Source organism: Marivirga arenosa (assembly GCF_030503895.2).
Classification (GTDB): Bacteria; Bacteroidota; Bacteroidia; order Cytophagales; family Cyclobacteriaceae; genus Marivirga; species Marivirga arenosa.
In genome coordinates this window covers 2,001,789-2,117,131 of sequence record NZ_CP129970.2, presented here as the reverse complement: position 1 = coordinate 2,117,131, position 115,343 = coordinate 2,001,789, and the positions used below count along the sequence as shown (strand labels likewise).

The 115,343-nt window shown below is 33.3% G+C and carries 113 protein-coding genes (2 of these 113 cut by a window edge); 41 read left to right on the top strand and 72 right to left on the bottom strand.

The window, feature by feature from the left end; translation table 11 throughout:
* The 7 genes from QYS48_RS09385 to QYS48_RS09355 all read right to left on the bottom strand — a co-directional run.
* Nucleotides 1-178: the 5' end (the start) of a TonB-dependent receptor gene (locus QYS48_RS09385; RefSeq protein WP_308355683.1), read on the bottom strand. The gene continues 1,976 nt to the left of window position 1, outside the view; only the first 178 of its 2,154 coding nucleotides appear in the window; the start codon lies at nt 176-178; its stop codon lies off the left edge, out of view.
* A gap of 112 nt (nt 179-290) precedes the next feature.
* Nucleotides 291-953, bottom strand: a complete 663-nt coding sequence (locus QYS48_RS09380) for an ATP-binding protein (protein ID WP_308355682.1) — start codon at nt 951-953, stop codon at nt 291-293.
* A 57-nt stretch (nt 954-1,010) separates the two neighbouring features.
* Entirely contained in the window at nt 1,011-1,433 is a 423-nt protein-coding gene (locus tag QYS48_RS09375; protein ID WP_308355681.1) for a VOC family protein, read from the bottom strand.
* Between the two features lie 104 nt (nt 1,434-1,537).
* On the bottom strand, nt 1,538-2,134 hold the full coding sequence (locus QYS48_RS09370; RefSeq protein ID WP_308355680.1) for a NifU family protein: 597 nt from the start codon (nt 2,132-2,134) through the stop codon (nt 1,538-1,540).
* A gap of 25 nt (nt 2,135-2,159) precedes the next feature.
* Complete coding sequence (locus tag QYS48_RS09365; RefSeq protein ID WP_308355679.1) at nt 2,160-3,608, bottom strand: dicarboxylate/amino acid:cation symporter; 1,449 nt, start codon at nt 3,606-3,608, stop codon at nt 2,160-2,162.
* A complete protein-coding gene (gene aroC / locus QYS48_RS09360; protein ID WP_308355678.1) occupies nt 3,608-4,684 on the bottom strand; it encodes a chorismate synthase in 1,077 nt (358 codons plus the stop codon). The genes QYS48_RS09365 and aroC overlap by 1 nt, the downstream gene beginning before the upstream one ends.
* A gap of 23 nt (nt 4,685-4,707) precedes the next feature.
* Complete coding sequence (locus QYS48_RS09355; protein WP_308355677.1) at nt 4,708-6,168, bottom strand: BatD family protein; 1,461 nt, start codon at nt 6,166-6,168, stop codon at nt 4,708-4,710.
* 151 nt (nt 6,169-6,319) lie between these two features.
* Here QYS48_RS09355 and QYS48_RS09350 point away from each other — a divergent pair, with 151 nt between their 5' ends.
* The 4 genes from QYS48_RS09350 (at nt 6,320) to QYS48_RS09335 (ending at nt 9,137) form a co-directional block, all read left to right on the top strand.
* Complete coding sequence (locus tag QYS48_RS09350; RefSeq protein ID WP_302122749.1) at nt 6,320-6,505, top strand: hypothetical protein; 186 nt, start codon at nt 6,320-6,322, stop codon at nt 6,503-6,505.
* A 111-nt stretch (nt 6,506-6,616) separates the two neighbouring features.
* Nucleotides 6,617-7,657 (top strand): FAD:protein FMN transferase, encoded by a 1,041-nt coding sequence (locus QYS48_RS09345; RefSeq protein WP_308355676.1) that lies wholly within the window; start codon nt 6,617-6,619, stop codon nt 7,655-7,657.
* Complete coding sequence (locus QYS48_RS09340) at nt 7,657-8,397, top strand: class I SAM-dependent methyltransferase (RefSeq protein WP_308355675.1); 741 nt, start codon at nt 7,657-7,659, stop codon at nt 8,395-8,397. Before QYS48_RS09345 ends, QYS48_RS09340 begins: the two co-directional genes overlap by 1 nt.
* On the top strand, nt 8,394-9,137 hold the full coding sequence (locus QYS48_RS09335) for a ZIP family metal transporter (RefSeq protein WP_308355674.1): 744 nt from the start codon (nt 8,394-8,396) through the stop codon (nt 9,135-9,137). Before QYS48_RS09340 ends, QYS48_RS09335 begins: the two co-directional genes overlap by 4 nt.
* Here QYS48_RS09335 and QYS48_RS09330 read toward each other — a convergent pair.
* The 7 genes from QYS48_RS09330 to hemA form a co-directional block, all read right to left on the bottom strand.
* Nucleotides 9,085-9,780 (bottom strand): hypothetical protein, encoded by a 696-nt coding sequence (locus tag QYS48_RS09330; RefSeq protein ID WP_308355673.1) that lies wholly within the window; start codon nt 9,778-9,780, stop codon nt 9,085-9,087. The two genes, QYS48_RS09335 and QYS48_RS09330, sit on opposite strands and share 53 nt — an antisense overlap.
* A 100-nt stretch (nt 9,781-9,880) precedes the next feature.
* A complete protein-coding gene (aspS, locus tag QYS48_RS09325) occupies nt 9,881-11,626 on the bottom strand; it encodes an aspartate--tRNA ligase (RefSeq protein WP_308355672.1) in 1,746 nt (581 codons plus the stop codon).
* Nucleotides 11,627-11,791: 165 nt separating this feature from the next.
* Nucleotides 11,792-12,439 (bottom strand): DsbA family protein, encoded by a 648-nt coding sequence (locus tag QYS48_RS09320; RefSeq protein WP_308355671.1) that lies wholly within the window; start codon nt 12,437-12,439, stop codon nt 11,792-11,794.
* Between the two features lie 51 nt (nt 12,440-12,490).
* Complete coding sequence (locus QYS48_RS09315; RefSeq protein ID WP_308355670.1) at nt 12,491-13,642, bottom strand: M23 family metallopeptidase; 1,152 nt, start codon at nt 13,640-13,642, stop codon at nt 12,491-12,493.
* Between the two features lie 61 nt (nt 13,643-13,703).
* Nucleotides 13,704-14,378 (bottom strand): porin family protein, encoded by a 675-nt coding sequence (locus QYS48_RS09310; RefSeq protein ID WP_308355669.1) that lies wholly within the window; start codon nt 14,376-14,378, stop codon nt 13,704-13,706.
* A 29-nt stretch (nt 14,379-14,407) separates the two neighbouring features.
* Nucleotides 14,408-14,539 carry a hypothetical protein gene (locus QYS48_RS09305; RefSeq protein ID WP_302122729.1) on the bottom strand — a complete coding sequence of 44 codons (132 nt, stop codon included), beginning with the start codon at nt 14,537-14,539 and terminating at the stop codon, nt 14,408-14,410.
* Nucleotides 14,540-14,604: 65 nt separating this feature from the next.
* Nucleotides 14,605-15,873, bottom strand: coding sequence for a glutamyl-tRNA reductase (gene hemA, locus QYS48_RS09300; RefSeq protein ID WP_308355667.1), 1,269 nt, complete (start codon nt 15,871-15,873; stop codon nt 14,605-14,607).
* A 193-nt stretch (nt 15,874-16,066) separates the two neighbouring features.
* Between hemA and QYS48_RS09295 the strand changes: the two genes are divergently transcribed.
* Nucleotides 16,067-17,020: an NAD-dependent epimerase/dehydratase family protein gene (locus QYS48_RS09295; RefSeq protein WP_308355666.1), complete on the top strand. Its 954-nt coding sequence runs from the start codon at nt 16,067-16,069 to the stop codon at nt 17,018-17,020.
* A 61-nt stretch (nt 17,021-17,081) separates the two neighbouring features.
* Here QYS48_RS09295 and QYS48_RS09290 read toward each other — a convergent pair whose 3' ends face one another.
* A complete protein-coding gene (locus QYS48_RS09290) occupies nt 17,082-19,571 on the bottom strand; it encodes a M14 family metallopeptidase (RefSeq protein ID WP_308355665.1) in 2,490 nt (829 codons plus the stop codon).
* Nucleotides 19,572-19,782: 211 nt separating this feature from the next.
* Between QYS48_RS09290 and QYS48_RS09285 the strand changes: the two genes are divergently transcribed.
* The gene (locus QYS48_RS09285; RefSeq protein WP_308355664.1) at nt 19,783-20,847 is read left to right on the top strand and encodes a VOC family protein; all 1,065 of its coding nucleotides are present in this window, start codon (nt 19,783-19,785) and stop codon (nt 20,845-20,847) included.
* Between the two features lie 26 nt (nt 20,848-20,873).
* Here the strand turns inward: QYS48_RS09285 and QYS48_RS09280 are convergent, their stop codons facing one another.
* From QYS48_RS09280 to ettA, 4 genes are all read right to left on the bottom strand, one after another.
* Nucleotides 20,874-22,073: an aminotransferase class I/II-fold pyridoxal phosphate-dependent enzyme gene (locus QYS48_RS09280; RefSeq protein WP_308355663.1), complete on the bottom strand. Its 1,200-nt coding sequence runs from the start codon at nt 22,071-22,073 to the stop codon at nt 20,874-20,876.
* Between the two features lie 142 nt (nt 22,074-22,215).
* A complete protein-coding gene (locus QYS48_RS09275) occupies nt 22,216-22,506 on the bottom strand; it encodes a hypothetical protein (protein WP_308355662.1) in 291 nt (96 codons plus the stop codon).
* A 51-nt stretch (nt 22,507-22,557) separates the two neighbouring features.
* Nucleotides 22,558-22,836, bottom strand: a complete 279-nt coding sequence (locus QYS48_RS09270; RefSeq protein ID WP_308355660.1) for a hypothetical protein — start codon at nt 22,834-22,836, stop codon at nt 22,558-22,560.
* A 165-nt stretch (nt 22,837-23,001) separates the two neighbouring features.
* Nucleotides 23,002-24,687 carry an energy-dependent translational throttle protein EttA gene (gene ettA, locus QYS48_RS09265; RefSeq protein WP_308355659.1) on the bottom strand — a complete coding sequence of 562 codons (1,686 nt, stop codon included), beginning with the start codon at nt 24,685-24,687 and terminating at the stop codon, nt 23,002-23,004.
* Nucleotides 24,688-24,834: 147 nt separating this feature from the next.
* Between ettA and QYS48_RS09260 the strand changes: the two genes are divergently transcribed.
* Nucleotides 24,835-26,076: a DUF349 domain-containing protein gene (locus QYS48_RS09260; RefSeq protein ID WP_308355658.1), complete on the top strand. Its 1,242-nt coding sequence runs from the start codon at nt 24,835-24,837 to the stop codon at nt 26,074-26,076.
* 111 nt (nt 26,077-26,187) lie between these two features.
* Nucleotides 26,188-26,409, top strand: a complete 222-nt coding sequence (locus QYS48_RS09255) for a DUF2795 domain-containing protein (RefSeq protein ID WP_013454973.1) — start codon at nt 26,188-26,190, stop codon at nt 26,407-26,409.
* A gap of 105 nt (nt 26,410-26,514) precedes the next feature.
* On the opposite strand, the gene QYS48_RS09250 is transcribed toward QYS48_RS09255, so the two are convergent.
* A complete protein-coding gene (locus QYS48_RS09250; protein ID WP_308355657.1) occupies nt 26,515-27,183 on the bottom strand; it encodes a 2-C-methyl-D-erythritol 4-phosphate cytidylyltransferase in 669 nt (222 codons plus the stop codon).
* A gap of 73 nt (nt 27,184-27,256) precedes the next feature.
* Nucleotides 27,257-29,341: an OmpA family protein gene (locus tag QYS48_RS09245; RefSeq protein ID WP_308355656.1), complete on the bottom strand. Its 2,085-nt coding sequence runs from the start codon at nt 29,339-29,341 to the stop codon at nt 27,257-27,259.
* A gap of 322 nt (nt 29,342-29,663) precedes the next feature.
* On the opposite strand from QYS48_RS09245, the gene yihA reads away from it, so the two are divergent.
* Nucleotides 29,664-30,275 (top strand): ribosome biogenesis GTP-binding protein YihA/YsxC, encoded by a 612-nt coding sequence (gene yihA / locus QYS48_RS09240; RefSeq protein WP_302122690.1) that lies wholly within the window; start codon nt 29,664-29,666, stop codon nt 30,273-30,275.
* Here the strand turns inward: yihA and fbp are convergent, their stop codons facing one another.
* Nucleotides 30,276-31,256: a class 1 fructose-bisphosphatase gene (gene fbp, locus QYS48_RS09235; RefSeq protein WP_308355655.1), complete on the bottom strand. Its 981-nt coding sequence runs from the start codon at nt 31,254-31,256 to the stop codon at nt 30,276-30,278. It abuts the gene before it with no gap.
* Here fbp and QYS48_RS09230 point away from each other — a divergent pair.
* Nucleotides 31,255-32,607 (top strand): aspartate kinase, encoded by a 1,353-nt coding sequence (locus QYS48_RS09230; RefSeq protein ID WP_308355653.1) that lies wholly within the window; start codon nt 31,255-31,257, stop codon nt 32,605-32,607. The two genes, fbp and QYS48_RS09230, sit on opposite strands and share 2 nt — an antisense overlap.
* Nucleotides 32,608-32,841: 234 nt before the next feature.
* Here the strand turns inward: QYS48_RS09230 and QYS48_RS09225 are convergent, their stop codons facing one another.
* The 5 genes from QYS48_RS09225 to QYS48_RS09205 form a co-directional block, all read right to left on the bottom strand.
* The gene (locus QYS48_RS09225) at nt 32,842-34,035 is read right to left on the bottom strand and encodes a class I SAM-dependent rRNA methyltransferase (RefSeq protein WP_302102265.1); all 1,194 of its coding nucleotides are present in this window, start codon (nt 34,033-34,035) and stop codon (nt 32,842-32,844) included.
* A gap of 80 nt (nt 34,036-34,115) precedes the next feature.
* A complete protein-coding gene (locus QYS48_RS09220; RefSeq protein WP_302102266.1) occupies nt 34,116-34,613 on the bottom strand; it encodes a VOC family protein in 498 nt (165 codons plus the stop codon).
* Nucleotides 34,610-35,227 (bottom strand): nitroreductase family protein, encoded by a 618-nt coding sequence (locus QYS48_RS09215; protein WP_308355652.1) that lies wholly within the window; start codon nt 35,225-35,227, stop codon nt 34,610-34,612. The genes QYS48_RS09220 and QYS48_RS09215 overlap by 4 nt, the downstream gene beginning before the upstream one ends.
* A gap of 172 nt (nt 35,228-35,399) precedes the next feature.
* Complete coding sequence (locus QYS48_RS09210) at nt 35,400-37,877, bottom strand: ribonucleoside-diphosphate reductase subunit alpha (RefSeq protein WP_308355651.1); 2,478 nt, start codon at nt 37,875-37,877, stop codon at nt 35,400-35,402.
* 91 nt (nt 37,878-37,968) lie between these two features.
* A complete protein-coding gene (locus tag QYS48_RS09205; protein ID WP_308355650.1) occupies nt 37,969-38,964 on the bottom strand; it encodes a ribonucleoside-diphosphate reductase small subunit in 996 nt (331 codons plus the stop codon).
* A 19-nt stretch (nt 38,965-38,983) separates the two neighbouring features.
* On the opposite strand from QYS48_RS09205, the gene QYS48_RS09200 reads away from it, so the two are divergent.
* The gene (locus QYS48_RS09200; RefSeq protein WP_308355649.1) at nt 38,984-39,172 is read left to right on the top strand and encodes a hypothetical protein; all 189 of its coding nucleotides are present in this window, start codon (nt 38,984-38,986) and stop codon (nt 39,170-39,172) included.
* Between the two features lie 163 nt (nt 39,173-39,335).
* Here the strand turns inward: QYS48_RS09200 and QYS48_RS09195 are convergent, their stop codons facing one another.
* Nucleotides 39,336-39,842: a hypothetical protein gene (locus tag QYS48_RS09195; RefSeq protein WP_308355648.1), complete on the bottom strand. Its 507-nt coding sequence runs from the start codon at nt 39,840-39,842 to the stop codon at nt 39,336-39,338.
* Between the two features lie 290 nt (nt 39,843-40,132).
* On the opposite strand from QYS48_RS09195, the gene rplU reads away from it, so the two are divergent.
* The 3 genes from rplU to QYS48_RS09180 all read left to right on the top strand — a co-directional run bounded on the left by rplU (nt 40,133) and on the right by QYS48_RS09180 (nt 43,157).
* Nucleotides 40,133-40,444, top strand: a complete 312-nt coding sequence (gene rplU / locus QYS48_RS09190) for a 50S ribosomal protein L21 (protein WP_302102270.1) — start codon at nt 40,133-40,135, stop codon at nt 40,442-40,444.
* Between the two features lie 9 nt (nt 40,445-40,453).
* On the top strand, nt 40,454-40,711 hold the full coding sequence (gene rpmA / locus QYS48_RS09185; protein ID WP_308355647.1) for a 50S ribosomal protein L27: 258 nt from the start codon (nt 40,454-40,456) through the stop codon (nt 40,709-40,711).
* 430 nt (nt 40,712-41,141) lie between these two features.
* Nucleotides 41,142-43,157, top strand: coding sequence for a tetratricopeptide repeat-containing sensor histidine kinase (locus tag QYS48_RS09180; protein ID WP_308355646.1), 2,016 nt, complete (start codon nt 41,142-41,144; stop codon nt 43,155-43,157).
* Nucleotides 43,158-43,159: 2 nt separating this feature from the next.
* Here QYS48_RS09180 and QYS48_RS09175 read toward each other — a convergent pair whose 3' ends face one another.
* The 6 genes from QYS48_RS09175 to QYS48_RS09150 form a co-directional block, all read right to left on the bottom strand.
* Nucleotides 43,160-45,832, bottom strand: coding sequence for a DUF5686 and carboxypeptidase regulatory-like domain-containing protein (locus QYS48_RS09175; protein ID WP_308355645.1), 2,673 nt, complete (start codon nt 45,830-45,832; stop codon nt 43,160-43,162).
* A gap of 64 nt (nt 45,833-45,896) precedes the next feature.
* The gene (gene nadD, locus QYS48_RS09170; protein ID WP_308355643.1) at nt 45,897-46,475 is read right to left on the bottom strand and encodes a nicotinate (nicotinamide) nucleotide adenylyltransferase; all 579 of its coding nucleotides are present in this window, start codon (nt 46,473-46,475) and stop codon (nt 45,897-45,899) included.
* Between the two features lie 4 nt (nt 46,476-46,479).
* A complete protein-coding gene (gene gmk, locus QYS48_RS09165; RefSeq protein ID WP_308355642.1) occupies nt 46,480-47,055 on the bottom strand; it encodes a guanylate kinase in 576 nt (191 codons plus the stop codon).
* On the bottom strand, nt 47,052-47,312 hold the full coding sequence (locus tag QYS48_RS09160) for a zf-HC2 domain-containing protein (protein ID WP_308355641.1): 261 nt from the start codon (nt 47,310-47,312) through the stop codon (nt 47,052-47,054). Before QYS48_RS09160 ends, gmk begins: the two co-directional genes overlap by 4 nt.
* Before the next feature lie 70 nt (nt 47,313-47,382).
* Nucleotides 47,383-47,955, bottom strand: a complete 573-nt coding sequence (locus tag QYS48_RS09155) for a sigma-70 family RNA polymerase sigma factor (RefSeq protein WP_308355640.1) — start codon at nt 47,953-47,955, stop codon at nt 47,383-47,385.
* A gap of 186 nt (nt 47,956-48,141) precedes the next feature.
* The gene (locus QYS48_RS09150) at nt 48,142-49,083 is read right to left on the bottom strand and encodes a glycosyltransferase family 2 protein (RefSeq protein ID WP_308355639.1); all 942 of its coding nucleotides are present in this window, start codon (nt 49,081-49,083) and stop codon (nt 48,142-48,144) included.
* Between the two features lie 86 nt (nt 49,084-49,169).
* On the opposite strand from QYS48_RS09150, the gene QYS48_RS09145 reads away from it, so the two are divergent.
* The 4 genes from QYS48_RS09145 to QYS48_RS09130 are packed head-to-tail and all read left to right on the top strand — an operon-like array spanning nt 49,170 to nt 52,663.
* Nucleotides 49,170-49,985 (top strand): hypothetical protein, encoded by an 816-nt coding sequence (locus QYS48_RS09145; RefSeq protein WP_308355638.1) that lies wholly within the window; start codon nt 49,170-49,172, stop codon nt 49,983-49,985.
* A 10-nt stretch (nt 49,986-49,995) separates the two neighbouring features.
* The gene (locus QYS48_RS09140; protein ID WP_308355637.1) at nt 49,996-50,763 is read left to right on the top strand and encodes a glycosyltransferase family 2 protein; all 768 of its coding nucleotides are present in this window, start codon (nt 49,996-49,998) and stop codon (nt 50,761-50,763) included.
* Entirely contained in the window at nt 50,760-51,848 is a 1,089-nt protein-coding gene (locus tag QYS48_RS09135; RefSeq protein WP_308355636.1) for a glycosyltransferase family 4 protein, read from the top strand. The genes QYS48_RS09140 and QYS48_RS09135 overlap by 4 nt, the downstream gene beginning before the upstream one ends.
* Nucleotides 51,845-52,663, top strand: a complete 819-nt coding sequence (locus QYS48_RS09130) for a glycosyltransferase (RefSeq protein ID WP_308355635.1) — start codon at nt 51,845-51,847, stop codon at nt 52,661-52,663. Before QYS48_RS09135 ends, QYS48_RS09130 begins: the two co-directional genes overlap by 4 nt.
* Before the next feature lies 1 nt (nt 52,664).
* On the opposite strand, the gene QYS48_RS09125 is transcribed toward QYS48_RS09130, so the two are convergent.
* From QYS48_RS09125 to QYS48_RS09115, 3 genes are all read right to left on the bottom strand, one after another.
* Entirely contained in the window at nt 52,665-53,405 is a 741-nt protein-coding gene (locus QYS48_RS09125) for a glycosyltransferase domain-containing protein (RefSeq protein WP_308355634.1), read from the bottom strand.
* Between the two features lie 56 nt (nt 53,406-53,461).
* Complete coding sequence (gene ahcY / locus QYS48_RS09120; RefSeq protein WP_308355633.1) at nt 53,462-54,763, bottom strand: adenosylhomocysteinase; 1,302 nt, start codon at nt 54,761-54,763, stop codon at nt 53,462-53,464.
* 104 nt (nt 54,764-54,867) lie between these two features.
* Nucleotides 54,868-55,632 carry a biotin--[acetyl-CoA-carboxylase] ligase gene (locus QYS48_RS09115; RefSeq protein ID WP_308355632.1) on the bottom strand — a complete coding sequence of 255 codons (765 nt, stop codon included), beginning with the start codon at nt 55,630-55,632 and terminating at the stop codon, nt 54,868-54,870.
* 59 nt (nt 55,633-55,691) lie between these two features.
* Between QYS48_RS09115 and rsfS the strand changes: the two genes are divergently transcribed.
* Together rsfS and ftsH are read left to right on the top strand one after the other, a co-directional pair.
* Nucleotides 55,692-56,045, top strand: a complete 354-nt coding sequence (rsfS, locus tag QYS48_RS09110) for a ribosome silencing factor (RefSeq protein ID WP_302102285.1) — start codon at nt 55,692-55,694, stop codon at nt 56,043-56,045.
* 67 nt (nt 56,046-56,112) lie between these two features.
* On the top strand, nt 56,113-58,200 hold the full coding sequence (ftsH, locus tag QYS48_RS09105) for an ATP-dependent zinc metalloprotease FtsH (RefSeq protein WP_308355631.1): 2,088 nt from the start codon (nt 56,113-56,115) through the stop codon (nt 58,198-58,200).
* A 44-nt stretch (nt 58,201-58,244) separates the two neighbouring features.
* On the opposite strand, the gene QYS48_RS09100 is transcribed toward ftsH, so the two are convergent.
* The 5 genes from QYS48_RS09100 to QYS48_RS09080 all read right to left on the bottom strand — a co-directional run bounded on the left by QYS48_RS09100 (nt 58,245) and on the right by QYS48_RS09080 (nt 63,271).
* Nucleotides 58,245-59,534: a thioredoxin-like domain-containing protein gene (locus QYS48_RS09100; protein ID WP_308355630.1), complete on the bottom strand. Its 1,290-nt coding sequence runs from the start codon at nt 59,532-59,534 to the stop codon at nt 58,245-58,247.
* Between the two features lie 75 nt (nt 59,535-59,609).
* Nucleotides 59,610-60,053: a hypothetical protein gene (locus QYS48_RS09095; protein ID WP_302122652.1), complete on the bottom strand. Its 444-nt coding sequence runs from the start codon at nt 60,051-60,053 to the stop codon at nt 59,610-59,612.
* A 36-nt stretch (nt 60,054-60,089) separates the two neighbouring features.
* Entirely contained in the window at nt 60,090-60,593 is a 504-nt protein-coding gene (locus QYS48_RS09090; RefSeq protein WP_308355629.1) for a histidine phosphatase family protein, read from the bottom strand.
* Between the two features lie 16 nt (nt 60,594-60,609).
* The gene (locus QYS48_RS09085) at nt 60,610-62,445 is read right to left on the bottom strand and encodes an ATP-binding protein (RefSeq protein WP_308355628.1); all 1,836 of its coding nucleotides are present in this window, start codon (nt 62,443-62,445) and stop codon (nt 60,610-60,612) included.
* Nucleotides 62,446-62,635: 190 nt separating this feature from the next.
* The gene (locus tag QYS48_RS09080; RefSeq protein WP_302102289.1) at nt 62,636-63,271 is read right to left on the bottom strand and encodes a carboxypeptidase-like regulatory domain-containing protein; all 636 of its coding nucleotides are present in this window, start codon (nt 63,269-63,271) and stop codon (nt 62,636-62,638) included.
* Between the two features lie 261 nt (nt 63,272-63,532).
* Between QYS48_RS09080 and QYS48_RS09075 the strand changes: the two genes are divergently transcribed.
* From QYS48_RS09075 to QYS48_RS09065, 3 genes are all read left to right on the top strand, one after another.
* The gene (locus QYS48_RS09075) at nt 63,533-63,916 is read left to right on the top strand and encodes a metalloregulator ArsR/SmtB family transcription factor (RefSeq protein WP_302102290.1); all 384 of its coding nucleotides are present in this window, start codon (nt 63,533-63,535) and stop codon (nt 63,914-63,916) included.
* Nucleotides 63,904-64,608 (top strand): YjjG family noncanonical pyrimidine nucleotidase, encoded by a 705-nt coding sequence (locus tag QYS48_RS09070; RefSeq protein ID WP_302102291.1) that lies wholly within the window; start codon nt 63,904-63,906, stop codon nt 64,606-64,608. Before QYS48_RS09075 ends, QYS48_RS09070 begins: the two co-directional genes overlap by 13 nt.
* A 124-nt stretch (nt 64,609-64,732) precedes the next feature.
* Nucleotides 64,733-66,631, top strand: coding sequence for a DUF3857 domain-containing protein (locus tag QYS48_RS09065; RefSeq protein WP_308355627.1), 1,899 nt, complete (start codon nt 64,733-64,735; stop codon nt 66,629-66,631).
* Here QYS48_RS09065 and QYS48_RS09060 read toward each other — a convergent pair.
* From QYS48_RS09060 to QYS48_RS09030, 7 genes are all read right to left on the bottom strand, one after another.
* Nucleotides 66,602-67,657: a hypothetical protein gene (locus QYS48_RS09060; protein WP_302122635.1), complete on the bottom strand. Its 1,056-nt coding sequence runs from the start codon at nt 67,655-67,657 to the stop codon at nt 66,602-66,604. The two genes, QYS48_RS09065 and QYS48_RS09060, sit on opposite strands and share 30 nt — an antisense overlap.
* A gap of 33 nt (nt 67,658-67,690) precedes the next feature.
* Nucleotides 67,691-68,527: a UDP-2,3-diacylglucosamine diphosphatase gene (locus QYS48_RS09055; RefSeq protein WP_302104052.1), complete on the bottom strand. Its 837-nt coding sequence runs from the start codon at nt 68,525-68,527 to the stop codon at nt 67,691-67,693.
* A gap of 170 nt (nt 68,528-68,697) precedes the next feature.
* A complete protein-coding gene (locus QYS48_RS09050; protein ID WP_308355626.1) occupies nt 68,698-69,558 on the bottom strand; it encodes a DUF4249 family protein in 861 nt (286 codons plus the stop codon).
* On the bottom strand, nt 69,558-71,948 hold the full coding sequence (locus QYS48_RS09045) for a TonB-dependent receptor (RefSeq protein WP_308355625.1): 2,391 nt from the start codon (nt 71,946-71,948) through the stop codon (nt 69,558-69,560). Before QYS48_RS09045 ends, QYS48_RS09050 begins: the two co-directional genes overlap by 1 nt.
* A 177-nt stretch (nt 71,949-72,125) precedes the next feature.
* Nucleotides 72,126-72,377 carry an acyl carrier protein gene (locus QYS48_RS09040; protein WP_302104053.1) on the bottom strand — a complete coding sequence of 84 codons (252 nt, stop codon included), beginning with the start codon at nt 72,375-72,377 and terminating at the stop codon, nt 72,126-72,128.
* Nucleotides 72,378-72,421: 44 nt separating this feature from the next.
* Nucleotides 72,422-73,771, bottom strand: a complete 1,350-nt coding sequence (locus tag QYS48_RS09035) for an ATP-binding protein (protein WP_308355624.1) — start codon at nt 73,769-73,771, stop codon at nt 72,422-72,424.
* Nucleotides 73,758-75,143: a sigma-54 dependent transcriptional regulator gene (locus tag QYS48_RS09030; RefSeq protein ID WP_308355623.1), complete on the bottom strand. Its 1,386-nt coding sequence runs from the start codon at nt 75,141-75,143 to the stop codon at nt 73,758-73,760. Before QYS48_RS09030 ends, QYS48_RS09035 begins: the two co-directional genes overlap by 14 nt.
* Nucleotides 75,144-75,361: 218 nt before the next feature.
* On the opposite strand from QYS48_RS09030, the gene QYS48_RS09025 reads away from it, so the two are divergent.
* Nucleotides 75,362-75,790 carry a peptidylprolyl isomerase gene (locus tag QYS48_RS09025; RefSeq protein WP_302102301.1) on the top strand — a complete coding sequence of 143 codons (429 nt, stop codon included), beginning with the start codon at nt 75,362-75,364 and terminating at the stop codon, nt 75,788-75,790.
* A gap of 66 nt (nt 75,791-75,856) precedes the next feature.
* Here the strand turns inward: QYS48_RS09025 and QYS48_RS09020 are convergent, their stop codons facing one another.
* Both QYS48_RS09020 and QYS48_RS09015 read right to left on the bottom strand, forming a co-directional pair.
* Entirely contained in the window at nt 75,857-76,651 is a 795-nt protein-coding gene (locus QYS48_RS09020; RefSeq protein WP_308355622.1) for an SDR family oxidoreductase, read from the bottom strand.
* Nucleotides 76,652-76,688: 37 nt separating this feature from the next.
* Complete coding sequence (locus QYS48_RS09015; protein ID WP_308355621.1) at nt 76,689-77,369, bottom strand: septal ring lytic transglycosylase RlpA family protein; 681 nt, start codon at nt 77,367-77,369, stop codon at nt 76,689-76,691.
* A 74-nt stretch (nt 77,370-77,443) separates the two neighbouring features.
* Between QYS48_RS09015 and QYS48_RS09010 the strand changes: the two genes are divergently transcribed.
* From QYS48_RS09010 to QYS48_RS08980, 7 genes are all read left to right on the top strand, one after another.
* Nucleotides 77,444-79,534 carry a SpoIIE family protein phosphatase gene (locus QYS48_RS09010; RefSeq protein WP_308355620.1) on the top strand — a complete coding sequence of 697 codons (2,091 nt, stop codon included), beginning with the start codon at nt 77,444-77,446 and terminating at the stop codon, nt 79,532-79,534.
* A gap of 44 nt (nt 79,535-79,578) precedes the next feature.
* Entirely contained in the window at nt 79,579-79,932 is a 354-nt protein-coding gene (locus QYS48_RS09005) for an STAS domain-containing protein (RefSeq protein ID WP_302102305.1), read from the top strand.
* On the top strand, nt 79,916-80,341 hold the full coding sequence (locus tag QYS48_RS09000) for an ATP-binding protein (protein WP_302122608.1): 426 nt from the start codon (nt 79,916-79,918) through the stop codon (nt 80,339-80,341). Before QYS48_RS09005 ends, QYS48_RS09000 begins: the two co-directional genes overlap by 17 nt.
* Nucleotides 80,342-80,423: 82 nt before the next feature.
* Complete coding sequence (locus tag QYS48_RS08995) at nt 80,424-82,571, top strand: peptidylprolyl isomerase (RefSeq protein ID WP_308355619.1); 2,148 nt, start codon at nt 80,424-80,426, stop codon at nt 82,569-82,571.
* Nucleotides 82,561-83,457: a peptidyl-prolyl cis-trans isomerase gene (locus QYS48_RS08990; RefSeq protein ID WP_302122598.1), complete on the top strand. Its 897-nt coding sequence runs from the start codon at nt 82,561-82,563 to the stop codon at nt 83,455-83,457. Before QYS48_RS08995 ends, QYS48_RS08990 begins: the two co-directional genes overlap by 11 nt.
* Complete coding sequence (locus QYS48_RS08985; protein WP_308355618.1) at nt 83,432-84,787, top strand: peptidylprolyl isomerase; 1,356 nt, start codon at nt 83,432-83,434, stop codon at nt 84,785-84,787. The genes QYS48_RS08990 and QYS48_RS08985 overlap by 26 nt, the downstream gene beginning before the upstream one ends.
* A 5-nt stretch (nt 84,788-84,792) precedes the next feature.
* Nucleotides 84,793-85,773 (top strand): MoxR family ATPase, encoded by a 981-nt coding sequence (locus QYS48_RS08980; protein ID WP_308355617.1) that lies wholly within the window; start codon nt 84,793-84,795, stop codon nt 85,771-85,773.
* A 12-nt stretch (nt 85,774-85,785) separates the two neighbouring features.
* Here QYS48_RS08980 and QYS48_RS08975 read toward each other — a convergent pair whose 3' ends face one another.
* Nucleotides 85,786-86,286, bottom strand: coding sequence for a TrmH family RNA methyltransferase (locus QYS48_RS08975; protein WP_308355616.1), 501 nt, complete (start codon nt 86,284-86,286; stop codon nt 85,786-85,788).
* A 186-nt stretch (nt 86,287-86,472) separates the two neighbouring features.
* Here QYS48_RS08975 and dnaK point away from each other — a divergent pair, with 186 nt between their 5' ends.
* The 3 genes from dnaK (at nt 86,473) to QYS48_RS08960 (ending at nt 90,547) form a co-directional block, all read left to right on the top strand.
* Nucleotides 86,473-88,413, top strand: coding sequence for a molecular chaperone DnaK (dnaK, locus tag QYS48_RS08970; RefSeq protein WP_308355615.1), 1,941 nt, complete (start codon nt 86,473-86,475; stop codon nt 88,411-88,413).
* A gap of 290 nt (nt 88,414-88,703) precedes the next feature.
* Nucleotides 88,704-89,348 carry an outer membrane beta-barrel protein gene (locus tag QYS48_RS08965; RefSeq protein ID WP_308355614.1) on the top strand — a complete coding sequence of 215 codons (645 nt, stop codon included), beginning with the start codon at nt 88,704-88,706 and terminating at the stop codon, nt 89,346-89,348.
* Between the two features lie 332 nt (nt 89,349-89,680).
* Nucleotides 89,681-90,547 (top strand): DUF4382 domain-containing protein, encoded by an 867-nt coding sequence (locus QYS48_RS08960; RefSeq protein WP_308355613.1) that lies wholly within the window; start codon nt 89,681-89,683, stop codon nt 90,545-90,547.
* Nucleotides 90,548-90,620: 73 nt separating this feature from the next.
* Here QYS48_RS08960 and QYS48_RS08955 read toward each other — a convergent pair whose 3' ends face one another.
* Nucleotides 90,621-91,202 (bottom strand): TIGR00730 family Rossman fold protein, encoded by a 582-nt coding sequence (locus QYS48_RS08955; RefSeq protein ID WP_308355612.1) that lies wholly within the window; start codon nt 91,200-91,202, stop codon nt 90,621-90,623.
* Between the two features lie 11 nt (nt 91,203-91,213).
* Nucleotides 91,214-92,551, bottom strand: a complete 1,338-nt coding sequence (locus QYS48_RS08950) for a dihydroorotase (RefSeq protein WP_308355611.1) — start codon at nt 92,549-92,551, stop codon at nt 91,214-91,216.
* A gap of 33 nt (nt 92,552-92,584) precedes the next feature.
* Between QYS48_RS08950 and QYS48_RS08945 the strand changes: the two genes are divergently transcribed.
* The 4 genes from QYS48_RS08945 to QYS48_RS08930 all read left to right on the top strand — a co-directional run bounded on the left by QYS48_RS08945 (nt 92,585) and on the right by QYS48_RS08930 (nt 95,898).
* Nucleotides 92,585-93,907 carry a DEAD/DEAH box helicase gene (locus QYS48_RS08945; RefSeq protein WP_308355610.1) on the top strand — a complete coding sequence of 441 codons (1,323 nt, stop codon included), beginning with the start codon at nt 92,585-92,587 and terminating at the stop codon, nt 93,905-93,907.
* Nucleotides 93,908-94,032: 125 nt separating this feature from the next.
* The gene (locus QYS48_RS08940) at nt 94,033-94,797 is read left to right on the top strand and encodes an alpha/beta fold hydrolase (protein WP_308355609.1); all 765 of its coding nucleotides are present in this window, start codon (nt 94,033-94,035) and stop codon (nt 94,795-94,797) included.
* 26 nt (nt 94,798-94,823) lie between these two features.
* Nucleotides 94,824-95,276 (top strand): YciI family protein, encoded by a 453-nt coding sequence (locus tag QYS48_RS08935; protein ID WP_308355608.1) that lies wholly within the window; start codon nt 94,824-94,826, stop codon nt 95,274-95,276.
* Nucleotides 95,277-95,298: 22 nt separating this feature from the next.
* Complete coding sequence (locus QYS48_RS08930; protein WP_302122563.1) at nt 95,299-95,898, top strand: trimeric intracellular cation channel family protein; 600 nt, start codon at nt 95,299-95,301, stop codon at nt 95,896-95,898.
* Here QYS48_RS08930 and QYS48_RS08925 read toward each other — a convergent pair whose 3' ends face one another.
* The 8 genes from QYS48_RS08925 to QYS48_RS08890 all read right to left on the bottom strand — a co-directional run bounded on the left by QYS48_RS08925 (nt 95,899) and on the right by QYS48_RS08890 (nt 104,641).
* Nucleotides 95,899-96,354: a hypothetical protein gene (locus QYS48_RS08925; protein ID WP_308355607.1), complete on the bottom strand. Its 456-nt coding sequence runs from the start codon at nt 96,352-96,354 to the stop codon at nt 95,899-95,901.
* A gap of 12 nt (nt 96,355-96,366) precedes the next feature.
* Complete coding sequence (locus QYS48_RS08920) at nt 96,367-97,857, bottom strand: transporter substrate-binding domain-containing protein (RefSeq protein ID WP_308355606.1); 1,491 nt, start codon at nt 97,855-97,857, stop codon at nt 96,367-96,369.
* A gap of 214 nt (nt 97,858-98,071) precedes the next feature.
* Complete coding sequence (locus QYS48_RS08915) at nt 98,072-98,617, bottom strand: DUF4199 domain-containing protein (protein ID WP_308355605.1); 546 nt, start codon at nt 98,615-98,617, stop codon at nt 98,072-98,074.
* A 33-nt stretch (nt 98,618-98,650) separates the two neighbouring features.
* A complete protein-coding gene (locus QYS48_RS08910) occupies nt 98,651-99,121 on the bottom strand; it encodes a nuclear transport factor 2 family protein (protein ID WP_308355604.1) in 471 nt (156 codons plus the stop codon).
* A gap of 75 nt (nt 99,122-99,196) precedes the next feature.
* Nucleotides 99,197-99,895: an RNA pseudouridine synthase gene (locus tag QYS48_RS08905; RefSeq protein ID WP_308355603.1), complete on the bottom strand. Its 699-nt coding sequence runs from the start codon at nt 99,893-99,895 to the stop codon at nt 99,197-99,199.
* 21 nt (nt 99,896-99,916) lie between these two features.
* Nucleotides 99,917-101,500 (bottom strand): peptide chain release factor 3, encoded by a 1,584-nt coding sequence (locus tag QYS48_RS08900; RefSeq protein ID WP_308355602.1) that lies wholly within the window; start codon nt 101,498-101,500, stop codon nt 99,917-99,919.
* Between the two features lie 161 nt (nt 101,501-101,661).
* Nucleotides 101,662-104,022, bottom strand: a complete 2,361-nt coding sequence (locus tag QYS48_RS08895; RefSeq protein ID WP_308355601.1) for a TonB-dependent receptor — start codon at nt 104,020-104,022, stop codon at nt 101,662-101,664.
* 121 nt (nt 104,023-104,143) lie between these two features.
* Nucleotides 104,144-104,641, bottom strand: coding sequence for a hypothetical protein (locus QYS48_RS08890; RefSeq protein WP_308355600.1), 498 nt, complete (start codon nt 104,639-104,641; stop codon nt 104,144-104,146).
* A 195-nt stretch (nt 104,642-104,836) separates the two neighbouring features.
* On the opposite strand from QYS48_RS08890, the gene QYS48_RS08885 reads away from it, so the two are divergent.
* A complete protein-coding gene (locus tag QYS48_RS08885) occupies nt 104,837-105,271 on the top strand; it encodes a (4Fe-4S)-binding protein (protein ID WP_308355599.1) in 435 nt (144 codons plus the stop codon).
* Between the two features lie 41 nt (nt 105,272-105,312).
* Here the strand turns inward: QYS48_RS08885 and QYS48_RS08880 are convergent, their stop codons facing one another.
* The 3 genes from QYS48_RS08880 to QYS48_RS08870 form a co-directional block, all read right to left on the bottom strand.
* Nucleotides 105,313-105,996: an energy transducer TonB gene (locus tag QYS48_RS08880; protein ID WP_308355598.1), complete on the bottom strand. Its 684-nt coding sequence runs from the start codon at nt 105,994-105,996 to the stop codon at nt 105,313-105,315.
* 90 nt (nt 105,997-106,086) lie between these two features.
* Complete coding sequence (gene rlmN / locus QYS48_RS08875) at nt 106,087-107,169, bottom strand: 23S rRNA (adenine(2503)-C(2))-methyltransferase RlmN (protein WP_308355597.1); 1,083 nt, start codon at nt 107,167-107,169, stop codon at nt 106,087-106,089.
* Nucleotides 107,170-107,247: 78 nt separating this feature from the next.
* A complete protein-coding gene (locus QYS48_RS08870; RefSeq protein ID WP_308355596.1) occupies nt 107,248-107,961 on the bottom strand; it encodes a Crp/Fnr family transcriptional regulator in 714 nt (237 codons plus the stop codon).
* A gap of 139 nt (nt 107,962-108,100) precedes the next feature.
* Here QYS48_RS08870 and QYS48_RS08865 point away from each other — a divergent pair, with 139 nt between their 5' ends.
* Nucleotides 108,101-108,319, top strand: a complete 219-nt coding sequence (locus QYS48_RS08865; protein ID WP_302122540.1) for a DUF3185 family protein — start codon at nt 108,101-108,103, stop codon at nt 108,317-108,319.
* A 42-nt stretch (nt 108,320-108,361) separates the two neighbouring features.
* Here QYS48_RS08865 and QYS48_RS08860 read toward each other — a convergent pair whose 3' ends face one another.
* From QYS48_RS08860 to QYS48_RS08830, 7 genes are all read right to left on the bottom strand, one after another.
* Nucleotides 108,362-109,030, bottom strand: a complete 669-nt coding sequence (locus tag QYS48_RS08860; RefSeq protein WP_308355595.1) for an SDR family NAD(P)-dependent oxidoreductase — start codon at nt 109,028-109,030, stop codon at nt 108,362-108,364.
* A gap of 8 nt (nt 109,031-109,038) precedes the next feature.
* Nucleotides 109,039-109,704: an FAD-binding oxidoreductase gene (locus tag QYS48_RS08855; protein ID WP_308355594.1), complete on the bottom strand. Its 666-nt coding sequence runs from the start codon at nt 109,702-109,704 to the stop codon at nt 109,039-109,041.
* Nucleotides 109,705-109,768: 64 nt separating this feature from the next.
* Entirely contained in the window at nt 109,769-111,109 is a 1,341-nt protein-coding gene (locus tag QYS48_RS08850) for an NAD(P)/FAD-dependent oxidoreductase (RefSeq protein ID WP_308355593.1), read from the bottom strand.
* Between the two features lie 7 nt (nt 111,110-111,116).
* Nucleotides 111,117-112,427, bottom strand: coding sequence for a kynureninase (kynU, locus tag QYS48_RS08845; RefSeq protein WP_308355592.1), 1,311 nt, complete (start codon nt 112,425-112,427; stop codon nt 111,117-111,119).
* A gap of 19 nt (nt 112,428-112,446) precedes the next feature.
* On the bottom strand, nt 112,447-112,929 hold the full coding sequence (locus tag QYS48_RS08840) for a methylated-DNA--[protein]-cysteine S-methyltransferase (RefSeq protein ID WP_308355591.1): 483 nt from the start codon (nt 112,927-112,929) through the stop codon (nt 112,447-112,449).
* Complete coding sequence (locus tag QYS48_RS08835) at nt 112,916-113,965, bottom strand: amidohydrolase family protein (RefSeq protein WP_308355590.1); 1,050 nt, start codon at nt 113,963-113,965, stop codon at nt 112,916-112,918. The genes QYS48_RS08840 and QYS48_RS08835 overlap by 14 nt, the downstream gene beginning before the upstream one ends.
* Complete coding sequence (locus QYS48_RS08830; protein WP_308355589.1) at nt 113,965-114,495, bottom strand: 3-hydroxyanthranilate 3,4-dioxygenase; 531 nt, start codon at nt 114,493-114,495, stop codon at nt 113,965-113,967. The genes QYS48_RS08835 and QYS48_RS08830 overlap by 1 nt, the downstream gene beginning before the upstream one ends.
* A 135-nt stretch (nt 114,496-114,630) precedes the next feature.
* Between QYS48_RS08830 and QYS48_RS08825 the strand changes: the two genes are divergently transcribed.
* A protein-coding gene (locus QYS48_RS08825; RefSeq protein ID WP_308355588.1) for an SDR family oxidoreductase crosses the window boundary here: on the top strand, nt 114,631-115,343 show its 5' portion. The gene runs 70 nt beyond the window's last position; 713 of the gene's 783 nt are visible here — the first part of the coding sequence; its start codon is at nt 114,631-114,633; its stop codon lies beyond the right edge, outside the window.

The following is a 115,343-nucleotide window of genomic DNA, read 5'->3' as shown; positions in this document are numbered from 1 at the left end:
GAAATTGAAATTCTCCATTTACAGAAGATGAAGTTCCTTCATAAGTTCCCTCAATAAAAATATTAACCCCAGGTAGGGCTTCATTATTTTTATTGGTTACTTTTCCTTTTATAATGGTTTGTCCTAACAGACAAAAAGGAAATAATATTATGATAGTTAGTGTGGTTAAAGTTTTCATACCGTTGATGTTTTATTCAAAATTGCGGTATGAAATGCGGTAATTAAATTAATACTTACCGAAGCTACAGATTATAAGGATGAACTGTAGAATCTTAGAACTGAATTTTTTATTAATCTAGGGAAATGGGAACCATACTGAAAGTATCCTGCTTATCAGACGGGTTTATTTTTAAAATGTTAGACACAACAAGATTCACCAAAACCCTTGAAGCTTTATATCGATTGAGTTTAGAGATTTCCTGGAATTTAGAAACCGTGATAAAGTCATTCTGTCCTAAATACTCTAACAATAGCCTTTCTTTTTCTTGTATTTGGAGTACTCTTCCATTCTTTCTCTGAGAAAACTTGATGACATTTCTCACTTCCTTACTAGCTTGAATACTTTTATCAGCTAGCCTTACATAGGCCTTGCCCCAATCTGCCTTTTCATCCGGCAAAGCATAATGCGGCTTCTTTTTACTTTCTGGAACAGAATAATGCACTACTGATCTTTCCTCATTTTCATCTAATGGAATTATATAGTATTCATATTTCAAACGAGGTTTACACAATGTTGCCAATGCTTTATTGAGAACATAAATTTCTTCATCAGCATATTTTACCCCTGGAATATTTCCATTATCATCTACACCGATTAATATATCACCACCATTAGTATTGGCAAAGGCCACAAACTCACGCACAATTTTCTCAGGATGCGAAGCTTTCCTTTTAAATTCAAGGGTATCCCCCTCTCCTTTTCTAACTAAACGGTATAAATCTTTGAGTTCCATGTTTAAAGTATGGTACCTGTAAACTGTAAAAGTAGACTTAAAAGAATGCTTGATTAATTAGGATGCAAATATACTTTCATCCTTTTTGAAAGATTTAAATTCTAAAGCATTCCCACTAGGATCTAAGAAAAACATAGTCGCTTGTTCTCCTGCTTCGCCTTTAAATCTTATATAGGGTTCAATTACAAACTCGGTATTCTGAGCTTTCAATCTATCTGCTAGCTCGTGCCACTGCTCCCATTCCAAAATAACACCAAAATGTTTGATGGGTACTGACTTTCCATCAACTGGGTTTGCAGCTGGTTCTTGAATGGCTTCATCCGTAAGATGAGCGGTAATCTGGTGGCCATACAAATCAAAATCAATCCATCTTTCAGAAGTGCGACCAATTTTACAATTCAACTTTTCTTCAAAAAACTGGCGAGTGGCCTGTAAATCAGTTACAGGAAATGCAACATGGAAAGGTCTAATATTTTTCATTGGTCTAGAATATTAAGGAAGTGAATAATCAAAAATGGTAATTAAAAAAGCAGTCATAGATTAAATACTAATCAAATGACTGCTTAAATGTTATAAGAAATATCTTAAACGCCTTCTGCTTCTACTTCTTTCACATCATTTGGAAGCATTCTTTTCAATAGATTTTCTATCCCAGCTTTCAATGTAATAGTTGAAGATGGACATCCGCTACAAGATCCTTGCAATAAGACTTTCACCTTTTGATTATCCTTATCATAAGAATGGAAAGAAATAGCACCACCATCTTGTTCTACTGCTGGCTTGATATATTCTTCAAGAATATTTTTGATTTGCTCTTCAAGCTCTGCATTTTCACTATTATTAGGTTGCTCGAATAAATCTTTAGGTTGTAATTCAATTACGCGCTTTCCTGATTCTAAGAATTCTTTGATTACCTCTTTTATCTCATTTTGAATTTCCACCCATTCGTATTCCGGTTTTTTTGTAACCGTTACGAAATTACTCATGTAAAAAACTCTGTCTACATACTCTTTCTCAAACAAAATCTTTGCTAAGGGAGCTTGAGCCGTATCTTCTATAGAAGGATAATCAAATGAATCACCTTCAGGAACTAACATTTGGTTGGTAGCAAATTTTAATGAATTAGGATTCGGATTTGCTTCCATATAAATGGTAACAGGTTGTTGTGTCTGCGTACTCATCTTATTTTTTTAAGTCTTTTTTAATTTATTTATTTGCTGGAACGTCTTTTGGCACTTTTAGTTCACCTTCAGACTTCGCAATTAATGTAGAAACAGTAGCATCGCCAGTAACGTTCACTACGGTTCTAAACATATCCAAAATTCTATCTACTGGGAAGATGATCGCTACCCATGCTGGATTCAATCCAACAGAGTTTAATACGATAATCATCATTACTAAACCAGCACTAGGAACAGCAGCTGAACCAATGGATGCTAAAGTAGCCGTTAACACAATGGTTAATTGCTGTCCTAACGTTAGATCAACCATATGCAGCTGAGCTAAGAATACAACTGCAATGGCTTGATACATACTTGTACCATCCATATTCACTGTAGCTCCAATAGGAAGTACAAAACTACTTATCTTCTTTGAGGCTCCCATATTCTCCTCTACACACTCCATAGTTACAGGAAGTGTTGCAGCACTACTGGAAGTAGAAAATGCCAAGAATTGAGCTGGACTTATTCTTTTTAAGAATTCTCTATAGCTAAGTTTTTTGATAAACGCATGTACAATCAATGGATACAGCACAAATATCATAAACAGTAAACCCACTAATAAGGTAATTGAATAACTTCCTAGGCCTTTAAAGATCTGTAAAACCTGAGCTGGTGTATCCGCCATTTTGGCGATCACTCCGGCTAACAAAGCGAATACGAAAAACGGAGCCGCTTTCATGATGATATCCACCATCTTAAGGATAACCTCATTCGCACCGTTTACAAAATCGATTACCCCACTTACTTTTCTATTAGGAAGCATTGCTAAGCATATTCCAAAAAATATTGCAAAGAAAATAACCTGCAACATGTTAGCATTACTGCTGAAAGCCCCAAATACATTTTCTGGAACCATATCCACAAAGAATTTCAATGGTCCCTGATTTTTAGTTTGATCTGCAGATTTAGAAAGCTGATTTACCCTTTCATTAGAACTTTCTGTATTTTTCAATGAATCTAAAGTCCCTTCTTTCATAGCAGAATTAACCAAATCTTGATATTTTTGCTCTTTTAAGAAAGATCTTCCGTCCTTTGGCTGTGGTACATCAGGATTTTCACTAACCCAAAGTTCATATTTAATTCTGTTTTTAACTCTTTGTTCTTCATTTACAAATTTGCCAGGCTTAACTACATTCACAAGCGTTAATCCGATACCAACAGCAACAACTGTTGACATAAGGTAGAAAACAATGGTTTTGAGTCCTAACTTTCCTAATTTATTAATATCAGTTAAGCTGGATACACCACTAATAATAGAAAGCAATACCAATGGAACTGCAATAGCCTTTAACACTCTTATGAATATGGTTCCAAATGGGTCAATCCAATCAATAGTAAATTGATTCCAGCCTAAATAACTAGAAATAAATGCCCAAATAATCCCTAAAATCAGACCAATTATGATTCTGATATGTAATGGTAATTTCTTCATTAAATTTTATTCGTTTTAGCCCTTAACATGAAATCAGCAATCGTTAAAGCAGCCATGGCTTCCACTATAGGCACTGCCCTTGGCACTACACATGGATCATGTCTTCCTTTTCCTTTTACTGTCACTTTGTTTCCATCTTTATCTATACTCTCCTGATCATTCATGATAGTAGCAATGGGTTTAAAAGCTACATTAAAATAAATATCTTGACCATTCGAAATTCCTCCTTGAATACCTCCGGAATGATTAGTTGAAGTGGTTACTTTCCCATCCTCAGATTGAAATGCATCATTATGTTGAGATCCATACATTTTCACTCCTTCAAAACCACTACCGTATTCAAATCCTTTTACAGCATTAATACTTAACATTGCCTGCCCTAGCACTGCATGTAGCTTATCGAAAACTGGTTCTCCTAATCCAATTGGCACTTCGTTTATCACACAACTCACAATCCCACCTATGGTATCACGATTTTTGCGTGTTTCATCAATATGCTGTATCATTTTTTCAGCCATCTCAGGATCAGGACAACGAACTATATTCTCTTCTGCTAGTTTTAAATCCATTTCTAAATAGTGCTTCTCAAGTTTTAAACTTCCTACCTGAGACACATAAGCTGAAATATCAATGCCATATTTCTTTAAATACATTTTTGCAATAGCTCCTGCTGCAACCCTAGCGGCTGTTTCTCTGGCAGAACTTCTTCCACCCCCTCTATAATCTCGAACACCATATTTTTCCTGGTAAGTAAAATCAGCATGAGATGGTCTGTAACTATCCTTTATATGAGAGTAATCCTTACTTTTTTGATTAGTATTTCTTATGCTCAGTGCAATAGGTGTACCTGTAGTCAGTCCTTCAAAAACACCTGACAAAATCTCAACTTCATCTTCCTCTTTCCTTTGTGTTGTGATTTTTGATTGGCCAGGTTTTCTTCTCTGCATTTCGGTTTTTAATAAATTCTCATCAATCTCAACTCCTGCTGGACAGCCGTCAATAATAACGCCTATTCCAACGCCATGAGACTCACCATAGGTAGTGATATTGAAGATTTTCCCGAAACTATTGCTCATTTATTTAAAAATTGAAGCGCAATTTAGGATTTTTTCAGCAAGAAGAACAATGAAACTGAAAAAGCGACTATAAGAAATATATTAAATACCCATTTCCACACATCAGTGGCTTTTAACGACTGTAAATCGTTTGAAACCTCACCTATCCTATCATAAAACAATCCATCAGATGAAGCTTGTTCTATATTTACATTGGCCATGCTTTCTCCTTTAATGTTCAAATTATATCTAGACTTTAAAGTATCATATTTATCTGTAGCCGTATTAAAGAATATAAATTGAAAATAATCAGACAGATCGTATTCACCTGGCTCTTTAGGAATGACATAATAGTTAAATGCTTTAGAACCTGTTACTGACACTCCTCCACGGGTTATATTTTCCGTTATATTAGGTGAATAAACTTCCAGCTCTTCTTCTTTACTAATTTGAGGCTCAGCAATACCTGAAATATTACCAATTCCTCTAACTCTAAATTCATATTGAAAGCTTTCTCCCGTATTTAATTCAGTAGAACTGATTTTTTCAGATAGTTTATAATTTCCAACCGAAACTTGATCCTTCAAAGGATGATCTGGAAGAGGCTTCACTTTTACTTTTTTAGGCTTAGAATAAAAGGTCTTGAAACTTTCTTTTCTATTTTGTCCAAAAAAACTTCTATTCTTAGCTACTTTATATTTTATCATTTCCAGTCCTACACTCGGAAATTCGATATCCTGTGCACCTAATGGAAAAAAGGTAGCTTGAAATATTTTATAGACACTATATCTTTTTCCTCCTATGTTTACAGGCTCAGCCGAGATATTCTCAATATTAAAATTCTCTTCCCACACATTATTAGGTCTGATTTTATTTAAAATATCTGTTAACTGATTGGTAAGATCATGAAATTGAAGAGGTGCTCTATTTTCAGTAGAGACATAAAATGCTAAAGTTGTATTTACTCCTTCCCCTACATAAACTTCATTTTTATCAGTAGTCAACGCAAAAAATGCATCCTCTTTTAAATCCACGAATTCTTCAGGTTCATCCCTTCTCCCAAAAAAGTCTTCAAAGGGATCGCTTCCAAAGGGATCGTATCTACGATTTCTATTTTGTTGTTTTGCTGGCCCTACTTTCACACTTTTTCCTGGGGAGCTAATAACCTTCCCATTCACATTAATATTAAATGGTCTGATATTGATGATTCCTTGTTTTTCAGGAATATAAGTTTGCGTAATACTTTGGCTTCTAGTAACCTGACCATTAAAAATATTGGTCGATGAACTGCTGGAGGTTCCTCTTTTCACCAACCCCTCTATATCGGGAAACTTATCATACGATTTCAAAGTCTCTCCCTCCACTTTAATAGTAATAGTAAAAGCCTCATTTAACGCTATTTCATCAGGACCTAATTCAATAGAAATATCCTGAGATTGAGCTATTGCAGCTGATAAAAATGTGATAAAAAATAATAGTAAAATTTTAAATAACCTTGTCATCATCTTCCTCGTATTTCTTGTCAAATACTTTACACAATCGAACGTTAAAATTAGTGTTTAATTTTCGATTTTTATAAAATTTTAGTATTTTCAGATACTTTAAAAAAGTAAGTTCTTTTAATTAAGTTTTTCTACAACTCAAACCATAATAGCTATGTTAGATTACGTTAAATCAATTCTTTCAAAAGTAAGTTTCGATAGAAGATTATTTGAAAAAGAATTAACCAAAGCTATTGCTCTGTTAGTTGAACATGAGCTAAACATTTTAAAAGATTGGTGTTATCGTAATTTTAGTTCGATGTACCATGATATTTTAAACAAACATTTTCAAACTGCTTAATATATAGATGGCCTCCACTTAAGGAGGCTTTTTTATTTCCCTTCATAAAATTACTCAATCTATTCGCAATTGAGTTGCATTTAATTTAATTTTGCTTCAAATCATTCAAAGATGACAAACAGAACAAAAAACTCAATCTATTCACTGATACTAATTGCACTTGTTGCTGCTGTATGGTTTTTCAGAAATAATGATAAGGATGAGGAAAGCCAAGAGGCATATTTTTTTATAGCAGGTGATGCTCAAGGAACTACCTATAACATCAACTATTTAGATCCTAAAAAAAGAAATTTAAAAAATGATATTGATTCAATTCTTCATCAGTTTGACTTGAGCTTATCCACTTATGTGAGCAATTCCGAAATTGCTGAATTCAATGAAAATGACAGCTTAACTTATAAAAGTGAATTCTTTTATCCCGTTTTAAAGAAATCTGAAGAAATATATAAAGCCTCAGAAGGTGCTTTCGATCCTACTGTATATCCCTTAATCGAAGCCTGGGGATTCGGACCTAAAACAGTTGATTTTCCAGATAGCAGTAAAATTGAAGATATAAAACAATATGTTGGCTTCGACCTTATTGAATTTGACGAAAAACAAGTGATTAAAACAAAGGATAAAGTTTCTCTTGATTTCAACGCTATTGCACAAGGCTACTCTATAGATGTTGTATATGATTATCTCACATCAAAAGGTATTGAAAATATGATGATTGAGCTAGGAGGAGAGTTAAGAGTTGCTGGAAAAAATGAAAAAGGAGATTTATGGGCAATTGGTATTGATGATCCAAAACAAGAGCAAAATCAAAGCTCAAAAAGAGTAGCGATTATTAAACTTGAAAATGAAGCCATATCTACTTCGGGAAATTACAGAAAGTTTTTTGTTCATGAAGGTAAAAAATATGGCCATAGCATTAATCCTAAAACAGGATACCCGATTCAAAGGGATATAATAAGTGCTACTGTAGTTGCGCCAAGCTGTATGGAAGCTGATGCTTGGTCAACCGCATTTATGGTTACCGGTTTAGAAAAGGCCAAAACAATTTTAAAAAAACAAAAACACTTAAAAGCATTCTTTATCTATGAAGATGAAAATGGCGACTTAAAGCAATTCAGTACAGAAAATTTAAGCCAAAACCTGATCACTGAATAATGTCTCCCAAAAAAAACGAGTGGTTTTACAATTGGTTCAATTCGCCATTTTACCATAAACTTTATGTGGAAAGAGATGAAAATGAGGCCAAGGAATTCGTTCAAAATCTCTTTTATCATTTAAATATAAAAGAAGGAAGTAAAATATTAGATGTTGCTTGTGGAAGGGGCAGACATGCTATTTACATGAACAAGTTAGGGTGTAAAGTTGAGGGTATTGATTATTCTGATAACAATATAAATGAAGCAAAAAAGCTTGAAAATGATAAATTGCATTTCCATCTCCACGATATGAGAAAAGTCTTTAAAGAGGAATCTTTTGATTATGCCTTTAACTTTTTCACCAGCTTCGGATATTTTGAAAATGATTCAGAAAATCAGGATACCATTAATGCTATTACAAAAGCACTGAAACAAGAAGGCATTTTAGTGTTAGACTTTCTAAATCCATATAAAGTAATTAAAGAACTTGAATCTGAAGAGGTTAAAATAATTGATGGCACTGCATTCAAAATTCAAAAGCATTTAGAGGGTGAAAATTTAATTAAGAAAATCGAATTCGATTCTGAAGAAAAAAAATACTGTTTTGAAGAAAAGCTAACTGTTTTAAGAAGGATTAAATTTTTAGAATATTTCAGGAATGCGAATTTAATGCCCTTGGAAACTTTAGGTGATTATGCGCTATCACCATATGATCAAGATTCCTCAGACAGGATGATATTTATTTGTAAAAAACTATGATTGTAAATTCTATAATACTTTTTGTGCTCACTTTTGCAGCTGGCTACTTGGTGTTTTTTATACCTAAAATTAAAACTCAGTTTTTTAAACTATCCTTAGTTTTTGCAGGTGCATATTTATTCTCAGTAACTGTTATTCATATTTTACCTGAAATATTTACTGAAGGTAAAGACATTCCTTTTATTAGCTTATTTGTATTGGCTGGCTTTTTTATCCAAGTGATTTTAGAATATTTCTCTGAAGGAGTAGAGCATGGCCATTTACATAATATGGAAGAGCATCATAATCATGGTAGAAATAAATGGCTTGGCTTATTAATCGCACTTTTTATACATGCATTTCTGGAGGGAACTCTATTAGCTCATCCTGACACTATACATTCAAATGAAAGTTCGTATTCTATATTTTTAGGAATTTTAATGCATAAAATGCCAGCAGCTTTTGCCTTAATGTCAGTTCTGATATGCCACCTGAAAATAAAATGGAAAACGGTTATTATTTTAATCATCTTCAGTTTGGCTAGCCCTGCGGGATTAGGCTTAAGCCACCTACTTCACGATAGTCAGATTTTTTCTGATAAGGTGTTTATAATTTTATTCGCTTTAGTATCTGGTAATTTCCTACACATCTCAACTACTATCTTTTTTGAAAGCAGTCCAGACCATAGTTTTAACTTTAAAAAGCTATTTATTTCTCTTCTAGGGGCAATGGTTGCCGTATTAGCTGAGATTTCATTTTAAAAACAGAAACTTGCTTAACAGCCGTATAAAGAAGATAATAACAAGGTAAAAGCAAAATATGGCTTATTACATTCTGATCAATCCATTTATTGTAATTGATGCCAAAACTATGGATTAAGGCAGGGCCAGCAAATAGAATAATAGCAAGTGGTACATTTAAATACGCTCTATTCCTCTCTTGAAAATATTTATAAATATGGATGATTGAAACCACCCCTAATAACCCAATACTGGTATTCATTTTGACTACATCAAAATGTTGAATAAAAAATATTTGAGAAATGAATATTCCAAAGAAAGCAAAAATCGCAGCTCTTAAGAAAATTTTAAACTTGGAGTCTGCTAGCAATTTAAGACTAGCTAATTCAAATAATAAAATGGAAACTCCTTGAACTGTCCATGCAATTAAGTGAGGAGTTTTCCCCAAATAAAGATCAAAAAGGTGAGAACTACCTCCTAAAAAGGAAGAACAAGCCAGAAATAGGAAAAAGAAAGAGGCAAGTTTAGCATACTTCGCTTTATGCTCATGAAAAAGTTTATGACCATAGAAAGCACAAAAGCTAGCCATCAAAATATCACTGACAAATGTTAAAGGATCTGCTAATTCTAATCCTAAAAACTCAATATAGGTGTGTTCAATCAATTTAAAGAGGTATTCGGTAATAATAAATCAATAATTAGCCAGCCAACGGACTGGCTAATTATTGCAGTTAAATTTAAACTGATGAACAATATATTAATTATTATTTTATACTCAAATGCAATTCTTCTAATTGTTCCGCTGATATAGTAGCAGGGGAATCAATCATTACATCTCTACCCGCATTATTTTTAGGGAAAGCAATATAATCGCGAATTGAATCAGAACCACCAAACATAGCGCATAGTCTATCAAATCCGAATGCAATACCTCCATGGGGTGGAGCTCCATATTCAAATGCTTCCATCAAGAACCCAAATTGTTTTTGAGCTTCTTCTTCTGTAAAACCTAATGCTTTAAACATCTTCTGTTGAAGCGCTTTATCATGAATTCTAATACTTCCACCTCCTATCTCAACTCCATTGATAACCATATCATATGCATTCGCTCTTACCTTTCCTGGATCAGTCTCAATCAATTCCATATCTTCTGGTTTTGGACTGGTAAATGGATGGTGCATAGCATGGAACCTCTCTGTTTCTTCATCCCATTCCAAAAGAGGAAAATCAAGAACCCAAAGTGGCTTAAATACATTTTTATCTCTTAAGCCGAGATCGCTTCCCATTTTCAGTCTAAGCTCATTCATAGCTTTTCTTGTATGGGCAGTTTCTCCACTTAATACTAAAAGTAAATCACCTGCTTTGGCATTTGCTGCCTCAGCCCATTCTTTAAGGTCTTCTTGGCTGTAAAACTTATCCACTGAAGATTTAAAAGATCCATCTTCATTACATTTAACATATACTAAGCCTTTCGCTCCAATTTGAGGACGCTTCACATAGTCTGTTAAAGCATCTAGTTGCTTACGTGTATAATCTGCTGCACCTTCAACATTAATCGCAACTACTAATTCTGCTTGATCAAAAACATTAAAGCCTTTTCCTTGAGCGAATTCATTTAATTCTACAAATGGCATCCCAAAACGAATATCAGGCTTATCAGAACCATAAAGTTTCATTGCCTTTGCATAGTCCATCCTTTCAAAGTCTCCTATTTCAACACCCTTCACTTCTTTGAATAGATATTTTACCATCTCTTCAAAAGTGTTTAAGATGTCTTCTTGCTCCACGAAAGACATTTCACAGTCTATTTGGGTAAACTCAGGTTGACGATCAGCTCTTAAATCTTCATCACGGAAACATTTCACGATCTGGAAATATTTATCAAAACCAGAAACCATTAACAACTGCTTAAAAGTTTGAGGTGATTGTGGCAATGCGTAAAACTCTCCTTCATGCACTCTAGAAGGCACTACAAAATCTCTTGCGCCTTCTGGAGTTGATTTGATTAATACAGGTGTTTCTACTTCCAAGAAGCCCGCACCATCCATAAATCTTCTGGTAGCCTGCATTAACTGGTGTCGCAACTTCAGTTTTTCTCTGACAGTTGGTCTTCTTAAATCTAAATAACGATACTGCATTCTTAATTCCTCACCACCGTCTGTATCATCTTCAATGGTGAATGGAGGTGTTTTTGCAGCATTTAAAATCTTTAATTCCTCTACAAAAATTTCAATATCACCAGTTGGCATTTTATCATTTTTGGAGAATCTTTCTAGTACTTTTCCCTTTGCTTGTAAAACGAATTCACGTCCTACTTTACGAGCTACTTTAAGGATTTCCTCATCCGTTTTCCCTTCCTCACAAAGAAGTTGAGTAATTCCATAACGGTCACGTAAGTCAATCCATAATAATCCACCTTTATTTCTGACACGTTGAACCCAACCGCTTAATACAACTTGTTGATCTTTATTTTCAATTCTTAACTCTCCGCAATGATGTGTTCTATGCATGATAAAATGTCTGCTTAATTAAAATTCAGGGCAAAGGTAAGCAATTAGGCTAATTGTTGAAGAGGATTTTAGAAGTGAATTTACATTTAGTTTCTCCTAAAAATAAAAAAGCGGTTATTATTAATGCATAAAACCGCTTCTGTAAAATTCATATTCCATTAATAGTTATGAAGTATGCTCTTCTTTTTTCAGAATTTCCTCAATTACATTTTTCAATTCATTCTCAGGTCTAAATCCTCTGGCAATTAAATACGCTTGATTTTCTACCATTAAAACTACTGAAGGAAAACCATTAATCCCTGATTGCTGCCCTAATTGGAATTCTTGATATGTCTTTTCTTTATAAGTGGAATCTTCAAGTTTCGCTTTAAAGACTTCCCATGGTAAATCAAACTTTTCAGCCATAGATTGGTAGTTTTCTACTTCATTTAAGCTGATACCCTTATCATATAAAGTAGATTGTAAAGTTGAAGCAAACTGGATATTTGACTTATTGGTCATGGATTTAAAAACTGTCATCGCAATACATGGCAATTCTGAATCAAGTATTAAACTTCCTTCTTCTAAAACCTTCAAATACGGCTCCCCAAATTTCACACCAGTCATTTCTTCTAGTCGTGGCATAGCTTCTTTAAGATAATCTTTCATTTCACTTAAAGGCTTAACTCTATCACCTAATACCATTCCACCACTAATCGCTTCAAACTGTATTGTTTCCTTGTATTCTTCCTCCAAGTTCTTAATTACTGGACTAAAGCCATAGCACCATCCGCAGAGAGGATCATAAAAATATAATAATTTCGCTTTTTTCATGTAGCTACATACGCTTTAGATACAGAAGAGTTTTTAAAGCTTCAGAATTGTTTATCGAAATTCACCTGAAATCTGATAACCAAAAGAAGATGATGCATCATCAGGCTTAAGAGCCAATAGATACATTTTTGTTTTAGCGGGTACAGTGAATTTATATGGTAGGTCTTTAGTACTTATTAGATTATTCAAGTTTATTTTGAGCACCCCACTCATTTCATTATTCATTCCGTTATCTACATAAACCAAATAGAATTCACCATACTCTTCAGATGTAAATTCTATTTTATTCCGAAGCTGAGACATCTCCATTTTTGTCTCAAATTCTTTTTCATTAAAACTTTCTTCATCCTCTACCTCAAATTTACCTTTTGAAGGATGTAATGCGTAATAACTTTTTGATTCTCTTGGAATAAATAACTCCTGTTTATAATTCAGAAACTTTATGGGTAATGTAATGCTTTGAAAGTTCTTATTATGTGTCACCATAAAATGTAAATGGGGGCCAGAGCTCCAGCCCGTATTTCCACTAATTCCAATCAGTTGACCTTCTTCGATTCTATCTCCTTTTTTAACAAGGCTTCCATTTTTTACTAAATGTACATAGTCACCCAAAGTTCCATCCTCATGATACACCTTTATAAAATTACCAAAAGGCTCAAATTGAGGACCATTACCGCCTTTATTTGAATCTTCTTTAACATCGACCACTATTCCACTTCTTGCAGCATAAATTGAATCTCCGATTTCAAGATTGAAATCAATAGCATTGATTCCCTTATGTGTTCCAGAGCCATTATTTCCTTGCCCTACCCTAACTTTCTTACCATGCTTATAAGGTAATAAATAAGGAAAATCCTTATCCACTTTCAATGAAGGATCACCAATGGTGTAGAGGTAGCTAAAATCAAATGAAGTACCTTGATTCTCTGTAACCTTCATTAATTCTAGTATTTTAATTTCATTTGAATTGGGAGGCACAGTAAATTGTAATTCTTTGTTGGCGTTATGTAATTTTAAGTTATCAAGCTTTTGGAAATTGATTTTAACACTATAAGGTACCTGCTCATGGTTAGTAGCATAAAATTCAAAACCATCAGTTGATTTATCATAACTTATGCTTATCGGTTTTTCCTGCCCAGAAGCTGATTGAAAAACCATTAAAGTAATAATGACAAAACTTAGCGTAGATAATAAAGTCCTCATAAATTAAACTTTATTAAATATACTTTTAAAATAGAATATAGTTGTGATTTAGCTTTTCCTATTACTTAGAAATTGGAAACAATAAGCTAATTTGAGCTGAAGGAACCTGATTAGTTGAAATATTCGGGTTTTCTTTTGTGAAATGGTTTACTGGTAAGATGTTGGCAAATCCTGACTTAAAGCTACCATCTAATTGCAGTATAAATATAGAAAAGTCATAAGAGACACCAACACCTGCTGCTATGCCAAAATCCCCTCTATTATCATCCTCTAAACTGTAATCAATCTGATTTTGGATTAGGTCAATATCATTGGCTATAGTTTGATTTGCACTTAATGCCCAACCTACATAAACCCCTGCATTAACAAATACTTTGAAATTTTTAGAGCCAATAAATTGCCAATGCAAATAAATAGGTAGCTCTAAATACTGAATTCTAGTTATAAAAGTGTTTGTAAAATCTAATGTATTTTGACCCCAGCCTTTAGTAGTGTAATTAAGATCCGCTTGGACACCAATCTTATCAGATTGCATGTGGCGATAAGTTACACCATAGGTTGAAGCAAGAAAATAAGCTGCCCGGAAGTTAGTGATGACTGGACCTCTGGATCCCGTAAAAGAGCTGAAGTTCACATCAGGTATATTAACGCCACCCCTTATCCCAATGAAAGACTGACTCTGAAGGTTAAAATTCAGACATAAAAAAAGTATGAAAAATGAGAGTGCTATTTTCATACTACTTAAACTTTTCAAATTCAGAAATATTATGATTCTGAATTTTCTTTGTCTGTATTTCTTTTGTCAATGAAAGCTACAGCATTAACTAAACCTACTAAGGTCACTAAAATCCAAAAAAAAGTATTGGCTCCTTCTGTTACTGGTATATCGTAAAACATTTCTTTTTCTTTTTAATTATTGGCAAAAATATATGATAAGGATTTATCCTACAAGCAATATTGAATTACTTTTTGGCAGTATCTTTTTCAAGATTAAATAAATCATTCAATACTCCGATCAAAGTCTCTTCCTCTCCTCTTTTGCATGCAGCTTTTAATTGAAGTACAGGTAATTTTAAGATTTTCTGCATCATGCTTTTGGTTACCTTATCCACTATTTTGCAGTCTTCTTTTTCTATATCCTTAAGATAACGAGCCATCTCCTCCTGTCTGATCTGCTCTAATGCATTCTTAAGATTATTGATAGTAGGAGAAACGGCCATTTCTTTTGACCAATCATTGAATTCCTCCATTGACTCTTCAATGATTTCTTCTACCTGAGAAATAGCATTAATTCTTTTTTCTAGAGCCTCGTCCGCTTTACTTCTAACACTATCGACATTGTAAACTAATGCAGCAGGATTTTCCTCTACTTCATTGCTAACAGAACGAGGGACAGATAAATCGATAAAATATTTAAAACTTAAGATGTCTAATGCATCTACTTTTTCCTTTGTAAATATTGGTTCAGGTGCACCAACAGATGAAATGATTACATCTGCTTCATCAACACCATCCCACAATTCAGTAAATGGATGAACATCAAAATTACACTCAGCAGCAAGTTGCTGTGCTTTTTCTTCTGTTCTATTGGTTATTTTAACTGAAAATCTATTCTCACCTACTAGATTTCTACAAACATCTTCACCTATCTCCCCAACACCAACTACTAAAACTCTTGGATTTTTAATGTCTAAAGTAAGCGTTTTAACTAATTCAGTGGCTGCATAAGATACTGATGCGGCTCCATCTCTAAAAGGTGTTTCTTGTACTACTCTCTTATTCGTGAAGAAGATAGTATGCATTAATCGATGCAGGAATGGACCAGCCAATTGTAAATCAGCAGATTGCTGGTATGCTCTTTTAACCTGATTTGAAATTTGAATATCCCCAACAACCTGAGCTTCTAAACCCATGGAAACCCTGAAAATTCTTTGAACAGCTTTAATATGATCATTAATGATTTCGAAATAAGGTTTGAATGATTCGAAATCACTAATACCTTTTTCAATACCAATCAGTTTAATGATATCCTCTGACAATTCTTCTTCACTGAAATAATACACCTCTGTTCTGTTGCAGGTAGATAATACCATTACATCAGAAACTGCTGTATATTCCTTAAAATAATTCAATAATCTACCTATAGCTTCATCGCTTAATGAAACCTGCTCTCTTATTTCAATAGGAGCATTTTTGAAAGATAGACTTATTGCTTTAAAATTTTCTTTCATAGTGTTGAATGAATACGCAAAAATAGCCTTTAAGTAACAGTAATTAAAATAGATGTAAGTTGTTCTGCTTATTTATTTTTTTTCTAAATAAGACAAGCTAATTTTTACGACCATTCAACACAAAATTTCGCCAATTGATTCCAATTATTTTTTTAGCAAAATAAAATAACGAAATTCGTGCAAAATTTTACAAATGGAAACGAATACGATATTAGTAATAGGAGCAAACGGACAGTTAGGAACTGAGCTAACTTCAGAATTAAGAGCTATTTATGGGAGTACAAATGTTATTGCATCAGACATAAGAGCACCTAAAAAAGCTCCCCTTCCTAATGAACCATTTGAGCAGCTTGATGTAATGGATGCTGATAGCTTAGCTAAAATTGTCGATCAATATCATGTAACTGAAATTTATATGCTTGCAGCTATCCTATCGGCTAAAGGTGAGCAAAACCCAATCTTTGCCTGGGACCTAAATATGCAAAGTTTGCTTAATGTATTGGAGGTTGCCAGAGAAAAGAAATTATCTAAAATTTATTGGCCAAGTTCCATTGCTGTTTTTGGCCCAAACTCTCCTGTAGATAATACACCTCAGGATTGTGTAATGGATCCTAATACGGTATATGGAATTAGCAAATTAGCCGGAGAAAGATGGTGCGCGTATTATCATGAAAAATACGGACTTGATGTAAGAAGCTTAAGATACCCTGGATTAATTGGATATAAATCTTTACCAGGTGGTGGCACTACCGATTATGCTGTTGATATCTTCCATAAAGCGTTAAATGGCGAGGATTTTGAATGTTATTTAAGAGAAGATTCTTATCTACCTATGATGTACATGCCAGATGCCATTAAAGCTACCATTGATTTAATGCAAGCACCTGCTGATAGCATCACTGTAAGATCAAGCTACAACTTAGGAGCTTTAAGTTTTACCCCAAAAGATATTTACGAAGTGATAAAAAAACATCATCCTGATTTTAAAATATCTTATAAAGTAGATTACAGACAAAAAATTGCGGATACCTGGCCTAATAGTATTGATGATTCTCAGGCTCAAAAAGATTGGAATTGGAAACCAAAATTCACTTTGGAAGATATGGTTGAAGACATTTTGGAAAAACTTCCAGCATATGAATTTTAATCCTATTTTGACATAGAAGTTAAAAAGCCTCGCTAATTTTAGATTAGCGGGGCTTTTTTATTTAGTCATTCCCTACCATAAAAAGGGCGTTCGACATTAACATCTTGCCTTTATACCAGAAAGCTCTGAAAAGAGGATCATCCATCATATAAACAATTTCGCCTCTTCCAGTTGACTCAACTCCAAATACCATACTTTCTGATTGTAATTTATTCGCCTTGAAACCAGCAAATCCTGCAATATGGCTGTTACTATTTTTAATCACGCCAACATTCCAGCCATTCTTTAAATATTCGTATGCACTTCCTGAAGTTTTTAAACTGAAATATTGAGAATCTAAGCCGAAAGCTAATGGATGAGAAACATCCAGCGTCACATCATAAATTGCTCCGAAGATACTACTCGACAATTGTTCTCTTTCTGCATTTTCGTAAACAGCCAAGATCTCTTCTTTTTCCTCCTCTTCCTTAGACTGTAAATCTCCTTTTTCTTCATCGGCAAATAAAGAAACTGCGGAACCCATTACAATTAATTTCCCTCCAGCTTTTGCAAAATCCTTCAATCTATTCACATCATCTTCAGAAAAATCTCTGTATCTGCCAGAAGGCAAAATAATTTGATCATAATCAGAAAGGTTTACTCTATTAAAACTGCCAGTTCTTATGCTATTGATTGGATAATCTAATGACTGCTCGAAAAAATGCCAAATTTCACCATAAGCTAATGAGGAAACACCCTCATCCATTAAAACTGCAATTTTTGGTGCTTTTACAAATTGAATTTCAGTGGATCCTATGTCGTAAATCTTATCAGCAAAACCAGTTGAAATAGGATATACTTCTACATCAAACTGCTCAGACATTTCACTTAGGTGTTCGCTCAAGTCATAAATGGTTTCATTATTAGTTCTCGTAATAATCAAACTCCCCTTATTAAATTCAACCTGATCAAATTTCAAGTTTTTATAAGCTACTCTAACTTTTATATTTCTTTTCATTGCCTCAGCTAAAAACTGAGCTGAATTGAAAGAATTCCACTTTACTCCGTAAGCATAAGCATTAAGCAACTGTTTTGAATCAAACTCTTCTACCTCAAGTGATTTTGGCATCAGCTTAGTTTTCACACCTATAGTCTCAAGTCCATACGCATAAGGAATTGACCATGCAGTAATATCATAGGTTAAGGAATCACTGTAATCCGGTTTCGGGTCAAAAAGTGCTTGAATCAAAGTAGATTTAGGCTGATATGAACTAATCAATAAATCCATTTCATTGCTTTCATAACTCACATTCGATCTATTGAAATAGCTATACCCACTGATTCTTTGATTTTTACCTAATTGTCCAACTTCAATTTTTTGACTTTCTAAGAAGGAAAGTAATGCTTTCAAATCATCCTTTTTTCGATCGTCCCATTTAATCACATAGGATTTAAACTCATCCTGAGGATTATTTATATTACGGTTAAAATATTTTCTAAATTCATTATTCAGCTTTGAGGCATTTTTAGATGCAATTTCTATGGTACTCATCCCCGTGGTATAATGGTGCTCAAGTCTATCTTTTAAGGTTAGGGTATCTCCTAAGTTAGTTAAGGCTCCCAATCCAGCTCTCCCATTACCTGCTTGCTCATAGGTCATTCCTATTGCACCATTAAAGGTTGGGTAAGTATCACCATAGCTAGGGTAGAAGAGATCAAAACGTTCTCTTGTGAAATACAACCAATTGTTCTGATCAAAATACTTTGCATGGTTTTGACCAATTTGAGTCTGAAAATCCTTTTGCCAATCGGTAATTACTTCATGCAATGGTTCTGCTGCTGGTGCAAAATAATATGGGCTGTTGATAGATTGCTCGTGAAAATCAACATGGATATGCGGCATCCATTCATGATAAGCCTTCATTCTAGCTTTTGATTCTGCTTGTGTTTGCCAAGCCCAATCCCTATTTAAATCAAACAAATAATGGTTTGGTCTCCCTCCTGGCCATGGCTCATCATGTTCTACAGCATCTAAATTCGGATTAAAATCCTTTGCTCCATATCTTCTGTAGAAATTCGCATATCGATCTCTACCATCGGGATTTACGCAAGGATCCATAATAACAACCGTATTTTCTAGCCAACTCTCACTGTCCATTCCTCCTGTAAGTAATTCATAAGCAGTCTTCATTGAAGCCTCAGTTGAAGAAGCCTCATTTCCATGAATATTATAGCTTAACCAAACCATAGCGGTATTGGCAGCGCTTGATTGAGAACCAGTCAATCCTGTTTGAGCTACATTTGCTTCTCTTATTTCATCCAACTTTTGCAAGTTTTCAACCGATGAAATAACGGCATAGTATAAAGGCCTGCCTTCATAGGTTTCTCCATATTGAACTAATTTCATCTGATCTGAAGACTCAGATAAATACTTGAAGTAATCCACCACTTGGTGGTGAAAAGTAAATTTATCACCTAATTTGTAGCCTAACATCTCAGCTGGACTTTTAATATCCTGGGCAATCAGTATTTGTGAAGAAATAAAAAGTAGAAGAATAAAAATCTTTCTCATATTTAGAAAAGTTAGTTACAGATTAATTTTCAATCCAATTTACATTGATTTTTACTAAATCAATTAACAAATGATTCAGAAATCACATTTGTTTAGTTTAAGTGGTAGATATTCCCACTCATTGGAAAACTCATCTAATAAATTTAAACACAAGCACACTCTGTTTCATTGATTTCCATTATTTTAGCCAAAATTTGAAAATTGATTAATCATGAGTAGTAAAATAATAAGTGGGATTCAACAAATCGGTATAGGTGTATCTGATGTACATGCTGCTTTTAAATGGTATAGACAAAATTTTGGAATGAGTGTTCCAGTATTTGAAGAGGCCGCTGAAGCAGCATTAATGCTTCCCTATACTGGCGGTGAACCAAGAAGCAGACATGCTATTTTAGCTATCAATATGCAAGGTGGGGGCGGTTTTGAAATATGGCAATATACCTCCCGAACTCCTGAAGCGCCACAGTTCGAACCTCAATTAGGTGACCTAGGAATCAATATTGCTAAAATGAAAAGTAAAAATGTTGAGGCTACTTATGAACTATTTAATAAAAGAGGATTAAATGTTTTAGGTGATTTACAAAATGACCCTTACGGCAAACCTACATTTTTCGTAAAAGATCCATGGGATAATATTTTTCAAATTGTAACCTCTGACTCATGGTTTCAAAAAAGAAAAACTGATTTACCTGGAGGACCAAATGGTGCCATAATAGGAGTAACTGATATAGAAAAGGCTAAAAAGCTTTATTCTGATATATTAGGTTACGATACAGTTATTTATGATGAAGAAGGAGTTTTTGAGGATTTAAAAGGTGTTCCAGGAGGTGATAAAAAAGTTAGAAGAGTTCTTCTTCGCCACAGCAAACCAAGAGAAGGAGCATTCAGTCCATTATTAGGTGCTTCGGAAATTGAATTGGTTGTTGCATTAAATAGAAAACCAAAGAAAATATTTGAAGATAGATTTTGGGGTGACTTAGGATATATTCATTTATGCTATGATATAAATGGTATGCAGGCACTAAAAGAAGAATGTGAGTCTAATGGATTCCCTTTCACTGTAGATTCAGCAAATAGTTTTGACATGGGTGAGGCAGCTGGTCATTTTACTTATATTGAAGATCCTGATGGTGCCTTAATAGAGTTTGTTGAAACGCACAAAGTTCCAATTATGAAAAAAATTGGTTGGTATTTGAATCTTCAAAAAAGAGATCCGAAAAAACCATTACCAAAGTTCATGCTGAAAGCAATGGGACTTAGTGAAGTTAAAGATTAAGTAAAAGCTCCTTTTGGGAGCTTTTTTTATGCTCTTAAAACTGACTTTATAGAACCAACTATTTCATCTGCTGGCCTTAGCAAAATACTTTCATTAAATGAAAGCCTGATCTGACCGTCTTCATTCGGTGGACGTAACCATATATTATGTTTATTATCTAATTCATTAACAAAATGACCGATATCTATATTAGAATTAAAAGTTAATTCATAAATATTAGTCCCATTATCAATAGAAGAAATATTAATTTCATCTAGCTGATTTAGTGCTTTCACTATTTCTTTTGATGTGTCAGCCAACTTCTTAAATCTATCAGTAATTCCATCTAAATAATGTAGCGCCATCGCTGAATTAGTCCAGCTCTGATACATAGTGCCACCTAATATCTTAATTTGATGATGCATTCTGTCAATCAATTCAGCATCACCACATAAAATAGCTCCTCCATTCGCATTCAAGTATTTATACAATGAAATATATACAGTATCGAAAGGAGCAGCATATTCTTTCAAGCTTACACCCTGATAAGCCTCAGCATAATGAATTCTAGCTGCATCTAAATGCATTTTGTAAGCATTGCTTTTACAATAAGCGGCAATTTCCTGAATGGTGGCCAAAGGAACTGCTGTACCGTTTGCTCTCCTCACTGGGTTTTCAATCACTACTGTACCTATCCCACTTTTAAAAACCTCATTTTGATGAATATTTTGAATGGTTTCATCTAATTCCTCAGCAGTATAATAGGCTTTATTATTTTGAACTGGCACTAATCTTTTTCCATGGACACTTTGCGCAGAATCAGCTTCATCCCTGTATATATGAGAATTTTCAGGAACAATTACTTTAGTATTTTCAGCATTCAACATCTTAATGGCTAGCTGATTCGCCATAGTTCCAGTTGGCAAATAAATTGCTTTTTCTTTACCCGTCAATTCTGCAAGCTTTTCTTCCAACTTTTGAGTTGTTCCTCCACTACCATAAACATCTGCAGAAATACTACTTGATTTGTTTATTTCTTGAAGTTTTTGAATGTAGTCTTTAGGCTCATATGCCAAGCCATCATACACTAAATTTATTAACTTATTATTATCCCTTTTAAATAGATTATCTGAATAATCATCCGCACTACCAATTCCTGGAAGTAAGATTGGTAAACTTGATAAGCCTAACTTTTTCAAAAAGTCTCTGCGGCTATTAAATGATGGTTTAGCTTTCATATTATCCATTTCTAATTTTCAATTAATTTAGTGACTGAATAATACAAAGCTTAATGAATCATTATAAAAAAGGTAATAAATTTCTACTATTTCCTAAAAATGACTTCATAAATAAAAATAAGGGCTCTCTAGTGTTGAGAGCCCCTATTTTCTATATTGCTACTTTTACGATAGACTTAATCGGTATATGGTAGTTTTTCTTGAGCAATACATTTTTTTCTGTTACGGCCCAAACAGTTCCCACAGTATTTAGAAGTTCACCTTCAGCGTTCATAAATTCAATTTTTACTGAAGTTTTATGCAAATTACCGAGAATTAAAGCCTTATTAAGTTTCTGTAATCTGATAAGGGCATCATTTTCATCCAGTAATACATCGTTTTTAATAAATGAGATTTTTGAAAGGTCGTTTTTATCTATTGTTCTACTAACTAAAGTTTCCATAATTAAAAATTTAAAGTTTACTATATGTTTTCATCTAAAAACCTCAAAAAATCAATTATAGAAAATTAGCTGTTTATAGAGTATAATAAGATTTTCAGAAGAATGAATTCTTAAATACTCATAGTTTTGGATAGAAATATCAACTGCCCATAATACTCTATGGATAGTATTTTTAATAGTTTTGGAATATGCTTGTTGCTTCGATTGATATTCTAGAACAACATGAATAGTTTCAACTTCTTCGTTAATGTTACTACTTGCCGACAAGGGTAAGCTCAACATAAATGAAAAAGCTAATAGGAAAAATATGTTTCTTTTTATTTTATTCATATTAAATATCACAATGGATTATACATAATAATCATCCTTTTAGTTTCATTTTATACTGAATAATTAAACTAACGCAAAATAAAAGCCCAACTTAGTTTAAGTTGGGCTTTTGACAAAGACTGCAGTTTACATAAATACGATACAATCAGCGTTTTATGCTTGGCTCTATCTAGTAAGCTTTTTATATTTTATTCTTTTAGGAATTGCATCATCGCCAAGCCTTTTCTTTCTATTCTCTTCATAATCAGAAAAGTTTCCTTCAAACCAATATACTTGAGAATCCCCCTCAAAGGCTAAAATATGGGTACAAATTCTATCTAAGAACCATCTATCGTGACTTATTATTACCGCACAACCTGCGAAGTTTTCTAAACCCTCCTCTAATGCACGTAGTGTATTTACATCCAAATCGTTAGTAGGCTCATCAAGCAATAATAAATTCGCTTCTTGCTTAATTGACATGGCAAGGTGAACTCTGTTTCGCTCTCCACCTGACAATACTCCTACTTTCTTTTCTTGATCAGCACCTGCAAAATTAAACTTACTTACGTATGCTCTTGAATTGATCTTATTATTCCCTAACTGAATCCACTCATTCCCTTCAGATATATTTTCCCAAACAGATTTATTAGGATCAAGATTATCATGTTCTTGATCTACATAAGAGATTTTCACAGTTTCTCCTACCTCAAAAGTACCAGCATCTGGCTCTTCTTTGCCCGTAATTAATTTAAACAATGTGGTTTTACCTGCACCATTAGGACCGATAATTCCAACAATACCCCCTTGTGGTAGAGAGAAATTTAAATCTTCATATAATAACTTATCGCCATAAGCTTTGGCAACGCCTTTAGCCTCAATCACCTTGCTACCTAATCTAGGGCCTGGCGGTATAAAGAGTTCTAACTTCTGTTCTTTTTCCTTACCCTCTTCATCGAGCATCTTCTCATAAGAACTTAAACGCGCTTTTGATTTAGCTTGACGTGCTTTTGGAGCCATTCTTACCCACTCTAACTCACGCTGCAAAGTTTTTTGCCTTTTTGATTCAGTCTTTTCTTCCTGAGCCAACCTTTTTTGCTTCTGGTCTAACCAACTTGAGTAATTTCCTTTCCATGGAATGCCTTCACCTCTATCTAATTCTAAAATCCAGCCAGCAACATTATCTAGGAAATAACGATCGTGAGTAACGGCTATTACAGTTCCTTTATATTGTTGCAAATGATGTTCTAACCAATGTACAGACTCAGCATCTAAATGGTTAGTGGGCTCATCTAATAATAAAACGTCTGGTTCTTGAAGTAAAAGTCTACAAAGTGCTACCCTACGTTTTTCACCCCCTGACAAATTTTTAACTGGTGAGTCAGCTGGTGGAGTTCTCAATGCATCCATAGCCTGTTCTAATTTACTATCAAGCTCCCAAGCATTAACATGATCTAATTTCTCTTGAACTTTTGCTTGTTGTTCAATTAAATCATTCATTTTATCAGGATTATCCAGCACTTCCGGGTCAGCGAATTTCTCATTTATCTCTTCGAATTCTTTTAAAAGATTAACCGTTTCCGCTACACCTTCTTCCACTACTTCTTTTACCGTTTTATTAGGATCAAGCTCAGGTTCCTGTTCTAATAAACCAACTGAATATTCTTTTGAAGCTACCACTTCACCTTGGTAATCTTTATCAATACCAGCAATAATTTTTAACAATGAAGATTTACCTGAACCATTAAGCCCTAAAACACCGATTTTAGCGCCATAATAAAATGATAAGTATATATCCTTTAAAACTGTTTTTTTGGGAGGGTAGATTTTGGAAACCCCCGCCATAGAAAAGATTATTTTTTCGTCACTCATATCGCTTTTTTGCTTTATTTTTCTTTTTATTCGAAATACTACATCAAATTACGTGATTACATAATTAATTACACAACTGCCGTTGGGCTATATTGCAAATTAAATTTATTTTTGCAGCAAATTATACAAAAACCAAATTATAATATTTTGACTGAATTACAGCAAGAATTGGCTTTCGTTGAAAACGGAAAGGTAATCTTAAAAGAACAAGAAGGTTTTCCTCAAAGAGAAATCGGTGAAGTAAAAGATGATGAAGCATCTGCTTTTCAGTTTTTTCAAGATCGATATGAAACCTTAAAAGAAAAGGTTGATAAAGTTCAGCACCAAATAGAGACTGAAGACAACAAAGGTTCTTTTTTGATGAAAGTACTTAATTTAAGAGAGTCTCTTTCTTCTTATGATGGTATTGGAGATTTTGTAGCCTTAAAAGAGCGTCTCGATATGTTGGAGAAAATGCTTGAGGATTACATAAACCAAAACAGAAAACGTAATCTTGATGTCAAAACTACTTTGGTTGAAGAAGCGAAAAGCTATGCTGCAAATCCTGATTGGAAAGAAGCCACAGAAAAATTAAAAGAGCTTCGACAGCGCTGGATTAGAGTTGGTGCCGTAGATGAAGATAAGAAAGAAGAGATTGAAAATGATTTCCAGGCTATTTATGATGAGTTTTATGAAAAGAAAAAATCTTTTTATGAGGCTAAGAAAGAAATGATGGTTACAAGAGAAAAGCAATATGAAGCTTTAATTGAAAAAGCTAAAAAATTGCAATCTCAAGAAAAAGATAGTGATCAGTTAGCTAAAAAAGTTGAATCTTTAGTACAGGAATGGAAAGAATTAGAAAATATCCCTAAGGATAAATATGCTAACTTATTAAAAGAGTTTAAAAAGTATACCCATAGAAAATCATCTGGCAAAGCTTCTAAAGCCACTAAGAAAGAGAATAACGATAAGGAAAAGACTGGTTTATTAAATGAATTAAAAGAAGCCAAAACTCTTGATTCTGATAAAGCTGTTGAAATAGCAAAATCAATCCAACAGAAATGGAAAAACCTTGGCAAAACTTTTGATCATTCATTAAATGATGAATACTTTACCTTAAATGACTATATTTTTGAAAAGCACTTTTTGGAGTCCTTATTTAAAAAGAAGGCTAAAAAAGATTTAGGTGAAAAAGATGCTGTTAAATTTAAAATGAATATTTTAAGAGATTTAATAGCTAGAGACCAAAAAGAATTAAATGTATTTGAAGAAAACCTAGAAAAATTTAATTTAGGAACTCAGAAACTAGATAAATTGGTAGGTTTTAAACATGAAAAACAAAAAAGAAAGCTTACTGTAAAACAACAAATCATGGATGAATTACGTGATTTGAACAAAAATTTAAAATAATTTGAACTTTGTGTATATTTTTTTAGTATGCTAGTAAAAGTCATAAGCAATTAAGGCTTTGATTTATAATTTTTTATCATACTTTTGCGCATCAAAAAAATACGGTAGAATATGTATTGGACATTAGAATTAGCTTCATACTTAGAAGATGCTCCGTGGCCAGCCACTAAAGACGAATTAATCGATTTTGGTATTCGTTCTGGAGCACCATTGGAAGTTGTAGAAAACTTACAAGAATTAGAGGATGATGGTCAGCCTTATGAAAACATAGAGGAGATTTGGCCTGATTATCCATCAAAAGAAGATTTCTTCTTTAATGAGGATGAATACTAGCTGAGTGGTGTTAAAACACTCAGCTTAAGCATATAATTTAGCCCAGAAATGGGCTAAATACATTCCTCCTTCCTATTTAAATTAGAGTTTATAAACTCTAGACCATTACTTATTGGCTAATAATGCTTCGGCTATTACCAAATCTTCCGGAGTTGTAATTTTAATATTTCGATAATCCCCTTCAATCAAGCTGACATCTTTACCATAGGCTTCCACCACAGAAGCATCATCGGTAAAATGATTTTTGAATTCAGTATTATAAGCTGATTTTAAAAGATCAACTGTAAAAGTTTGTGGCGTTTGAACCATCCTTAAAGTAGATCGATCGATGTTTTTTGATTTTCCATCTTCTGTAAGTTGCCTTACTGAATCTTTCATTTTAACTGCTGTAATGACAGCTTGCTTTTCTGAGGCTAATTTGAAAGACTCATAAATTATATCGGGAGATACAAAAGGACGAACACCATCATGAATGGCAACTAATCCTTCATCTACATGCTCTAAAGCATTTTTCACGGAATGAAAACGAGTTTCTCCACCTGCTACTACCTTATGCGTTATATAATTTTGGTGCCAGACATTTAGCTCATCCCAGAATTGAATTTCTTCCTTTGGTAAGGTAATAATCAATTCAATTTCAGGATCAGCTATATTAAATGCCTGTAGGGTATGGATTAATATGGGGGTGCCTCCTAACTTAAGGAATTGTTTAGGAAGACTCTCTCCCATTCTTTTACCAGTACCACCTGCCACAATTATCGCATACTTTTTCATTCCTCTTAATAATATCCGTAAATAAAAAAGGGATGATTAACATCCCTATTCCTTATCATATTTTAATTTGATTCTATTCTTTCACAATAAATTCAACCCTTCTGTTAATCTCTCTTCCCATTACCTCATCATCATTACTAACGATAGGTCTCTCTTCACCATATCCGGTTGCGTTTAATCGTCTTCTATCAATTCCTTTATCAGTTAAATAGTCAACTACTTTATTAGCTCTTAACTGAGATAGTTTTTTATTGAATGAAGCGGCACCAACATTATCTGTGTGTCCGGCAATTTCAACATTCACTTGAGGATTAGCCTCCATGAAGCTTACCATCTTATTTAATTCTTCATAAGATTCCGTTGTAAAGGTAGCCTTACCAAATTCAAAGAAAATATTTCTTAAAGTTTTAGATGTCCCAACCTCTGGCTTGCTCAACCTTAAAGTTTGTCTTACCACTTGCTCTTCAGCAGTTGAAGCAGGAATTGATATTCTTTTATTGGCAAAAATATACCCTTGCTTTTCAGCAGAAAGCATAAAATTAGTAGGTTCTTCCCTTACAATCACATACGTATAAATTCCGTTGTCTTTACTCTCAGCGGGGACATTAATATTATCCTCCTGACCTTTCAATTTAACATTAGCGTCAATTGGCTGACCATTTCCTGCATCTAAAACTCTGACCATTAATTTAACAGGTGCTCCTGTGGTAGGTTTATCTTCAGGAGTTTCTTTTACTTCTACCTTCTCAACTATTTGCTCTTTTTCCTTCTCTTCTCCCTCATCTACATTAGCGGTTTTACTTTCTAATTTTTTATCTGAATCATCTTCTGCTCCACCAATTTTAACTCTGTAAATATCATTATACCCCATCCCCTCTTCTCTAACAGTAGCGTAATAACCCGTTTTACCATCCTTGGTCATTACAAAATAAATATCATCATCAGGAGTGTTTAAAGGATATCCAAGGTTTTCAGGATTACTCCATTGGCTACTCGCACTATCATATTCAGATTTAAAAATATCAAATCCTCCCATGCCATTATGACCAGTAGAACTGAAATAAAGAGTTTTACCATCAAAAGTGATGAAAGTACCATCTTCATCTCCTTCAGTATTAATTACATTTCCAATATTCTTTGAAGGTCCCCATTCTCCTTTTTTGTTTTTAGTTGAATAATAAATATCAAACCCCCCAAAACCACCTGGGCGGTTACTAGCAAAGAATAAGGTATTTCCATCAGCAGTCTGCGAAACTGACTTTTCATTATATCCACTTGAATTAATATTGTCACTTAATGCTATAGGCTCAGACCAAGTATCTTCAGAAAGGTTATTGGTAAAATAAATATCACCATTTCCTTCGTCACTGTAGATGTATAATGTTTTACCATCTGGTGAAAAACCGAAGTTCGAATCATGATATTTTGTATTAACAACTGGACCAATGTTTTCAGCTGGCTGCCATTCTCCTCCTGATTTCCTTGAAATGAAAATATCTTCATAATAGAAGTTATCATCAAATACGTTTTCGTTTAAGTTTCCCTGATCAGGTCCTCTACGAGATGTGAAAATCATGATGGTTTCATCAGCATTTACCACTGGAGCATAATCTAAAGCCATTGAGTTAATGGCTGTACCAGCATTTTTAATGGAATAGTTAACCGGATCCGCCATCAATTTTTTACCCGTATTACATTCATCAATGCGCCTAACTACTTCATTCATGGGTTTTAAATCCGAACCATTGTAACCCGTATTACTTTCAAGCTTCTGTTTATATTTATTGTAATATTCAATAGCATTATCAAATTCATATCCATATTGATAAGCTTGGCCTATCTTGTAAAGCATGTCAAATTTATAATCCGAATCAAGTTGATAGGCACGTAATAAATATTGAGTTGCCTTAGCTTTTTCAGTAGTTTGAAGATAAGTATCCCCTGTTTTGAAGTTTGCCTCTACACTATTTGGATCAGCATCAGCAGCTAATTTGTACATATCCAATGCCTGTGTTAACACACGTGTTTCCCTCAAAATCTCTTCTGCTATCGACAAATACTCTTTGGCCATATCTGGATCAGCCTCTTGTGCTTTCAGCTGCGAACCAATAGTTACAGTTAAAAGTAAAACAAAAAAGAATCTAATTTTATATATCATCGTATTCTTTAATTCGGTAAAATATAGCGAGTTAGGTCGCTTCAGTAAAATAATCACTTAAATTAAACTACTTTTTATGTTATATCAAAAAAAGTAGCCAAATCTTCCTGTTTTTATTCAAAATTTTATGGGATGAAGTGATAAATATATAAATGTTGACCCACTTTTTTTCAATTTATGCTTTTTTTTAGTATTGACTTAAGCTCACTAATAAATTTTAAGATTTCCCCCAAAGCTTAAACTCACTTAGTATTAGAACAAAACTAATAATTCTTTCTAAAACTTAAGTTTTTATGCCAGCTAAAGCCTTTATATTTGCAGTATGAAGCGAATAAAAAATGCAGAATTTATAATCAGTAATACTGATTTCAGAAAAAGTCCTAAAACTGATTTAGCTGAATACGCTTTCATTGGAAGATCAAATGTTGGTAAATCTTCATTAATCAATATGCTGACTGACCGAAAGAATCTGGCAAAAACTTCTTCTAGGCCAGGTAAAACTCAATTAATCAATCACTTTTTGATGGATAAAAAGTGGTATTTGGTTGATTTACCTGGATACGGTTATGCTAAAGTAAGCAAGAAAACCAATGAAAATTGGGGTAAAATGATTAGTGATTACCTGATTAATAGAGAGAATCTTGTCTGTGTTTTTGTGCTTATTGATTCCAGATTACCTCCTCAAAAAGCCGATGTTGAATTTTTAGATTTCGTAGGTAAAAAAGGATTACCTTTGGCATTAATTTTCACCAAAGCTGATAAACAATCTATTAATAAAACACAGAAAAATATAGCTGTGTTCAAAAAACATATGCTGGGAAGCTGGGAAGAATTCCCTCCCTTTTTTATTAGTTCTGCAGAAAAAAAATCAGGTAAAGAGGAAATTTTAGGATTTATTGACCAAATGAATTCTGCCTGGGAAGAGCAGAATTAATTAGCTCATCGCATCCTCCACCATTTTCTTAGATCCTACATAAAAAGGAACTCTTTGATGTAGTGAATCAGGTTGTATATCTAAAATTCTTTTTTCTCCGTCCGTAGCTAAACCACCTGCTTGCTCACAAATCATGGCTAAAGCATTGCATTCATAATTTAGCCTAAGCTTACCATTTGGTGCTTTCTCGGTTGAAGGATAAATATAAATCCCTCCTTTCAATAAGTTTCTGTGAAAATCAGCTACTAAAGAACCTATATAACGAGCTGTATACTTTTTATCTTTACAGTTTTCTATGTATTTCTGAACTTTAGGTTCGAAACTCCTATAGCCTCCTTCATTAATAGAATAAATTTTTCCATCCTCTGGTATTTTCATATCAGCATGCGAAAGAAAAAACTCGCCTAATGAAGGATCATAAGTAAAACCATTCACACCTCGACCAGTCGTATATACTAACATGGTAGAAGAACCATACAATAAATATCCTGCTGCAACTTGCTCAGATCCTTTTTGTAAAACATCTTCCTTGGTTACCTTACTCCCCACAGGAGAAACTCTTCGGAAAATAGAGAAGATCGTACCAATAGAAACATTAACATCAATATTAGAAGAACCATCCAGAGGATCCATCGCTACAATATACCTTCCATCTTCATTATTAAGATCTAAGATTTCATCATCTTCTTCAGATACAATAGCACAAACTTCACCACCATTTTTCAAGGCACGGATAAAACGGATATTAGCAATAACATCTAGTTTTTGTTGTTCTTCACCTTGAACATTTTCAGTTCCGTAAGCACCGCTAATATTAATTAAGCCCGCTCTATTAACTTCTCTATCAATGATTTTTCCAGCTAGGGCTATATCTCTTAAAAGTTGAGAAAGTTCACCTGATGCAAAGGCAAAATCATTTTGTTTTTTCTTAATAAATCTGTCTAAAGTGATACCAACGGAGGTGGCTAATTTAGTTTGCATGCAATATTTTTTTGTATTGCCGCTAAATTATGAAAAAATTGCAGCTTATTTTGCCAATCCATATAAAAACAAATGTATGCAAGTATTTAAATTTGGTGGTGCTTCCATAAAAAGTGCAGACGCAGTTCGCAATATGGTAGAAATCCTAAAAAGATTTCCTGATGAAAAAATCCTTATTGTAGTTTCTGCTATGGGTAAAACCACCAATGCACTAGAAGAAATACTTCATTTAAAACTTAAAAAACTATCAACTAAAGCAACTATTCAAAAACTTTATGAAGATCATGCTAATATCGTCAATTCATTATTTGATGATCATGCATCTGAACCTTTAGAATTTCTTCAAAGCATTTTTGAAGAATTAGAAAATAGCCTGGAAAAGATTGACATAAACCATTATGATCAATCATACGATAGTATTATTTCATATGGCGAAATCATCTCTTCGAATTTATTATTAAAATATTTAGAGCTAAAGGAATTCTCTATTACTAAAGTAAATGCTTATGAGTTAGTGAGAACGGATGATACTTTTCGAGATGCCTCTGTAAACTGGATAAAAACTAAAGAAACAATTTCTGAAAAAGTTAAAAATGAATTTACAAATCATCAACTATTAATTACTCAAGGATTTTTAGGCGGCACAGAAGAAGGACAAATAACTACACTAGGACGTGAGGGTTCAGACTTTAGCGCAGCCATATTTGCTTATTCTCTAAATGCTAAAGCGGTAACAATCTGGAAAGATGTTCCTGGCATATTAAATGCTGATCCTAAAAAAATTCAAGATGCGGTATTGTATCAAGAACTTTCATACAAAGAAGCGGCTGAAATGACGTATTATGGCGCTTCAGTGATCCATCCTAAAACAATTAAGCCTTTGGCAAATGCTGGAATCCCTATGCACGTTAGGTCATTTAGTAAAGCTGATAAAGGAGGAACAATCATTCATGATTGCAAAGTAATTCACGAAATCCCTTGTATAATCATTAAGGAAAAACAAAGCCTAATTAGCTTTCAATTGAATGATTTTACCTTTATTACAGAATCACTTATTGGGAAAATCTTCGACACTCTAAATAAGCATCACATCAAAATAAATATGATGCAAAATACTGCTATTTCATTTTCAATTTGTGTGAATGACGATTTGCATCGCTTAGATCAACTCATGAGTGAACTTAAAAATGACTTTTCAATCCTTTATAATACAGGATTAGAATTGATCACGATTAAAAACTTTAATGAAAGCCTAATCGACAGAATGACTCACAAGAAGGAAATATACCTCGAGCAAAGAACTAGAAAGAACTATCAAGTAGTGGTAAAGAGCCTAGAATCTAGAGTCTAAGTGTTATAATACTAGCAATCATTTATTTACGACATATTATTTCTTCACCACAAAAGAACCATCGCAAAGCTAATTTAAATGAGATTTTCAAATATTAAACTTCTTAGTTCATTCATTTTCTGAAATTGAAAATTCTGTATTTGATAAGTTTACAGATAAGTCACCCAAAAAATTGGGATATTTTAAGGCTTTGATAATTAAAAAGTCCATGTGATTAGATTTTGGAGTCTCAAATTAGACGATTCTCAACACCAAGCCTTTTAGATATTCGCCTTCAGGATGGAAAATATTAATCGGATGATCTGCTGGTTGGTGAAGCTGATGTAAAATCTGAACTTCTCTACCTGCTCTTGCGGCTGCAGAAAAAACAACCGTTCTAAACTGTTCTTGACTTACTACCTGAGAACAACTAAAAGTAAAAAGAACTCCACCAGATTTCATATTTTTCATGGCCTTCTCATTAATGGTTCTATAGCCATTTAAGCCATTTTTCAATACTTTTCGGTGTTTGGCAAAGGCCGGAGGATCCAAAACAATTACATCATACTCTTCTGGCATGTCATTCAGAAAATTGAAAACATCTGCAGTAAAGGATTGATGATTCGAAGCATTCGGAAAATTTATTGTTACGTTTTGATCCGTTAGATCTATCGCTCCTTGGGAACTATCCACACTATGCACTAATTCCGCATTAGCCTGTAAAGCAAAGATTGAAAAGCCACCAGAATAGCAGAAGGTATTACAAACTTTTTTACCAGCACTGTATTTTTCTAATAGTTTACGATTTTCTCGCTGATCAATAAAGAAGCCTGTTTTTTGACCTGTAACTACATTTATATTGAAAGTATTTCCATATTCTTTTACTAACCACTCTTCTTTTTCTTCACCGTAAACGAAACTGTCTTTTGTTTCCAATTCAGCTTTAAATGGTAAAGTGTGAGCACTTTTATCGTACACAGATTTTAATTGATCACCTAATAGTTCTTTTAAAACTCTTAAAAAAGTATCCTTGATGCGATACATACCCACTGTATGGGCCTGGAAGACTACACAACCATCATAATAATCAACAATTAAGCCTGGGAAGCCATCACCTTCTCCATGAACTAAACGGAAGACATTGGTATCTTCATTAGCCCACAATGCTGCAGTTTTTCTTAACTCTATTGCTGAATTAAGCTTTTTAGACCAGAAATTATCATTAATTGGCTCATCCTTAAAAGTTAGTATTCTAACAGCTATCGAACCTACCTGATAATACCCAATTCCAATAAATCGCTTATCCTTCGTTTGAATCTTGACTAAATCTCCTTCTTCAACTTCATTAGGAACCGGATAAATTGCACCTGAGAAAATCCAGGGATGAAAACGTTCCAATGATTTTTCTTTTCCTTTTTTTAGGGTGATAGTGGGAAATTCGTTTTGCATAAATTGATGATCTAAAATATTATGCAAATATGGATAAAATAATATTAGCTACATGAAAGAAAGTATCATGAATTATAAGATTACTCCTCTAATTCGCTTAATAAGCCCTCCAAATCCAGCGGTCTAGTATACATGTCGATTTCACCGTCTGCTGTTCTCGGCCACTGCTCTTTGGGTCTGTCCCAATACAGTTCGACTCCATTTCCGTCCGGATCATCCAAATACAAGGCTTCAGAAACTCCATGATCTGCTGCACCGGTAAAACGATACTTGGCTTCTCTGATTTTAAGAAAAATCTCAGCCAAAGCCTTCCTACTTGGGTAAACGATTGCGGTATGAAATAATCCTGGAGCATAATTAGGGGCTGGACTAGCCCCTTTGCTTTGCCAGGTATTTAAGCCAATGTGATGGTGATAGCCCCCTGCTGATAAAAATGCCGCCTGATCTCCTAATTTTTGAGTAATCTCAAATCCTAATAGACCATTATAAAAATCTAAAGCTCGATCTAAATCGGACACTTTTAAATGAACATGCCCTATTCGGGTTTGAGAAGGGATTGTATAGTCTTCCTCTCTCATGGTTTAAAAGTACTTTTTTCCCAATCTACATTGTAAATAAATTCTGAAAACTCTTTTCTAGTTCTTTCCTTGCTTTCTCTGGCTTTTAGATCCTCAGGAACTTCTTCTATTGGTAGTTTATATCCTAATGCAATAGCTGATACCACTTCAAAATCTTCCGATATCTCAAAATCTTGTTGGATGTTTTCTTTTACGATCCCAGCCATTTGGTGAAGATATAAACCCATAGCTGTGGCTTGAGCTGACATATTACCCACTGCAAGACCTACATCATGCCAGCTATGCTTGTTTTCCGCACCATTCATGCTAAATGTTTTTTTAGCGATGGCAATCATCAATACGGGTGCATTTTTAGCCCAATTTTGATTATGAGGATTTATTCCATTTAATACTTTTTTATATAAAGTTTCATTTTCTTTTGTGGCTACAATAAACCTCCATGGCTGTTCATTAAAACAAGAAGCAGCCCAACGGGTGGCCTCAAATATTTGCTCTAATTGTGTAGTATTGATAGGCTCATCAGAAAAAGCTACTGTACTTTTTCTCTCTTTTAATAAGGATAATTGTTCCTGTCCTAAATTAATTTCTTCTGCTTTTATATAAGCTTGACTCATAGAATTTTATTTTTCTACCTAATACGCAGAAAAATAATCTATGTTGCTACATGTAATTTATTCATAATAAAAAAACCACCCAGTTGCCCAGGTGGTTTCGGTTATGAATAAACTGTGTGTGTTTATTATCTATTATTAATCTAGATTCTAGGCTCTAGCATCTATTATCATCTTAACTTCCGCACATTTCGCAATCATCAGGGTTATCTAGCGAGCATGCCACTTGTGCAGCTTTTAAGGCCGCTAAGTCATCTTCATTGTTCGCTGTTGGCCCTTGATTTTGCGTTGGGTTTGATGGACGATTTACTTTTGTATCCGTATTTTGAGTAATATCCTGTTGCGGCTGCGCCTCTGGCTTTGGCTCTCCCAATTGACTCTTATCCACTGTGAACTGGATAGCGCTAGTAGCTGCTTTCGATCTCAAGTAATACATACCTGTTTTCAAGCCTTTCTTCCAAGCATAGAAATGCATAGAAGTCATTTTACCGAAATTAGGGTCTTGCATGAACAAGTTCATACTTTGAGATTGACAAATATAAGCTCCTCTATCGGCCGCCATATCAATTATTGCTTTTTGAGAAATCTCCCAAACTGTTTTATAAAGCTCTTTGATATCTTCCGGAATCTCTGGTATATCTTGAACAGAACCGTTTGCAGCAATCAATTTATTCTTCATGTTGTCATTCCACAAGCCTCTTTCGATAAGATCATGCATTAAGTGCTTGTTCACTACCACAAATTCTCCTGACAAGGTTCTTCTTGTGTAAATATTTGAAGTATAAGGCTCAAAACATTCGTTGTTTCCTAAAATCTGAGAAGTAGAAGCGGTTGGCATAGGGGCAACTAATAAAGAGTTACGCACACCGTTTTTCTTTACTTCTTGTTTTAAAGTAGTCCAATCCCATCTTTCAGAAGGAGTTACTCCCCACATATCGAATTGGAAAATACCTTTAGAAACTGGTGAACCTTTATAAGTCTCATAAGAGCCTTCTTTAATCGCTAAATCCTTAGAAGCGGTCATAGCTGCAAAGTAGATCGTTTCAAAGATTTCCTTATTTAACTTTCTAGATTCTTCTGAATCGAAAGGATATCTTAATAGCATGAATGCATCCGCTAAACCTTGAACCCCAAGTCCGATTGGTCTATGTCTCATATTAGAGGTTCTAGCCTCTTCAACTGGATAGTAATTTACATCAATTACACGGTTCAAGTTAATGGTAGCTGTATAAGTGATATCATAAAGTTTCTCATGATCAAAATAATTTTGACCATTTTCATCTTTCTGAACAAACATAGGAAGCGCAATAGATGCTAAGTTACATACCGCTACCTCGTCTTTAGAAGTATATTCTAAAATTTCAGTACATAAATTTGAAGACTTAATAGTTCCTAAGTTCTTCTGGTTAGATTTCTTATTAGCAGCATCCTTATACAACATATAAGGAGTACCAGTCTCAATCTGAGATTCTAAGATTTCAAACCAAAGTTCTTGAGCTTTAACGGTTTTTCTACCTTTTCCTTCACGCTCATACTTTTCATATAATTTTTCGAAATCATCACCGTATGCTTCATCTAAGCCAGGGCATTCATTCGGATCAAACAAAGTCCATTCTGCATTCGCCTCAACTCTTTTCATAAAAAGATCAGACATCCACATAGCATAGAAAAGATCTCTTGCACGCATCTCTTCTTTACCGTGGTTTTTCTTCAAGTTCAAGAAATCAAAGATATCAGCATGCCATGGCTCTAGATAGATAGCAAAGCTACCTTTTCTTTTTCCACCACCTTGATCTACATAACGAGCAGTCATATCAAAGTTTCTCAACATCGGAACAATACCATTGGAAACCCCACCTGTTCCTTTAATGTATGAACCTGTTGCTCTAACATTATGAATGCTTAGCCCTATACCTCCAGCAGATTGAGAAATTTTAGCCGTTTGCTTTAAGGTATCATAAATACCATCGATACTATCTTCCTGAATGGTTAATAAGAAACAAGAAGAAAGCTGTGGTTTAGGAGTACCTGCGTTGAAAAGAGTTGGCGTAGCATGTGTAAACCATTTCTCAGACATTAAATTATACGTCTTGATAGCTGATTCAATATCTTCCCCATGGATACCAATCGCTACTCTCATCAACATATGTTGCGGACGCTCTACTATTTTACCATCCACTTTCATTAAGTATGAGCGTTCTAAGGTTTTAAAACCAAAGAAGTCATATCCAAAATCACGATCATAAATGATAGCAGAATCTAATTGAGCTGCATGCTTTTTAATAATACCATAAGTCTCTTTTGATAATAAAGGTGCATTAGCTCCAGTTTTCGGATCTACATAAGTATAAAGTCTTTTCATAGTATTGCTGAAAGACTTACTTGTAGTTTTATGAAGATTAGATATTGCAATTCTTGCAGATAGCTTAGAATAATCCGGATGCTTCACAGTCATTGAAGCAGCAGTTTCTGCAGCTAAATTATCTAACTCTTGAGTAGTTACTCCATCATAAATTCCATTAATTACTTTTCTAGCCACATCAATTGGCTGAATGTAATTAAGATTAAGACCATAGCATAGTTTCTCTATGCGCGCTGTAATTTTATCAAATTTAACGGTTTCTCTTCTTCCGTCTCTTTTTACGACTAACATGCTGTTTAATTATGGGGTTATAGGATTACGTTTAGTTCAATTAGGTTTTAATTCCTGTCATTCAGGAATGGCACAATTCGTTTGATTTCAATTAGAAATCTTCATCTAAAGAGAATTTAGCTTTATCGCTATCTTCTTCTTTTTTCATTACACCTGCTTTTTGGTAGTCTCCCACTCTCTTTTCAAAGAAGTTCGTTTTACCTTGTAATGAAATCATCTCCATAAAATCAAATGGATTTGAAGAACCGTACACTTTATCGCAATTTAACTCTTGTAATAAACGGTCTGCAACGAATTCTATATACTGACACATGAGATCAGCATTCATTCCAATTAATTTTACAGGAAGCGAATCGGTAACAAATTCTTTTTCTATTTCTACTGCATCAGTGATGATAGCAGTTACTTTTTCTTTTGGAAGTTTATTTACCAAGTGATCGTTGTAAAGTAAACATGCGAAATCACAGTGTAATCCTTCATCTCTTGAGATTAGCTCATTAGAGAAGGTTAAACCTGGCATCAGACCTCTTTTCTTTAACCAGAATATTGAGCAGAAACTACCAGAGAAGAAAATACCTTCCACTGCAGCAAAAGCGATCAACCTTTCAGCATAATTCCCTTCATCTATCCACCTTAAGGCCCAATCTGCTTTTTTCTTTACGCAATCCATTGTATCAATTGCGTTAAAAAGGCTACTCTTCTCTTTATTATCTTTCACATAAGTATCAATTAATAAAGAGTAAGTTTCTGAGTGAACATTTTCCATGGCAATTTGGAATCCATAAAAAAACTTAGCTTCTGTATATTGTACTTCTGCTACGAAGTTCTCAGCAAGGTTTTCGTTTACAATCCCATCACTAGCTGCGAAGAATGCTAATACGTGCTTGATAAAGTGAGTTTCTCCTTCAGTTAGGTTTTCCCAATCTTTCATATCCTGACTAAGATCAATCTCTTCAGCAGTCCAGAAGCTTGCTTCAGCTTTTTTGTAGAAATCCCAAATGTCTTTATGCTGTATTGGGAATAATACAAAACGGTCTTTGTTTTCCTTCAAAATTGGCTCGTCTTGGAATGTGGTTACATCACTCATCTTTGAAATATTTTTTTAAATGTTACTAAAATTCTTTTCAGAAAACAGGGCGCCTCATCATAAAGAATTCTTACTAAAGCAGATAGAAAAAATTACGCAGTCAAAAATCATTTTATTCGTCCCTATTTTCTTGACTGTGCTTACAAATATTAGCAACAGAGAGGAAAAATCAAAGGGAGAAAAGTTACCTACAGAGAGTTGTGGATAAGTATATACCTAACTCTTTATCAGGTTTTTACGTGTAATAATCTCAGCAACACTTAGGGGAATTTGAGCTGTATTCGTAGATCAAAAAAAGTTTTGAAAGTTTTCCACAGGCTCAAGCAAATTAAGAATGAAAAAAATTGCATAATTTGAAGTTTATTACATCTCTAATTATTGTACAACAACCTTTCCTTCAGATCCTCAGGCATATACTCAATTTGAGGCTCATGCTGATTTAGGAAATAAGACACTGGCCCGTAGTAAGTATTGCCAGTAACCGGATCTTCAAATTTTCTGTATACGCCTTTCTTCATTTTATTTGACAAAGCAGCTGATACAGAGCTTCTTACTTTAGATTTATTAAGGTCTGGTTCTTTTTCTAAAATAAAGTCAACCACTTCATTAGTTTTGATCAATTTCCGCCTATAATCAATAAAAAAGGCTATTTTCTTGGTCCATGGCCATTGATCGTGATAAGTATTTGTTTTTTGATGCATCAAGTTTTGAGCATCACTATCCTGAAATAAAGGAACATTCACTAAAGCCGATAAATGACTATCTATCTCTTCAATTTCTGCTTTAAATTGATTGATCTTCATCTGCAGAGCTTTCTTTTTATCGCCAAGGGCTTTTATATATAAATCGGTATATTTTTCAGGAATATTTACTTTCATTATTTGAGATTGAATTTTTCAAATTTATAATCAAATTAAAGCAATTAAAGCAGTATAAGCAAGCATTTCAAGCGTTTTTATAACTCATTTGTCAATTTAAAAGCCCTTAAAAGCTTTTATCGCTTGCTTTACCAGCTAAAGCAAGCAATATTAACAACGCTTATCATTTGTGCAGAACCTTCTCACCTCTGGAAAATCAACAGAATAATTAAGCTTTTGTATATAGAAATAAAATCCCTATATTTGCATTCCTTTTGGGAAATAGTATACGTATTTAAACAAATTATTAGATGTACGCAATTGTAGACATAGCCGGAAAGCAGTTCAAAGTAACGCAAGACCAGTACGTTTACGCTCCAAAGATGGAGGGTGAAGATGGCGCTTCCGTAGAATTCGACAAAGTATTATTAGTTGACAATGATGGAAAAGTCGAAGTTGGTGCTCCTGTTGTTAAGGGCGCTAAGGTATCAGGGAAAATCCTTGGTCATGTAAAAGGTGATAAAGTAGTTGTATTCAAAAAGAAAAGAAGAAAAGGATACAAAAAGAGAAACGGTCACCGTCAAGATTTCACAAAAGTTTTAATCGAAAAAATTACTAAATAATATAATACCATGGCACACAAAAAAGGAGTTGGTAGTTCCAAAAACGGAAGAGAATCGGAAAGTAAACGATTAGGTGTTAAAATTTATGGCGGTCAAGCTGCTGTAGCTGGTAACATCTTAGTTCGTCAGCGTGGTACTGCTCATCACCCAGGTAATAATGTGGGTATGGGAAAAGATCACACTTTATTTGCTCTTACTGATGGAGTGGTTCAATTTAAAAAAGGTAAAAAAGACAGATCGTATGTTTCTGTTGAGCCTGTAAATTAAGATCAACAACATTTAAGATATAAAGCCTTTCATAATGAAAGGCTTTTTTTGTTTCAATACATTCCTAATGCACTCAATATTAGTAGCTTACCAACTTATCCATTGATAAGCTCATAGAAATTGTATTTAGTCGATGATTTATTGCCCTTTTATCGAATAAATGTAATGAGTACCTATAAATACTCATAAAATTATATTTTTATTGTTAAATTCCTATATACTCGCTTTTAGTTCTTCTATTCTGTAATAAATAATTCACTATATTATAGAAGATTCGAAATAATATATGCGTTTTGAGGAATCGTATTTTACATATCATCACCTTCATGCTATTCAGTTTTCCATTGCTGAGCAATTCAAAGACTGATAGTCTTAAACGCTTGTTACCGAAGGGGCAAATGCCCAACAAAAAATCACCCTCCTACATTTATTGATTTTTGAAAATTGGCTCAATCAACCTGATTCTGCAGAAATATATGCAGAACAAGCCTTAATTATTTCTAGAAGATTAAATGACCAAAAAAATATTTCAAAATCTTTAAGGCTTTTAGGTGGTACATTTAATTACAAAGGAGAATTTGAAAAAGCCTTGAAATACAACGTTGAGGCTTTGGAAATTGCTAATCAAATTAATGATTCTATCTTAATGCATAATGCTTTAAACAATATAGGATTTGTAAATATTAGCTTAGGGAATTTTCAGAATGCATTGGAGTACCTCATGCGTTCATACGAAATGAAAAAGAAATTGAAGGTAACTTATGGTTTAGAACATACATTAAATAATATAGGTTTGGTTTATCAGCAAGCACTGATGTTTGATAGTGCACATCATTATCTTCAAAAAGGTCTGATGGTAGCTAAAAAGAACCAAGACTATGAGTTAATGATTTACTCACAAAATAATATTGGCAATACACATCTCAAGCAATTTGAATTTGATGAGGCAGAAAAATATTTCAGATCCTCTTTAAGATATACGCAAAAGCATGAAAACAGAAATTGGCAGGCCGTAACATTATACGGAATGGGACAGGTTATGCTTTTTAAAGCACAATATGATTCAGCAAGATACTATCTCAACCAATCATTTTCCATCAGAGAGTCCATTAAAGACCAAAAAGGGATGGGAGAAATTTACTTATGGCTAGCAAAATTAAATTTCATGCAAGGCGAGGAAGAACAGTCTCTGTCTTTTTTGCGAAAGGGTGATTCCATAGCTAATAAAATCAAAGCCAAGGATTTGCTTATTAAAATAAATGAAGTTGAAGCTATGATTCAGCAAAAATTAGGAAACTTTGAGAAAGCCAATGAAATTCTGAGTACGAATTTAAAGCTCAAAGACTCATTATATGTAAATGCATTAGGTCGTAATCTTAGTTTAATTAACTTAAAACTACGGGAAAATCAAAACAGGATACTTCTACAGGAAAGTCAAATCGCATTAAAAGAAAAGAGTTTTCAAAATTTGGTATACATTTCCATATTAATATTGATAATACCTTTTTCATTTCTACTGGTTCTGATTTTTCAGCGAAATAGAAAAATAAATAATACTCTTAAAAAGCAGAATGATAAGGTAGAAGCTCAAAAGGAAGAGATAGAAACACAAAAAGAGTATTTAGAGCAAAATTTAAAAAAGCTAGAAGATGCTAAAAACGTAATAAGTCAACAAAAAGAAGAATTAGAAATACTTAACCAGCAATTAGCAGGGACTGTTGACAAAAGAAATATTGAACTCAAGTCAGTAAACGAAAGATTGAGAACAACTAGTCTTGAGCTTGATAATTTTATTTATAAATCTTCCCATGACATTAAAGGCCCAATAGTAAGGCTAATGGGTATTTGTGATTTAGCCTTACAAGATGTTGAAGATGCGAAAGCTTTGAACTATTTCAGCATGCTGGATAAGGCTGCATTACGATTGAATATCATTATTGAATCATTGAAATTAATTAGTGAATTGCAGGAAAAACAACTGAAAAATCGATTGATCGATTTTAGGACAATCTTACAAGATTCTTTCAATGAAGCTGCTTACATTGAAAATATTAAAGTATTCAAGCTCAATATTGACATTGAAAAAGACTTCCTTTTCTATTCTGATGAGTCTCTAGTTAAGTTAATAGCATTTAATCTTATTCAGAACTCATTACAGTTAATGAAAAGTGAAAACTTGAAAAATTATCATATTACTTTTTCAGTTTCACAGAAATCTGATGATATTTCTATGCTTTTCAAACTAGATGGCCTTAAATTAATTGATGATGAAACCAATAAATTAATGAATGGATTTTCAAAGGCTCAAAATGAATATGAAAACATTAGTATTGGTTTGTATACTGTAAAACAATGTATCCAAAAATTAAAGGGAAACTTAACTATAAAATCTTCAAAGGGAAAAGATACCATTTTCGAAGTTTCACTGCCTAAAACTGTCCAATAGAGCTATTCATCATCTTGAACATTGATTGAAACACTACCGCCCAAAGTGGTAGAAACACCAACTCTTACTCCCCAACCTTTGTATTGAAAATTTTCATATTGAGTAGCAACTTCTATTCTAAAGAATTTCAAGATTCCCTCTAAGGAGTAGCCTATTTCTGAATAATTTTTACTATCAGGTGTAAACAAATAATTTATAAATGCTCCTTCTTTAAACCCCATGAAACGAGTAGCAGGGATTTGAGTGATTAACAACTTTCTAAACCTATGAAAGATAAAATTTTCAGCATAAAACTGATCTGTACTGTACCTATAATAATCTAACAACCTAAAAGATTCAACTGGATCATTTTGCGTGAAAAATGCTCTATTCCCAGCAAAATGCGCATAATCCATAAACCCTAAGGAATTATTATTTAAAAAAGCTCCTATTCTAGTATTAAAATAAGTTCTTCCCTTAGCTCCGAAATCAAATTCATCCTTATAGCCAAACTCTATTCTATCAAAATCAACATCACTACCTGCTAAATTTTTAAATCCCTTGAAATAAGAAAGAGAAAAATTAGTAGCTCGTTGGCTAACTGGCCTTTTAATACCATTTCGAATGACATATTTGATAAATGGCTTATAATGAAATTTTACATTAGCTGTTAAAGCAGTTTGGCCATCAAATTCCGATATAGGATTTATATTCACTGGATAATTCGGAGTAAATTCTCTTCTCCAATCAATTACTCGGAAATCTGATTTGTTTAAAAGCCGGTTTCTCTCTTCATATTCTATTTCACCTGACATTCTAAATTTACTTGAGAAGCGTTTACCGAAATACAGTTGCAAAAAGTCTTTCTCGTAAAGCTTCATGAAGTTTTGCTCCCAAATGGTAGTAAAACTAGTATTGAGTAAAGGTAAAACAGCAGGTTCATCATTAAATTGGGAAACATATCGACCAACTCTTATACCTACATCTCCAGTTTTATATTGATATCGGGCAAGAACTTTACCTATTACTTTATTTCTAGCTACAGAATATCTAACTGTAGGTTTTAAAACTACATATGAATTCCAGTTATGGAAACTCCAATCAACGGTAGACCTGTCAATTGTAGTATCTCGATTTAATGGGATAAATTTCTTCAGTCCTATACTGTAATCAAAGTTTAAACCTTCAACCGTATTGTAATTTACATTAAGTATCGGATTATAGATCTTAAACCTCCACATTCCTGTGCTATCTAATTTATAATCTCCTCCAACAAGAATATCAAGAACTTGGAAAGTTGATTTATTCTTATTCTTAACGGAATCTTTGGCTGCTTTTTCTTCCTGAATTTCATTTAAGCTATCTAGTTTAGCGTATCCTCTTGTTTCATTAGTTGAAAGAGGAATCGGCCTGATTTGAGCCCAAAAGTTTGAATCCTGATTGAAAGCTGAAGAATCCATCTTATATTCATATACTCCAATCACATCTTGCTTAGCCAGTGAATCTTGTTGTGTCTTTCTATAATCCTTCATAATATCTGATAAATCATCAGATTTAACCACTACCTGTTCTTTCTTAGTTTCAACCAGTTCATTGGCTTCTTCAATAATTTCTTCTGTCATTCTGCCTTGCTCATCATCACCCTCATCTATTATTTTCAGTTGCTTCGGTAGAGCAGGATTTAATTCAATATTATAATTACTCATAGAAGCAAGGTATTTTCCTTCAAATCCTACTCCCATTAGTTTCCCATCTACATCAAACTGATGGGTAATAGGCATCCACGCAAGATCTTTTATATTTTGATATACCTGACGAATTCGGACTTCAATCCCTAATTCAACCTGTGCTTTCAAATCCACTCTAAATAAGGCCCAATCTTCTTCAACCAATTGAATATCTCCTTCAAAAACATTCGGTGCAGGTACCTTTGGAATGACTTTAATTTTATTTATGAGATGTTTTCCATCCATAAATGCCCCTAAATGTTTAAATCTATAATAGCGAAATGCTTTGGAAGATAAGGGAGAAATTACAGATGCAATCTCATCTTGATAAAAGCTTCCTGCTATGAACCGCATAGGATTAGCGTTAAAGTCTGTTTTCTTAGATGCATAAACAGAAATTACTTTTTCCGAAAATTGATTAGGCCTCCTATAGCTCACTTCACTTACTGATTCTGAAATAATTAAGGTTTCTTCATCTATGCCTTCCTTTTTTAACATGCTAGATAAATAAAAAGGAATATCCGTGGCTCGACCTTTACCTTTCACATAAACTCTAGCAGAATATGCATCTACTTGCTGACGATGATAACTACTTTTGGCAATGGCCTTTCTCATCATCCAGTTAGCAGGATCTGTTGCCTTTGCAGATGTAGTAACTTCATCTAACAATAAAGTTTGTTTTGGAAGTTGAACATCTAATTGAATAAATTGGTCTTGTACTAAAATCTGTTTTACTACGGTTTCATAACCTACAAATTTATACTGAAGTGTGTACTCGCCTTCTTCAAGTTGAAGCTCATAATATGCTTCTTGATTTGTAGAGGTGCCCGAACCCGTTTCTTGCACATAGATGGTGGCAAAAGGCAATTCTTCTCCGCTATCACTATAAACAACTCCTCTAACTCCTACTTGTCCGAAAAGATGTGATACGGATAAAACAAATAAAATTAAGCTTACTAGGTTCTTCATTTTGTTGGTTCTAATGAATGGTTCAAGATTTTAATTAAGGTTGATAGCTGTAGCTTAACAGAATTTAAATGTAAAGCTTTTTTCCTTTAATTCTATCTAAAACCACATCAGGCACAAGATATTTTACTGAACGGTTATTTTTTATGGATTTTCGTATAAAAGTAGCAGAAATATCCATCATCGGTGCTTCTACGAAACGCACATTTTTATGCTCTTCCAATTCAGATTTTTTAGCATTGGGTCTTGGATAGACTAATAAGCCATAATCTCTTAATATCACATCTGAGTTTTTCCATTTCGGGAAGCTCTTCAGATTGTCTTCTCCAATTATCAATTTAAAATGGTGGTCAGGGTTTTGATCAGTAAGATAAGCCAGAGTATCAGCCGTATAACTTGGCTTTGGCATATTAAACTCAATATCTGATACTTTCATATAAAAATGATCCGCTATGGCAGCTTCCACCAAATCATAACGATCAAATTCGTGGGCTAAGGATTTTTGTTTTTTAAAAGGACTTTGGGGAGATACAATAAACCATACTTCATCTACATCAGGCTCCTCAAGCATAGTGTTTGCAATTATTAAATGTCCAACATGAATAGGATTAAAGGAACCAAAAAAAAGCCCTACATTTTTGCTCATCTTACTATTCTTTCAAAAAATCAGACACTAACTTTTCTGCTTTATTAAGTGAGGTAGATAAATCTTCATTTACCAGAACATAATCAAATTCCTTTTCAAATGTCATCTCAAATTTTGCCTTATATAATCGTTGAGATAAACTGGAGGAGGATTCAGAATTTCTTTTTTTCAATCTATCTTCTAAAACCTCAAGAGAAGGGACTTTAACAAAAACCGCTAAAGCGTTATCACCAAAATATTTTTTTAGCTTTAAACCACCTTTTACATCTACATCAAAAATTACAGCTTTACCTTGGTCCCAAATTCTTTGAACTTCTTCTTTTAATGTGCCATAGAAATTGCCCTCATATACCTCTTCCCATTCTACAAATTCATCTTTATCGATTCGATTTTTGAATTCCTCAACAGAAAGGAAATAGTAATCAACTCCATCTACTTCGCTTCTACCTCTTTTATCACGAGTGCATGCTGAGATAGAAAACCCTAGATTAGGATGTTCATTAAGTAAATGTTGTACGATAGTTGTTTTTCCTGAGCCAGAGGGGGCAGAAAATATAATGGCTTTGCCGCTTTCTTTCATTTTGGAGAAGCTGTTTCTAAAATTTTATTTTGAATAGAATTCGCTAAGCCAACTGGAGAGGCTGCAGCTTTGATCCCTGTTTTAAGTTTATCTTTTATCGTTTTGCTTAAAAGATATTCTTCTCTGCAGGCTTCACAGTTCTCCAAATGATCCATTAATTCTTGATGTTGCTCTTCAGAAGCTTGCCCGTCAATTACAATTTGTAATAATTCTGTACACGCTTGTTTTTGCTCAACTTCCATGATATGGTTTTTCATTAAAAAATTTGGCTTTGCCAATCAATCTACAAATATGCCCAATGTTTTCTTCTCCTAAAAACTCTCTCAACTATTTTCTTTTATCTTTATAGCCTAAGGAGCTAGCATATTGTTTTAATTTATCTTTTAGTAAATTTCTAGCTCTATGTAATCTACTTCTTACAGTACCTATCGGAATATCAAGAATTTTTGCCATCTCTTCATAGGTAAATCCTTCTAGGTCACACAAAATTATTACAGTTCTAAAATCGACATCAAGTGAATTGAGTGCGTTTGTGATTTCATCCCCTATTAAATGCTGAACAGTTTCAACTCTTAGATCTGTTGTAATATTTTCATTTACAGAATCTGAATTGTAAAAAGTTTCAACCTCTTGGTAATCTACCTTGCTCGGTTGCTTACTTTTTTTTCTATAGTTATTAATGAAACTATTCTTCAAGATTCGAAACAGCCATGCCTTAGCATTGGTTCCCGTTTCAAAGGAATTGATAAAGCGGAAAGCCTTCATAAAAGTTTCTTGCACTAAATCCTTAGCATCATCTTCATCCAAAGTAAGCCTAAAGGCAAAGTTATACATCGCATCAACATGCGGCATAAACTCTTGATTGAAAACTTTTTGCCTATCATTCTTATTGTATGACATACTTTCCCCCACTCTAATTGAAATTTAGTAATTATGTATATAACCCAAATAAAAAAATAAGGTTATCAATTTACTTTTACGATTTATGAAGAAAATGTTAAAGGGAAAGGTTTATAAATTTTTGGATTTATTCACTATTTGATGATTCTATTTCCTGAAGTAATTTAACAATTAATCAAAGTATGGTTATTTAATCAATTTGTAATTTTTAGTAGTGAACAATTTTTTACCTCCTAGTAAATTATTCTCAATCCAAGTCAATGTTTTTACTTTAATAGCTTTTTTTGTCAATCGATTTTCCGGGCTTTTAGAGTATTTTGAATAATTCAATTGATCTTTCCAATCCATCGCAGCTATCCAATCTTTCATCACCTTTGGATGAGTCCCTTTAAACTTTGGAAATTGTAGCATTGGCCCGTAATCAAATTCTTTAGGTTTAATAAAATCATTCTCATCTACTTTATTAGAATGAATTTTATTCAATGATGCAGATTTTTTAGTCATTAATTTTGGAGGCCTCACCCAGCCATAATGATAAATGTAGGCCTCTAATTTTTTAACCCCTAATTTAAAAGTCCCTTCTTTAACTCTGTAATTCAATCCGTCAAAATTAGGAATCCTTCTGAAGGATTGAGCAGATTTCCAACTATGAATATCTTTCCTATTTCTTACTATTCTAATTTCAGATGGGTACCAGCCATGCTTATGCTGATAATGATCAAAATCACCCCAGAAGTGGATGTAATTGAATAAAAATCCCTCCACTCTTTCATCATCTAAATTTTTCTCACACATTGATTTTATTTCAGCATGGTATTTTTCATGAACAACCTCATCCGCCTGCAAATAAAATAACCAATCTCCTGTGCATTCAGCTTTGGCAATATCAGTTTGGTGAGCATTTTCCATCCCTCTTGGATATTTTGCCGTATCCCAAGTAGTATGAATAATTTTAATTTTAGGACTGTTCAATGATTCAATCAATTCTTGCGTATTGTCATCAGGGTCACAATCGCCTAATGCCACCACGAATTCATCTACCAAATCTAATATAGAAGCTATTGACTCCTTAATGGGGTAATAAAGTTTTGATACATTCTTAACCATTGTAAAGCCACTGATCTTCATAAGTAATATTTTTAATTTTATTAATCTGTTTCTTTTTAATTCAGTAATTTTGGAATCTAAAAGATATTTCAAAATAGATCTATTCTATGAGTAAATCCTCACCTGAATTATATTTCCATGTTGGTCTTGGTAAAACCGCATCTACCTTTCTTCAAGATCGGTTTTTTCCAAAATTAAAAGGTATACACTACACCCCCTCAAACATATACAGATTTTTTCCAAAAATTATAAAAAAAGGGAGTTATGATCGTTACTTATTCTCTAGAGAATTTGACAGACAATTTTATGATGAAACTCAAAAAATTGTCGATATATCTCCAGATACAAATATCATTATTATTTTAAGAAAACATGATAGTTGGATAGCTTCTCAATATAGAAGATATGTCAAAAATGGTGGTAAGCAGGATTTTGAACAGTTTATTGATTTAGAAAAAGATCAAGGTGCATGGAAACAAAAGGATTTATATTTCTATCCAATGCTAGAGTTCATTAAAGAAAAATTCACAAAGCAACCTTTGGTTTTATTTCATGAAGATTTAAAAAAGGATCAAAAGAGCTTTTTAGATAGAATTGCCAATTATTTAAAAGCAGAATACAACATTAGTGATATCAATTTAAATCCAAAACATACTGCTTACAGTGACCACCAATTACAATTGGTTAAAAGATATAGTCCAATTGATAAAGATAATGAAACACACTACTCTAACCGAATTTGGACTTTTATTACCTATAGGTCTAAATGGCTAATAAACCATCTTGTTTTATATTCAGCTAATTTGATTCCTAAATCAAAGAATGAAAATCTAGTCAGTGTTGAGCATCAAAAAAGAATTAACACTTTTTACCAAGAGGATTGGAATAGATGTATCGATTTTGCGCAAAAATATTCAGCTTAAAATTAATTAAATGAAAATCAGTGCAACGATAATTACATTTAATGAGGAGCAAAATATTAAAAGATGCTTAGATTCTCTGATTGAAATTGCAGAGGAAATTGTGGTAGTGGATAGTTTTTCCACTGATCAAACAGAATCTGTATGCAAGGTTTACAAGCAAGTCAAATTTATCAAGAATGAATTCAAAGGGCATATTGAACAGAAAAACTTCGCCATTCAGCAAGCGGAGCATGACTGGATTTTATCTTTAGATGCAGATGAATGCTTAAGTGAAAAATTGAAAACTGAAATAGAGTCTATAAAATCGGCCGATCAAAATAGTTTTCAAGCCTACTCTATGCCTCGATTAAATAACTACTGTGGTCAGTGGATTAGACACAGCGGTTGGTACCCTGACCGAAAAGTGAGATTATGGCACAGAAAAGTAGGGAAATGGGGTGGCAATAACCCACATGATAAAGTTATTTTAAATCGTAATACCCCATCTGGAAACCTTAAGGCTAATTTGTTACATTATACTACTGACTCAATCAGTACACATATAGATCAAGTAAACAAGTTTTCAGAAATAGCAGCTGTTCAATTATTGAAAAGTAAGAAAAAGCAGAACGCTATTTTTAAAATGCTTTTCGATCCACCTTTTATGTTTATCAAGAAATATTTCTTTCAATTAGGGTTTTTAGATGGTTTTTATGGCTTTGCTATTGCCATTATTTCTGCACATGCAAAATTCTTAAAATACGCTAAGTATTACCAAAAAAGTAAATTCAAGCAATGAAAGTATTGCATGTAAGCACAGAAAAAGTTTGGAGAGGTGGTGAGCAACAAATCGCTTATCTGATAGAATCTTTACAACTACTAGGCGTAGAAAATGTACTCATCTGCAATAAAAACAGCAAAATGCATCACTATGCTAAAATAAACAAACTAAATTATAGAGCTGTAAGGATTAAGAATTCAATTGACCTTTTAGCAATTAATTCCTTTGTCAAAATTTTTAAAGAAGTAAAAGCTGACATTGTTCATCTACATAGCTCAAAGGCTCATACACTGTCTTTATTAGCTAACCTCTTCGTGCCTAAACAAAAGTTTGTTTTACACAGAAGAGTTTCATTCCCTATCTCTGCAGGTTTTATCAATAATATAAAATACAACGCTAATTCTTTAAAAAGAATCATTTGTATTTCAAAAGAAATTCAAACTCGTGTCCAAAACATTACCGGTATTTCAAAGACTGAGGTTATTTACAGTGGAATCAACCTTGATAAATTCAATAATCCTATAAAAGAAATTGATTTCAGAGATAGATTTCAAATCGACTCCGAACAAATAATTATTGGAGGTGTAGGAGCTTTAAGCATTGAAAAAGATTTTAATACTTTCATAAATACCGCTTCTATAGCTCTAAAAAAGGTTCCTAATTTGTCTTTTTTAATTGTTGGCGATGGACCTGAAAAAGACAAATTGAAAGAGAAAATCAACCAATTAGGGTTGAATCAAAAGATAATACTCACTGGTTTTTTAGATAATATTCCCTCATTACTTTCACAATTAGATATTTTCATGCTCTGTTCGCAATCAGAGGGATTAGGAACTAGTTTTTTAGATGCCTTTGCCAGTAAATTACCAGTTGTAGCCACAAGAACGGGTGGTGTGCCTGAAATTGTTATTCACAATAAAACAGGGCTTATTACGGAACCAGGTAATACCGAGCAACTAGCACAATTTATAATCGAGTTGGCACAAAATCCTGAGAAAAGGATAAAATTAGGAGAATCGGCCAAAAAATTTGTGAAAGATTTCTCAATAGAGGAAATGGCCAAAAGACATTTTAATCTATACAAAAAGATACTGAATTCATGAGTAAAGCCAGTGTGATAATATCTTTCTATAACAGGATAGATCAGCTAAAATTGATCTTAACCGCATTGAATCAGCAAACTTTCTCTGATTTTGAAGTAATTATTTCTGATGATGGCTCCAATAAAGAAGTGGTGGATGAAATTCAAAATATAATAAATCAATATTCATTTGACATTACTCATGTTTGGCATCCCGATAATGGATTTAATAAAACCAAAATCCTCAATAAATCAATTATATCTAGTAAAGCAGATTATTTAATATTTATTGACGGAGACTGTATCCCTGCCAACACTTTTATAGATGACCATCTGAAATACAGCCAAGACAAAAGAGTATTAATAGGGCGAAGAGTCGAGCTATCTCTCAAATTGTCCGAAAAAATTACCTCAGAATATATACAATCAAGGAAGTTTAAATGGTTATCTAGTATTGCTCTTTTGGATAGTTTTAAGAGTGATACCCGTAAAGCGGAGGCTGGTATAAGAATGAGCAGCAAGTGGATAAATGAAAAATTAGGGTCATATAATAAAGGAATATTAGGTTGCAACTTCTCTGTTCATAAATCTCTATTACTTGAACTAAATGGATTCGATGAGCGATATATTTATCCTGGGGTAGGTGAAGACACAGAGCTTAGAGAACGCGTACGTCATGCGGGTCTTGAGATTTTTAAACCTAAATTCGCGTTAGTTCAATACCATTTATGGCATAAAAAACAAAGCCGATCAGGTCAAGCTGAAAACATGAAATTGCTTAAAGAAACTATGGAAAACAAGTATATTAAAACACCATACGGAATCAATAAAGAATAGCTCACTTTTTTAAGCCAAAAAATTTCTTCAAACGATACCTGAAATATTTCCATTTATAGCTTTTTCTATGCTTGCCCAGAAATAAGAAGTTTTCATTATTACGAATATTCCCATCAATATAATGTAAAGGAAAGTCATTTTTCCATGCAGCATAGTTAAAGCTTAACTGATCTCTTTTACTCCCTTTTATCAACTCGCCCCACCATGCTTCCATCAATTTAATGACTTCAGGATCATTGTGCTTTCGAATTAAAACTCCAGCAGCAATAAGGCCATTATTTACCGGGTAGCCTTCCGCTCTATACTGTTCAACCTGCCTTCTCATCACTTCCGGATCGTCCTTGAAAAATCCGTTCTCTTTGCCCAATGCAATTATAGCTTCGTATTCATCATAAACACAATTTCTTGAATCGCTACTTTGAGCATGATCAAAAATCACCATTTTCTTCTGACTCAAATGATGGTTTATAAAATCAGTGACATTTCTCCTAACAAGAAAATTTCCGTCCATATAAATTGAATAATCGTAATCACTCAGATACTTATGTGGCAATAATTTAAATTTCCTATTATTTTTTGTATTGTCATCAAATTCAGTTTCTACTTGTATAACTTTCCAAGTTTTGGACTTGAATGGCTGATCCGTAAAACAGATGTAGTCTATACCGTGAATCTTTCTTTGTGGGATGAGATCGTTATAAGGACCAAAAATGGCTGTATATATTACTATTTTATTGCTCATAACAAAAAATGAAGCTTTAGATAAAACTAAAGCTTCATTTCATAATATAATGGAAATTAATATCTGTAATATTCTGGCTTATATGGGCCTTCAACCGTAACACCGATATATTCCGCTTGATCTTCAGAAAGAGTATCCAATTCAACTCCAATCTTCAATAAGTGTAAAGCCGCAACTTTTTCATCTAAATGTTTAGGTAAAGTATAAACAGCATTTTCATATTTATCCTTGTGTTTCCAAAGCTCAATTTGAGCTAAAGTTTGATTCGTAAATGAATTAGACATTACAAATGATGGATGACCAGTTGCACATCCTAAATTCACTAATCTACCTTCAGCTAATAACACAATCTGCTTTCCAGATTTCATTGTAATTAAATCTACTTGAGGCTTAATGTTATCCCACTCAGCATTATCATGCAACCATGCAACGTCAATCTCATTATCGAAATGACCGATATTACAAAGGATAGCCTTATCTTTCATTAAATCAAACATATCACCTTTGATGATATCTTTATTTCCGGTAGCTGTAACAATGATATCTGCTTCTGGAAGAGCATTAACCATTTTCTTTACTTCAAAACCATCCATTGCAGCTTGTAATGCACAAATAGGATCAATTTCAGTAACAATTACTCTAACGCCAGCACCTCTTAAAGAAGCAGCTGATCCTTTTCCAACATCACCATATCCACCTACAACCGCAACTTTACCAGCCATCATAACATCCGTAGCTCTTCTTATAGCATCTACCAATGATTCTTTACATCCATATTTATTATCAAATTTAGATTTAGTAACTGAATCATTAACGTTAATTGCTGGCATTGGAAGTGTCCCCTTTTTCATTCTTTCATAAAGCCTGTGAACACCTGTTGTAGTTTCTTCTGAAAGACCATTGATACCTTCTGCTAATTCAGGATACTGATCTAATACCATATTGGTTAAATCACCACCATCATCTAAAATCATGTTCAATGGTTTTTTATCTTCACCGAAGAATAAAGTTTGCTCAATGCACCAATCAAATTCTTCAGCAGTCATACCTTTCCATGCAAACACAGGAACTCCTGCTTCAGCAACAGCAGCTGCAGCTTGATCTTGTGTTGAGAATATATTACAAGAACTCCATCTTACTTCAGCACCTAAAGCCGTTAAAGTTTCTATCAATACTGCTGTTTGAATAGTCATATGTAAACACCCCGCGATTCTTGCACCTTTTAAAGGTTGCTCTTTTCCATATTCCTCTCTTAAGGCCATTAAACCTGGCATTTCAGCTTCCGCTAATGTAATTTCTTTTCTACCCCAAGCTGCTAGGGAAATGTCTTTTACTTTGTAATCTTGTGTCTCTATCATTGTATTGTATTTTCTTCTCTAAGAATGCTTTAAGCATTGCAAAATTACCATATAAGTTTTAATTATTAAAGGTTGTAAGTGTTTATTGATCGAAAAGGTTTTCGTTAAGACAAAAGCTTCACTTCTTTAAATTGGTATTTCCTGAAATTTTCGGCTTCATCCTCAATTTCAATCACTCCCTCTGGACTTACTTTTCGAATGATTCCGTTAAACTTTCCAGTAGAATCTTCATAGAAAGCTACTTTATCTTTCAAATAAAGTTTCTCTTCATATAGTTGATGTAAGAGCTTAAAATCTCTGCTTCTCGCTATTAAATAATAATGTTCAATTTTCTCTACAACGCTTAATAAAACCTTTTCCAATTCAAATTTCTTATCAAAAACATTCTTTAATGATGTTGCAGTTACTAGCAAGTCAGAATCTTGATTTACATTAAACCCTATCCCAATAATGCTTTCTGCTATGTTTCCTTTATGTATTGAATTCTCTATTAAAATGCCTCCAATCTTCTTTTTGTTTACAATAAGATCATTTGGCCATTTTACATAAGCTTTTACGGAAGACTCAAATTCTTTAATTACATCCAAAACGGATAGTGAAACTATTCTATTCAGTTCAAATTGTTGACTAGCTAAAAGAAAATTTGGTTTTAAAAAAACTGAAAATGTTAAATTCTCCCCAGGTGGTGAATTCCATTGATTTCCTCTTTGACCCTTGCCTTTTGTTTGGTGTTCTGTAATGATAATTGCACCTTCGTGAAGCTGTTTTTTGGCAGAGAGTTGTGCCATCAGATCGTTGGTTGAATGACAGCTTGGCAGAGAAATTACTTGTTTCCCTATAAATAAGGTATTGGCAAAGATTTTATGCAATATTATTTCGTAGATTTACAACAAAGAAACATCATAGAGTTGAAACCAAAAAATATTTAATGAATTCAGAAGCTTTAAGCAAAATAGTTGTGCAGGGAATGCAGGAGAAGAAAGCTCAAGACATCACCATTTTAGATTTAACAGATGTTAAAAATGCAGTAGCAGATTACTTTGTGATTTGTTCCGCTACATCTGACACACAAGTTGACTCCATTTCTGAATCAGTTGAAAAATTCGTTTACAAACAAGCTGAGGAAGACGTATGGATGAAAGAAGGAAACAACAATAAGGAATGGATATTAATGGATTTCGTAAATGTTATTGCCCACATTTTCAAAAGTGAGGTTAGAACTCGTTATAATCTTGAAAACTTGTGGGGTGATGCTAAAGTCACAGAAATAGAAACGGTATAAAAATTTATAATAAACATAATGCTAAATGGTTACGTTATCCATTCAGCATTGTAATAGTTAAATAGTAATGGCAGAAAAACCAAAAGATAGCAAAAGAAAAAAAATCATACCTAAGCCGCCACAAAAGCCAAATTATCAAATATGGGTGATCATAATATTGATCTCAGTTGTGTTTGGTATTTCTTTGTTTAGCGGTAGCAGTAATGCAATAAAGATATCTGAAAAGAGATTTGAAAGAATGTATTTAAGTAATGACATTAAAAAAGTGTTGTTGCTTAAAAATCAAGGTATAGTGGAAGTGTATCTAAAAGAAGATGCACTTCAAAACTCTAAGTATATTCAAGAATTAGAAAATCAAAATCCTTGGAATTATCAACAAGGGCCACATTATTCTTTCGAAATTCCTAGCTTAGATATTTTTGATAAAAACTTCTCAGAATTGGAAAGCCAAGTTCCTGAAGAAGATAGAATTGGATATGAGGTTGAAGAGCGAACTCAGTGGTCTGAAATGTTTTGGAGCTATGGCTTCTTAATATTCCTACTTTTTGGGGTTTGGTTCTTGATGAGAAGAATGTCAGGACAAGCCGGCCCTGGTGGACAAATCTTTAACATCGGAAAATCTAAAGCCGCATTATTTGATGCAGAGAATAAGGTTAAAATCACATTTAAAGATGTTGCAGGTTTAGATGAAGCAAAAGAGGAAGTTGCTGAGATAGTAGAATTCCTTAAAAACCCTTCCAAATTCACAACATTAGGTGGTAAAATACCTAAAGGTGCCTTATTAGTAGGCCCTCCTGGTACTGGTAAAACATTATTAGCTAAAGCGGTTGCTGGTGAAGCAGAAGTTCCATTCTTCTCGCTATCCGGTTCCGATTTCGTTGAAATGTTCGTTGGTGTTGGTGCTGCTAGAGTAAGAGATTTATTTAAGCAGGCTAAAGAAAAAGCGCCTTGTATTGTATTTATTGATGAGATCGATGCAATCGGTAGATCAAGGGGAGGTGGGAGAATGCCAGGATCTAATGATGAAAGAGAAAATACATTAAACTCACTTTTAGTGGAAATGGATGGTTTCTCAACTGATTCTGGGGTCATTATTCTTGCCGCTACCAACAGACCTGATGTGTTAGATTCCGCTTTGATGAGACCAGGTAGATTTGATAGACAAATCAGTATTGATAAACCTGATATCATTGGTAGAGAAGCTATTTTCAAAGTTCACTTAGGTCCATTGAAAGTTTCTAAAGATATAGACGCTAAGAAGTTAGCTGCTCAAACACCAGGATTTGCTGGAGCCGAAATTGCGAATGTTTGTAATGAAGCTGCCTTAATAGCTGCTCGTAGAAACAAAAAAGCAGTGGATATGAATGACTTCCAAGACGCAATCGATAGAGTGATTGGTGGTCTTGAGAAGAAAAACAAAATCATTTCTCCTGATGAGAAAAAAATTGTTGCCTATCACGAAGCAGGGCATGCAGTTGCAGGTTGGTTCTTGGAGCATGCAGACCCATTGGTAAAAGTTAGTATCGTGCCAAGAGGTATTGCTGCATTGGGTTATGCTCAATATTTACCAAAAGAACAGTTCTTGCATCAAACAGAGCAACTTTTTGATGAAATGTGTATGGCTTTAGGTGGTCGTGCTGCTGAAGAAATCGTTTTCGGAAAGATCTCAACTGGTGCACTTAGCGATTTAGAAAGAATTACTAAAATGGCTTACAGTATGGTAAGTGTATATGGTATGAATAGCAAAATTGGTAATGTTTCTTTTTATGATTCTAAAGATGGTGGCGATTATAAATTCACCAAACCTTATTCTGAAGAGACGGCCAGAGTAATTGATGAAGAAGTAGGTAAATTAATTGCTGAGGCATATAAGGCAACTAAAAAATTACTTACTGAGAAAAGGAATGAGTTAGAAATTTTAGCTCAGCAGTTACTTGAAAAAGAAATTTTATTCCAATCTGATTTAGAAAAATTAATTGGGAAAAGACCATTTGAGCATCAAACTACTTATGAGGCATATACTAATGGGAAGAAATCAGAAGCTGCAGAGAAGGAAAAGAAAGAAAAAGCTGAAAAAGAAGAATCAGTTGTAGAGGAATCTACAACGAGTTCGAAAGAGTCTTCTGATAACGCAGAAAATAAATCAGAAGAATAAAAAAATAAACACTTAATTTTAATAGCCTTGCTTTTATAGTAAGGCTATTTTTTTGAGTAATATTTAAGCTTATTTCCTAATCTATTACTAACAGAAAGCGGAATAGACTCTGATTCTAATATCTCTCCATTTTGATCAACAATACTATAAAAAGGAAATTCTCTAATTTTTAATGACTTTCGGTAAATGCTATTTCTGAAAGCCTTTTCTTCTTGAGGAAATAAATGGTGACCTGAAATATTATTTTGATAGACAAAGGACTTTGTTTTTTCTGGTTGTTCATAGGCATCTATACAAAGATGAATGAAATTATATGTTTGATCGAATTCATCTTTAATTTCATTTAATAAACTAAATTCAGAATTCATACCTCTATCCCATGTAGACCAGAAAATCAGGAGACTTTTCTTTTCATTTCCATCTCTTAACAGATATGCTTTTAAAGCATCATCTATATCCAATCCAAAAATAAAATCAATTTCAGAGTTTAAAATGGTATTCTGAATAGCCTTTTTTTGAATTAATGATTCTGCAATCTCTATCTCTCTTGGACTTAATTTACTTTCATATAATCTAAGATTGGCCTTTAAATCACTTTCCGTTAGGGTAGAATTAAAAAAATGATGAAAAGTTAATAATTTGGATTCAGGCAAACTGAAATCCTTTTCAATTTGGGCTTTAACACGAGGATTATCTAAGCCCTTGAAACTAGTTGTATGAAAGTACTGATAATACAGCTTATAAAGTAAATGCCAGTATTCAATATAAGAAGGGACAAAATGAATATATTCATCCTCTATAGTTGAGTCAAAATTCTCAATTGCATAATTGAATAGTTTTTTTGCTGAATTTTTATCCCAAACAATGGTGCCATAAGAATTATCTGTACGATAGTCATCATTATTATTTGCCAGTTTTAATAAACTATCCACAGCAAATTTATAATACACATCTAACGTATGAATTCGGTTCAATTCTGTTGATTGATCACTAAAATCTTTTTTATACCATTCCTGTTTTAGAAGTAGTAGATACCCACTTTGCTTACTTATTCTTTCTAAGTCAATTTCTATATCATGACTAAGATTCTCAATCCATAAAAAGTAATCCTGATTCCTATAATTTAAAGTATAGAAATGATATATTTTATCCTCATTGATATTAAAAACAGTTGATTCAGGATACTCAAATTGAGCTTTGATTATTAGAGCTGTTGGATATGCAGCATCAGAAAGCTTAACCTTATGAGATGACTTATGCAAAAAGCTTACGGTATTAGCCGATATACTAAGTGTGTATACAGTAAAAGTTAAAAGAATAAATATAGATTTCACCTATCCACTATTTATATAATTAAAAGTAAAAATATAAATATTTAACTATAAGTAGGTGTTGAATACTATATTATATTAATGAGCCTTAAATAATTTCCTATAAATAGGTTTTCTGTAAGCAAATTGAAGAAGTAAAACTGGATATAGTATAAAATCGAATAAAATAAAGGGCGATTTGAAGGTGATATCATCTATTATATTTGAGGTTTGCTCAGAAGATTTCTCAACTATATGATGATGTTTCCAATACTTAAGAAAAAAAGGAAGTTTCTCACCTTCATCAATAAATTCAAAAACTGAATCGTCAGTATTATCAAAAGTGATTCTGCTAATCCAATCCTGTTTGAAAAGAATAAAATTTAATTGAAGATGTACCTTATCTCCTTTTTCAGAGCCTCCAAATTCTTTCAACTTTACAGGAGGAAATGGAGGATTTAATGACAAAAATAGCTTTTCATTAAATCCTTCCTTTACTTTTAAATATCCCTGACTTACCTGCGTTTTTAATTTTATATGCATAAACAGGAAATCAAAAATCCGTAGAAATGTTTTAAACTACTCTTTATATTTTGAGCCATATGTGTGCGTAATCACTTTTTTTTCTCCTAACCTGACTTCGAATAATTTATCATATTCATTTTCTGAAATTTTTTCCTGAGGACGCTCTATTCCTAAAGCTTCAATTTGTTCAAGAATCGTATTGCTATGCCCAGATATTAAAATTGTATCTACTTTCATTTCTTTCAGCTGAGAGGCAAAAGCTTCTAAATCTTTTGCATCATAAATAGCAATCTTTTTATTCTGATCTTCTGCAATGGGTTTAACTGTCTCCTTCGTACGAACAAAATCTGTTGAAAAAATAGAATCCACTTGAATATCTTTAAACCAACTCGCTAAATCAACAGATCTAATAACTCCATCAGTTGTTAATGCTGGGTCATTTTTTGGGACTGTATCTTTTTCTGCATGACGAACTAGATAAATAACTTTGCCGTCATTTGAATTACTACAAGCCGTTATAAAAAATGCTAAAAATATAATAGCGATTAAATTTCTCATACTCATTATTATTTATTTACACTTTAGGGAATGCCACTATAAATTTAGCTCCCTTTCCTAATTCACTTTCACACCAAACACTTCCATTCATTTCTTCAACATATTTCTTTACAATGGATAAACCCAATCCTGTTGAAGTTTCATCTCCTGTTGGCTTGGCAGTTAATGTCATGTATTTAGTGAAGAGTTTTACTTTATCTTTTTCAGATATCCCCGGCCCTTCATCTTTCACATAAATATGATGAAATTCATGATGGGTTTCTGTACCAATGCTCACTTTACTTCCTTTTGGTGAAAATTTTAAGGCATTACTTATTAAATTTTCAAATACTTGTTTTAGGAAAAATGAATCTACCATTACATTTTTCCCAAAATTTATCTTTGAGCTATCGATTGTAATATTTTTTGACTCAGCTTTTTCTTTAAATTCAGAAACGGTCTCTTTTAAAACTCTAGAGATATCCACCTCTCTAATTTTATAATTTAAACTCTTCTTCTGAATGGATTCTAAATCTAATATACGTTCTACCAATTCCTTTAAATGCGCATTCGAATATTCTAATTTTTCAAAGATATCTGACTCTTCCTTATCCCACTTTTCACTTTTAAAACTTAACAAGGTAATTAAGCCAGTCATCTGATTTATAGGACTTTTTAAATCATGGGCTACAATTCCAATTAAATCATCTTTTTGCTTGTTAAGGTCAGTAAGCTCTTTGTTTTTTATTTGTAGCAATTGCCTCTGATGAGATACTTCATCTTTATTTCTATTCAACTCCACTAAGGTTTCCTGCAACTGTTGTGACTTTTCTTTCAGCAATATATTATCACGATGACGTATACGGTTTGACCTAACTAATAATATAGTAATGATAACAACAAATACTAAACTGACACTTACTGATACTATAATGGTCCATTGTTGTTCTTTTTGCTTTTCAGATGCTATCAAACTCTGACTTTGTATTTCTTTTTCCTTGTTTAAGAAAGCAATTTCATCGGCTCTATCCGAAACATTATCACCTGCTAATCCCCATATCAACTCTGAATAATCATTTCCTAAATATCGCCTAATTATCTTATCTGCCTCGGCCCTATAAAGATAGCTTTCAAAATAATTCTGAATAGATTTATCCCATCCTTTATTAAGTTGATATATAAAACGGTATCCATCCCTCTTGACTTGAAATTTACTATGTCGCTTAACTGGGTATCCTTTACCAATTTCAATCACATAAAAGGGAAGCCCTACATATCCTACCATTTCTTTGTTTCTACTTACCAAACGAATAATATCTTCATCATTGGGTACATCAACATAATTTAAGTCTAAATCAAATTTTTCACTTAAACGATCTAAATCTGTTTTATAGGTTGTACTTGACATTGTAGCTGCTTCAAATCCATCTATATGGCTTTTTAAATTCCGACCATCCTTTAAAAACGGGACTGATAAATGAGTAATGAAAACACTTACATCTGGCATGTAAGAATAAGAAAAGCCAACTAGTTTTGATCTCTCATCTGTTTTGGAGATAACTGACACTCCAAATGAAGGGACATCAGATTTTTTAACATATTCAAATACTGAATCAAAAGTGGGTACCTGCTCCCATTCTACAAAAAGCTTAACAGAATATTTTTTTTCTATAAAGCGGAGGTAGGAATCCATCATCTCCTTTTCAATACCAAGTAAATTCCCTATATCATCTTTGTAGATAAAAGGTTCTATGGGATAATAAAATATCTTCACCTTGGCTGAACCTTCATCAACCATTTCCTGAAATGATTGTCCATTAACAGAAATAGCCAATAAAAAGCATAATGACCATATGGTGAAATATTTCTTCAAACAGATTAGACGTTTAATATATTAAATTAAGCAGAATGCAATTCATAAAAAAAATAATTACGTTTTTATGAATATAATTCTGATACGATTAATCTGAAAGATATAATAATTAAAAGAAAATGAAATACAATATTTGGGATTATGAGGTATAAAATCGATAAACCATCGAAATTGAACGAATGCTTATTTCTTAATCATTATTTGTAAAATCACCATTCTTAATAGCCCTAAATATTTCTACCCAAGACATCGGATTTAGTAAAGGATTAATTCTTACTGAATTTTTAGTTTGGTCATAAAAAGCCTGTTGCTGAACAAACCATCTATGATTCATTGAACCATCCGCTGGAAGAGTTTTATACATTTCCTGAAGAGTAGCAGGGTCTAAATTTTTATTAATATTACTGTATTCACTAGGTAGTCTAACGGCTAGTACGGCCTTTTTAAAGGCTTCAGCGGTTGGAGGCATATTGTAAACCTGAACCTCATTTAACATTTCAGTATCTTGTTCTAGTTGAAAAACAACTCTAAGGGTAGAAGTCTTAATTTCTGGAACGACATAAGTTGCTTTTTTAAACCCTACCGCACTAATTACCAAGCTGTCTCCTTCTAAAGCTGGCATAGAAAAGAATCCATATTCATTTGTAGAAGTACCTCTTCCATATACTGGAGTATAGATGTGTACACCAGGAATACTTACACTATCCTGATCTAAAACAACCCCCGTAAATTGTATTACCTTATCCGATTTTTCTTCTTCTTGCGAAAAACCAAAAAAGGGAACGAATACAATCAATAAAAGTAATATGGATTTCTTGAGTGACATCTTCTACAAATATAATAGATAAATGCGAATAACTGAAAAAATTAATGCATAGCAAGAACTTCATTCAATTAATCTTCCTTCAGTCTAACGACTTAAATATTCATTAGTTATAGACCTTTTCAATTATTTATAAAAATGTAAATTCAATAAAAAATTAAGATCTGTCATAGAAACAAGTTTTCATTAAAACTTAACAGGAAATAGTGAATCTGATGACCAATTATTCGGTTAATCATATTACATTCATGGTTAATTAATTTTATGAGACTAAAGAATTTTACATTAAATTTTAGCGTTCAATTTTATAAGTGTTTGTCTGATGATTCAAGGCTTAGATTATTGTTTTTAGTTCATCAGAACCAAGAAATGTGTATATCAGATCTTGAATTAATATTAGACTTCACGCAAGCCAAAACGTCCAGACATTTAACTTACTTAAAAAACAATGGAGTGTTGAATTCAAAGAAAGTAGATCAATGGGTGTTTTATTATGTAAAGGAAGAGGTGAAGGATTTATTGGCACAGACCTTTAAATTTGTGGAAAAAGATCAACAGCTTCAAAAAGATTTAGAAACGTTTAAAGTAATGTATACCAACAGAACTTTAGCATTAAACAAATTACACAGCAAAAAATGGGTAAAATAAATCAATACAAACACATATTTTTTGATTTAGATCATACGCTTTGGGACTATGAGAAAAATTCTGAAGAAGTATTAAATGAATTATTTCTAAAATATCAACTTGAAAAACTAGGAGTCATTAGTTGTAATCAATTTCAAGAATGCTTTGAGCATATCAATAAAGATTTATGGAATGAATTCAACAAGAATAAAATCAATAGAGATACCATCAGAGAGCAAAGGTTTTTAAGAATTTTAAATCAATTTCAAATTGATGATGCTGAATTAAGTAGTAAACTATCAGATGAATATTTAATGCTTTGCCCTACTAAACCACATTTAATGCCCTTTACCATTGAAGTTCTTCAGTATTTGAAGGAGAATTACCAATTGCACATTTTAACAAATGGCTTTAATGATGTGCAAAAAATTAAATTGGAGAAATCTAATCTTCATCCATACTTCGCTACTGTTGTAACCTCTGATAGTGCAGGTTATAAAAAACCCATGACCTCAATTTTTAAATATGCTGTTGAAAAAGCAGATGCAAGAATAGAAGAATCAATCATGATCGGGGACAACTTACAAACTGATATTTTAGGAGCTCGCAACTTTGGAATGGATACAGTTTATTACAATCCTGGTAAAGAAAAACATAAATCAAGAGTGACTCACGAAATTGATTGTTTAAGTCAATTAAAAACTATTTTTTAATTGCTTATTTGATAACTGAACATCTAATTACACGTTCAATTGCTTTGTATTTAAATTATTGGAATAATAATTGTTAGGTATTTTACAAAAGCACTAGATTCTATCAACTAAAATTAACGGCAAAATGCTAAAGATATTTTTAACTACCATTTTTTCATTTTTATTCCTTTTAGGCCTCACAGCTCAAAACATACAAGTTAAAAATTCAAGCTTCGGCAAAGGCGAAAATGCCATAATATTGCTTGATAGTGGTTATAGCAAATACAATGAAAATTTTGAACTAATTTTTACTCATACTACTAAAATTGAAATTCTTAAAGAGGCAGGCCTATCATGGGCAAAAGTAATGATTCCGTATAGCGATGAAGATTCACTTATTTTTATCCAAGGCCAAACCTATAATTTAGATGGCAATAGAAATTTAGTGATAGATTCATTGAGTACATCAGATATTGAATCTGAAAAAGATAATGGTTTTATTAAAAACTATTTTGAATTACCCAATGCAAAAGTTGGTAGTATTGTTGAATATAGCTATCAAATTAAAATTAAAGATTGGCAACAACTTAACACCTGGTATTTCCAAAATGATATACCAGCTTTGAAATCAACCTATACCACAGAAGTTCCAAATTATTTACTTTTCTATAAATATTTAGAGGGGTCTATTAGCTTAAGTGATTTTAACAGACGTACTGTAAAAAAGATCATTTCAAACAAGCAAACAGATGTATTAATAGAGGATTTTGTTATGGATAGTGTACCTGCTTATGTGGAAGAAGAAGATGTACCAGGAGGAGATTATTTCATTTCTAAATTAAAATTTAAACTTGCTGAATATACATTGCCCAGAAATAACACTGAATTTTTATTGCCTCAAAACTATGAAGAATTAGCTTACAATTGGGCCGGTTCTCCTTTCTTTAGAGATGTTTATAGAAGGAGTAGTTATCTTCAACCTACAGTCGATAAAATTTATCACCCTGACTTATTAAAGTTAGATGTAATCAGAGGATTTTACTTTTTCATGAGAAATAATTTCACGGTAGACTTCTCATTTAATGATAAAAGTTTGGAAGAAGCATTTAACGCCAGAAGAGGGACGCCTCAACAAATTAATATGCTTTTAACAAAGCTTTTAAACCAATCAGGTTTAGACGCTTATTTAGTGGCTTTGAGTTCAATGGATAATAGGCCTACTTATCCTGATAATCCTTATTTCGAACTTTTTAATGCTTACATAAGCTTGGTACGCTTAAATGGTAAAAATTATTTGTTGGATGCCTCAAATAAGAACCTATTATTCAATATGCTTCCTCCAAATTACATAACAAATGGTGGATTAGTAATTTCAGAAGATGCGCCTGGTTTTATTCCTCTTGATTTTAATTTTGAAGACAAGGAGTTTATAACTGGAAACTTTACTATAACAGACTCTGCTTCAATTGTAGGTGATTACGAAGTGAAAAGAGAAGGGTATGCAGTCTACGCTTTTGATTCTCGCTTTTTAAACAGTAATAGAAGTTATAATGATTACCTCATAGAAACCATATTCGAAAATATGGATTGGAATATTAAAAAACATGAAATTAAAGATGAATTTGATGAGAATAAAGAACTTAAAGAATACTTATCATTTGAAAAACCTGCTGATTCAATAGCTAAAAACTATATGGAAATAAAACCTGTTATTTTCAATGAATTTCCTGAAAACCCACTTAAAGCAGATGAAAGGCAAAATCCTGTAACTCTATATACTCCCTATATCAGGAAGGCGAGTTTTACTTATACTTTACCCGATGGCTGGCAGGTTTTAAGATATCCTGAAAACAAAAGTATCGCCTTAGAAGATGGTAAGGGGAAATTTTTATATCAATACAGAAAAGTAGAAAACGCGATAAAAATTTCTTATACAATTGATTATGATCAAGTAATTTACATGCCCGATGAATATTCAATGATAAAAACATTCTTTCAGGAAATTTCAGATGCCTTAAGCCAGGAAATTATTATAATTCGATAAGTTGCTGTGATCTCTTAGATATAATAAACTTTCAGCTACTATATCGCCCATTGATTTGCATCTATTGAAAGATTCATGTTTATAGTGATCTGCCAATTCAGCTTTGAGATTGGCAACGTTTTTAGGAATTGATAAGGTATCTTTTCGCATTGATTTCATCAGTTCCTTTAGGTTTCTTTCAGAAGCTTTCATTCTATTCAAAATTAAGGTACGCTCTTCCTTTTGATACTGTTTAACAGTAGTGGGAGTCATTAATTCAAGACCAATTTCTATGATCGGGTTATTTTGCTTGAAATATTGCGGCATGTAAACTGCTTTTCTTCCCTCATAGGATTGCTGATCAAAATCAATCGATTTAATTCTGTAATGTATTTCTTCAAAATCAGGGGTTATATCAATTACAAAATTACTAGAATGCATATCTCCTAATAAACGGACAAAGCAGCGCTCTGTAAATTTGACAAATTCCTTGGCCAATCGAATTTTATTCAGCTTACCATCATTCATATAATTTTTTATGAACTGATCACCTGGAATCCCTGGGATATGTTCTTCTATCAGAGTATTGCCATTAACGATATAACTCATTCTATTTGGTGACAAGAGATGCTCTAATTCTAAGCCATATATTCTGGAAGCATCTGCTTTTTTAATGTAGAAATAATCGAAGTTATCATTGATCTTATTTACAATCCGAACTCTGAAAGGGTAGGTATTTCCATAAGTACATGCATCTACTCTATCCACATAAAGATGTTCCATAACAGACAAATCCCCATCGGCTTTTAATATGGCGTAAATATTTTTTAAGCCATAGTAAATATGCTTCATATCATCTTGAGAGAAAAATAAGGTTTCCCATAGCGTATCATTGTCATCGCTATCATAGAGGGGGATTGCATTTTCCGCTCTAGTGAGATCATCATACTTGATGGGAATATCTACATGCCTCCCATTCTGATGCAAATATTTCATTAAATTATCACTTACCGGAAATATATTCTTCTTCTTACTGATTAAAGCCATATTCGAATATAAAGCCTTTTCAGCAAAAATTTATCATGCAGTCTTCTTACGTAATTTAAAATCTTCTGATGTATTATTTAAAATGGAATCAATTTCTATCTCTTGTAGTTTTTTATTTATTGATTTATCAGATGAAGTATCAGCATAATAAACAAGTGACCAATTACCATCCCGATCTTCTGCAAGTGCACTCATACTTTCTACCCAATCTCCAGAATTCATATAAATGATCCCGTTAATTTCTTTTAAAGCTGCCTGGTGGATATGACCACAAATAATACCATCGCAATCTTTAATTTTAGCTATTTCTGTCAACTGTTTTTCAAAATCATCTATATAAGAAACCGCTGATTTTACTTTTGATTTCACTACTTGACTTAAAGAATAATAAGGCAAGCCTTTTTTTCTTCTATATTGGTTATAAAGTGAATTGACCCAAAGCAAAAAGGTATATCCTACATCTCCAAGTTTTGCCACCCATTTTAAATTAGTGGTTATGGAATCAAAAATATCTCCATGAACAACATAAAACTTCTTGCCATTACTTTCAATCGTTAAATCTCTTGTAATGGTTAAATTCCCAACTTTAAAAGGTAAAACCTGATCTAAAAAATCATCATGATTACCTCTTAGATAGATCACTTCTGTTTTATGATCCTCAATCATTTTTAAAATTCTATTAAAGAATCGGGTATGTTTGCGTTTCCATGTGCCGTATTTTTTGAGTTGCCAACCATCAATTATATCTCCATTCAATATTAATCGATCACAACTGCATTGCTTTAAGAATTTCACTAATTCTTTAGCTTTTGAGCCTTTAGTGCCTAAGTGCACATCGGAAATCACTAGTGTTTTGTAATGTGTTATCATAACCTCTTTTGGTTTCTTAAAGGTCATGATTGATTATTACTTGTTGTTTATCAACTTATTAAAGAATTAAAAAGGAATAGATTGAGTTAGACTCAAGAATAAATATTGAAATAAAAATTGAGCAACATTAAATTAATATATAAAAGCTTAACATTAATGATTGCATAGCATCACCTTTCCTTTATCACAATACCTCTTCGCTGCACAGAACTGAACTGTATGAAACCTAATGGTAGGTTTTCGGGATTAGTCAAATTTTTAATGTTGGTAGTAGGGTTTACCGGTGGCGGACTGAATACGCCTCCATCATTAAATAGTAGATTTATGAACTCAACATAATATTGATACATATCTTCATTTAAAGTATACAGTTCTAGCCCTACTGAATCTTCAGGTTCAAAAGAACCTGGTACTGGAAGCGCAACAAACTCTTTCCCGAAAAATTCTGAACTTAGTACTGAATTTGAAAAGTCACCTCTCGAATTTTGAAGTGTATCATTTACGGTAACATCAAGCTTAAAATATTCAATCCCCTCATTGTTGAGTTTACCATTTACAAACATAAAATAGCCTTCTCCAAAAGAAGGTTGACCAATTGCTTGTAATTCCTCATTTGATAAATAATATAAGGAATCTAATGTAGCATTTTGCAATATTACTCCTGTTGCTTCTAAAAGCTCCCCTTTTGCCTCTATTTGAAGCTTATATTCTTCTCCCATGCTTAAAGCAACTTGAGTAGAAGTGATATAAGAACTATCCTCATTATTGTAAACAAAATTAACTATAAGGTTATTCTTGGAATCCAATAAACTAACCTCTGCATCTTTAAAGGGCTCTAAATTCCCAGTATCATAGAAGTTTAAAGTCTCAGATATTTTAATTCTCTGAAATGATGCCTCATCCAGTAACTTCCCTTCAATTACTAACCTTTTTTCCGATTGTGTTAAATCAACATCAATGATCTCTTGACAGCTCCAGCTTAATAGAACTGTAATCAATAAACTCACTATTTTTAGTCTGTTCTTTTTCATCAGTTAAAAGAAAAATTATAGGTTACAGAAGGTATTATTCCGAATAAAGCTGTTTTAACAGCTGCGGGTCTTGTACTTGTGATTGGACCATCTTCAGAAGAATCGAAAGTGGGATCATTATTATTTACCTGTCGGAATTCAATAGAAAAGGGATTCTTACGATTATAAACATTATAAAAAGAAACATTAATTTCATGATTAAACTTTTCCGATCTGCTTTTTAAATCGTAATTAAATCCAAGGTCTAATCTGTGGAAATCAGGCATTCGGCTCGTATTTCTTTTGGAGTCATCATAGTAAGGGATATTCTGTCCGTTTACAATATACCTTCCTTGTGGAAATGTAACAGCCGCCCCGGTTGAATACACCCAGTTTCCAGATAATGACAATCTTTCAGAAAACTTATGAGATAAAACCAAGGCAATATCATGAGGCTTATCGTATCGAGCCAAGTAGGGCTCTCCACTAGCTACTCCTTCAATTTGCCTTTGGGTTCTTGAAAGTGTATAACTTAACCAGCCACTTGTTTTCCCAACATTCTTCCTGAGCATGAATTCAGCTCCATAAGACCAAGCGATACCATCAGCTACTGCTGTTTCAATTCTATCATTTAATAATACATCTTCACCAGGAAGAAAATCAACAACATTTTGCAACCATTTATAATAACCTTCTACTGAAACTTCCCATGCATTATCCTTGAGATTTTTGAAATACCCTAAAGCCACCTGATCCCCTATAACAGGTTTAATATGATAATCTGCAGGAATCCATCTATCTGTTGGAAATCCAGCAGTTGAATTACTCGCTACTTGAAGATATTGCCTCATTCGATTATAAGAAGCTTTTAAGCTTGTAGTAGAATTCACTAAATATCTAATCCCTAATCTGGGCTCAAAGCCACCGTAATATTTCACCAGCTCTCCATTACCATAAGCTTCGGTTCGAATCTCATTTTCAGGGCTTTTCCTTAGGCCTTCTTCATAAATAGAAACAGAGTCTGGCCCAATCTTGGCAAAAGAAGAATACCGAATTCCATACTCCATACTCAATTTGTCCGAAATGGTATGTTGATTACTTATATACAAAGCAGTTTCAACTGCATAATCATTTTGGAGATTGAAGCTTTGAATATTATTATCCTGAGAAGTGATTTCAGCAGGAGCGAATATGTGGTAGATGGCATTAGCCCCAAAAAACAAGGTGTTATTATTATTTAAAAAGTAATCGAAATCAAACTTCAGATTGTACTCTTCTAATCCTGACTTCCAATTAAATCCAGTTCCAGCAGAGTTGACATCAAAACCATAATTGTAATTACTATACAATAGGGTTGTGTTTAAGAAAAGCTTATCGTTAAATAGATGATTCCAACGCGTTGAAACGGTTGAATTTCCCCAATCAAACCCAAAAAGATCTTGAAAACCTAGCTTATCTCTTCCAAAGTAGCCAGAAACAAATACTTTATCTTTATCACTAAATCTGTAATTAAACTTGGTATTAAAATCATAAAAATAGAGTGTATTATTTCTTAAGTTTTCATCCTGTGCAAAAGTTAAAAACACATCTGCATAGGTTCTTCTACCAGAAAGTAAGAGAGAAGATTTATCTTTAACTACTGGAATTTCTGCCGTTAATCGACTGCTTATACTTCCAATACCTCCTGATGCTTCAAATTCCTGATTATTTCCTTCTCTCATTTGAATATCCAAAATAGAGGATATTCTACCCCCGTATTTAGCGGGAATTCCCCCCTTATATATTTCAACATTTTTAACAGCATCAGGATTAAACACAGAAAAGAAGCCCAGCAAATGGCTTGCATTATAAACAGTGGCTTCGTCTAATAAAATTAAGTTTTGATCTGAACTTCCTCCTCTCACAAACAAACCTGAAGTTCCTTCCCCAGCAGTGGAAACACCTGGCAATAATTGCAATGATTTAACCACATCTACTTCACCAAACAAGGCTGGAATCGATTTTATCTTTTTAATGTCTAACTTCTCAACGCTCATTTTAACAGAACTTACGTTTTCATCTGAGCGAGTAGCAGTTACCACTACTTCATCCAAACTTGAAGCCTCCTCCTTTAGATTAAAATTTATGGAAATATCTTTATCAACAGTTATGTCAACTTGCTTAGTCTCATATCCAACATAACTGACCATTAATGTGTAGGATCCTTTGGCAAGTTCAAAGGAATAATAACCATAAACATTAGTGGCCATTCCAGTCCCTGGATTATTCTTATCTACTACGGTTGCACCAATTAATACTTCACCAGAGCTTGCCTCTTTTACATAACCGCTGACAGAAAATTTTTGAGCATTGAGTTGAAGGCTCAAAATGAATGAGAAAAAGAAAACTAAGTACTTAATAATATGATTCATAGGGTTCTTTAAAATCCAAGGAATTATCCCGCAAAAACGCATTTTAACATTTATAGTTGATTATAATTAAATAAACAGGGGATTGTTTATATGGAAGGCTGATATTCAAGACAAATAAAAAAACCGATAGCTCTTTTACATTACTATCGGCTGTTAATTCTTTCAAATAATTTATGACTATTCGGCTGAGTGTACCTTTTCATCAATATATTTAACTGCCTCATTGATAGTTGAAAATTTTTCGGCATCCATATCTGGAATTCTAATATTAAAATGTTGTTCGAATTCCATTACTAATTCTGCATAATCCAGAGAATCAATTCCTAAATCTTTTATAAAACTGGCATCCGCTGTGATTTCTGAACTCGCTATACCTAACTTATCAACTAATATATTGGTGATAGTTTTTTGGATTTCTTCTTTCGGCATTTTGGTTACTTTTTCCACAAATATACTTTTTTAAGGGGTAATCACTAAAATTTTAATGTAAACTCTGTACCTTCTCCTAACGTAGATTGAACAGATATATTTCCCTGATGCTTTCTCATAATCTCTTTAGACAAGCTCAGACCAATTCCTGATCCATTTTTCTTTGTTGTAAAAAACGGAATGAATATTTTCGTTAAAGCTTCTGGTTCTATTCCTACACCATCATCCTTAACACTTATTACGACTCTTTTTTTCGTGTCGAGGTTGGAACTTATCCATATATTTTTTTCAAGCTGCTCGGAATCAAAAGATTCAGAAGCATTTTTTACGAGATTAATTAAAACTTGTTCAATTAATTCACGGTCAATTGGAATTTCCCCAATTTTTTCATCAAATGATTTATGGATCGTGACAGATTTCTCATTCATGTCTTTACTCATAAGTAACATAATACCTTCTAAAACAGTATTGATATCTTCATTTTTAAGTTTTGGATTTGGTGTATGAGTCAAATTCCTAAATTCATTTAAAAATCGAATTAACCCTTCACTTCTGCTTTCAATGGTTTTTAATGAATACATTAAATCATCCATATCATCTTTTTGAAGTGGTACAGCATTATCTTGGTTTACCTCATAATCGGAAAGCATTTCTCTTGTTGTACCGGTAAGAGATGAGATTGGCGTTACAGAATTCATAATTTCATGAGTAAGCACTCGAATTAAATTCCTCCAAGCTTCCATTTCCTTCTCGTCCAATTCAGTCTGAATATTTTGGAGTGATACTAATTTAAATTGCTTATTATGAAGTTGTAACTCTATTGCATAAACTGACAGTTGCCTGCTTTCTTCTCCAATATTTACTTGAACTAATTTACTCCCTCCCGTTTTTAGCTCACGAAAAGTAGAAACTAGCTCCTCATTAATTTTAGTAAGTTGTTGAATATTATTTACCTGATAAGTAGTATTTAAAAGCTTCTTAGCAGCAAAATTATAAAGTTGAATATCTCCAGTTTTATTAAAAGTTATGATTCCAATCCCTACATGTTGTACTATATTCCTGAAATATTGGTATTCTTCTTCTTTCTCCTTTTGCCTCTCTCTAATTGAATTCAATATAGAATTAAATTGAGTTCTTAATAATTCGTTCTCTTCCGTAGATTCATGAGGTAAATCAGCCTGTTTTATCTGCTCTAAAAAACGAATGATAGAAATCTCATTTTTAGCCTGTTCCTTGAAAAATGCTCTCCCTTGAATAATCACTAATACAAAAAAGACCAACCCTAAAAATACTGAACCACCGTCAACAGAAACAAAAGCCCACACAAAAATGGTTATGCTGATGAGTAATAAGCGTATTATGAATCGCTTTAAAAGTGGATTATTGAAGGTCATATTTGCTTAATCTTCTGTATAATGAAGCTCTGGTTAATCCCAACTCCTCAGCTGCTTTAGAAATATTCCCTCCATGAATTTGAATTGCTTTTTGAATGGTTTGTTTTTCTACATCCTCTAAATTAAAACTATCGTCAAGCTTAGATTGAGCACTGGAGCTGCTATTTTTTGAAAGAAAAAAGAAATCATCCGCTTCTAGCATATTTCCATCAGCCATAATTAATGCTCTTTCAATAGCATGTTGCAATTCTCTGATGTTTCCTGGCCACTGGTATTTTTGTAATAATCGTAATGCATTAGGGCTGATCTTCATCTGATCCTTTTTATACTTTTTAGCATACATAGAAATAAAATGGTCCGCTAACAATGGAATATCCTCTACTCTTTCTCTAAGTGCTGGCAAATGAATTTCAACCGTATTTATTCGATATAATAAATCCTGGCGAAAATCACCTTCATGAACTCTTGCATCTATATCTTCATTTGTGGCACAAATTAAGCGTGTATCAAAAGGAATAGCTTCATTACTACCTAATCGAGTAACTGTTCTACTTTGTAATACATTCAGGAGTTTTGCTTGAAGCGGTGCACTTAAATTCCCTATCTCGTCTAAAAAAATGGTTCCTTTATCTGCAATTTCAAATCTCCCAGCTCTATCAACTTTTGCATCTGTAAACGCACCTTTTTTATGTCCAAAAAGTTCACTTTCGAATAAGGAATCTGTTAGAGCTCCCATATCCACACTTACAAAAGAATGATCCTTACGATTAGATTTTTTATGAAGGGCTCTGGCAATTAATTCCTTTCCAGTTCCATTTTCACCCAATATCAAGACATTAGCATCAGTAGCAGCAACTTTATCTATTATGGTAAATACGTTTTGTAAAGCCTTACTTTCTCCAATAATAGATTTGAATGGAGCGTCAATCGATTCTTGAAGTTGCTGTTTTTCCTGCTCTAGTTTACTCACTTGATTATAGGAATTTTTCAATTGTGCTGCAGCGTGAATTGTAGCAACTAACTTTTCATTTTGCCATGGCTTTAATACGAAATCAGTTGCTCCTTTTTTTAATGCATTAACTGCTGTTTCAACGTCTCCAAATGCAGTGATTAAGATGACTACCGCTTTAGGATCTTTTTCCTTGATTTGTTCCAGCCAATACATCCCTTCTTTGCCGCTGGTTGTATCTTGACTGAAATTCATATCCAGTAGAATTACATCATAAGTAGCTTGATTAAGTAAGAAAGGAATTTTTCGAGGATCCTTTTCAATCATAACTTCTTTTACATGTTTTTTGAGCAACATTTTCGCTGCAAACAAAACATCTTCATCATCATCGATTATAAGTACTTTATTAATTTCTTTGTCCATGTTTTCGAATTATAAGATCATTAGGATAAAAATAATGCCAGAGAGAAAACACCCCTTTTATGATACAATTTAGGAATATGCTTGGAATAATTGTTCGAAATCGAACATAATTGTTACGAATCTGAACGATTTTAGGATAAAAGCCAGAATATTTTTTCTTTAGGGAATGATAGTGGTAACTTTGTGGTTTATAAAAGGAAATTACAAAAGCAAAAATTATGTCAACAGCAAAAAAAGGCGACAAAGTAAAAGTTCACTACACAGGCAAATTAACAGATGGTACTGTTTTCGATAGCTCTTTAGAGAGAGAACCTATCGAATTCGAATTAGGTGCTGGTCAAATGATTGCCGGTTTTGACAAAGCAGTAGATGGGATGGCTATTGGAGACAAGAAAACAACTGATATCCCTAGTGCTGAAGCTTATGGTGACAAAAGAGATGATATGATGGTTCCGGTTCCTAATGATAAAGTTCCGGCTGAAATAAAACCTGAGGTGGGCATGCAATTATCTATGCAACAGCCTGACGGTCAAGCTTTACCTGTATTAGTTGCAGAAGTAAATGATGATCACATTGTATTAGACGCTAACCATCCGTTAGCTGGAAAAGATTTAAGTTTTGAAATTGAATTAGTTGAAATCAACTAATCTTGAATTAAGTTAAAACTAAAGCCCGATCGAAATCGGGCTTTTTTATTGGCTTAAATTCTCTTTTTATCTGACACTACTTTTCAAGATAATTTTAGCAAATAAATTGGGGAATAATCTTTTTACTAATACACCAAATCTTTCAGTTCCACCGATTACTGCTTCTAATTTATTTTTCTCCACGGCTTTTATGATTTTTTTTGCGCATTCTTGAGCAGTCATTCCATTGGCTTGGGCATTATCCATTTCTCCAGTAGGCTTACCATCGGCACCTAATGCATTTACTGAAACATCCGTTTTAATAAAGCCAGGGCATATCATTGTCACCTTAATATTATCATGATGTAATTCTGTTCTTAAAGAGTCAAAGAAACCATGAAGAGCATGTTTAGCCGCAGCATAGGATGAACGCCAAGGTGATCCGAATTTACCTACTAAGCTACTCGTAACTACCAAATGACCTGATTTCTGATTGACCATATGAGGCGCTACAGCTTTTGTGAGTGCTATTGTCCCAAAATAGTCGATTTCCATGATTTGCCTATCTACGGCTAAATCAGTTTCTAAAGCCATTCCTCTTTGAGAAATTCCACCATTATTAAATAATAAATCAATTCTCCCAAATTGATCTAAAACTTCTGCTACTTTAGACTGGAAAGAATTTATATCTGCTAAGTCAAGAGGCAGAATCATAATATTTTCTGGCTTTGGAGATTTAGCTTTAACCTCTTCTAAAACTTCCTTTCTTCTAGCCGAGATTATTACTTTAGCACCTTTATCAATTAATTCATAAACTATTGCTTCTCCAATTCCAGAACTAGCCCCAGTAACCCAAGCAATTTTATCCTTTATTTTAGTCATATATCAAGTCAATTTTAAGAAAAAGCGAATTTACACTTTAAAAACGAGTTACAAATGCATCAGGAAAGCGATCAGCAATTTTTAATTTTAGCTTATCTGCCTTTTTTCGATTTCCGAAATCGCCTAAAATAAGGGCATAAACTTTATTTCCGTTAAGTTCTTTTACTTCAACGATTACATTAGTGCGATAAGATTTTTCAATATTTTCAGCAAGCTTTAACATATTATCGAAGCCTCTAAAACTGCCAACCTGAACTCCATAGCCTGAGGGTTTTGTTCTTTCAACTCCTAAATCAAAATAGCTCTCATTTTCAATATTCTGATCAATTTGGACTGGGCGATTACTATTCGTTTTACCATCCCCTGCATCAATCACTTCAATTTTTACTTCGGCTAAGCCCTGATTAATGAATTTTAATTTTTCAGCTGCCGATCTTGATAAATCAATTACTCTACCTTCAACAAAAGGACCTCTGTCATTTATTCTTACTTCTACAGCTTGATTGTTGGAAGTATTGGTCACTTTTACTACAGTTCCAAAAGGCAATGTTTTATGTGCTGCTGTTAATTTATTGTGTTTATATTTTTCACCACTAGCCGTAAGTTTTCCTTCAAACTTATCCGCATAAAAGGAGGCTTTTCCGGTTTGAATTTGGGCTTGCGCTATATTGAAAGCAAAACAGAAAAGGAATAAAATATAGAGTTTCTTATTGAGCATTTGGAGTATTATTTAAGTAAACGACAATTTAATGTTTGTAAAACTATTTTCACAATAATTTTTAAACGCTTATTTTGCCAAAGTTTAGAATTAAGAAGAATTTGATTTCAGAAAAAGGACTTTTACGCCTCTCTTTATTATTTGCAATACTCTGCTGGCTTTCATTAGTTTTAGCGGACATATTTCTGTTATTCGCAGAAATAAATCAGGCTAATGCTGGAATCACGAAAGAAATTCCCCAGTTATTACTCACTCTTTATATCATTCTATTCTATTTTTTCTTTAAAATCAGGATTCAGAAAGCTGAAAGTATCAATTTCATTGATTTACTATGGCATGTATTTTCAACAGGCCTAATTGTATCCCTAATTCAGTTAGCTGTAAGCTTATTCTTTTACCTTTTGAGTGATAGTAAGTTAATGCAAAACCCATTAATGATTAACTTTTTCTATCATGTGAATTTGGGGGCTATTATAGTGTTTCTTGTTTCCACATTTATCGTTTGGAAAAGGCTAATACTCTACCAAAAGAATAAAAGACTATTAATCATATGGCAAGTTTTTGAATACTCATTATTAGCCTCCTTATTATATGGCTTTTTCCAAACCAATGTTCAACAATGGCTATTTAATGGCTTATTAGGTTTTTTCTTTCTTTTCGGAATAATCCTATCCTTTAATTTAAAATGGATAGCCTATCTTAATTTTAAGCAAAAGTGGAGAAGTATTTTATTACTAGTTCTAGTAATTCTATATCTATATTATTTTATCAATAATTTATTCAACTTCTCACAAGAGTTTAATCTTGTTCTGGATTTATTAGATAATATTTATATTCTTTCAGTTGCAGGTTTTATCTTTTTATATGCTCTGATTTCTATTTTAGTAATTCTGTTCAATTTACCTACTTCTTCTGTTTTTGAGCAGAAAATTAGTGAGGTGCTTAACTTTCAACGTCTAAGTCAGTCTATTCAAAAAGGGGATAATGAAAACCAGGTATATGAAGTTTTATTAGAAAGTAGTAATAACGCAGTTTTCTCAACCAGCTCATGGTTAGAAATTTATGAAAATGAGGAGACCATAAACACTTTAACCTATAATATTACAGATCTTAAAATAACACAAGTCAGAAAAAGCATTCAAGACAGTGGGATTTTTGCTTATTTGAATAAACAAAAATCCAATAACTTCGAAAAGGATCTAAACTACAATAAGTTAACATCTAATTTGAATGATCCTGATTATGGTTCTGTATTAGTTATGCCGTTAATCATACAAGAAAGACAAATTGGGCTATTAGTAGTTTTGAAGGATGTTACTGATGGATTTAATAAAGAAATGGTAAATATTATCAGTTCTTTTGTAAATCAGGCCTGTATTTCGATTGAAAACTTTGAATTACTATCTGAAGCTCTTAAAAACGAACGCTATAAAGAGGAATTAAAAATTGCTGAAAGAGTGCAGAAAAGCCTCTTACCCCAATCACTGATTTCAAATGAAGAATTTGAAATGATCGCTTTTTACGAATCGGCTGATGAAGTAGGTGGTGATTATTATGATTTCTATAAAATAAACGATACTAAAACAGCGGTAATTATAGGTGATGTTTCAGGAAAAGGAACTTCTGCATCATTTAATATGTCTCAAATGAAGGGCGTATTCCATAGCTTAGTGCAGTTTAATTTAGATTCAAAAACATTTCTTACCAAGGCGAATCATGCCTTAAGTAGCTGTTTGGAAAAATCCTCATTCATCACTGCTGCATATTATAATATTGACCATCAGGAAAAGAGCATTAGTTTTTCAAGAGCCGGTCATTGCCCAGGATTGTTCTACAGCAAAAAAGATGATAAAGCAACCTTTTTCAAAAATAAAGGAATGGGATTGGGGATAGTAAGAAATGACAACTATGAAGATTTTATAGACATTAACAAAATATATTACAACTCCGGTGATATTCTTTTCTTATACACAGATGGAATAATCGAAGCTAAAAATACGGACGGTGAAGAGTTCGGGTATAATAGATTAAGTCAATATTTACAGGAAACTAACGGAAATAGCCCACAAGAAATTCAAAAAGGGCTAATTAAATATTTATATGATTTCATAGGTTCAGAGGACCTGGAAGACGACTATACTGCATTAATAATTAAATTTTTATAACATGACAGTCAACTTCCTGAAAATAAGCTCGTAATAAAATTTGTATGATTAATATTAATACACATAAAGAAGAAGAATTTAGCCTCCTTAAAGTTGAAGGAGACGTAGATGCTAGTTCAAGCATTCATTTAGACGAAGCATTAACGGAATTGTCAAATGATGAAAGCGTTAAAAATATTTTAGTAGATGGCTCTGATCTCAACTATATTTCTTCTGCAGGGCTAGGTGTATTCATGTCATATATTGATGACTTTAAAAGTAAGAACATAAAAATGATCTTATTTGGCTTAAGCGAAAAAGTATTGAATGTATTTCAAATTTTAGGGCTTGACCAACTTATGAGTATTGTCAGCAATAAGCAGGAAGCGAAGGAGAAATTACATGAAGTTCAATCTTAAAGTATATTGTGAAAAAACACGGCTAAAGGATATTCGGAATTTTATTTCTGAAAAGCTGAAGGCCTATGTGCATGATGATTTGGAAATCAACCAAATGGTATTGGCGGTGGATGAAATCTGTGCTAACCTCATCATTCATTCCAATTACTGCAATGCAAATGAAGCCATTAATTTGGAGGTATTTGTTGAAAAAGATGGCGTTACATTTGAGATTTCTGATGAAGGAGAAAAATTTGATATCAAGAAATACAAAGAGCCATCCATTGAAGAAGTAGTACAAACTAAGAAAAAAGGTGGAATAGGTTTATTGTTAGTAAATAAAATCATGGACAAGGTTGAATTCACGAACAAGGAAAAGAAAAATACCTGTATCCTCTATAAAAAGTTTGGACAAAGCCAGAAAAGTTAATTTATCTTCGCTTCATTCTCTTTAATATTTTATTGTGTAAATCCATTTACATAAATTGCTTCTTAAAATTTATTCTTACCCAATGGGCAACAAAAAAAGTCTCTTATTATTAGTAGCACTTATTTTATTAAACGCTTGTAAAAATACTCAAACTCAAAAGGCAAATACCTCTAGTGATGTATTATTCACGGTTGATGGAGAAAACGTATACCCTGATGAATTTATCTATGCGTTTGAAAAGAGCAAAAGAAATAAAGCAGATAATGAATCTGAGGAAGAGTATCTTGATTTATACATCAATTTTAAACTTAAAGTTAAAGAAGCAAAAGCTAAAGGTTTAGATACTACACAAGCCTACCAAACAGAGTTAAATGGCTATTTGGAAGAAATTAAAAAGCCTTACCTCACCGCAGAAAAAGTAAATGAAAAGCTGATTAAAGAAGCTTATGAAAGACTTCAGCAAGAAATTAATGCTAGCCATATTTTAATTATGGTTGATGAAAACGCAAGTCCGGAAGATACTTTAAAAGCCTTCAATAAAATTAAAGAAGCTAGAAATAAGGCGGTAAGTGGTGAAAATTTCGAAGCTTTAGCAAGACAATATTCTGAAGATCCTTCAGTGCAAAGAAATAATGGACAATTAGGGTGGTTTACCGCATTTCAAATGGTTTATCCTTTCGAAAATGCAGCTTTTAAAACTAATGTGGGAGAGATATCTCCAATCATAAAAACTCAATTTGGCTATCATATAATTAAAGTGAATGACTCACGGGCTACTTTAGGTCGAATAAAAATTGCCCACATCATGAAGCGTTTTCCTCCTCAAGCAACAGCTGAAGATTCTTTAGAAACAAAAAACGAAATTTATAACGTTTATGAAAGACTAAAAGAAGGAGAAAACTGGTTTATTCTGGCTACTAAAGAATCGGAAGATTTAAGCACCAAAGATACTGGAGGGGAACTTCCATGGTTTGGAGCTGGTAATTTACCTAAGGAATTAGAAACAGCAGCATTTGATTTAGAACAAAAAGGAGAAATATCAAAGCCAGTGATGAGTCCCTATGGATGGCACATTTTAAAGCTGGAAGATAAAAGAGGAGTTGGGAGCTTAAACAGCATGAAAGAGAGTTTAAGCAGAAGAATTAAAAGGGATCAAAGATCAGAACTAAAAGAGGATGAAGTCATTAGAAAGCTGAAAACTGAAAATGATTTTCAAAAAAATGAAAAAGTATACCATCTGTTAAAAACAAAACCAACCTTATCTAAAGAGCAATTCAAGAAAAAGGAATTAGAACAACCCTTATTTAGTATCTCATCTCAAAAATATTCTGTTGAGGACTTCCTAATTGGTTTTGATAAAGAAAAGGAGTTAGACCGTCAGCTAGAGAACTATGAAAAAGCTAAGCTTTTGGAATATGAAGATGAGAATCTTGAAACTAAGTATCCTGAGTATAGGCTTTTAAGACAGGAATATAAGGAGGGTTTACTCCTATTCGAAATCATGAATAGAGAGGTTTGGAGCAAAGTTGGTGGAGACTCAACCGTATTAAAAGAATTCTATAATAAAAATAAAGCCAATTACATAAGTGAAGAAAAGTTAAGATTAGCAAAAATTATTTTTTCTGATACCAGCAGTATAAATCAGTATAGAAATCCAATAAAAGAGAAGTATTTTCCGTTAAGCCCAAGAATAGAATTTAATGAATCAACTGAATTATCGTCAATAATTAATCTTGATAGTGGCAGGAATCACAAATTATTAATTACAGTAAGTTTACCTGAAAATCTTAATAAAAGTGATTCAGTGAAACTTTTTAAAGCATTGAATGAATCATTCAATGAGAAGGATATTCAGAAACTTACCGATTCCAATGAAAATAAAATATATTTGCAATTGTTTTCAGAATCGAATGAACTATTAGCATTAAATAATAAAGCTATTGAAGAAGCATATGAAGAGATAGTTCCAATTTCTGAATGTAAAAAATGGTTGGGCAAAGAAAAGACTGACTATTTTACTGATATGACAAAAAATGGTATGATTGAATTAAATTATGTATTAGATAAATATCTACCAAGGCAAAAAACATTCTCAGAGGCAAAAGCTGAACTCATAGAAGATTATCAGAAAAAATTAGAATCTGATTGGGTAAATCAGTTGAAAAAGAAATATGAAGTGAATGTGAATGAAAATATTTTAAATAAAATTAAAGCAAAAATTGAAGAATAATTTTCTAACCATATCATTTATTGTTTTAACTTCTCTTCTATGGAGTTGTGAATACATTAACCTAAAAAGCTTCGAAACAGAAGAGAAAGTTGAAGAAGTAAAGGTTCCTGTAGCAAGAGTAGGAAATTCAGTATTATACCAAAAAGACTTAGCAGGAATTGTAGGGAATGACATCAGTGTAAAAGACAGTACAAATTTAATTGATCGCTATGTTAACTCATGGATTAAAAAGCAGCTCTTAATTTCCGAAGCTTCAGAAAAAATTGATTTTGATCAAGCTTCAATTGAAAGAAAGGTATTGGATTATCGTTATGCTTTAATGGTTCACGAATTCAAAAAGTATTATGTAGATAATAATTTGGACACAGTGGTAACCAATGAAGAAATTGAAACCTACTTTAATGATAACAAAGATAATTTTGAATTAAAGCAGAATATCATCCGTGGATATTTCATTACTGTGAGTAAAGATGCGCCAAAAATTAATAAACTAAAATCATTGATAAATTCTGATAAGCCGCAGGACTTCAAAGAGCTAAAATCATACTGCTTCAGATTTGCTGAAACCTATTTCCTTGAAGATTCAGTATGGATAAATTTTGATGAGGCTATTAGAAACACTCCTTTTACCAGCGTTACGAACAAAATAGATTTTTTGAAATCAAATAAATTCGTTGAAGATGAAAATGAGGAAAAGATTTATTTCTTAAGGATAAAAGAATTTAAAATTTCAGACCAGATTTCTCCTTTGGAATTTGTGAGGAATGATATTAAACAGATTATTTTAAATAAAAGAAAGGTGGCTTTAGCCAACCAATTAGAAGAGGAAGTTTTTGAAAAAGCGAAGAGTTCGAACAAATATGAAATTTACAAAGCTGAAAAATAAATTTTTAATTATTGCCTTTACACTTATCTCTTTACCATTTTGGACAAATGCTCAAAATGAAGGAGGAGAAATTGTAGATAAAATTATCGCAAAGGTTGATAATTACATCATTCTGGAATCTGATTTAGCACTAGCTTATAAAGATTACTTATCGAGAGGGGGAAATGCAAGTAGCCAACAAGCAAGATGTGAGGTTTTAGAAAACCTGATTGTTAACAAACTTTTATTAGCGAAAGCTGAAATAGATTCAGTGACAGTACCAGAAGCTCAGGTTGATGCTCAACTGGAAAACAGAATGAGAATGATGGTACAACAAATAGGTTCTGAGGAAAAAATAGAAGAATATTACGGTAAATCATTAGAAGAATTCAGTATCGAAATCAGGGATGATGTGAAAGAACAAATGATAATCGGTGAAATGCAAAGAACCATCACTGCTGATATTGAAGTAACTCCAAGACAGGTAAAGAAATTCTATGCCAATATCCCTAAAGACAGTCTGCCTTTTTACTCAACTCAAGTTCAAGTAGGGCAAATTGTTAAAAAGCCAACCATGAGCAAAGAAGCTAAAGACAACATAAAGGCTAGACTTAATGGTTTAAGAGAAAGAATATTAGAAGGTGAGGATTTTAGCGACATAGCAAGGCTTTATTCACAAGAGCCTGGAGCTAAGCAAAGTGGTGGTAATATAGGGTTTTTTGAAAGAGGCCAATTAGCCCCTGAATATGAAGCAACTGCTTTAAGGCTGAAACCAGGAGAAATTTCCAAACCAGTTGAAACTGATTTTGGATTTCACATCATTGAATTATTAGAAAGAAGAGGAAATGAATTCAATACTCGTCATATTTTAATAATGCCAAAATTCACTCAAAAAGATTTAGATAGAACGGAAAATTTCTTGGATAGCATTCGAACATTAATCATTAACGATAGTATTACATTTGAAGCTGCAGCTGCAGAACACTCGGATGATATGCAAACTTCTTCTAATGGAGGATACTTTATGGAAGGAGAATCAGGAGGCACAAGAGTATCGGTTGACGAATTAGACCCTAATATATTCTTTACTATTGATACTATGCAAGTTGGTTCTATCACAAAACCTTTGACATTTCGGCAGCCTGATCGTTCTCAAGCTGTAAGAATTTTGTATTATAAAGATAGAATAAAGCCGCACAGAGCTGATATCAATATAGATTATCAGAAGATAAAGATGGCGGCATTGAATAAAAAGAAAAGTGAGAAGTTGGCAAAATGGTTTGAAGAATCTAAAGATGAAGTTTTCATTGTATTAGATGAAAATTACCAAAACTGCCAGATATTGAACTGACAAATATGGATAAATTTGAAAATGAAGTTGCAGCGGCTGATGCTTTGCATGAAAAATATGAAAGCCTAAGAAAAGAAATTTCAAAGGTAATTGTAGGGCAGGATGAAGTGGTAAGACTTGTTATCAGTTCTTTCTTTTGTCATGCACACAGCTTATTAGTGGGTGTACCCGGCTTAGCAAAAACTTTATTAATCAATACGGTAGCATCTGCTATGAATTTAAAATTTAACCGTATTCAGTTTACTCCTGATTTAATGCCTTCCGACATTATTGGGGCGGAAACCTTAGATAAGGATAGAAATTTCAAATTTATAAAAGGACCTATTTTTAATAACATTATCCTTGCGGATGAGATCAATAGAACGCCACCAAAAACTCAGGCTGCTTTATTAGAATCAATGCAGGAAAAGAACGTAACTGTTGCAGGTGAAACATATCCTTTACCTGATCCATTCTTTGTTTTGGCTACACAAAACCCAATTGAACAAGAAGGAACTTATCCTTTACCAGAAGCGCAATTGGACAGATTTATGTTTAACATCAATTTAGATTATCCTTCTTATGAGGATGAGCTAAACATTGTAAAAAGCTCTGGACAGGCAATTGATACTGTAAATGCAGTAATGAATGCAGAGGAAATACTTTACTTCCAAAAGCTGGTAGACAAAGTACCAGTAACGGACAATGTTATTGAATTTGCCGTGAAACTCGTTCAAGGCACAAGGCCTAATACTGAAAAGTCATTCGAGATTACGGATGAATATTTAGAATGGGGTGCCGGACCAAGGGCTTCTCAATTCTTAATAAAAGGTGCTAAATGTAATGCCTTATTAAATGGTAAATATTCTCCTGATATAGAGGATGTAAAAGCAGTTGCAATTCCTGTTTTAAGACACAGATTGGTAAAGAATTTCAAAGCGGATGCAGAAGGCATGACAATTGAAGAAATTATACATAAACTTATCCAGAAGGTAGAGTCTAACTGATTAAAGTTTTATTCATAAAGACTCTGTGATTTTATAAAAGCCAATCGATAGGGCATTTACAACATTTATGGAAGAATTTTGTCCATACATGGGAATGTGAAAGTGCTCTTCACATAAATTCAACACTTTATCAGATACTCCCTGTCTTTCAGAGCCAACTATAATTGCAATTCTATCAACATTCGAGTTCTCAAAATGGTGAATGGACTTACTTTTTTCAGTTATTTCCAATGCGATTGATCGATACCCTTCTTTTTTAAGTCTTTCTAGTTCAAATTCAGCGTCTGAATTAAAAGTATACTGTACTGTTTTGTAAGTATTTCTAGAGGCTCTTTTCACTTTGGTGGTAAAATCAACAGCTTTTTCTCCTGCAAAAAATATTTCTCTCACCCCAAAAGCTTCAGATAACCGCATCATCATACCCACATTTTCAGGTGTACGAATATTTTCAGCTATTAGGATTATGTTTAAATGATGTCCAGCATTTTGTGTTTCGTAATGAGATTTTTGCATAAAATATATCCCCTTTTAGTGACAAAATAAATCATTTTGGATTTCAAATAAATAATAAATCTGACTATTTCCCATGTTAAGCTAATACAAATGTCATAATGTCAGACAAAATACAGCTATTTCCTATTGGCACATCCATTGTTATACAAGAAGAAAAAGAATTTAGAATTAGAAAATAAATAGATCATGGGAAAAATTATTGGAATTGACTTAGGTACTACCAACTCCTGTGTGGCGGTAATGGAGGGTAATGAACCCGTTGTAATCCCCAACAGTGAGGGTAGAAGAACTACACCTTCAATTGTAGCGTTTTTGGATGAAGGGAAAGGCGAACGAAAAGTAGGTGATCCTGCAAAACGTCAAGCTATTACCAACCCTGCCAATACAATTGCATCCGTAAAAAGATTCATGGGTAAGAAGTTCTCTGAAGTTTCAGAAGAGAAAAAAATTGCTTCTTATAAAGTAGAATCTGGAAATAACGATACAGTTAGAGTTAAAGTAGGAGACAGAAACTATACTCCTCAGGAATTATCTGCTATGATTCTTCAGAAAATGAAGTCTACTGCAGAAGATTACCTAGGACAAGAAGTAACAGAAGCTGTAATAACAGTACCTGCTTACTTTAATGATGCAGAACGTCAGGCTACTAAAGAAGCAGGACAAATCGCAGGCTTAGAAGTAAAAAGAATTATTAACGAGCCAACTGCAGCAGCTTTGGCTTACGGTCTTGACAAAAGAGATAAAGACCAAAACATTGCCGTATACGATTTAGGTGGTGGTACTTTTGATATCTCCGTTCTTGAATTAGGTGACGGTGTATTTGAAGTAAAATCTACTAATGGTGATGTACACTTAGGGGGTGATGATTTTGACCAAGTAATCATTAACTGGTTAGCTGACGAATTCAAAAATGAGCATGGCGTTGATCTGAAACAAGATCCAATGGCCTTACAAAGATTGAAAGAGGCTGCAGAGAAGGCTAAAATTGAATTATCAAGTTCTACTGAAACAGAAGTAAACTTGCCATACATCATGCCGGTTGACGGTGTACCAAAACACTTGGTAAGAAAATTAAGCCGTTCAAAATTTGAGCAATTATCAGATGACTTAGTGAAGAGATCAATGGCTCCAGTTAAGAAGGCTTTAGAAGATGCAGGTTTATCTGCTTCTGAAATTGATGAAGTAATCTTAGTAGGGGGTTCTACTCGTATACCTAGAATTCAGGAAGAAGTAGAGAAGTTCTTCGGTAAAAAACCATCTAAAGGAGTTAACCCTGATGAGGTGGTTGCTATTGGTGCAGCCATTCAAGGTGGTGTGTTAACCGGTGAGGTTAAAGATGTATTATTATTGGATGTAACTCCTCTATCATTAGGTATTGAAACTATGGGTGGAGTGATGACTAAATTAATTGAAGCGAATACTACCATTCCTTCTAAGAAGTCAGAAACATTCAGTACGGCATCTGATAATCAGCCTTCTGTTGAGATTCACGTTTTACAAGGTGAGAGATCAATGGCAAAAGACAACCGTTCAATTGGTAGATTCCACTTAGATGGTATTCCACCAGCACCAAGAGGTGTTCCTCAAATCGAAGTAACATTCGATATTGATGCTAACGGTATCTTAAATGTATCTGCTAAAGATAAAGGAACTGGTAAAGAGCAGAAAATTAGAATTGAGGCTTCTTCAGGCTTATCAGAGGAAGAAATCGAAAAAATGAGAAAAGAGGCGGAAGCAAATGCTGAAACCGATAAAAAAGAGAAAGAGAAAATTGATAAAATCAATCAAGCTGACTCTTTAATCTTCCAAACTGAGAAGCAAATGAAAGAATTTGGTGACAAGCTTTCTGAAGGTAACAAAACTGCCATAGAAGGAGCTTTAACTAAATTGAAAGAAGCACACAGCAGCCAAAATGTTGAAGCAATTGATTCTTCTATGGAAGAATTGAATAACGCATGGCAGGCAGCTTCTCAAGAAATCTACCAAGCACAGCAAGCTGCTGGTGGCGCTGAAGGTGGGCAGCCTGGCGGAGACGCTGGTCAGCAAGCGCAAGGCGAAAGCGGTGATAGTGTAGATGATGTTGAGTACGAAGAAGTAAATGATGATGAAAATAAAGATTCTAAATAAGAATCAGTAATTCATAGATTATAAGGAAAGCCTCTCGGAGAAATCTGAGAGGCTTTTTTTGTGTAGTGATTTTGAGAAAAATAATACTGTTGAATATGGATGAGGCATTTGATAATCTCATTCGCAGTACTTTGGTTAAACCTCAATTATAATCAGACTAGTAGTATAAGACATATGAAAAAGATGCATTCAAATAAATGAAGATATTCTAAGGAATTCAATGACATATTAACATATTTAAGATAGTTTTGATATTTCAAAATAAAATAATAATTCAATAGTTTTTTTATATGAAATCACTCCTAATCCTTTTTATCAGTTTATTGATAGGTTTTTCTTCATTGTCTCAAGACAACAAAATCAATTTTGGTTTTGAATTAGGTATCATAAAGCCAAAAGTCATTTCTAACATCGATATATTTACCTACCCTGATACGCCTTTTCGACCTTCCGCATCTCTACTTATAGCTAAAAACCTAAATAAAAGATGGTCGATTGCAGTGGGTTTGGGCTACCTAGACTACAAATTTGAATCCGAAAATAATTATCAGGTAATCAATCCAAGAAGTGATGATTACTTTAATTCAGAAGTCAAAAGTTTTTCATTTTTGTCTATCCCTTTAAGAGTAAAGCGCAACTTCAAAAATATTGGCTTCTTTTATTCAGCTAGCCTAACCAATAAAATTTTAATAGATCATTATATCTACCTTGAAAACACATTGACAAAAAATAACGAAACTATTGCAAGAGTAAAAAACAAATATGCATTAGCGATTGATGCAGATTTTGGATACGAATATTCGATATCTAGAGAAACGATACTGTTTACTTCTATTAGAATTAGTGCTGATATTATTGATGCACAAGTTGGAAGGATAAAGGGCTACTATCATTTATTAGTAATTCCTGCCATTCAAATTGGTTGTCTTTTTTAAATCTATTCATTTCATCCTCAAATTTATTGATAGTAGAAAATCAAAGAATTTCGTTAGCTTTAAAAATTTCCCCATAATCAAAAAATGAAAGATGTAGTTATTCAAGAAGATAGAATTGTTAAAGCACAAGCAAATAGTTACCTAACAAATATATGAGTCCAGGCCTCTCAGATTTCTCTGAGAGGCTTTTTTGTTAATATTTCTTTCACAAAAAAATTAATGTCATTGATACATATGTAGAAATACAATCGATGAATCCCTACATAGCATCGATTAACTGGATCAGAATCTTGTTATTGCTTTGTAACTTTAGTATTAAATCCAAAACCAATATGAGACCTATCCTAAGCCTGATTTTAATCCTTCCCATATTAGCTTTCTATAGCTGCAACAAAATTGAAAGCGGACATGGTAGAGCTTCTTTCTATTTAACAGATGGCCCCTTGGAAAGCAATAATGTTTCTGGTGTGGTGATATGTATCACAAGAGTGGAAGCCTTTGGTCCAGATGGATGGAAAGTAATAAAAGAATATGAAAAGCCCGAAGCAGTCGATTTATTTTCCCTTCAAGGTGGTGAAACACTTTTCTTAGAAGAGAAAGAATTAGTGAGTGGAAAATATGATCAAATAAAATTAGGGCTCGTTGTCTCTCAAACTTCTGATGGCGGAAATTTACCTGCACATTATATTAAATTCAATGACGGGACAGTTTCGGAAATAAGTGTACCTATTGGTGACCAAGCAGGATATACTATTATTGGGGATTTCACTATTCCTGATGGAGGTATAACTTCTATTATTATGGATTTTGACCTAAGAAAATCTGTATTAAAAATGCAGAATTCAGAACAAATCATTTTAAAACCTACTGTAAGATTACTCGAGGAAGCTAAAGTTGGATCAGTTCAGGGAGTTATCAGTGGAATTTCAGGGACAAGGGTAGCATATGCCTACAAGGGCGGTAATTTTAATGATAATGAGTCCACTCCTAATGCTGATGGTGTTCGATTTAATAATGCAGAATCTAGTTCAAATGTAGATGAAAATGGTAATTATTATATCTCTTATTTACCGTCAGATGAATATGATATTGTGGTTGCATCTTTTGATGGTGAAGGAAATTTCATTGAAGTGAAAACTATTGAAGAAGGCGTGGTGATTAATGACGGAGAACTAAAGACTTTAAACATAACAATTTAAAACCAGCCAGTTCATAAAAAATAAAGCCCAATCATTTGAAAGTGATTGAGCTTTATTATATTTAAATTAGAAATCAAGTACCTGATTTTTTCATCCATTCAGGTGTTTCAGGTGCTTTATAGGATTCCATCTTTTGAAGTAGGTTATTCATATCAGTATCCTGCAAAAGCATATCCTTATTTATCGTTTTTAGAAAATCCTGCTTGTTCATTCCTTGTATCATTGTCAATAAAGGCTGATAGAACTCTTTGATATTCAATAATCCAATAGGCTTATGATGAAGACCTAGTTGAGCCCATGTTAAAATTTCAAACAGCTCTTCCATGGTACCGAAACCCCCAGGTAAAGCAATAAAGCCATCTGACAAATCATGCATTTTTAATTTTCTTTCATGCATAGATTCCACCACTATCATTTCCGATAAATCGTTATGAGCTACTTCTTTGGTTTGTAAAAAGTCAGGAATAACGCCTATAACTTCTCCCCCTTTATCTAAAGCACCTTCTGCAACTGCACCCATCAGTCCAATTTTTGCTCCACCGTATACTACCCCAATATTTTTTTCGGCAAGCAGTTGCCCTAGTCTGAAAGCCTCCTGTTCAAAATTGGGGTCAATTCCAGCGCTGGAACCACAAAATACCGCTATTCTATTCATATGCATTATATTTAAGCTTTAAAAGCCATTCTTTCTCCGACACCGTGCTCAATAATTTGCCCATTATCATACGCCTTATTGCCATTAATAAAGGTAGTAACTACAGAAGCTGGAAATGTATGCCCTTCAAAAGGAGACCATTTACATTTAGCCAGAATATTTTCTTTTGAAACCGTGTATGCAGTATCAAGGTCTACCAATACACAATCAGCGTGGTAACCTTCTCTAATGAATCCCCTATCTACTATTCTGAATAATTTAGCTACATTATGCGAGGCTTTTTCTACTATCTTTTCTAAACTTATTTTTCCTTGCTTATAAAACTCAATTAAGGCTAGTAAATTATGCTGAACCAAGGGTCCACCCGATGGTGCAGAAAAATATTTATTTTGTTTTTCTTCTAAAGTATGAGGTGCATGATCTGTAGCTAAAACATCAATTTTGTCATCTAATAAAGCCTGAAAGATAGTATCTCTATCTTGAGCAGTTTTTACTGCAGGATTCCATTTGATTAAAGTTCCTTTTTCTTTATAATCTTCATCAGAAAACCATAGATGATGCAAGCATGCCTCAGCGGTGATTTTCTTCTGCTCTAATGGAATTGAATTATCGAATAGTTCTGTTTCTTTTCCTGTTGAAATATGAAGTACATGAAGTCGAGAACCATGTTGCTTTGCCAACTTAACCGCTAAAGATGAGGATAAATAGCAAGCTTCCTCCGAACGGATAATAGGGTGCATTTCTATAGGAACATCTTCTCCGTATTGCTCTTTGAATTTTGCTGTATTGGCCCTAATTGTTGCTTCATCTTCACAATGCGTTGCAATCAACATCGGCACTTTTGAAAAGATGTTGTTCAAAGTATCTTCATTATCCACTAACATATTTCCTGTTGAGCTTCCCATGAAAACTTTTACACCACAAACTTTAGAAGCATCAGTTTTGAGTACCTCCTCAATATTATCATTGCTAGCCCCCATAAAGAATGAATAGTTAGCTAGTGAATTTTTAGCAGCTATTTGATATTTATCTTCTAATAATTCTTGGGTAAGGGCATTTGGAACCGTATTTGGCATTTCCATGAACGAAGTTATACCTCCAGCTACAGCCGCTCTTGATTCAGTAAAAATATTAGCTTTATGAGTTAAACCGGGCTCTCTAAAATGGACTTGATCATCGATTAATCCAGGTAAAAGATATTTTCCATTTGCATCAATTACTTCATCTGCCTCTTCTGGATTTATTTGTGAAGTAATCTTTTCAAAGCGTCCATTTTTCATCAGCACATCTAACTGCTGAATTCGGCCTTCATTTACTATATTTGCATTGACGATCAGAGTGGTTTTCATAATTCACTAATTTTTCTCTAAATAATTGACTATATGTCGCAATTTACCGCATCCTTCCAAAATTTTAAACTTAATAAACAATTATTAAATGCTATAAAGGATTTAGGCTACGAAAAACCTTCTGAAATCCAAGTAAAAGCCATTCCAAGAATTTTAAATGGACATGATGTTATTGGTATAGCCCAAACAGGAACTGGTAAAACTGCGGCTTTTGTATTGCCTTTAATCATGAAATTAAAATATGCTCAATCTGATGATCCTAGAGCATTGATCTTAGCACCCACTCGAGAGTTAGTGATGCAGGTCTATGAAAATATTTTAGAACTGGGGAAATATACTGATTTAAGAACAGTATGTCTATACGGGGGAATTGGTCCTAAAAAACAAGCAGAAGAAGTAGCTCAGGGTTGTGATATTATAGTTGCTACGCCTGGCCGACTATTAGATATTTATAATGCTGGTGTATTGCAAACAAAGCAAATCAAAACCTTTGTTTTAGATGAAGCTGATCGCATGATGGACATGGGATTCATGCCTCAAATTAGAAAGGTATTGGAACTCTTACCTATGAAAAAGCAGAATTTATTTTTCTCTGCTACCTTTCCTGAAAAAGTGGAAAAATATGCTCATGAGTTTACCGATTTTCCTGAAAAGGTTGAAGTAACTCCTCAAGCAACAACCTCTGAATTGATCGATCAGTATCTGTATCATGTCCCTAACTTTTTAACCAAAATAAACCTACTTAAATATTTACTGGATCAAGATGAATTCAGCAGAGTATTGATTTTTGTGAGAACCAGAACTAATGCTAATAATGTTTTTCACTTTGTAGAAAGAAAAATAACTAAAGAGGCCAGAGTTATTCATGCCAATAAAGCACAATCCACAAGGATTAATGCCATTAAGGACTTTAAGGAAGGGAATATAAAAGTTTTGGTAAGTACCGATGTAAGTGCCAGAGGTATCGATGTGCAAGAAATTTCTCATGTGATAAACTTTGAAGTACCTAATAAATATGAAGAATATGTTCACCGTATTGGTAGAACGGGAAGAGCTGAACATCAAGGAATAGCCATTAGTTTTGTTGACCCTTCTGATGTTTATCATATTGAAAAAATTGAAGAATTAATTAATCAAAAGATTACCGTTAATAAACTTCCACAGCAAGTGGAGCTAATGGAAACCATGCCTAAAGAACAAAAAGACATGGATCAGGAAATTGATAGACAAAAACATCTTGAAAACCCTGACTTTAAAGGCGCTTTTCATGAAAAGAAGAAGAAAAACTTAAGTGGCAAAGCAAGAGATAAAGCTTTTGGTAATAAACCTAAAGATAAAAGAAGGAGAAAAAGATAACATTGTAATTGAGTAGAATGGTTTATTTATCATGAACGTATAAATCTCAAATAACGAATGGTCACTTTCATTCGTAGCCTATTAAAGTAATTATAAATTGTAAAGACTTTTATTCTTAAATAGATATGAAATTAAATTATAAAGAATTAGGAGATAGCGGACAACCCCTTATTATTTTACACGGTTTATTTGGCTCTTCAGATAATTGGATGACCATCGGGAGAAAGTTATCTGAAAAGTTTAAAGTTTATTTGGTTGACCAAAGAAATCATGGTGATTCTCCACATAATGAAGTTCATAATTATGAAGTGATGGCTTCCGATTTGGCTGAATTTATAAAAGATCATCAAATTGAAAACCCACATATTATAGGCCATTCAATGGGAGGTAAAACAGCTATGCATTTTGCTGTTGAGCATCCCGACCTTTTCGATAAATTGATTATCGTGGATATTGCCCCTAAAGCCTACCCTGTTCATCATGATACTATTTTAGAGGGATTATGCAGTCTGAAATTAGATGAATTAAAATCGAGAGGTGACGCTGACAAACAATTGGCAGAATTTGTACCTGAAAAAGGTGTGAGACAATTCTTATTAAAAAATTTAACTCGTAATCAGGACAAAGAGTTCGAGTGGAAAATAAACTTACCTATTCTAGAAAAAAATATTGAGGTAGTAGGAAAAGGTTTAGAAAAAAGATTGGCTACTGAAAAGGATGTGTTATTTATTGGAGGAAAAAATTCGCATTATATAAAATCAGAAGACTATATTGCTATCAATAACTTCTTCCCTAATGCAAAAATTGAGATGGTTGAAGGTGCTGGGCATTGGATACATGCAGAAAAACCGGAGGAATTTTTAGCCTTGATAGAAGATTTCCTAAAATAAAATGTAATACCTTAATATTTTCAAAAATGAAAAAGCTACTGACCGTCTTCTTATTGAGCACCATACCTGGTCTTATATTGGCACAAAACTCAGATTACAATGCTGAATTAGCCGATTCTTTAGGAGCAGACGACTATGGTATGAAATCTTATACCTTAGTAATGTTAAAAACTGGCGGTGGCAATATTGAAGATAAGGCAAAGGTAGACAGTCTTTTCAGAGGTCATTTGGATAATATCGGAAAGTTAGCCGCTGAAGGTAAAGTCGTTGTAGCGGGTCCTTTGGAAAAGAATGAAAACAATTACAGAGGAATATTTATTTTTGATGTATCCGATAAAGAAGAAGTAGCAAAATTATTACTTACAGATCCAGCCATAAAGGAAGATCTATTAGCATATGATTTATATAATTGGTATGGCTCAGCAGCTTTGCCTGTTTATTTAGAAACCCATTCCAAAATAGAAAAAATAAGACCTTAACATATCCTAATTATTCTTTTGAATGCAATTACAATATGCCCTTGAACTTTTAGGTACATTAACATTTGCTATTTCTGGAGCACTGGCTGTAAAAGATAAATCAGAAGACTGGTTTGGTGCTGGCTTTACTGGATTTGTAACCGCTATTGGTGGGGGCACCTTAAGGGATATAATGCTAGGTAGTTATCCATTATCTTGGGTGGGTGATATGAATATAATTTACACCATCTTGGGAGGTGTTTTACTCACTAGTTTCTTCAATAAGTATCTACAAAAATTAAGAAGAACCTTAAGCTTATTCGATTCAATGGGAATTGCATTGTTTACGGTTTCTGGAGTTGAAAAAGCTCTTTCAATGGGTGTAAGATGGGAAATCGCTGCTATTATGGGAATGTTTTCAGCAGTATTTGGAGGTGTAATTCGAGATACATTAGTAAACGAAACGCCAGTAATTTTCAGGAAAGAAATATATGCAAGTGCATGCCTATTAGGAGGCATGCTTTACTTGTTATTAAGCTATTTTGATTTTGACAGAAATCTCAATTTTATTTTATCAGCTTCATTTATAGTATCAGTAAGACTTTTGGCTGTTAAATATCATATCAATTTTCCAAAGATTTAATTATAAAACAATATCTTCAAGTCTCAACTGCTTGGTAAGGTACTCGATCACCTCATTTTCTTCCTCAGAAACTCCATCAGAGGCACTGGCAAATAAGTACATAGTCTCTACCACAAATTCTCTGGAAGTCGCATTTTCACTGAAATAATCTTTCAATGCTGCTAAGAATTTTTCTTGCCATTTGTCTAAATTTTTAATGAGATGACGAAATTCTGAACGGTATATCAGCATCAAATTCTCTTCTTTTTCCTCACCGAGATCATCAGAAGCAAATTCATCCCCTAATATTTTAGCTAATCTTTTAACAGTCACCCATTCTTCCTGATCGATAATTCCATCAGACATTGCTACCCTAAATGCCGGAAACAAATTCACTATGTATACAAATTGCTCCCTATTTAATTTTAAAAATCTTTCTTTTGTATACTCTTTGAAAAGTTTATCAATCTTTGACATGCTGTGTGTTAATTAAATTAATGTATTATCATCTGGTTTAGTTAAATCATTTTCAGAGTTCATCAATAGTTCATATTGTTGATAACGCTCTAAAATTTCTTTTACATAATTGACAGGCTCTTGCCCTCTACAATATCCATATTTTACAACTGGATCATTATAATATTTCTTTTGAGATTTTAACAGCAGATATTTTTCTACATTATCTTCCCAAACTGAAGGATCACCTCCATATTTTTTAGTTAGCTTAATGGCATCCTCCATATGACCAATACCTACATTATAAGCGGCTAACACGAATTTCTGTCTTTCTACGCTGTCTGCAACATACTTTTTAAAGTTTCTTTGTAACCATTGTATGAATTTACCACCTGCTGCTAAACTTTGTTCTGGATCATACAAATTAGTAGCACCAAATTCATGAGCAGTAGGCTCCATCATCTGCATTAAGCCAATAGCCCCTGCCCATGATTTTACGTTTGGGTCAAACTTACTTTCCTGATAAACTTGAGCCGCCAATAATTTCCAATCCCAGCCAATACTATCGGCTGTTGCCTTAATTATATCATCAAACGGAGATAGTTTGCCGCCTTGTACAGAAGAATATTCAGAATACGATCTGCTAGCAGATCGTTTCAAGTTTTTGAAGTACTTATTATATATCACATAATAATCTGTTTCTTTTTGTCTTTGCTCTAACCAATAATTTATTCTATTCTCCAAAGAATCAGCATTTGGCCTTAAAGCCCAAGCGATTTTTTGAGAAAAACTAATAGGCGTTTTAACATCTATATCAGGATAGTAAGTTGCATTTAACATTGCTACATCTTCATCAGCTACTGTATACTCTATTTCGCCTTCCGCTACCATTCTAATCAAGCTTTCTACCTCTAAACTACTGCTATCCTCAATAATTACTATATCACCCCCTATTTCATCCGAAAGATTTGCTAACCTCATTGAGAAGGAAGAGCTTTTCCTAACATGAACTTCCTTACCTGAAAGTTGAATGGGATCACGAATTAATTCATTTTCAATTTCATGGAGCTTCATCTGTCTCCAGTTTTCAGGCTTTTTTTGTACCAATACCTGCCGAACAAAATATAATGGATCAGTAAAATCTACAAATTGTTTTCTTTCCTTAGTTACTGTAAGGTTGAAAGCGGCAATATCTGCCTCTCCTCTATTTACCTTTTCTAAAGCTGAAGAAATGCTGTTATCCTTAATTATTTTGAGTTCTACTTCGAGGTCTTTGGCTAACCAATTTAACATTTCGTATTCATAGCCCATTGGCTGTCCTTTGTAGATAAAGTAACTAGTAGCACTATTATCTACTACGGCAGTTAAGTAGCCTCTTTCTTGTATTTTTTCAAAGTCGAAATCGATTGGTTCTATCGCATAGGATAAATCTCGACTTTGAGTATCAGTTTTGGTTGAACAAGAACTTATAAATACAAAAATTAAGATTGATAGCCAATAAAAATATTTGTTGAAAAATTTCATTATATCTTTATTTTAGAATTTTAAATATAGCCATTAAAATGTAGGGCAAGTAAAATGCATACAGTTTTTCGACTGATTGCCCATTTTAACGGATAATACTATTACTATATAAAATACTAAAAATTTAATAAAGAGTTTTGAACTATTTGATTATCAATAAAAAAGCCATTCAGCATATTGCTGAATGGCTTTTTCAATCTAGGTAAAATACCTATTAAAATTCTTCTTCTTGATTTTTCTTTTTATTAATGGCTCCTATAATTAAAGCTCCTATGGCATAGAATATCAGTAAATAAAGGTATCCTTGAGCCTGACCTACAACTGAATATCCTTCTCTAATACCTTTAGCCATTTCATCCATGATTTCATTCGAAGCTCCACCTAATACCTCCATAGATTTCATAGTATTCTCCATCGTGACATCAATTAATATATTTGCCGCTTCAGGATCAATAACGGTAAATAGAAGAATATTAAATACAACTCCTATAAAACCAGAAACAGATAGAACTACAAAAGAATGCAAAAAGGCATCTTTAAAAGACATATAGCCACCCACTTTTGATCTGTAATCTCTTCCTGCATAAATCACAATAGCGACATAAATTACAAATGATATAATACCTCTAGCAGAACTTGCCATTATGGTTATATCAATCATGTAAATAACTAATGTTATAATAACAGAAATTAATCCTAGAATTGCACCCCATTTTAATGAGTGCTGTGTATTGTTTACTTCAACTTCTTGATTTTCCATGTTTAAAAAAATTTAGGTTTTAGTTTTTATTAATTAGTTCTGATCACATTTATTTTTAAAACGCGAATCAATGATATAAATAATTTTCCATTTTTCATTCATCTTAATGAATTGAAATGAATTAATTCCACAATGGCTCAATTGATCTCCTAAATAAAATGTGTAATCCATCCAGGCAGTTGCTACTGCTCCGTCAGATATGATTTTTATATTATTGACTTGTTCATTCCATACCGTTCCACTGTTATTATTGGCAACAGCATTTAACCATCCTTCAGGACCACTTAGCTTACTAACATTATTTCCTTCTGCTGAAACTACAAGGCTTTGCATTTGAGCTGATTCATGGAAATATGGGGCCATTTTACTAGTATCAGATTCTCTCATGCCATCAAAAACATCTTCTATGATTGACATAATTGCTATAGAATCAGACTCTGAACTTTGTGAGAAAGCTGGAAAGAGGAAAAGTGTAAATACACTCAATAATAATATTCGTTTCATAATTCAATTTTAATTCGAAGTTTGAAAAATTATGGATACGAATACAAATGTATTTACACAAATGGTAATTGTAAATTATTCAATTACATCTTCAAAGAAGGACCATACAAAAGCTTTTGGAATAGGACTTACCACTTTAAAAGGCTTTTTCTTAACTGGATGCTCAAAGCTGATAGCTCGTGCATGCAATGCTATGGAACCATCTTTAGTTGGTTTTGGAAATCCGTATTTTACATCTCCAATTATAGGACAACCAATTTTAGCAAGCTGCACCCTGATTTGATGTGGCCTACCAGTTATGGGTTTCACTTCAATTAAATTTCTATCCCCTAAAGCTCTCACCAATCTGTAAGATAATGTAGATTTCAGCCCACCTTTATTATCCCTAATGTGAGCGTGAGTTAAATTTTTATTTGAATCTTTTTTAAGCCAATGCGTGATGGTATCCTCTGTTTTAGGTGGCCTTTTTTCAGTAATTGCCCAATAAGTCTTATCAACTTTTCGCTCTTGAAACATCTTTGATAATCTTTCCAAAGCTTTGGAAGTTCTGGCTAAGACAACCGTTCCACTAACAGGTCTGTCAATTCTATGAGGCGTACCACAGAAAACATTACCTGTTTTATTATATTTCTCAGCAAGATATTTCTTTGCATGCTCTGGTAAAGGAGTGTCTCCTGTCTGATCCCCTTGTACTAGCATGCCAGAAGGTTTATTCACCACCAAAAGGTGATTATCCTCATACATTACGATTTGTAGAAATTCTTGATAAGTCATAATTAATCGATCTTAAAGGATTTAAAATTCAGATTGGAAATGGAACTCTATTTCAGGGAAATTATCCTGAACCATTTGTAACCAGGCTTTAGTTTCTGCCATAAATACAAGCTTTCCATCCTTATCTCTGGCGATATGTCTGTGTTTTGATTTCACAAACTCATCTAATTTCTTTTTATCAGTACTACTGAACCAGCAAGCCTTGTATAAATTCATAGGAGCAAAATCACATGAAGCACCATATTCATTTTTTAATCGATGTTGAATTACTTCAAACTGAAGATTACCCACAACACCCACTACTTTTCTAGCCCCCATCTCAAAGGTAAACAACTGAGCAACCCCTTCATCCATCAATTGAGTAAGGCCTTTGTCAAGCTGCTTGGTTTTCATGGCATCCTTATTAATAACCTCTTTAAAGATTTCAGGAGAGAAAGATGGAATCCCTTTATAAATACCTTTTTCACCTTCTGACAAAGTATCTCCGATTTTTAAATTACCGGTATCAAATAAACCTACGATATCACCTGGATAGGCTTCATCAACAGTCTCTTTATCCTGCGCCATGAAAGCAGTAGCATTTGAGAATCTGAATTTCTTATCGTGACGAACATTTAGATAGCTGCTTCCTCTTTCGAATTTACCAGAACATATTCTTACGAACGCAATCCTATTTCTATGTTTAGGATCCATATTGGCATGAATCTTAAACACAAAACCAGAGAATTTATCTTCGTTTGGTTTGATTACTCTATCTTCAGTTTCTCTTTCTTTTGGTGCTGGAGAAATATTAATGAAAGTATCCAACATCTCTTTAACTCCAAAACTATTGATTGCAGAACCAAAGAATACTGGCGCTACTTTTCCATTCAAATATTCTTCTTGATCTAATTCAGGATATACACCTTCAATTAATTCAATATCCTCCCTTAATTGATCTGCCAGAGTATCTCCAACATTTTTATTCAATCTTTCATCCTCAAGATCTTTAATCTCAATTCCATCAGCATTCAATTGCTGCTTGCTAGGTTGAAAAAGCAATAGGTTTTTGCTGTATAGATTATAAACCCCTTTAAAGGTTTTTCCCATACCAATCGGCCATGTTAAGGGCTTAACCTGTATGTCTAATTTCTCTTCAATTTCATCAAGCAAATCATAAGGATCACGACCTTCTCTATCTAATTTATTGATAAAACAGATAACAGGGGTGTTTCTCATCCTACAAACCTCCATTAACTTTTCAGTTTGTTGCTCCACACCTTTTACACAATCAATCACCATCACTACACTATCTACAGCCGTTAAAGTACGGTAAGTATCTTCAGCAAAATCTTGGTGACCCGGAGTATCCAATAAGTTGATCTTTATATCCTTATACTCAAACCCCATAACGGAAGTAGCAACAGAGATGCCTCTTTGTTTCTCTATTTCCATCCAGTCGGATTTTGTAGCAGTATCAATTTTATTTGATTTTACTGCACCCGCTTTATTTATAGCTCCACCAAAAAGCAAAAGCTTCTCAGTTAAAGTGGTTTTACCAGCATCAGGGTGGGCAATAATCCCAAAAGTTCTTCTTTTACTTATTTCTTGTTCTAACTTATTCATACAGATTACTCAATGAAGCTGCAAAATTACGAATAATAAGCTGCAAAAAGAATTATAATGCTTTTGATATTTTTATAAGGATTTGTAAAGAGAAAAGGCCATTCTAATTTTGAATGACCTTCTCGTTCAATGTGCTGGATTGTTATTAAACCTCTTCTCTTTTAGAAATTATAACTTAATGACAGAATAAAATTCCTTCCCGGAGCTGACAAACCTGAGCTGTAAGGTCTATACCTCTGATCAGTAATATTTTCAACACCCCCATTGATATAAAAATCATCTAAAACTTGATAACTCATTTTTAAATTCAAAGTGTGCCAAGCAGGAGCATATGTATTTCCATTATCATCTAATGCATAAATTTCAGATTTCCCTCTTTCATCTACTGATAATTCTTCATGTGTTCGCTCAGCTTGATAGTTTACATAAAACTGAATCATAAAGTCTGACAAATCATAAGTCAAACGAGTGACACCAAACATTGGAGCGGCATGCCTTGAAGGACTTATTTGAGCATTATCTAATTCCTCTTCTCCTAATTGATAATTTAAATCCGAAGTTATATTTACTCCTGACCACAACTTTAATTCAAGACCTGCCTGGAGACCATAAACAGTAGCTTTTGCTGCATTTTGAATGGCTTGAACCTGACTTAAAACCCCATCATATACAATACTATCTTGCCCATTTAACTGGAAATCTCTTCTAACCATCGCATTATTCAATAAAGTGTAATAAGCGGTTACATCAATTTTAAGGAAATCATTGAATACTTTAGTGAATCCTAAGTCCCAATTGTATGCATATTCAGCCTGCAAAGTCGGATTAGGCACTGTAACAGCACCAGGTTCTGAATCAAAAATTTTGCCTACATCATCCACATTAGGCGATCTAAAAGCTGTACCGAAATTTGTATTGATCACCCATGAAGAATTTGGTTTATATACCGCACCAATACTTCCTGTTAATGCACCATTATTAATTTTTGCTTCCTCAAATGGAAAAGCATAAAATGAATTGTCAAAATCAGCATTTAACAAAAAGTGATTATAGCGAACACCAGATTGCAAAGTGATTCGGTCCGATGGTTTATATTCATAATTGGTATAAATCGCCATAGAATTCCAATTAGCATCAGGATATCGAGAAGCAGAAACGAACTGTTCACCCGTGAAAATATTCTGTTCTGTACCAATTGAATTCACATCATTCCGAACATATTCAAGTCCATAAAACAATATATTTTCTGGATTGATAGCTTTTATCAAATCAATATTTGCTGAATAAGCATCTACATTTTCTTCTCTAATTCTTCGAATTTCATTTTGAAAAGAACGATCTATTCTACTCTCTTGAAAATTTTGCTGTGCTAAACGAATTGAAAGCTGATCGAATAGAAAAGTCTCATTTGAGTGCGTAATATTCAAATTATTCATCATCCAAAACTGAGGGCCATATTTCCATTCTGCATATCTAGGCAAGCCGTTTCTCATTCTGTTATGCCTGTCATATCTTCCATAATCTGAAGTTTCAGAATAATGAAATCCGTATTGAAAATCCCATTTTTGATTTGGTTTAAACCGAATTTTCTGCATTAAATTGGTCTGTGAATAAGCACTTGGAATCTGCAATAAAGGATCATCTTGATTAATAATTTGATCTTCACCATTTACAGTCTCCACATAATATGGCTTAACATAATCCTCTGGACCGTTACTTCCTTGTCTCAAGTGATCATAATCCCAATGACTTGCACTTGTTACAAAAGCCCATTTTTCCCAACCATAATTCAAATCTGCATGCAGTGTTTTTTCATTATTAGCAGATGACACTCTTGTACTCAGCTTTCCTGAAATTCGCATAGTATTAGAATCTGATAATTTTGGAGTAAGAGTTTGAAAACTCATAACCCCTCCTATCGCATCACTACCATAAATTACTGAGCCGGGCCCAAATAGAACTTCTGTATTTTCAATAGCAAAAGGATCCAAACTAATTACATTCTGAAGATTTCCTCCTCTAAAAATTGCATTATTCATTCTTACTCCATCAACCGCATAAAGCAACCTATTGGTGGCAAAGCCTCTAATCATCGGACTTCCTCCACCTTGTTGGCTTTTTTGAATATATACATTACCCGAAACACCTAACAAATCGGCAGCTGTTTGTGGATTTTGCAAAGCGACTTCTTCTGGAGATATTGAAATTATTTTAGAGGGTGTGTCCGTACTATTTTGTTTCCACCGAGTTGCAGACACTACAACCTCATTCAAATCAAAATTTTGCGACCTTAACAAAATAATAAAGTCATTAGCCTTTATCTCTTCATAGCTTAAGATCTCACTATGATACCCCAAGCGCTGAATTTGAATTTGTGTTTCTCCAACTAAAGCTGATATATCAGCTTCGCCCTTTTGATTTGTATTAATAAATATGTTTTGATTAACACTCATTATAGATGCCATTTCTATGGGTTTAGAAGTTTTGGCATCTTTTATCAGAACTGTTTGTGAATAGGCCATAGAAAAATTGCCTAAAAACAAACAGAGCAATAAGATATTCCTCATTATTTTTTAGTTTATAAATTTTAAAAAGTATTGCTACAGCTTTTCAAAAAATTGATAGCTAAGCATTCAGAAAAATTTATATGAGGAATTTGGGAGGGGGTGTTTCCGTTATTTTAGCAACATTTAGCAAGCGGGAATCATAACCAGACTGATGCTTAAAAAGGTTGAAAAATTTTAGAAATTTTATACTTAATGATTGCTCATAATACAGTGATTTATAAAATGAAATGAGTTGGGATTCTTGATCTTTTTTCTTTTGATCGTTTCCAAATATCTCATTGACCAATTTACTAAGTTTTTTATTTAAGTTGGTTTCTGCATGATCCCACCAAACCCAATATTTCACACTATCGGAAGTTTTTTCTACTTCTACTACATCATACATTTCGTCCTGATATTCAAATTCCTTTGAATGCTCCCAATCTAATTCTTCTTCAGCTTGATCATTAGACAGCGCAATTAATACTAATTCCGATCGATCAATTGAATGTATTAATTTCTCCTTTACCTCATGCCGTAGCAGAATCTTTTCATATTGAAACCATAGAAAAGTAGCACTTGCAGGAGCGAGCAAACAAATTAAGAGCAATATGTGAATAGATTTATTCCTCAAACTAAAACATCATATAATGTAAATTTACTGATTTCGATAAAATAAACAGATTATAATTTAGCCTCTTCCATAAATGGTGAATCCTGATGATAAGTTCAAAATACTGTAGCGCTTAATAAAAATTTATTTAAATTGATAAGGTAAAACATCAACATTATGAAGATTAAGCCTACAAAAAGAACATACGAATCAGAAGATTTAGTGGTAGTTTGGCAGCCTTCACTTTGCATGCATAGTGAAAAATGCTGGCGTGGATTACCTGATGTGTTTCAGCGTGATGCCAAACCATGGGTAAACATGGATGGAGCGGATGATAAGAGGATTAAAGAACAAGTTGATATGTGCCCCTCTGGTGCGCTTTCTGCTTATTGGAAAAATGAGGAAACTGAGAAATCTTTTAAGCATACAGATACTATCCAGATAGAAGTAAGTAAAAACGGCCCCTTAATAGTAAAAGGAAAAATCAAGATTCTCCATTCAGATGGTGAAACTGAAATTAAGGAAAAGAATACTGCCTTATGCAGATGTGGTTCATCAAAGAATAAACCATTTTGTGATGGAACCCACCATAAAATTAAATTTGAAGGTTAAAAAAAAGGAAACATTAAATATGTTTCCTCTTTGACTTTATATTAATTCAATCTAAAATAGATTGGAATATTCATTCTAACTCGAACTGCCCTGCCTCTTTGCCTGCCAGCTTCCCATTTTGGAGCATTTTCAATTACTCTTTTGGCTTCTTCATCTATTCCTTTAGAAACTCCTTTTAAAATTTCTACATCGGTTAAAGAACCATCTTTTTCTATTACGAAAGTTAAAACTACTCTCCCTTCAATATTTCTTTTTTGTTCATATAAAGGATATTCAATAGATTCAGAAATGTACTCGTAAAAAGCTTCAATACCACCGTTAAATTTTGGGGCAAATTCCAATGCACCAGAATTATAAACCGTATTGTCCTCTACTTTCTCATCAGGTATTTTAAAAGTAGTCCCAACATCAACCAAAACTTCTTCAATTTCTACTTCGGTTGGCTTTTCCTCTGAAGGCACTTCTTTCGCCTCTACAATATTGATTTCTCCTTTAGGCTCAATTACTGGTTTTGGCTTCGGTTTAGGAGGCTGAGTAGTCCGCAATACATCTTGACTTAAAATAAAGATATCCTCTTCGGGGAATTCTACCTTTTCATCCTCTGAAATAGATACTTTAAATTCAAAAGCAATAAAGCATAGACTAATTGCTAAAACCAGACCTACATTAAAAAATAAAGGTCGTTTTGAATACAATTCGCGAGTGGCATTTTTGAAATGTTCCATAGTGAATAATCATTTTAAGTTGAACATGATTATTCATACACCTACTACTTTAACGCAAAGCAATTGCATTAATTGTATATCCTAAGGATTTTAATGTTTATTGGCTAGCTGACCACAAGCTGCATCAATATCTTTACCTCTACTTCTTCTTACATTTACAATCACCCCTCTATCCTCAAGAAATTTTGCAAACTGATCTAGTTTATCTTCTTCTGTATTCGTGAAATCAGCTTGGTCAATTGGATTATACTCAATTAGATTAACCTTAGCTGGAACATATTTAGTAAACTGCCAAAGTTCTTTTGCATCCTCTAAACTATCATTAAAATTATTGAAGACACAATATTCAAAGGTTACTCTGCTTTTAGTTTTATTATAATAATACTCAAGTGCCTCTCTTAATACTGGTAAATTATTGCTGTCATTAATTGACATAATGCGGCTACGCTTTTCATCATTTGCAGCATGTAATGAAAGTGCAAGATTAAATTTAGCTTCATCATCAGCTAATTTCTTAATCATTTTGGAGATACCCGCTGTAGAAACTGTAATTCTTTTTGGAGACATGAACAGCCCTTTCTCGGAAGTAATATGTTCAATTGACTCCATCATGTTTTTATAGTTTAGTAATGGTTCTCCCATTCCCATATACACTATATTAGTAAGCGGCATGTCATAATGAGTTTCGGCTAGTTCTTTAATCATTACAACTTGATCGTAAATTTCTGCAGCCTCAAGGTTTCTCATTCTTTTTAAATAACCTGTTGCACAGAATTTACAGCTTAATGAGCAACCAACCTGAGATGAAACACAAGCCGTCATTCTATTTTCGGTAGGAATTAATACACCTTCTACCTCATGACCATCATGTAGTCTAAAGGCAACTTTTATGGTTCTATCATTACTTAATTGCTTTGATGCAATAGTAATTCTATTAATACAATAGTTTTTATCTAACCACTCTCTCAATCCTTTTGATAGATTAGTCATTTCTTCAAAAGAAGCAGCTGATTTAACCCAAAGCCATTCGTAAATTTGCTTAGCTCTAAATGCTTTCTCACCAAATTCAGTCAAATCTTGAGCTATGGCCTCAATAGACATCTTTCTAATGTCTATCTTTTTAAGATTAACCTCAATTACTTCCTTTTCAATATGTACTGCTTTGTCTTGCATATCACAAAATTACAATAATCAGCAGACATAAGCCTAATGAGTTGGTATTAGTTCAAAAATTGTAAGGAAATTAAATAATTAGGCGAATAAATCGATTTCTTTAGCAATACCTTTAGCGTCTACTATACTAATCTTTTTGCCATTAATATCGATTAATCCATCCTTTTTAAAGTCAGACAGTAATCTAATTAAGGTTTCAGTAGCGGTTCCTACTATTTTTGCTAAATCTTCTCTTGTTAAGGCAATATCAATTTCTGTTTTTTGATCGCCATCAATTCCGTAGGAATTTTTTAGCATTAACAAAGTAGTGGCTAATCTTTGACGTACTGTTTTATTTGCCATATCGGCCATCTTTTGTTCCATCACTCCTAAATCATGACAAACCGCTTGCATTAACTTATTCTGAAAATCTTGATCTTTTGAAATAAGATCCGTGAAGCTACTTTTAGGGATGAAGCAAACTTTTGCATTTTCAAGTATAGTTGCAGATGAATTATAGTTTTCACCAGAAAGTAGTGCTCGGTAGCCTAGGAAGTCCCCATCTTTAGCTAATCTTACAATCTGCTCTCTTCCTGAGTCATCCGTTTTGTAGATTTTTACCTTGCCTTCACTTATGCAAAATAATCCCATTGGTTGGGTGCCTTCAAGGAAAAGAACTTGACCTTTATTGTGTGCTAAAGTACTTTTATGCTCACTCAATGTACATAAAGCTTGTTCAGGAATTTCATTAAACATAGATTTCCTCCTACTAAGGCATAATTCACAGGGGATATTTTTAACTTTTTTGGACATAACAACAGATAATTATCATATTCTTTTAGGCTACATAAATATAATCTTTTTCCGAGAAACTTAAAAGATATAAATTTCATGTTTTTTCATATTACCCTTTAGTTTTAATAACTTCATATTTGACGTAAATTTAATAATTATGAAAAAAGGGCTTTTAAAAGGAATTATTTTGATTGCGATAGGAGCATTTATAATCTATTGGTCAGTCGATCATAGTCCAAATGCTTCAATTGGTGAGAAAGTAAATGATTTATTAGATGATAATGCCTATCGTATGAGCGAGACTTGGTATTACACTTCACTTGTAGGGGGAAGTATCATAGCATTATTGGGTTTGAGAAGCTTATTGAAATCTTAAAAAATTCCCAAGGACCCATAATGGAGTCCTTGGGAATAGTTTTTATACTTTATTGAATACTTTAATCACTCCATTTCTGATTTCGGGATGAATAAAATAGTGATTAATAGTTTCTGCTATTTGAGCGGGTTTTACCCAATCATCAAAATTCATATCAGGCATTGCCTCTCTGTTCGGTGGCGTATCTATAATACTAGGTACTACCACGTGGGCACTAATATTATGCTCTGCGAAATCTGCATTGATTATATCAGCAAGACTAAATATTAGTTGTTTGGCTAAACCATATGAAACTACGTTTTTCAATTCGTCAGCTGATAAAACAGGTTTGGCACCAATTAAAAATATTTGCCCTCCTTTAGGCATTTTTTCCATCAAAGGCTTTACAATATTATATGCAGTATCAAAATTCAGCTTGATTTGCTTATGGATATCTTCTATTCCCACATCCTTAATACCTCCACCAGCATAACCTCCAACGGTCAAAACTGCTCCGTCTAACTCTCCATAGGTATTTGCAGCATTATTCACAGCTTTTTCAGCTGCACTGGGATCCATCAAATCAAACTTTTGCTTTTGAAATGACTTTTCGGCATCACTTACATTTTCATCTAGTCCTACTAAACCGAATATATTATGTCCTTCAGAATTGAGTTTTTGAGCTACTGCGCTTCCTAAATTACCATCAGCGCCACTTACGATTATATTCATAGTTAATTTTATTTTTCAAAAGTTATACCCTCTGGATTCGCACCCAACATTTCTAAATATTTACTAACATCCTTTACCATAGCATCAGGACCGCACACATAAAAATGCTGAGTAAAATTTTCTATATGCCTTTTTAGAAAGTCCATATCTACCATTTTGTTTTCATGACCTTCAATATTTTGATGTGTCAAGGTTGAAATGAAATTCTCTCCTAAAATGTCATTGAAATATGATTCTAAAATAACATCATCACCAGTTTTATTTGAAAATATCAGACTATTCTCCCCTATCTCACCTTTTTTTTCTAAGTCTCTAAAAATTGCAATGAAAGGAGTAATCCCTGCACCACCGGCAATGAAAGTCCCTGTTCCTTTATATTCTATGGCACCCCATGCATCATCTATAATTAATTCATCACCTTCAACAAGGCTGTCAATTTCATTGGTTACACCTTTATGATCATGATAAGTTTTAATTACAAATTCTAAGTGATCTTCATCTGGCAATGAAGTAAATGTGAAAGGCCTTTTTTCTTCAGTCCAATCTTTTTTATTGATTGCTACCTCTGTCGCCTGTCCTGGTGTGAATTGATAGCCATTAGGTTTTTCGGTTTTGATTCGCTTTACGTTGTGCGTTAGAGACAGCACATCCAAAATTTTTACCGTATTTGCCATTTTTATAAAGTTTAGTTCTTTTATAAAAACGGATATAGAAAAATATGTTTAGCAAATAGAAAATCTATTGATCTAGTTTATTAACTATTTGTTCGAGGTTAAGATTTTCCCAGTTTTCTAACACATCGGGTTGTTGCATTACTTCATCCATAATGCGCTGTTGTTTCATGCCTATTTCACAAGCCTCAGAATATCTTAAATCACTGAAAGTTACCATAGAATATAATGGCATCCATTTTTCAGGGTATAAATCATGAAGTTTTGCTTCAATTTTCTTCTGAATCAAAAATTTATCATCTGCCACCAAATCCCGCATCTCCACAAAATTATGTAATGCTAAATCTGCGATAGCATCTCCATCACTTTTTCGCAAGTTTTGATAATCTTCCAACACCTTTTCCCAATCATCCTCATATTTATCTAGCAAAACATTTAACTCAAAGCAGTCTTCAAAACCAGCATTCATTCCTTGCCCATAGAATGGAACAATAGCATGAGCGGCATCACCGATTAGGACACAATTATTTTTCACCCAAGGCTCACATTTGATGGTCACCAATGATGAAGTAGGGTTTTCAAAATACTCTTGCTGAATATTTTTCAAATGTGGTAAGCTATCAGGGAAGGTATTTTTGAAAAAATGTAATACTTGTTGCGGTGTTTGTAAGCTTTCGAAAGAAGGTTGTCCTTCAAATGGAAAAAACAAAGTGCAAGTGAAACTCTTATCTAAGTTAGGAAGTGCAATTAACATATATTGACCTCTAGGCCAAATATGTAAGGCGTTAGGTTCAATTGCAAACTCACCATCTTCAGTTGGGGGAATGGTTAATTCCTTATAACCATGAGGAATATAATATTGATTATAATTAAATCGATCAGATTTCATCATAGCCTGACGCAATTTTGAAAATGCGCCATCGGCACCTAAAACTAAATCAAATTCAAGAGTTTTCTCTTTACCATTAGGACTTTCGAAAGTCACTTTAGTTTCTTCTATATCAACTGTTTTACAAGAATGCCCAAAATGAATTTCAACTCCTGATTTTTCAGCTCTATTTAATAATATTTTATTCAGATTTGCCCTCGATACGGAATTAATATATTGCCCTTCTTTACCATAAGGCTGAAATGTCAAATTGCCATCTAAGCTATGCATCATTCTACCCTTCATTGGAAGCATAATCTCCTCCACTTCATCCAATACATCAATATCTTTTAACGCTTTTATCCCCCTTCTGCTGAGCGCCAAATTTATTGAGCGCCCTGAATCAGAAGAAGACAATCTCATGTCATCTCTTTTTTCAAAAAGATCGACATTATAGCCTCTTTTTTTAAGATATATACTTAATAATGTACCGACTAATCCAGCTCCTAATACTGCAATATGTTTAATTTCCGTATTCAAAATAGGCTTATTTTAATGCTTCAACAGACTCTTTCAATTTTTGGATAAAAAGATACTGTTCTTCAAAAGTATTGTATAGTGGAACGGGCGCTAAACGGATCACATTAGGCTCTCTCCAATCACCTAAAACACCTCTTTTCATTAATTCATCGAATAATGGCTTACCGTATTTTAATAAATATAATGATAATTGGCAACCTCTATTTTCAGGCTCTTTAGGTGTAATTATTTCTAATATTTTTTCTTCTTTATTGAATTCATTAATTAAGTATTCCAGATAACCAGTCAACTTAATACTCTTTTCACGTAAAGCTTTCATTCCAACTTCTTTAAATATTTCTAATGAAGCATAATGGGCAGCATGACCCAAAACATTTGTATTGCTTAATTGCCAGCCATCAGCTCCTTCCATAGGAATAAAGCCTTTTTTCATTTGGAATCTCTCTCCTTCATCATGTCCCCACCAACCCGCAAATCGAGGAAGCTCTTTATCATTTGCAAAGCGTTCATGTACATAAATTCCTGATACGTTTCCTGGGCCAGAATTTAAATATTTATAGGTACACCAGCTAGCAAAATCAACATCCCAATCATGTAGTTTTAATTCTATATTACCTGCTGCATGAGCAAGGTCAAAACCAGCATAAGCACCCACCTCATGTGCTGCTTTCGTAATTTTTTCTAAGTCAAAGAATTGTCCAGTATAATACTGAAGACCTCCCATCATCACCAAACATAGCTCATTTTGATGTTCTTTTATAGTAGAAAGTATATCCTCCGTTCTTAAAGTGTCTTCGCCTTCTCTAGGTGCTATTTCTACTAATGCCTCTTCAGGATCAAATAGATTTTGACCTGCATGGTGAGCGTGAAAATTTAATTGTGATTCGAATACATATTGATCCGAAGGAAAGGCCCCTTTTTCTACAATGATTTTATACTTCTTTGCAGTTGGTCTATAGAATGAAACTAACAGCAAGTGAAGATTTACCGTTAAATTATTCATGGGAACCACTTCAACTGGTTTAGCCCCTACGATTTCAGCTATCGCCTCCTTTCCATATTCATGGTATTTAAACCATATATTTTCTTTTTTCTTATTGAAATGACCTTCAACCCCAAACAGCTCCCAATCTTTCATTTCCTTTTCAATAAATGCCCGGGTTCTTTTAGGTTGAAGTCCTAATGAATTTCCTGTATAATATATTACTTGTTGTCCATCAATTACTGGAATATGGAACTCATCTCTGTATTTATTTAATGGATCTTCTTGATCCATCTTCTGTGCATATTCTAGTGAATTACTGTAATTTTCTATCATTGTTGAGTTAATATATTATTTAAAATAAGCCTAGTTGCCGGTTTGATTCAATTTCAATTAACTGTCTTTTTATGGCTAATCCGCCTACATAACCTGTAAGTGCTCCCTTAACTCCTACTACTCTATGGCATGGGATTAAAATTGGAATTGGATTTTTACCTACTGCATTTGCTACTGCCCGTATTTTTTTGACATCTCCTAATTGAGCTGCTAATTTACCATAGCTAATGGTTTTTCCGTAGGGTATTTCCATCAATTTTTCCCAAACTTCTTTTTGAAAGTCTGTTCCATTCAAATAATATTCAAACTGAAAATCTTTTCTATGACCATTGAAGTATTCCAAAAGTTGATTTTCTATTGAAGTAACTACTTTAGGCTTATTCCCTTTTAATGAATTTTGTGGTTGATTAAATGAAATTCTAGCAATTTTGTTTTGTTTTATTCCAATTAGAAGTTTACCAAATTTAGAATCTATGAAAAATTCTTGCTCAATGTGTTGCATATTCTTCTTTCTCCAAGCCTAACCACTTTAAAGCATTTTTACCTAATAATTTTGCTTTTAGCTCATCTGAAAAATTACTTGTTTCAATAATTTTCCCAGGCTCTAACTCTCCTAATGGAAAGGGATAATCAGTTCCTAAAGCAATAAAATCCTCTCCCATGGTTTTAATAAGATATTCAAGCGTTGAAGGATCATGTACTAATGAATCCACATAAAACTTTTTCAAATACTTAGTGGGATGATGCGGATTATCAATTGCGCATAAATCGGGTCTAACATCAAAGCCATGACCAACTCTACCTATAGTTGCAGGAAAAGAACCTCCACCATGCGCAAATGCAACTTTTAAATTAGGTAAACGCTCGAATACCCCTCCGAATATCATGGAACATATTGCTCTTGAAGTTTCAGCGGGCATACCTACTAACCACGGAAGCCAATATTTTGGCATTTGATCCTTACCCATCATATCCCAGGGGTGGATGAAAATCGATGCTCCTAAATCCTCTGCAGCTTGAAAAACAGCAAAAACCTCAGGGGCTTCTAGGTTCCAATCATTAATATGCGTTCCGATTTGAACTCCGGCTAAACCTAATTCTTTTACACATCTTTCTAATTCCTTTATTGCTAAATCGGGTGCCTGCATAGGCAAAGTACCTAATCCTATAAAGCGATCAGGATAGCGACTGACAACTCCTGCAATATGATCATTCAACATTCTGGATAGATCGAGAGTATCTTCTGGTTTTGCCCAATAACTAAACATTACTGGAACTGTAGATAGCACTTGAACATCTACATTATGATTTTCACACTCATGCATACGTGTAACTGGATCCCAGCAATTATCTTCTACTTCCCTAAAGAATTTATCATCCATCATCATCCTTGCGCAACAAGGTTTATGATGCTCAAGCCTGATGAATCCGCCATATCCATAACGCTCTCTCAAATCTGGCCAATTTTCAGGCAAAATATGAGTGTGAATATCAACCTTTAAAGGTCTTTTATTTGCTAAATTCTCTATAGTTTCCATTACACAAATCTTGGATCTGTTTCCATTACATGACCGCAATTATCGCAAGTTCTCAAATCTTCTGAGGCATAAAACTCTTTAAACCTTGGTAAAAAGTCTTTTTCGATATCCACCAAAGGAAAATAGGTTTCATGTAATTTGTGATTGCAATTATCACAATACCATAATAAACCATCCTTCATATCAGTCCCTTTTCTAATTCTTTCAACCACTAAACCAATAGAGCCTTCCTTTCTTATGGGGCTGTGCGGTGTTTTAGCCGGACATAAAAACATGTCTCCAGGGCCTAAATCCATAGTAACCGCTTTACCATCTTCTTGTATCTTAACCTGAATTTCACCTTCAAGCTGATAAAAAAGTTCTTCGGTTTCATTATAATGATAATCTTTTCTGGCATTAGGCCCAGCTACTATCATTACAATATAATCACCTGCTTCTTTATATAGATTTCTATTTCCAACAGGTGGCTTTAAAGAATCTCTATTTTCTTCTACCCATTTGGTTAAATTAAAAGGTTTTTGAATCGCCATTACTAATTATATTTATATGAGCTTATATCTTCTAATATAAGATTTGATTTTGTTTATCTTTTAAATTTAGTGAAATTAAGACGTAGTTTAAAATCAGATAATTAATAAAATTTAAAGACATAAATCAGAAGTAAAATGGATTTAGATCTATCAGGAAAAAGAATATTAGTAGGTGGAAGTACAGCAGGAATTGGAAAAGCAATTGCTCATGCATTTGCAAAGGAAGGTGTAAATGTTACTTTAATTGCAAGAGACCAATCTAAACTAGAATCCACTAAAAATGAATTACATAATGATAATCAAGACCACCACATATTAGTAGCGGACTTCTGCCATCCTGAATCCTTACGCGATATCGTAATTGATTATTGTGCTAAAAACACAGTTGATATTTTAATTAATAACACAGGCGGGCCTAGTCCGGGCGCTGCGCATGAAGCATTAGGTAAAGATTATATGACTGCTTTCCAACAGCATTTGATATGCAATCAATACTTAGCTCAGGCTGTTATTCCTAAAATGAAAGATCAAAACGAAGGTAGAATCATTAATATTATTTCCACTTCAGTAAGACAACCCATCCCAAATTTAGGGATATCCAATACTATAAGAGGTGCTGTGGCAAGTTGGTCGAAGACTCTATCAAAAGAATTAGGCCCATTTGGCATTACTGTTAACAATATTTTACCAGGCGCAACAATGACAGGTCGATTAAAAGGTTTAATCCAAAATAAAAGTAAGGCCAGTGGAAAAAGTATGGATGAAGTTAGCGATGAAATGCAAGCACAAATTCCTGCCAGACGTTTTGCTGAACCCGAAGAAGTAGCAGATGCAGTTTTATTTTTAGC

What these genes read in the sequence shown, in the direction of transcription:
- QYS48_RS09380 (WP_308355682.1), bottom strand. Translation starts at nt 953, where the DNA reads ATGGAACTCAAAGATTTATACCGTTTAGTTAGAAAAGGAGAGGGGGAT.
- QYS48_RS09375 (WP_308355681.1), bottom strand. Translation starts at nt 1,433, where the DNA reads ATGAAAAATATTAGACCTTTCCATGTTGCATTTCCTGTAACTGATTTA.
- QYS48_RS09370 (WP_308355680.1), bottom strand. Translation starts at nt 2,134, where the DNA reads ATGAGTACGCAGACACAACAACCTGTTACCATTTATATGGAAGCAAAT.
- QYS48_RS09365 (WP_308355679.1), bottom strand. Translation starts at nt 3,608, where the DNA reads ATGAAGAAATTACCATTACATATCAGAATCATAATTGGTCTGATTTTA.
- aroC (WP_308355678.1), bottom strand. Translation starts at nt 4,684, where the DNA reads ATGAGCAATAGTTTCGGGAAAATCTTCAATATCACTACCTATGGTGAG.
- QYS48_RS09355 (WP_308355677.1), bottom strand. Translation starts at nt 6,168, where the DNA reads ATGATGACAAGGTTATTTAAAATTTTACTATTATTTTTTATCACATTT.
- QYS48_RS09350 (WP_302122749.1), top strand. Translation starts at nt 6,320, where the DNA reads ATGTTAGATTACGTTAAATCAATTCTTTCAAAAGTAAGTTTCGATAGA.
- QYS48_RS09345 (WP_308355676.1), top strand. Translation starts at nt 6,617, where the DNA reads ATGACAAACAGAACAAAAAACTCAATCTATTCACTGATACTAATTGCA.
- QYS48_RS09340 (WP_308355675.1), top strand. Translation starts at nt 7,657, where the DNA reads ATGTCTCCCAAAAAAAACGAGTGGTTTTACAATTGGTTCAATTCGCCA.
- QYS48_RS09335 (WP_308355674.1), top strand. Translation starts at nt 8,394, where the DNA reads ATGATTGTAAATTCTATAATACTTTTTGTGCTCACTTTTGCAGCTGGC.
- aspS (WP_308355672.1), bottom strand. Translation starts at nt 11,626, where the DNA reads ATGCATAGAACACATCATTGCGGAGAGTTAAGAATTGAAAATAAAGAT.
- QYS48_RS09320 (WP_308355671.1), bottom strand. Translation starts at nt 12,439, where the DNA reads ATGAAAAAAGCGAAATTATTATATTTTTATGATCCTCTCTGCGGATGG.
- QYS48_RS09315 (WP_308355670.1), bottom strand. Translation starts at nt 13,642, where the DNA reads ATGAGGACTTTATTATCTACGCTAAGTTTTGTCATTATTACTTTAATG.
- QYS48_RS09310 (WP_308355669.1), bottom strand. Translation starts at nt 14,378, where the DNA reads ATGAAAATAGCACTCTCATTTTTCATACTTTTTTTATGTCTGAATTTT.
- QYS48_RS09305 (WP_302122729.1), bottom strand. Translation starts at nt 14,539, where the DNA reads ATGTTTTACGATATACCAGTAACAGAAGGAGCCAATACTTTTTTTTGG.
- hemA (WP_308355667.1), bottom strand. Translation starts at nt 15,873, where the DNA reads ATGAAAGAAAATTTTAAAGCAATAAGTCTATCTTTCAAAAATGCTCCT.
- QYS48_RS09295 (WP_308355666.1), top strand. Translation starts at nt 16,067, where the DNA reads ATGGAAACGAATACGATATTAGTAATAGGAGCAAACGGACAGTTAGGA.
- QYS48_RS09290 (WP_308355665.1), bottom strand. Translation starts at nt 19,571, where the DNA reads ATGAGAAAGATTTTTATTCTTCTACTTTTTATTTCTTCACAAATACTG.
- QYS48_RS09285 (WP_308355664.1), top strand. Translation starts at nt 19,783, where the DNA reads ATGAGTAGTAAAATAATAAGTGGGATTCAACAAATCGGTATAGGTGTA.
- QYS48_RS09280 (WP_308355663.1), bottom strand. Translation starts at nt 22,073, where the DNA reads ATGGATAATATGAAAGCTAAACCATCATTTAATAGCCGCAGAGACTTT.
- QYS48_RS09275 (WP_308355662.1), bottom strand. Translation starts at nt 22,506, where the DNA reads ATGGAAACTTTAGTTAGTAGAACAATAGATAAAAACGACCTTTCAAAA.
- QYS48_RS09270 (WP_308355660.1), bottom strand. Translation starts at nt 22,836, where the DNA reads ATGAATAAAATAAAAAGAAACATATTTTTCCTATTAGCTTTTTCATTT.
- ettA (WP_308355659.1), bottom strand. Translation starts at nt 24,687, where the DNA reads ATGAGTGACGAAAAAATAATCTTTTCTATGGCGGGGGTTTCCAAAATC.
- QYS48_RS09255 (WP_013454973.1), top strand. Translation starts at nt 26,188, where the DNA reads ATGTATTGGACATTAGAATTAGCTTCATACTTAGAAGATGCTCCGTGG.
- QYS48_RS09250 (WP_308355657.1), bottom strand. Translation starts at nt 27,183, where the DNA reads ATGAAAAAGTATGCGATAATTGTGGCAGGTGGTACTGGTAAAAGAATG.
- QYS48_RS09245 (WP_308355656.1), bottom strand. Translation starts at nt 29,341, where the DNA reads ATGATATATAAAATTAGATTCTTTTTTGTTTTACTTTTAACTGTAACT.
- yihA (WP_302122690.1), top strand. Translation starts at nt 29,664, where the DNA reads ATGAAGCGAATAAAAAATGCAGAATTTATAATCAGTAATACTGATTTC.
- QYS48_RS09230 (WP_308355653.1), top strand. Translation starts at nt 31,255, where the DNA reads ATGCAATATTTTTTTGTATTGCCGCTAAATTATGAAAAAATTGCAGCT.
- fbp (WP_308355655.1), bottom strand. Translation starts at nt 31,256, where the DNA reads ATGCAAACTAAATTAGCCACCTCCGTTGGTATCACTTTAGACAGATTT.
- QYS48_RS09225 (WP_302102265.1), bottom strand. Translation starts at nt 34,035, where the DNA reads ATGCAAAACGAATTTCCCACTATCACCCTAAAAAAAGGAAAAGAAAAA.
- QYS48_RS09220 (WP_302102266.1), bottom strand. Translation starts at nt 34,613, where the DNA reads ATGAGAGAGGAAGACTATACAATCCCTTCTCAAACCCGAATAGGGCAT.
- QYS48_RS09215 (WP_308355652.1), bottom strand. Translation starts at nt 35,227, where the DNA reads ATGAGTCAAGCTTATATAAAAGCAGAAGAAATTAATTTAGGACAGGAA.
- QYS48_RS09210 (WP_308355651.1), bottom strand. Translation starts at nt 37,877, where the DNA reads ATGTTAGTCGTAAAAAGAGACGGAAGAAGAGAAACCGTTAAATTTGAT.
- QYS48_RS09205 (WP_308355650.1), bottom strand. Translation starts at nt 38,964, where the DNA reads ATGAGTGATGTAACCACATTCCAAGACGAGCCAATTTTGAAGGAAAAC.
- QYS48_RS09200 (WP_308355649.1), top strand. Translation starts at nt 38,984, where the DNA reads ATGTTACTAAAATTCTTTTCAGAAAACAGGGCGCCTCATCATAAAGAA.
- QYS48_RS09195 (WP_308355648.1), bottom strand. Translation starts at nt 39,842, where the DNA reads ATGAAAGTAAATATTCCTGAAAAATATACCGATTTATATATAAAAGCC.
- rplU (WP_302102270.1), top strand. Translation starts at nt 40,133, where the DNA reads ATGTACGCAATTGTAGACATAGCCGGAAAGCAGTTCAAAGTAACGCAA.
- rpmA (WP_308355647.1), top strand. Translation starts at nt 40,454, where the DNA reads ATGGCACACAAAAAAGGAGTTGGTAGTTCCAAAAACGGAAGAGAATCG.
- QYS48_RS09175 (WP_308355645.1), bottom strand. Translation starts at nt 45,832, where the DNA reads ATGAAGAACCTAGTAAGCTTAATTTTATTTGTTTTATCCGTATCACAT.
- nadD (WP_308355643.1), bottom strand. Translation starts at nt 46,475, where the DNA reads ATGAGCAAAAATGTAGGGCTTTTTTTTGGTTCCTTTAATCCTATTCAT.
- gmk (WP_308355642.1), bottom strand. Translation starts at nt 47,055, where the DNA reads ATGAAAGAAAGCGGCAAAGCCATTATATTTTCTGCCCCCTCTGGCTCA.
- QYS48_RS09160 (WP_308355641.1), bottom strand. Translation starts at nt 47,312, where the DNA reads ATGAAAAACCATATCATGGAAGTTGAGCAAAAACAAGCGTGTACAGAA.
- QYS48_RS09155 (WP_308355640.1), bottom strand. Translation starts at nt 47,955, where the DNA reads ATGTCATACAATAAGAATGATAGGCAAAAAGTTTTCAATCAAGAGTTT.
- QYS48_RS09150 (WP_308355639.1), bottom strand. Translation starts at nt 49,083, where the DNA reads ATGAAGATCAGTGGCTTTACAATGGTTAAGAATGTATCAAAACTTTAT.
- QYS48_RS09145 (WP_308355638.1), top strand. Translation starts at nt 49,170, where the DNA reads ATGAGTAAATCCTCACCTGAATTATATTTCCATGTTGGTCTTGGTAAA.
- QYS48_RS09140 (WP_308355637.1), top strand. Translation starts at nt 49,996, where the DNA reads ATGAAAATCAGTGCAACGATAATTACATTTAATGAGGAGCAAAATATT.
- QYS48_RS09135 (WP_308355636.1), top strand. Translation starts at nt 50,760, where the DNA reads ATGAAAGTATTGCATGTAAGCACAGAAAAAGTTTGGAGAGGTGGTGAG.
- QYS48_RS09130 (WP_308355635.1), top strand. Translation starts at nt 51,845, where the DNA reads ATGAGTAAAGCCAGTGTGATAATATCTTTCTATAACAGGATAGATCAG.
- QYS48_RS09125 (WP_308355634.1), bottom strand. Translation starts at nt 53,405, where the DNA reads ATGAGCAATAAAATAGTAATATATACAGCCATTTTTGGTCCTTATAAC.
- ahcY (WP_308355633.1), bottom strand. Translation starts at nt 54,763, where the DNA reads ATGATAGAGACACAAGATTACAAAGTAAAAGACATTTCCCTAGCAGCT.
- rsfS (WP_302102285.1), top strand. Translation starts at nt 55,692, where the DNA reads ATGAATTCAGAAGCTTTAAGCAAAATAGTTGTGCAGGGAATGCAGGAG.
- ftsH (WP_308355631.1), top strand. Translation starts at nt 56,113, where the DNA reads ATGGCAGAAAAACCAAAAGATAGCAAAAGAAAAAAAATCATACCTAAG.
- QYS48_RS09095 (WP_302122652.1), bottom strand. Translation starts at nt 60,053, where the DNA reads ATGCATATAAAATTAAAAACGCAGGTAAGTCAGGGATATTTAAAAGTA.
- QYS48_RS09090 (WP_308355629.1), bottom strand. Translation starts at nt 60,593, where the DNA reads ATGAGAAATTTAATCGCTATTATATTTTTAGCATTTTTTATAACGGCT.
- QYS48_RS09080 (WP_302102289.1), bottom strand. Translation starts at nt 63,271, where the DNA reads ATGTCACTCAAGAAATCCATATTACTTTTATTGATTGTATTCGTTCCC.
- QYS48_RS09075 (WP_302102290.1), top strand. Translation starts at nt 63,533, where the DNA reads ATGAGACTAAAGAATTTTACATTAAATTTTAGCGTTCAATTTTATAAG.
- QYS48_RS09070 (WP_302102291.1), top strand. Translation starts at nt 63,904, where the DNA reads ATGGGTAAAATAAATCAATACAAACACATATTTTTTGATTTAGATCAT.
- QYS48_RS09065 (WP_308355627.1), top strand. Translation starts at nt 64,733, where the DNA reads ATGCTAAAGATATTTTTAACTACCATTTTTTCATTTTTATTCCTTTTA.
- QYS48_RS09060 (WP_302122635.1), bottom strand. Translation starts at nt 67,657, where the DNA reads ATGGCTTTAATCAGTAAGAAGAAGAATATATTTCCGGTAAGTGATAAT.
- QYS48_RS09055 (WP_302104052.1), bottom strand. Translation starts at nt 68,527, where the DNA reads ATGATAACACATTACAAAACACTAGTGATTTCCGATGTGCACTTAGGC.
- QYS48_RS09050 (WP_308355626.1), bottom strand. Translation starts at nt 69,558, where the DNA reads ATGAAAAAGAACAGACTAAAAATAGTGAGTTTATTGATTACAGTTCTA.
- QYS48_RS09045 (WP_308355625.1), bottom strand. Translation starts at nt 71,948, where the DNA reads ATGAATCATATTATTAAGTACTTAGTTTTCTTTTTCTCATTCATTTTG.
- QYS48_RS09040 (WP_302104053.1), bottom strand. Translation starts at nt 72,377, where the DNA reads ATGCCGAAAGAAGAAATCCAAAAAACTATCACCAATATATTAGTTGAT.
- QYS48_RS09035 (WP_308355624.1), bottom strand. Translation starts at nt 73,771, where the DNA reads ATGACCTTCAATAATCCACTTTTAAAGCGATTCATAATACGCTTATTA.
- QYS48_RS09030 (WP_308355623.1), bottom strand. Translation starts at nt 75,143, where the DNA reads ATGGACAAAGAAATTAATAAAGTACTTATAATCGATGATGATGAAGAT.
- QYS48_RS09025 (WP_302102301.1), top strand. Translation starts at nt 75,362, where the DNA reads ATGTCAACAGCAAAAAAAGGCGACAAAGTAAAAGTTCACTACACAGGC.
- QYS48_RS09020 (WP_308355622.1), bottom strand. Translation starts at nt 76,651, where the DNA reads ATGACTAAAATAAAGGATAAAATTGCTTGGGTTACTGGGGCTAGTTCT.
- QYS48_RS09015 (WP_308355621.1), bottom strand. Translation starts at nt 77,369, where the DNA reads ATGCTCAATAAGAAACTCTATATTTTATTCCTTTTCTGTTTTGCTTTC.
- QYS48_RS09005 (WP_302102305.1), top strand. Translation starts at nt 79,579, where the DNA reads ATGATTAATATTAATACACATAAAGAAGAAGAATTTAGCCTCCTTAAA.
- QYS48_RS09000 (WP_302122608.1), top strand. Translation starts at nt 79,916, where the DNA reads ATGAAGTTCAATCTTAAAGTATATTGTGAAAAAACACGGCTAAAGGAT.
- QYS48_RS08995 (WP_308355619.1), top strand. Translation starts at nt 80,424, where the DNA reads ATGGGCAACAAAAAAAGTCTCTTATTATTAGTAGCACTTATTTTATTA.
- QYS48_RS08985 (WP_308355618.1), top strand. Translation starts at nt 83,432, where the DNA reads ATGAAATTTACAAAGCTGAAAAATAAATTTTTAATTATTGCCTTTACA.
- QYS48_RS08980 (WP_308355617.1), top strand. Translation starts at nt 84,793, where the DNA reads ATGGATAAATTTGAAAATGAAGTTGCAGCGGCTGATGCTTTGCATGAA.
- QYS48_RS08975 (WP_308355616.1), bottom strand. Translation starts at nt 86,286, where the DNA reads ATGCAAAAATCTCATTACGAAACACAAAATGCTGGACATCATTTAAAC.
- dnaK (WP_308355615.1), top strand. Translation starts at nt 86,473, where the DNA reads ATGGGAAAAATTATTGGAATTGACTTAGGTACTACCAACTCCTGTGTG.
- QYS48_RS08965 (WP_308355614.1), top strand. Translation starts at nt 88,704, where the DNA reads ATGAAATCACTCCTAATCCTTTTTATCAGTTTATTGATAGGTTTTTCT.
- QYS48_RS08960 (WP_308355613.1), top strand. Translation starts at nt 89,681, where the DNA reads ATGAGACCTATCCTAAGCCTGATTTTAATCCTTCCCATATTAGCTTTC.
- QYS48_RS08955 (WP_308355612.1), bottom strand. Translation starts at nt 91,202, where the DNA reads ATGAATAGAATAGCGGTATTTTGTGGTTCCAGCGCTGGAATTGACCCC.
- QYS48_RS08950 (WP_308355611.1), bottom strand. Translation starts at nt 92,551, where the DNA reads ATGAAAACCACTCTGATCGTCAATGCAAATATAGTAAATGAAGGCCGA.
- QYS48_RS08945 (WP_308355610.1), top strand. Translation starts at nt 92,585, where the DNA reads ATGTCGCAATTTACCGCATCCTTCCAAAATTTTAAACTTAATAAACAA.
- QYS48_RS08940 (WP_308355609.1), top strand. Translation starts at nt 94,033, where the DNA reads ATGAAATTAAATTATAAAGAATTAGGAGATAGCGGACAACCCCTTATT.
- QYS48_RS08935 (WP_308355608.1), top strand. Translation starts at nt 94,824, where the DNA reads ATGAAAAAGCTACTGACCGTCTTCTTATTGAGCACCATACCTGGTCTT.
- QYS48_RS08930 (WP_302122563.1), top strand. Translation starts at nt 95,299, where the DNA reads ATGCAATTACAATATGCCCTTGAACTTTTAGGTACATTAACATTTGCT.
- QYS48_RS08925 (WP_308355607.1), bottom strand. Translation starts at nt 96,354, where the DNA reads ATGTCAAAGATTGATAAACTTTTCAAAGAGTATACAAAAGAAAGATTT.
- QYS48_RS08920 (WP_308355606.1), bottom strand. Translation starts at nt 97,857, where the DNA reads ATGAAATTTTTCAACAAATATTTTTATTGGCTATCAATCTTAATTTTT.
- QYS48_RS08915 (WP_308355605.1), bottom strand. Translation starts at nt 98,617, where the DNA reads ATGGAAAATCAAGAAGTTGAAGTAAACAATACACAGCACTCATTAAAA.
- QYS48_RS08910 (WP_308355604.1), bottom strand. Translation starts at nt 99,121, where the DNA reads ATGAAACGAATATTATTATTGAGTGTATTTACACTTTTCCTCTTTCCA.
- QYS48_RS08905 (WP_308355603.1), bottom strand. Translation starts at nt 99,895, where the DNA reads ATGACTTATCAAGAATTTCTACAAATCGTAATGTATGAGGATAATCAC.
- QYS48_RS08900 (WP_308355602.1), bottom strand. Translation starts at nt 101,500, where the DNA reads ATGAATAAGTTAGAACAAGAAATAAGTAAAAGAAGAACTTTTGGGATT.
- QYS48_RS08895 (WP_308355601.1), bottom strand. Translation starts at nt 104,022, where the DNA reads ATGGCCTATTCACAAACAGTTCTGATAAAAGATGCCAAAACTTCTAAA.
- QYS48_RS08885 (WP_308355599.1), top strand. Translation starts at nt 104,837, where the DNA reads ATGAAGATTAAGCCTACAAAAAGAACATACGAATCAGAAGATTTAGTG.
- QYS48_RS08880 (WP_308355598.1), bottom strand. Translation starts at nt 105,996, where the DNA reads ATGGAACATTTCAAAAATGCCACTCGCGAATTGTATTCAAAACGACCT.
- rlmN (WP_308355597.1), bottom strand. Translation starts at nt 107,169, where the DNA reads ATGCAAGACAAAGCAGTACATATTGAAAAGGAAGTAATTGAGGTTAAT.
- QYS48_RS08870 (WP_308355596.1), bottom strand. Translation starts at nt 107,961, where the DNA reads ATGTCCAAAAAAGTTAAAAATATCCCCTGTGAATTATGCCTTAGTAGG.
- QYS48_RS08865 (WP_302122540.1), top strand. Translation starts at nt 108,101, where the DNA reads ATGAAAAAAGGGCTTTTAAAAGGAATTATTTTGATTGCGATAGGAGCA.
- QYS48_RS08860 (WP_308355595.1), bottom strand. Translation starts at nt 109,030, where the DNA reads ATGAATATAATCGTAAGTGGCGCTGATGGTAATTTAGGAAGCGCAGTA.
- QYS48_RS08855 (WP_308355594.1), bottom strand. Translation starts at nt 109,704, where the DNA reads ATGGCAAATACGGTAAAAATTTTGGATGTGCTGTCTCTAACGCACAAC.
- kynU (WP_308355592.1), bottom strand. Translation starts at nt 112,427, where the DNA reads ATGATAGAAAATTACAGTAATTCACTAGAATATGCACAGAAGATGGAT.
- QYS48_RS08840 (WP_308355591.1), bottom strand. Translation starts at nt 112,929, where the DNA reads ATGCAACACATTGAGCAAGAATTTTTCATAGATTCTAAATTTGGTAAA.
- QYS48_RS08835 (WP_308355590.1), bottom strand. Translation starts at nt 113,965, where the DNA reads ATGGAAACTATAGAGAATTTAGCAAATAAAAGACCTTTAAAGGTTGAT.
- QYS48_RS08830 (WP_308355589.1), bottom strand. Translation starts at nt 114,495, where the DNA reads ATGGCGATTCAAAAACCTTTTAATTTAACCAAATGGGTAGAAGAAAAT.